Origin of the sequence: Stenotrophomonas sp. SbOxS2 (assembly GCF_013416715.1) — a bacterium.
GTDB classification, from domain to species: Bacteria; Pseudomonadota; Gammaproteobacteria; order Xanthomonadales; family Xanthomonadaceae; genus Stenotrophomonas; species Stenotrophomonas lactitubi.
The window spans coordinates 342,763-458,105 of sequence record NZ_JAAVXD010000002.1; the positions used below are offsets into that span (position 1 = coordinate 342,763).

Annotated in this window: 93 protein-coding genes and 2 pseudogenes (2 of these 95 only partly in view); 37 read left to right on the forward strand and 58 right to left on the reverse strand. The window is 66.7% G+C overall.

The annotated features are described in order from the left end of the window. A protein-coding gene (locus tag HFK18_RS04685) for a patatin-like phospholipase family protein (protein WP_180164711.1) crosses the window boundary here: on the forward strand, nucleotides 1-907 show its 3' portion. It extends 86 nt beyond the left edge of the window; only the last 907 of its 993 coding nucleotides appear in the window; its start codon lies off the left edge, out of view; its stop codon occupies nucleotides 905-907. A 27-nt stretch (nucleotides 908-934) separates the two neighbouring features. Here the strand turns inward: HFK18_RS04685 and HFK18_RS04690 are convergent, their stop codons facing one another. Beyond that, nucleotides 935-2,938: a hypothetical protein gene (locus HFK18_RS04690; protein WP_180164713.1), complete on the reverse strand. Its 2,004-nt coding sequence runs from the start codon at nucleotides 2,936-2,938 to the stop codon at nucleotides 935-937. A gap of 104 nt (nucleotides 2,939-3,042) precedes the next feature. Beyond that, nucleotides 3,043-3,525, reverse strand: a complete 483-nt coding sequence (locus tag HFK18_RS04695; RefSeq protein WP_025875473.1) for an Lrp/AsnC family transcriptional regulator — start codon at nucleotides 3,523-3,525, stop codon at nucleotides 3,043-3,045. Between the two features lie 125 nt (nucleotides 3,526-3,650). Between HFK18_RS04695 and phhA the strand changes: the two genes are divergently transcribed. After that, nucleotides 3,651-4,544, forward strand: coding sequence for a phenylalanine 4-monooxygenase (gene phhA, locus HFK18_RS04700; protein WP_180164715.1), 894 nt, complete (start codon nucleotides 3,651-3,653; stop codon nucleotides 4,542-4,544). A gap of 91 nt (nucleotides 4,545-4,635) precedes the next feature. After that, nucleotides 4,636-5,286 (forward strand): DUF4375 domain-containing protein, encoded by a 651-nt coding sequence (locus tag HFK18_RS04705; protein WP_180164717.1) that lies wholly within the window; start codon nucleotides 4,636-4,638, stop codon nucleotides 5,284-5,286. Between the two features lie 80 nt (nucleotides 5,287-5,366). Here HFK18_RS04705 and HFK18_RS04710 read toward each other — a convergent pair whose 3' ends face one another. The 9 genes from HFK18_RS04710 to HFK18_RS04750 form a co-directional block, all read right to left on the reverse strand. Beyond that, complete coding sequence (locus HFK18_RS04710) at nucleotides 5,367-6,464, reverse strand: GDSL-type esterase/lipase family protein (RefSeq protein ID WP_180164719.1); 1,098 nt, start codon at nucleotides 6,462-6,464, stop codon at nucleotides 5,367-5,369. Nucleotides 6,465-6,557: 93 nt separating this feature from the next. Continuing rightward, a complete protein-coding gene (kduD, locus tag HFK18_RS04715; RefSeq protein WP_180164721.1) occupies nucleotides 6,558-7,313 on the reverse strand; it encodes a 2-dehydro-3-deoxy-D-gluconate 5-dehydrogenase KduD in 756 nt (251 codons plus the stop codon). Nucleotides 7,314-7,393: 80 nt separating this feature from the next. After that, entirely contained in the window at nucleotides 7,394-8,242 is an 849-nt protein-coding gene (gene kduI, locus HFK18_RS04720; RefSeq protein WP_089241851.1) for a 5-dehydro-4-deoxy-D-glucuronate isomerase, read from the reverse strand. Between the two features lie 186 nt (nucleotides 8,243-8,428). Then, nucleotides 8,429-9,487, reverse strand: coding sequence for a LacI family DNA-binding transcriptional regulator (locus tag HFK18_RS04725; protein WP_089241853.1), 1,059 nt, complete (start codon nucleotides 9,485-9,487; stop codon nucleotides 8,429-8,431). A gap of 38 nt (nucleotides 9,488-9,525) precedes the next feature. Further along, nucleotides 9,526-11,115, reverse strand: a complete 1,590-nt coding sequence (locus HFK18_RS04730) for a family 43 glycosylhydrolase (protein WP_180164723.1) — start codon at nucleotides 11,113-11,115, stop codon at nucleotides 9,526-9,528. Nucleotides 11,116-11,132: 17 nt separating this feature from the next. Then, nucleotides 11,133-12,416, reverse strand: a complete 1,284-nt coding sequence (locus HFK18_RS04735) for a TRAP transporter large permease (RefSeq protein WP_099819446.1) — start codon at nucleotides 12,414-12,416, stop codon at nucleotides 11,133-11,135. 3 nt (nucleotides 12,417-12,419) lie between these two features. Then, on the reverse strand, nucleotides 12,420-12,950 hold the full coding sequence (locus HFK18_RS04740; protein ID WP_180164725.1) for a TRAP transporter small permease: 531 nt from the start codon (nucleotides 12,948-12,950) through the stop codon (nucleotides 12,420-12,422). Nucleotides 12,951-12,960: 10 nt separating this feature from the next. Next, nucleotides 12,961-13,965: a TRAP transporter substrate-binding protein gene (locus HFK18_RS04745; RefSeq protein WP_180164727.1), complete on the reverse strand. Its 1,005-nt coding sequence runs from the start codon at nucleotides 13,963-13,965 to the stop codon at nucleotides 12,961-12,963. A 39-nt stretch (nucleotides 13,966-14,004) separates the two neighbouring features. Beyond that, on the reverse strand, nucleotides 14,005-14,814 hold the full coding sequence (locus HFK18_RS04750) for a 2-keto-4-pentenoate hydratase (RefSeq protein WP_180164859.1): 810 nt from the start codon (nucleotides 14,812-14,814) through the stop codon (nucleotides 14,005-14,007). Between the two features lie 175 nt (nucleotides 14,815-14,989). Between HFK18_RS04750 and HFK18_RS04755 the strand changes: the two genes are divergently transcribed. Genes HFK18_RS04755 through HFK18_RS04765 form a run of 3 tightly spaced genes read left to right on the forward strand, consistent with a single transcriptional unit; the run spans nucleotide 14,990 to nucleotide 18,231 of the window. After that, entirely contained in the window at nucleotides 14,990-15,973 is a 984-nt protein-coding gene (locus tag HFK18_RS04755; protein WP_180164729.1) for an alpha/beta hydrolase, read from the forward strand. Beyond that, nucleotides 15,970-17,592, forward strand: a complete 1,623-nt coding sequence (locus HFK18_RS04760; RefSeq protein WP_180164731.1) for a carboxylesterase family protein — start codon at nucleotides 15,970-15,972, stop codon at nucleotides 17,590-17,592. The genes HFK18_RS04755 and HFK18_RS04760 overlap by 4 nt, the downstream gene beginning before the upstream one ends. Nucleotides 17,593-17,643: 51 nt before the next feature. Then, nucleotides 17,644-18,231: a cysteine dioxygenase family protein gene (locus tag HFK18_RS04765; protein WP_180164733.1), complete on the forward strand. Its 588-nt coding sequence runs from the start codon at nucleotides 17,644-17,646 to the stop codon at nucleotides 18,229-18,231. Nucleotides 18,232-18,323: 92 nt separating this feature from the next. Here HFK18_RS04765 and HFK18_RS04770 read toward each other — a convergent pair whose 3' ends face one another. Together HFK18_RS04770 and HFK18_RS04775 are read right to left on the reverse strand one after the other, a co-directional pair. Beyond that, the gene (locus HFK18_RS04770) at nucleotides 18,324-22,127 is read right to left on the reverse strand and encodes a LamG-like jellyroll fold domain-containing protein (RefSeq protein ID WP_180164735.1); all 3,804 of its coding nucleotides are present in this window, start codon (nucleotides 22,125-22,127) and stop codon (nucleotides 18,324-18,326) included. Between the two features lie 136 nt (nucleotides 22,128-22,263). Further along, nucleotides 22,264-25,026 (reverse strand): TonB-dependent receptor, encoded by a 2,763-nt coding sequence (locus HFK18_RS04775; protein WP_180164737.1) that lies wholly within the window; start codon nucleotides 25,024-25,026, stop codon nucleotides 22,264-22,266. A gap of 285 nt (nucleotides 25,027-25,311) precedes the next feature. Here HFK18_RS04775 and HFK18_RS04780 point away from each other — a divergent pair, with 285 nt between their 5' ends. Beyond that, nucleotides 25,312-26,331 carry a sugar kinase gene (locus tag HFK18_RS04780; RefSeq protein ID WP_100554289.1) on the forward strand — a complete coding sequence of 340 codons (1,020 nt, stop codon included), beginning with the start codon at nucleotides 25,312-25,314 and terminating at the stop codon, nucleotides 26,329-26,331. After that, nucleotides 26,318-26,956, forward strand: coding sequence for a bifunctional 4-hydroxy-2-oxoglutarate aldolase/2-dehydro-3-deoxy-phosphogluconate aldolase (eda, locus tag HFK18_RS04785; RefSeq protein ID WP_180164739.1), 639 nt, complete (start codon nucleotides 26,318-26,320; stop codon nucleotides 26,954-26,956). Before HFK18_RS04780 ends, eda begins: the two co-directional genes overlap by 14 nt. A gap of 51 nt (nucleotides 26,957-27,007) precedes the next feature. Here the strand turns inward: eda and HFK18_RS04790 are convergent, their stop codons facing one another. Continuing rightward, entirely contained in the window at nucleotides 27,008-28,858 is a 1,851-nt protein-coding gene (locus HFK18_RS04790; RefSeq protein WP_343202948.1) for a sigma-54-dependent Fis family transcriptional regulator, read from the reverse strand. A 222-nt stretch (nucleotides 28,859-29,080) separates the two neighbouring features. On the opposite strand from HFK18_RS04790, the gene adh reads away from it, so the two are divergent. The 3 genes from adh (at nucleotide 29,081) to HFK18_RS04805 (ending at nucleotide 32,213) form a co-directional block, all read left to right on the forward strand. Beyond that, entirely contained in the window at nucleotides 29,081-30,610 is a 1,530-nt protein-coding gene (gene adh, locus HFK18_RS04795) for an aldehyde dehydrogenase (protein ID WP_180164741.1), read from the forward strand. Between the two features lie 80 nt (nucleotides 30,611-30,690). Continuing rightward, a complete protein-coding gene (gene adhP, locus HFK18_RS04800; protein WP_180164743.1) occupies nucleotides 30,691-31,719 on the forward strand; it encodes an alcohol dehydrogenase AdhP in 1,029 nt (342 codons plus the stop codon). A 104-nt stretch (nucleotides 31,720-31,823) separates the two neighbouring features. Beyond that, nucleotides 31,824-32,213: a hypothetical protein gene (locus HFK18_RS04805; protein ID WP_180164745.1), complete on the forward strand. Its 390-nt coding sequence runs from the start codon at nucleotides 31,824-31,826 to the stop codon at nucleotides 32,211-32,213. 117 nt (nucleotides 32,214-32,330) lie between these two features. Here the strand turns inward: HFK18_RS04805 and ligD are convergent, their stop codons facing one another. From ligD to HFK18_RS04820, 3 genes are all read right to left on the reverse strand, one after another. Further along, entirely contained in the window at nucleotides 32,331-34,808 is a 2,478-nt protein-coding gene (ligD, locus tag HFK18_RS04810) for a DNA ligase D (protein ID WP_180164747.1), read from the reverse strand. Between the two features lie 3 nt (nucleotides 34,809-34,811). Continuing rightward, nucleotides 34,812-35,741 (reverse strand): Ku protein, encoded by a 930-nt coding sequence (locus HFK18_RS04815; protein ID WP_180164749.1) that lies wholly within the window; start codon nucleotides 35,739-35,741, stop codon nucleotides 34,812-34,814. 146 nt (nucleotides 35,742-35,887) lie between these two features. Beyond that, entirely contained in the window at nucleotides 35,888-36,286 is a 399-nt protein-coding gene (locus HFK18_RS04820; RefSeq protein ID WP_025875521.1) for a hypothetical protein, read from the reverse strand. A gap of 141 nt (nucleotides 36,287-36,427) precedes the next feature. Between HFK18_RS04820 and HFK18_RS04825 the strand changes: the two genes are divergently transcribed. Continuing rightward, nucleotides 36,428-36,754, forward strand: coding sequence for a hypothetical protein (locus tag HFK18_RS04825; RefSeq protein ID WP_089241889.1), 327 nt, complete (start codon nucleotides 36,428-36,430; stop codon nucleotides 36,752-36,754). 76 nt (nucleotides 36,755-36,830) lie between these two features. Here HFK18_RS04825 and HFK18_RS04830 read toward each other — a convergent pair whose 3' ends face one another. Continuing rightward, nucleotides 36,831-38,945 (reverse strand): TonB-dependent receptor, encoded by a 2,115-nt coding sequence (locus HFK18_RS04830; protein ID WP_180164751.1) that lies wholly within the window; start codon nucleotides 38,943-38,945, stop codon nucleotides 36,831-36,833. Nucleotides 38,946-39,116: 171 nt separating this feature from the next. Here HFK18_RS04830 and HFK18_RS04835 point away from each other — a divergent pair, with 171 nt between their 5' ends. The 3 genes from HFK18_RS04835 (at nucleotide 39,117) to HFK18_RS04845 (ending at nucleotide 42,430) form a co-directional block, all read left to right on the forward strand. Further along, entirely contained in the window at nucleotides 39,117-40,319 is a 1,203-nt protein-coding gene (locus HFK18_RS04835; protein WP_025875527.1) for an amino acid aminotransferase, read from the forward strand. A gap of 275 nt (nucleotides 40,320-40,594) precedes the next feature. Then, nucleotides 40,595-41,611, forward strand: a complete 1,017-nt coding sequence (locus HFK18_RS04840) for a class 1 fructose-bisphosphatase (protein WP_100554281.1) — start codon at nucleotides 40,595-40,597, stop codon at nucleotides 41,609-41,611. Nucleotides 41,612-41,719: 108 nt separating this feature from the next. Beyond that, nucleotides 41,720-42,430 (forward strand): 2OG-Fe(II) oxygenase, encoded by a 711-nt coding sequence (locus HFK18_RS04845; protein ID WP_180164753.1) that lies wholly within the window; start codon nucleotides 41,720-41,722, stop codon nucleotides 42,428-42,430. A 30-nt stretch (nucleotides 42,431-42,460) separates the two neighbouring features. Here HFK18_RS04845 and HFK18_RS04850 read toward each other — a convergent pair whose 3' ends face one another. The 15 genes from HFK18_RS04850 to dnaA form a co-directional block, all read right to left on the reverse strand. Continuing rightward, nucleotides 42,461-43,573 carry a PA0069 family radical SAM protein gene (locus HFK18_RS04850; protein WP_180164755.1) on the reverse strand — a complete coding sequence of 371 codons (1,113 nt, stop codon included), beginning with the start codon at nucleotides 43,571-43,573 and terminating at the stop codon, nucleotides 42,461-42,463. Nucleotides 43,574-43,875: 302 nt separating this feature from the next. Continuing rightward, complete coding sequence (locus tag HFK18_RS04855; protein ID WP_100554277.1) at nucleotides 43,876-44,619, reverse strand: pyridoxine 5'-phosphate synthase; 744 nt, start codon at nucleotides 44,617-44,619, stop codon at nucleotides 43,876-43,878. 9 nt (nucleotides 44,620-44,628) lie between these two features. After that, the gene (locus HFK18_RS04860; RefSeq protein ID WP_180164757.1) at nucleotides 44,629-44,889 is read right to left on the reverse strand and encodes a hypothetical protein; all 261 of its coding nucleotides are present in this window, start codon (nucleotides 44,887-44,889) and stop codon (nucleotides 44,629-44,631) included. 40 nt (nucleotides 44,890-44,929) lie between these two features. Then, the gene (cls, locus tag HFK18_RS04865; protein WP_180164759.1) at nucleotides 44,930-46,390 is read right to left on the reverse strand and encodes a cardiolipin synthase; all 1,461 of its coding nucleotides are present in this window, start codon (nucleotides 46,388-46,390) and stop codon (nucleotides 44,930-44,932) included. Nucleotides 46,391-46,596: 206 nt separating this feature from the next. Next, a complete protein-coding gene (locus HFK18_RS04870; protein WP_004132666.1) occupies nucleotides 46,597-47,010 on the reverse strand; it encodes a biopolymer transporter ExbD in 414 nt (137 codons plus the stop codon). A gap of 3 nt (nucleotides 47,011-47,013) precedes the next feature. Next, nucleotides 47,014-47,439, reverse strand: coding sequence for a biopolymer transporter ExbD (locus HFK18_RS04875; protein ID WP_012509603.1), 426 nt, complete (start codon nucleotides 47,437-47,439; stop codon nucleotides 47,014-47,016). A gap of 56 nt (nucleotides 47,440-47,495) precedes the next feature. After that, complete coding sequence (exbB, locus tag HFK18_RS04880; protein WP_025875552.1) at nucleotides 47,496-48,257, reverse strand: TonB-system energizer ExbB; 762 nt, start codon at nucleotides 48,255-48,257, stop codon at nucleotides 47,496-47,498. Between the two features lie 94 nt (nucleotides 48,258-48,351). Beyond that, nucleotides 48,352-48,909, reverse strand: a complete 558-nt coding sequence (locus HFK18_RS04885) for an energy transducer TonB (protein ID WP_180164863.1) — start codon at nucleotides 48,907-48,909, stop codon at nucleotides 48,352-48,354. 254 nt (nucleotides 48,910-49,163) lie between these two features. Next, the gene (locus tag HFK18_RS04890; protein WP_099819422.1) at nucleotides 49,164-50,351 is read right to left on the reverse strand and encodes a tetratricopeptide repeat protein; all 1,188 of its coding nucleotides are present in this window, start codon (nucleotides 50,349-50,351) and stop codon (nucleotides 49,164-49,166) included. A 131-nt stretch (nucleotides 50,352-50,482) separates the two neighbouring features. Next, nucleotides 50,483-51,289: a M48 family metallopeptidase gene (locus HFK18_RS04895; protein ID WP_025875555.1), complete on the reverse strand. Its 807-nt coding sequence runs from the start codon at nucleotides 51,287-51,289 to the stop codon at nucleotides 50,483-50,485. A gap of 71 nt (nucleotides 51,290-51,360) precedes the next feature. Then, nucleotides 51,361-52,206, reverse strand: a complete 846-nt coding sequence (locus HFK18_RS04900) for a CPBP family intramembrane glutamic endopeptidase (protein ID WP_180164761.1) — start codon at nucleotides 52,204-52,206, stop codon at nucleotides 51,361-51,363. A 67-nt stretch (nucleotides 52,207-52,273) separates the two neighbouring features. Beyond that, nucleotides 52,274-54,733 carry a DNA topoisomerase (ATP-hydrolyzing) subunit B gene (gene gyrB, locus HFK18_RS04905; RefSeq protein ID WP_180164763.1) on the reverse strand — a complete coding sequence of 820 codons (2,460 nt, stop codon included), beginning with the start codon at nucleotides 54,731-54,733 and terminating at the stop codon, nucleotides 52,274-52,276. Between the two features lie 112 nt (nucleotides 54,734-54,845). After that, on the reverse strand, nucleotides 54,846-55,940 hold the full coding sequence (recF, locus tag HFK18_RS04910) for a DNA replication/repair protein RecF (protein WP_180164765.1): 1,095 nt from the start codon (nucleotides 55,938-55,940) through the stop codon (nucleotides 54,846-54,848). A gap of 923 nt (nucleotides 55,941-56,863) precedes the next feature. Beyond that, nucleotides 56,864-57,964, reverse strand: a complete 1,101-nt coding sequence (dnaN, locus tag HFK18_RS04915) for a DNA polymerase III subunit beta (RefSeq protein WP_005411731.1) — start codon at nucleotides 57,962-57,964, stop codon at nucleotides 56,864-56,866. Between the two features lie 276 nt (nucleotides 57,965-58,240). After that, entirely contained in the window at nucleotides 58,241-59,572 is a 1,332-nt protein-coding gene (dnaA, locus tag HFK18_RS04920) for a chromosomal replication initiator protein DnaA (protein WP_089241915.1), read from the reverse strand. A gap of 253 nt (nucleotides 59,573-59,825) precedes the next feature. On the opposite strand from dnaA, the gene rpmH reads away from it, so the two are divergent. The 6 genes from rpmH to HFK18_RS04950 all read left to right on the forward strand — a co-directional run bounded on the left by rpmH (nucleotide 59,826) and on the right by HFK18_RS04950 (nucleotide 66,991). Beyond that, nucleotides 59,826-59,966, forward strand: coding sequence for a 50S ribosomal protein L34 (gene rpmH, locus HFK18_RS04925; RefSeq protein ID WP_006404565.1), 141 nt, complete (start codon nucleotides 59,826-59,828; stop codon nucleotides 59,964-59,966). Nucleotides 59,967-59,971: 5 nt separating this feature from the next. Further along, nucleotides 59,972-60,466, forward strand: a complete 495-nt coding sequence (gene rnpA, locus HFK18_RS04930; RefSeq protein WP_180164767.1) for a ribonuclease P protein component — start codon at nucleotides 59,972-59,974, stop codon at nucleotides 60,464-60,466. Then, nucleotides 60,466-62,181: a membrane protein insertase YidC gene (gene yidC, locus HFK18_RS04935; protein ID WP_180164769.1), complete on the forward strand. Its 1,716-nt coding sequence runs from the start codon at nucleotides 60,466-60,468 to the stop codon at nucleotides 62,179-62,181. Before rnpA ends, yidC begins: the two co-directional genes overlap by 1 nt. Before the next feature lie 130 nt (nucleotides 62,182-62,311). Next, entirely contained in the window at nucleotides 62,312-64,981 is a 2,670-nt protein-coding gene (locus HFK18_RS04940) for a polysaccharide deacetylase family protein (protein ID WP_180164771.1), read from the forward strand. Nucleotides 64,982-64,984: 3 nt separating this feature from the next. Continuing rightward, entirely contained in the window at nucleotides 64,985-66,334 is a 1,350-nt protein-coding gene (gene mnmE / locus HFK18_RS04945; RefSeq protein ID WP_180164772.1) for a tRNA uridine-5-carboxymethylaminomethyl(34) synthesis GTPase MnmE, read from the forward strand. Between the two features lie 69 nt (nucleotides 66,335-66,403). Further along, nucleotides 66,404-66,991: a sce7726 family protein gene (locus HFK18_RS04950; RefSeq protein ID WP_180164774.1), complete on the forward strand. Its 588-nt coding sequence runs from the start codon at nucleotides 66,404-66,406 to the stop codon at nucleotides 66,989-66,991. Here HFK18_RS04950 and HFK18_RS04955 read toward each other — a convergent pair. Further along, nucleotides 66,939-68,033, reverse strand: coding sequence for a beta family protein (locus tag HFK18_RS04955; RefSeq protein ID WP_180164776.1), 1,095 nt, complete (start codon nucleotides 68,031-68,033; stop codon nucleotides 66,939-66,941). The two genes, HFK18_RS04950 and HFK18_RS04955, sit on opposite strands and share 53 nt — an antisense overlap. A gap of 211 nt (nucleotides 68,034-68,244) precedes the next feature. On the opposite strand from HFK18_RS04955, the gene HFK18_RS04960 reads away from it, so the two are divergent. Continuing rightward, nucleotides 68,245-69,360 (forward strand): glycerophosphodiester phosphodiesterase, encoded by a 1,116-nt coding sequence (locus HFK18_RS04960; protein ID WP_180164778.1) that lies wholly within the window; start codon nucleotides 68,245-68,247, stop codon nucleotides 69,358-69,360. A 149-nt stretch (nucleotides 69,361-69,509) separates the two neighbouring features. Here HFK18_RS04960 and HFK18_RS04965 read toward each other — a convergent pair whose 3' ends face one another. Next, nucleotides 69,510-70,280 (reverse strand): rhomboid family intramembrane serine protease, encoded by a 771-nt coding sequence (locus HFK18_RS04965; RefSeq protein ID WP_180164788.1) that lies wholly within the window; start codon nucleotides 70,278-70,280, stop codon nucleotides 69,510-69,512. Between the two features lie 106 nt (nucleotides 70,281-70,386). Continuing rightward, nucleotides 70,387-71,343, reverse strand: coding sequence for a TerC family protein (locus HFK18_RS04970; RefSeq protein WP_025875596.1), 957 nt, complete (start codon nucleotides 71,341-71,343; stop codon nucleotides 70,387-70,389). Between the two features lie 351 nt (nucleotides 71,344-71,694). Here HFK18_RS04970 and HFK18_RS04975 point away from each other — a divergent pair, with 351 nt between their 5' ends. Next, nucleotides 71,695-72,864: a class I SAM-dependent rRNA methyltransferase gene (locus HFK18_RS04975; protein WP_180164790.1), complete on the forward strand. Its 1,170-nt coding sequence runs from the start codon at nucleotides 71,695-71,697 to the stop codon at nucleotides 72,862-72,864. A gap of 72 nt (nucleotides 72,865-72,936) precedes the next feature. On the opposite strand, the gene HFK18_RS04980 is transcribed toward HFK18_RS04975, so the two are convergent. Together HFK18_RS04980 and HFK18_RS04985 are read right to left on the reverse strand one after the other, a co-directional pair. Continuing rightward, the gene (locus HFK18_RS04980) at nucleotides 72,937-73,803 is read right to left on the reverse strand and encodes a hypothetical protein (RefSeq protein ID WP_180164792.1); all 867 of its coding nucleotides are present in this window, start codon (nucleotides 73,801-73,803) and stop codon (nucleotides 72,937-72,939) included. Next, on the reverse strand, nucleotides 73,800-74,618 hold the full coding sequence (locus HFK18_RS04985) for a protein klaA (RefSeq protein WP_180164794.1): 819 nt from the start codon (nucleotides 74,616-74,618) through the stop codon (nucleotides 73,800-73,802). The genes HFK18_RS04980 and HFK18_RS04985 overlap by 4 nt, the downstream gene beginning before the upstream one ends. A gap of 157 nt (nucleotides 74,619-74,775) precedes the next feature. On the opposite strand from HFK18_RS04985, the gene HFK18_RS04990 reads away from it, so the two are divergent. Continuing rightward, nucleotides 74,776-76,017 (forward strand): dipeptidase, encoded by a 1,242-nt coding sequence (locus tag HFK18_RS04990; RefSeq protein WP_180164796.1) that lies wholly within the window; start codon nucleotides 74,776-74,778, stop codon nucleotides 76,015-76,017. A 70-nt stretch (nucleotides 76,018-76,087) separates the two neighbouring features. Here the strand turns inward: HFK18_RS04990 and HFK18_RS04995 are convergent, their stop codons facing one another. The 3 genes from HFK18_RS04995 to HFK18_RS05005 all read right to left on the reverse strand — a co-directional run bounded on the left by HFK18_RS04995 (nucleotide 76,088) and on the right by HFK18_RS05005 (nucleotide 79,218). Beyond that, nucleotides 76,088-77,515 (reverse strand): amino acid permease, encoded by a 1,428-nt coding sequence (locus tag HFK18_RS04995; protein ID WP_180164798.1) that lies wholly within the window; start codon nucleotides 77,513-77,515, stop codon nucleotides 76,088-76,090. A 154-nt stretch (nucleotides 77,516-77,669) separates the two neighbouring features. Continuing rightward, nucleotides 77,670-78,083, reverse strand: a complete 414-nt coding sequence (locus HFK18_RS05000) for a hypothetical protein (RefSeq protein ID WP_180164800.1) — start codon at nucleotides 78,081-78,083, stop codon at nucleotides 77,670-77,672. Between the two features lie 46 nt (nucleotides 78,084-78,129). Continuing rightward, nucleotides 78,130-79,218: an aldo/keto reductase gene (locus HFK18_RS05005; RefSeq protein WP_218946540.1), complete on the reverse strand. Its 1,089-nt coding sequence runs from the start codon at nucleotides 79,216-79,218 to the stop codon at nucleotides 78,130-78,132. 99 nt (nucleotides 79,219-79,317) lie between these two features. Here HFK18_RS05005 and HFK18_RS05010 point away from each other — a divergent pair. Next, nucleotides 79,318-80,196, forward strand: a pseudogene (locus tag HFK18_RS05010) (LysR family transcriptional regulator); the annotation flags it as partial. 27 nt (nucleotides 80,197-80,223) lie between these two features. On the opposite strand, the gene leuE reads toward HFK18_RS05010, so the two are convergent. Continuing rightward, the gene (gene leuE / locus HFK18_RS05015; protein ID WP_099819407.1) at nucleotides 80,224-80,853 is read right to left on the reverse strand and encodes a leucine efflux protein LeuE; all 630 of its coding nucleotides are present in this window, start codon (nucleotides 80,851-80,853) and stop codon (nucleotides 80,224-80,226) included. 12 nt (nucleotides 80,854-80,865) lie between these two features. Beyond that, complete coding sequence (locus HFK18_RS05020; protein WP_180164803.1) at nucleotides 80,866-81,840, reverse strand: LysR family transcriptional regulator; 975 nt, start codon at nucleotides 81,838-81,840, stop codon at nucleotides 80,866-80,868. 90 nt (nucleotides 81,841-81,930) lie between these two features. Here HFK18_RS05020 and HFK18_RS05025 point away from each other — a divergent pair, with 90 nt between their 5' ends. Continuing rightward, nucleotides 81,931-82,938: a zinc-binding alcohol dehydrogenase family protein gene (locus HFK18_RS05025; RefSeq protein ID WP_180164805.1), complete on the forward strand. Its 1,008-nt coding sequence runs from the start codon at nucleotides 81,931-81,933 to the stop codon at nucleotides 82,936-82,938. A 292-nt stretch (nucleotides 82,939-83,230) separates the two neighbouring features. Here HFK18_RS05025 and HFK18_RS05030 read toward each other — a convergent pair whose 3' ends face one another. Further along, on the reverse strand, nucleotides 83,231-83,836 hold the full coding sequence (locus HFK18_RS05030; RefSeq protein ID WP_180164807.1) for a glutathione S-transferase N-terminal domain-containing protein: 606 nt from the start codon (nucleotides 83,834-83,836) through the stop codon (nucleotides 83,231-83,233). Between the two features lie 55 nt (nucleotides 83,837-83,891). Between HFK18_RS05030 and rmuC the strand changes: the two genes are divergently transcribed. From rmuC to HFK18_RS05045, 3 genes are all read left to right on the forward strand, one after another. Then, on the forward strand, nucleotides 83,892-85,460 hold the full coding sequence (rmuC, locus tag HFK18_RS05035; protein WP_180164809.1) for a DNA recombination protein RmuC: 1,569 nt from the start codon (nucleotides 83,892-83,894) through the stop codon (nucleotides 85,458-85,460). 60 nt (nucleotides 85,461-85,520) lie between these two features. After that, nucleotides 85,521-85,922, forward strand: coding sequence for a hypothetical protein (locus HFK18_RS05040; protein WP_180164811.1), 402 nt, complete (start codon nucleotides 85,521-85,523; stop codon nucleotides 85,920-85,922). Between the two features lie 126 nt (nucleotides 85,923-86,048). Next, the gene (locus HFK18_RS05045) at nucleotides 86,049-86,594 is read left to right on the forward strand and encodes a glutathione peroxidase (RefSeq protein ID WP_180164813.1); all 546 of its coding nucleotides are present in this window, start codon (nucleotides 86,049-86,051) and stop codon (nucleotides 86,592-86,594) included. 104 nt (nucleotides 86,595-86,698) lie between these two features. Here HFK18_RS05045 and HFK18_RS05050 read toward each other — a convergent pair whose 3' ends face one another. The 6 genes and pseudogenes from HFK18_RS05050 to HFK18_RS05075 form a co-directional block, all read right to left on the reverse strand. Next, nucleotides 86,699-87,703: a VacJ family lipoprotein gene (locus HFK18_RS05050; protein WP_180164815.1), complete on the reverse strand. Its 1,005-nt coding sequence runs from the start codon at nucleotides 87,701-87,703 to the stop codon at nucleotides 86,699-86,701. A gap of 1 nt (nucleotide 87,704) precedes the next feature. Next, on the reverse strand, nucleotides 87,705-88,016 hold the full coding sequence (locus HFK18_RS05055) for an STAS domain-containing protein (protein ID WP_180164817.1): 312 nt from the start codon (nucleotides 88,014-88,016) through the stop codon (nucleotides 87,705-87,707). After that, on the reverse strand, nucleotides 88,006-88,668 hold the full coding sequence (locus HFK18_RS05060; protein ID WP_100554254.1) for an ABC transporter substrate-binding protein: 663 nt from the start codon (nucleotides 88,666-88,668) through the stop codon (nucleotides 88,006-88,008). Before HFK18_RS05060 ends, HFK18_RS05055 begins: the two co-directional genes overlap by 11 nt. 56 nt (nucleotides 88,669-88,724) lie before the next feature. Continuing rightward, nucleotides 88,725-89,189 (reverse strand): annotated as a pseudogene (gene mlaD / locus HFK18_RS05065) (outer membrane lipid asymmetry maintenance protein MlaD); the annotation flags it as partial. A gap of 58 nt (nucleotides 89,190-89,247) precedes the next feature. After that, the gene (locus HFK18_RS05070; RefSeq protein ID WP_005414955.1) at nucleotides 89,248-89,997 is read right to left on the reverse strand and encodes an MlaE family lipid ABC transporter permease subunit; all 750 of its coding nucleotides are present in this window, start codon (nucleotides 89,995-89,997) and stop codon (nucleotides 89,248-89,250) included. Continuing rightward, complete coding sequence (locus HFK18_RS05075) at nucleotides 89,997-90,785, reverse strand: ATP-binding cassette domain-containing protein (RefSeq protein WP_100554252.1); 789 nt, start codon at nucleotides 90,783-90,785, stop codon at nucleotides 89,997-89,999. Before HFK18_RS05075 ends, HFK18_RS05070 begins: the two co-directional genes overlap by 1 nt. A 194-nt stretch (nucleotides 90,786-90,979) precedes the next feature. On the opposite strand from HFK18_RS05075, the gene recC reads away from it, so the two are divergent. Genes recC through recD form a run of 3 tightly spaced genes read left to right on the forward strand, consistent with a single transcriptional unit; the run spans nucleotide 90,980 to nucleotide 99,869 of the window. After that, a complete protein-coding gene (gene recC / locus HFK18_RS05080) occupies nucleotides 90,980-94,321 on the forward strand; it encodes an exodeoxyribonuclease V subunit gamma (RefSeq protein WP_180164819.1) in 3,342 nt (1,113 codons plus the stop codon). Beyond that, the gene (gene recB / locus HFK18_RS05085) at nucleotides 94,318-97,992 is read left to right on the forward strand and encodes an exodeoxyribonuclease V subunit beta (RefSeq protein ID WP_180164821.1); all 3,675 of its coding nucleotides are present in this window, start codon (nucleotides 94,318-94,320) and stop codon (nucleotides 97,990-97,992) included. Before recC ends, recB begins: the two co-directional genes overlap by 4 nt. Further along, on the forward strand, nucleotides 97,989-99,869 hold the full coding sequence (recD, locus tag HFK18_RS05090; protein ID WP_180164823.1) for an exodeoxyribonuclease V subunit alpha: 1,881 nt from the start codon (nucleotides 97,989-97,991) through the stop codon (nucleotides 99,867-99,869). Before recB ends, recD begins: the two co-directional genes overlap by 4 nt. 370 nt (nucleotides 99,870-100,239) lie before the next feature. Here the strand turns inward: recD and HFK18_RS05095 are convergent, their stop codons facing one another. From HFK18_RS05095 to HFK18_RS05120, 6 genes are all read right to left on the reverse strand, one after another. Next, on the reverse strand, nucleotides 100,240-100,638 hold the full coding sequence (locus HFK18_RS05095; RefSeq protein ID WP_180164825.1) for a hypothetical protein: 399 nt from the start codon (nucleotides 100,636-100,638) through the stop codon (nucleotides 100,240-100,242). 138 nt (nucleotides 100,639-100,776) lie between these two features. Continuing rightward, entirely contained in the window at nucleotides 100,777-102,816 is a 2,040-nt protein-coding gene (locus tag HFK18_RS05100; RefSeq protein WP_180164827.1) for an FUSC family protein, read from the reverse strand. A gap of 3 nt (nucleotides 102,817-102,819) precedes the next feature. After that, nucleotides 102,820-104,280: an efflux transporter outer membrane subunit gene (locus HFK18_RS05105; RefSeq protein WP_180164828.1), complete on the reverse strand. Its 1,461-nt coding sequence runs from the start codon at nucleotides 104,278-104,280 to the stop codon at nucleotides 102,820-102,822. Then, nucleotides 104,277-105,194 carry an HlyD family secretion protein gene (locus HFK18_RS05110; RefSeq protein ID WP_180164829.1) on the reverse strand — a complete coding sequence of 306 codons (918 nt, stop codon included), beginning with the start codon at nucleotides 105,192-105,194 and terminating at the stop codon, nucleotides 104,277-104,279. Before HFK18_RS05110 ends, HFK18_RS05105 begins: the two co-directional genes overlap by 4 nt. Then, nucleotides 105,191-105,400: a DUF1656 domain-containing protein gene (locus HFK18_RS05115; protein WP_025875651.1), complete on the reverse strand. Its 210-nt coding sequence runs from the start codon at nucleotides 105,398-105,400 to the stop codon at nucleotides 105,191-105,193. Before HFK18_RS05115 ends, HFK18_RS05110 begins: the two co-directional genes overlap by 4 nt. A gap of 108 nt (nucleotides 105,401-105,508) precedes the next feature. Continuing rightward, nucleotides 105,509-105,964 carry a MarR family transcriptional regulator gene (locus HFK18_RS05120; RefSeq protein WP_025875653.1) on the reverse strand — a complete coding sequence of 152 codons (456 nt, stop codon included), beginning with the start codon at nucleotides 105,962-105,964 and terminating at the stop codon, nucleotides 105,509-105,511. Between the two features lie 594 nt (nucleotides 105,965-106,558). On the opposite strand from HFK18_RS05120, the gene folE reads away from it, so the two are divergent. The 4 genes from folE (at nucleotide 106,559) to HFK18_RS05140 (ending at nucleotide 112,834) form a co-directional block, all read left to right on the forward strand. After that, nucleotides 106,559-107,170 carry a GTP cyclohydrolase I FolE gene (folE, locus tag HFK18_RS05125; protein WP_089241981.1) on the forward strand — a complete coding sequence of 204 codons (612 nt, stop codon included), beginning with the start codon at nucleotides 106,559-106,561 and terminating at the stop codon, nucleotides 107,168-107,170. 109 nt (nucleotides 107,171-107,279) lie between these two features. Then, nucleotides 107,280-108,749, forward strand: a complete 1,470-nt coding sequence (locus HFK18_RS05130) for a DUF3375 domain-containing protein (RefSeq protein ID WP_180164831.1) — start codon at nucleotides 107,280-107,282, stop codon at nucleotides 108,747-108,749. Next, nucleotides 108,736-109,437 (forward strand): DUF4194 domain-containing protein, encoded by a 702-nt coding sequence (locus HFK18_RS05135; protein WP_025875661.1) that lies wholly within the window; start codon nucleotides 108,736-108,738, stop codon nucleotides 109,435-109,437. The genes HFK18_RS05130 and HFK18_RS05135 overlap by 14 nt, the downstream gene beginning before the upstream one ends. A 16-nt stretch (nucleotides 109,438-109,453) precedes the next feature. Beyond that, nucleotides 109,454-112,834: an ATP-binding protein gene (locus tag HFK18_RS05140; protein ID WP_180164832.1), complete on the forward strand. Its 3,381-nt coding sequence runs from the start codon at nucleotides 109,454-109,456 to the stop codon at nucleotides 112,832-112,834. 136 nt (nucleotides 112,835-112,970) lie between these two features. On the opposite strand, the gene HFK18_RS05145 is transcribed toward HFK18_RS05140, so the two are convergent. Continuing rightward, the gene (locus HFK18_RS05145; RefSeq protein ID WP_100554240.1) at nucleotides 112,971-113,750 is read right to left on the reverse strand and encodes a TSUP family transporter; all 780 of its coding nucleotides are present in this window, start codon (nucleotides 113,748-113,750) and stop codon (nucleotides 112,971-112,973) included. 72 nt (nucleotides 113,751-113,822) lie between these two features. On the opposite strand from HFK18_RS05145, the gene HFK18_RS05150 reads away from it, so the two are divergent. Then, nucleotides 113,823-114,215, forward strand: a complete 393-nt coding sequence (locus HFK18_RS05150; protein ID WP_180164834.1) for a YchJ family metal-binding protein — start codon at nucleotides 113,823-113,825, stop codon at nucleotides 114,213-114,215. Here HFK18_RS05150 and HFK18_RS05155 read toward each other — a convergent pair. After that, on the reverse strand, nucleotides 114,197-115,343 hold the 3' portion of the coding sequence (locus tag HFK18_RS05155) for a GGDEF domain-containing protein (protein WP_180164835.1). 155 nt of this gene lie beyond the right edge of the window; the window shows 1,147 of its 1,302 coding nt (coding positions 156-1,302); the start codon falls outside the window, past its right edge; the stop codon is at nucleotides 114,197-114,199. The two genes, HFK18_RS05150 and HFK18_RS05155, sit on opposite strands and share 19 nt — an antisense overlap.

A 115,343-nucleotide genomic window follows, 5' to 3' on the forward strand; every position in this document is an offset into this window, starting at 1 on the left:
CCCGCCCGCGCAGCCCACCCTGGTGCCGCAGGCCAAGCCGGTGAAGATCGGCATCGCACTCGGCGGCGGCGCGGCCAAGGGCTTTGCGCATATCGGCGTGATCAAGATGCTCGAGGCCAACGGCTTCGAACCGGTGGTGGTGTCCGGCACCAGTGCCGGCAGCGTGGTCGGCGCCCTGTATGCCAGCGGCATGGATGCCTTCCAGATGCAGAGCAAGGCGGTGGCGCTGGATGAAGCCAGCATCCGCGACGTACGCCTGTTCTCCGGTGGCCTGGTGCAGGGCCAGAAGCTGCAGGACTACGTCAACGAACAGGTGGCCAACCGCCCGGCCGAGCGCCTGAAGAAGCCGTTCGCTGCCGTCGCCACCCAGCTGGAAACCGGCGAGCGCTCGATCTTCGTGCGCGGCAACGTCGGTCAGGCGGTGCGCGCTTCCAGCAGCATCCCGGGCGTGTTCGAGCCGGTGAAGATCGGTGGCCGCAATTACATCGACGGCGGCGTGGTCAGCCCGGTGCCGGTGGACGCCGCGCGCCAGCTCGGCGCCGAGTTCGTGATCGCCGTGGACATCTCCAGCAAGGCCAGCGGCAAGGCGCCGACCGGCATGCTCGGCATCGTCAACCAGTCGATCTCGATCATGGGCCAGCGCCTGGGCGAGCAGGAACTGGCACGCGCGGACATCGTGATCCGGCCGAAGGTGCTGGACATCGGCGCCGCCGATTTCAGCCAGCGTGGCACCGCCATCCTGGAAGGCGAGAAGGCCGCGATGGCGGCGATGCCGCAGATCCGCGCCAAGATCCAGCAGCTGCAGAAGGCCCGCGCCGCCGCATTGGCACCGGCACCGGTGACTGCACCGAAGTGCGACGAGCCTTCGCGCCTGGGCAAGCTGATGGGCCGCAAGGAAAAGTGCTGAAGCACGCGGATTGAACGACCGTCGCGGTCAGCGCCGCGGCGGTGGGTAGCCACTGGCCAGGCGTCGCTGCCGGCGCCGCTCATCGACCGCCCGGTCATGCCGCTGTGCGCTCAGCTGCAACTGCTCCATCGCGTCCCCCGGCAGCCACAGCTGCTGCTGGGCACGGGTGATCGCCACGTAGACTGCGCGCACCGGGCTGTGCAGCGCGCGCGCATCATGGCCGCTGTCGAAGCAGCACGGCGCCATGGACACCGTGGCGAACTGCAGGTTCTTGGCATGCTGGGCCAGGCACAGCACGATGCTGGCCTCGTCCGCATCGACCAGCTGCCCGAGCAGGCGCTGCAACGCCGCAGCATCGAAGCCACCGGCAAACAACGCGGGGATATCCGCCTGTCCACGTTTGGCGCAGACCTGCACGAAGCTTTCCCAGCGTTGTCCGGGGCCGCCACCGGCGGCGCTGCGCCATGCATCGATCGGACCGTCCACCTCTTTCAACAGCGCCTGCCGCGACGCCGGATGCAGATGCACGCGCGCACCACGCGCAACCAGCGCGTTGGCTTCCAGCAGCATCCTCCACAGGCTGCCGTACACGCGGGCGCCGGTGCTGGGTACCACCGACCAGTCGTCATAGCGGCGCAGGCCGGTGGCGCGGTCGCTGGCCCCCATGAACGGTGCCGGCTCGCCGAGATCGTCCAGCGCCAGCGACTGGTTGACCAGCGCATCGACCTGGCGCCCCTGGCGCACCGACTGGTGCATCTCCAGCGTTTTCGCCGATGACCAGCGCTGTACGCGTCCGCTCAGCCGTTGATGCGGATCGCCCAGGCTGACCACGCCGGGCGCGTGGGTAGCCAGCAGCTGTTTCCATGCCGGGCTGAGATCGTGTGCCTCATCGACCAGCACCATGCCCAGCGACACCGGCAGCGGCACGCCACGCAGCGCCAGCCATTTGCCGATATGCCCGGCATCCAGCCGCAGGCAGCCGCCCTTCTGAACGACCGCATCGAACATGCAGCGCCAGACGAACTCCGTGGCCGCAATGAACGGCGTGGCTTCCAGCTGCGCTGCGGCCAGCGAGCGCTGGAAATGCCAGGCCTGCAGGTTCGGCTCTGACGATGCGCACCAGCGGTTGATGGCGTCCAGGGCGATCATCAGCACCTGGTCCGGCCGGCGCGTGCCGATGGCTGGCAAGCCGAGGCGGGCAGCCGCTTCGCGCAGGGTCAGCGTGCTCTGCCGGTAGGTCGGTACGAAGCCGCCGGTCAGGCCGTTGGCGGCAGCGTGGCGGGCGATCGCGTTGGCGAACTCGATCTGGGTCAGCAGGCGCGTGCCGGCGTCAGCCGGCAGCCGCGCGCGGAATGCCTCGACCTGGCCACGCGTGGGCGCCACGTAGGTGTAGCGGCCCGGGCGTGCCTGCAGCAGTGCCAGCACCAGATGGCCCTTGCCGGTGCCGGCATAGGCCTGCAGGTCGATCAGCTCATCGGGATTGGCCGCGATCGCGCGCAGCACGCGTGCCTGTTCGGAGGTGAACAGGCCGTTGTGCTGGGTCGCGTGCGTCGTCTGTTCGTCATCGCCGGCGTCTTCGTCATCGCCTTCGGCGAGCGATGTCGCCGGGAAATGGATCGTGTGTTCTTCCAGGGTGATCCTGCAGGCCGCCTGGAAGTCCGCGCCGGGATACGCGTGCGGCGACGCTGCCAGCACTGTCTCCATCACTTCGTCCGGTGCCAGCAGCACGTCCTGCGCGGCCAGCACGCCCAGCCAGGCCTCCAGCGCACGCGCGTCCTGTCCAGCAGCGGCCGCCAGCTGCGCCTGCGCAGCATGGCCATCATCCGCAGCGAACAACGCACAGGCATCGTGCAGCACGCGCTGCAGCTGGGCGGCCGGTTGCTTCTGCCGGCGACACAGCATGGCCACCAGCAGGCCGGCCTGCTCCAGCGGGGTGTCCGGCGGCGTACCGTCGGTCAGGTGCCGCAGCAGGCTCTGCTCGCGCAGCGGAAGGAACACCAGGGAAGACGTCGAGGATGGGGTATCAGACATGCCGGAGCCAGAAGGAATCACTGCGCTGCCTGCATGTTGACGGCCGCCGCGGGGCACGATGCTCGGCCAGTGCACGCGCGCCGTCAAACATCACGGCGCCCCGCTCATTCAAGCTGCGACAACGGCAATGCCTGGAACCCCTTCACCGTGCGCAGCACGAAGCTGGAATTGGCGTCGGCCACGCCACCGGCATTGAGCAGCCTGTCCAGCAGGAAGCGCGAAAAATGTTCCAGGTCGCGCACATAGACATGCAGCAGGTAGTCCATGTCGCCGGTCAGGGCGTGGCAGGCCACCACTTCATCCCAGGCCTGCACGCTGTCGACGAAGTGCCCGATCGCGGCCTGGTCGTGCTTTTCCAGCTGCACGCGCACGAAGGCCTGCAGCCCCAGCCCGAGCCGGCGCGGCTCCAGGCGCGCGCCATAGCCGACGATCACCCCTTCGCTTTCCAGCCGCTGCAGGCGACGCAGGCAGGCCGACGGCGACAGGTTCACCCGTGTCGCCAGCTCGGCGTTGGTGGCGCGACCATCACGCTGGATTTCGGCCAGCAGACGTATATCCGTGCGATCGAACTGGACTTCTCCGGCCATTGTTGCCCCGCAACATGGTGAGTACGCAATGATATTGCGCCAAGGCGGCTGATCCGCGCAACTTTTGCAACCCTGTTGCGCGCCCCCTGCCCTAGCATCAACGGTATCCCGTCAAGGAGTCTTCCATGGACCTCGCCCAGCCCCGCCGCGTCGAACACCAGCAGACCGACAAGGGCTACGTGCCGGTGTACACCACCGCGCTCGTCGAGCAGCCGTGGGACACCTATACCGCCGACGACCACGCCACCTGGAGCACGCTGTACCAGCGCCAGCGCGAGCTGCTGGTCGGCCGCGCCTGCCAGGAATTCCTGGATGCGCAGGACGAGATGGGCATGAGCGCGCACATGATCCCGCGCTTCGACCAGCTCAACGAAGTGCTCGGTGCGGCCACCGGTTGGACACTGGTGGGCGTGGAAGGCCTGCTGCCGGAGCTGGATTTCTTCGATCACCTGGCCAACCGCCGTTTCCCGGTCACCTGGTGGATCCGTCGTCCCGACCAGATCGACTACATCGCCGAACCGGATCTGTTCCACGACCTGTTCGGCCACGTGCCGCTGCTGATGAACCCGGTGTTCGCCAACTACATGGAGGCCTACGGCCGTGGTGGCGTCAAAGCACACGCGATCGGCCCCGAGGCGCTGCAGAACCTGACCCGCCTGTACTGGTACACGGTGGAGTTCGGCCTGATCGACACGCCCGAAGGCATGCGCATCTACGGTGCCGGCATCGTCTCGTCGAAGGGCGAATCGCTGTACTCACTGGAGTCGGCGGCACCGAACCGCATCGGTTTCGACCTGCAGCGGATCATGCGCACGCGCTACCGCATCGACACGTTCCAGAAGACCTACTTCGTCATCGACAGCTTCGAACAGCTGATGCAGGCGACATCGCCGGACTTCACCCCGATCTACGCCGCACTGGCCGACCAGGCGCACCTGCCGGCGGGCGATGTGCAGGCTGAGGACCACGTGTTCCAGGCCGGTACGGGTGAGGGCTGGGCTGATGGTGGGGATGTGTGAGTAGGCAGCAGAGGTCCGGCTGAACTTCAAAAGCATCTGCAGCTTTTGAAGTTTAAGGGGCCTGGTTCAGGCCTCCGGTATCCTGCAGGCCATGACCGATGTATTTACCGACCTGCGGGTTACCGACGTTGCCTTCAACGAAGACTTCGTCCTGTTGACCCTGGCCGATGGCCGCCACACCCGACAGCCATTGCGCTGGGCGCCTGCGCTGTTCGAAGCCAATGCCGAACAACGTGCGCAGTGGGTCACCACCGCCGACGGACTGGGCGTGAACTGGCCGGCGCTGCTGCCGGCGCAGGAGCGCGGCGTGGTCGATGTTCCGAACCAGGTGTGGGATGACCGCTATGAAGCCGCCCTCGCCCGCCTGCAATCGCATGCCTGGTCGCTCGATGCGCTGTCTGACGAAGACCGGCAGCTGGTCGCGCTGTGGCGCATGGAAGCAGACATCAACAACGGCGGCTTCATGCAGTTCCTGTGCAACTGGGGCGACCCCACCTGCCAGCTGGCGCTGCGCGCATTGCAGGCGATGGGCGCAACACAGACGCACACGATCCTGGCGGGCATGCGCGGGCTGCTGGATCGTCTGGAAGACGACCCGGCGATCAAGGAACTGACCGACCTTTATGGCGCGATGAGCGAAGACGAGCAGCAGGCGCTGGAGGCGTTCGAGGACGACTACTACGCCCGCCCGGAAGACCTTGCCCGGCTGGGTCTGCTGCATTTCGGCGCGGAGCCGTTGTAGAGCCAAGCCGAGCATGGGCTCGGCTCTACAGATAAGCGCAGACCCGTGTAGAGCCGAGCCCACGCTCGGCTGCTTTTCAGCTACCGCGGGTACGCCAGCAGCACCACCAAATCCTCTTCACCCACCTGTTGCAACGCATGTGTGCTGCCCGTGCGCGTCAGCAGCGCATGGCCGGCCCGCACATCATGCTGCTTTCCATCCAGCACATAGCTGCCCTGCCCGCTCACGATGTAATAGATCTCGTCCTTGTGCTGCGGATGCAGGCCGATGCCCGCTCCCTTGTGCAGCACGCGCTTGCGCAGCACGAATGGCAGGCCCTGCGCATCGGCGAAGAACGGATACGCCGTGGTTGGCCCGGCACCGCCATGAGGCCCCGGTTGCGCGCGCGCCAGCGTGTCTTCGTGCACCACCTGCGAGGGCCGCGCAGGATCGCCGCCCTGCCCTGTTCCCGTCACATCGCAGTCGATATCACGCACCAGTGCCGGCTGCAGCGTCGGCAACACCTGCACCGCTTCGCGCAGCACCAGGCACGCCACCGCAGCGGCACCGGCCGCGCTGAAGTGCGTGCCATCGGCCTTGTGCTGTTCCGGCACGAACAGGAAGTATGGGCGCGCGCCCTGCTCGCCCAGCGCGCGGATCCAGCGCATGCTGCGGTCGTTGAGGTCGATCAGCGCGACGTGTTCGCGTGCGGCCAGCTGCTGCATGGCCAGCGTGTAACGCGCGTGCGTATCCAGCAGCGAACCGAAGTCGTACAGCAGCCGCGCCACCGGCGTGACCAGCACCGGTGTGGCGCCCTTGTCACGCGCCACCTGCACGTAACGCATCAGCAGCTGTGGATAGTCGCTTTCCGGATCGGTGTAGCGCGTGGGATCTTCAAACTTCGCGTCGTTGTGGCCGAACTGGATCAGCAACACATCGCCACGACGTAGTTCGACGGCAATCGCATCCAGGCGCCCTTCGTCGATGAAGCTGCGCGTGCTGCGCCCGCCCTTTGCATGGTTGCGCACTTCGATGCGTGCCGGATCGAGATAGCTCTGCAGCATCTGTCCCCAGCCGGCCTGCGGCGCGCGATCGGGGCCGTATTCGGCAGCGGTGGAATCACTGGCAATGAACACCCGCACCGGCGCCGCATGCGCGGCGCCGCACGACAGCAACAGCAGCCACAACAGCCTTCGCATCGCCAGCCCCCTGTAGAGCCGAGCCACGCTCGGCTGTTTTTTGATCAGAGCGCGACAGCCGAGCATGGGCTCGGCTCTACAGATCCGTGCGCGTCAGCGCGCCAGCCAGCCACCATCGACCGGCAGCACTGCGCCGTTGACGTAGTCCGACGCCGACGAAGCCAGGAACACCGCCGCTCCCGCCAGATCTTCCGGGTTGCCCCAGCGGCCGGCCGGAATGCGCTCGAGGATCGCCTTGTTGCGGTCTGCATCGGCGCGCAGCGCGGCGGTGTTGTCGGTAGCCATGTAGCCCGGCGCGATCGCGTTGATGTTCACGCCCTTGCCGGCCCATTCGTTGGCCAGCAAGCGGGTGATGCCAGCGATGCCGCTCTTGCTGGCGGTGTACGACGGCACGCGGACGCCGCCCTGGAACGACAGCATCGAGGCGATGTTGATGATCTTGCCGCTGCCCTGGGCGATGAAATGGCGGCCGGCAGCCTGCGAGATGAAGAAGGCGGACTTGATGTTGACGTTCATCACGTCGTCCCAGTCCTGCTCGCTGAAATCCACCGCATCGGCGCGACGGATCAGGCCGGCGTTGTTGACCAGGATGTCCAGCCTGCCGAGGCCTTCGATGGTTTCGCGCACCACGCGCTCGACCGGCTCGATGCTGATCAGGTTGGCTTCGATGGCCAGGCAGCGGCGGCCCAGCGCGGTGATCTTCTCGATGGTTTCAGTGGGCGGGGCGATGCCGGCCACCGCGACATCGGCGCCGGCGGCAGCCAGTGCCACCGCGATACCCTGGCCCAGGCCGGTATTGCCACCGGTTACCAGAGCGACTTTTCCTTCCAGGCTGAAGGGATTGGTCATTGCGTATGCGTTCCTTGGTAGAGGCGTGCGTGATGCAGGCAAGCGACCACCGCACAGCGTGCGCGGTGGCCTGTCAGTGCTTACTTGAGCTGGCAGATGTCCAGCACGTGCATGTCGGTGTAATCCAGGTTCTCGCCACCCATCGCCCAGATGAAGGCGTAGTTGCTGGTGCCGGCACCCATGTGGATCGACCACGGCGGCGACACCACCGCTTCGTTGTTCTGGATGACGATGTGGCGCTGTGCGTCCGGCTCGCCCATGAAGTGGTAGACGCGGTCGCTGTCGCCCAGGTCGAAGTAGAAATAGACCTCGCTGCGGCGGTCGTGCAGGTGCGGCGGCATGGTGTTCCACACGCTGCCCGGCTTGAGCACGGTCAGGCCCAGCAGCAGCTGCGAGGACTGGCAGGTGGCCGGCACGATGTACTGGTAGATGGTGCGCTCGTTGCTGGTTTCCAGCGCGCCGCGATCGAGTGCAACCGCGTCCTTGATCGACAGCTGCTTGGTTTCAAAGCGCGCATGGGCCGGGGTCGAGGCCAGGTAGAACTGCGCCGGGTTGGCGGCATCCTGCGAAGCGAAGACGACGTCCTTGCTGCCCATCGCCACGTACAGGCCATCCTTCGGCCCCAGCGTGTACACGGTGCCATCGACGGTGACCGTACCGGTGCCGCTGCCGACGTTGATGATGCCCAGCTCTCGGCGCTCCAGGAACGGATGGCCGGCGGCGGAGGCCGGTTCGGTCTGCGCGGGCAGGGCCAGCGGGCCGTTGACCGGCGCGGCGCCGCCCAGCACGAAGCGCTCGTAGTGGGTGTACTTCAGGGTCACCGCATCGGCGTTGAACAGGCCATCGAGCAGGTACAGCTCGCGCAGCTGATCGTTGCTGGCGCCCTTGATGGCATCGGGATGGGTGGCGTAATGGGTCTTGCAGTACATGGCTTCTCCAGAGCAGGGGGCGGGCCGATGGTTCGGCCCCGGCACGGTTCACGGTCGATTCTAGCCAGACAGGAAACCGGTGTCATTTTGCGCCGCACGATACCGGTCAGGCGGCTTCGGCGGGGTGGGACGGCTTGAAAGGTGTCGCAAGCAAGCTGGCGACCTACAGGACTGATTCCTTCTGAATCAGTCCTCCGGCGGTTGGCAGGAATCGCGCACGATCAGGTGCGGACGCACGCTGGCGATCTGCAGCGCAGGCTGGCCATCGGGCTGGATCAGCATCGCCGCGGCGGTGCGGCCGGTGTCGCGGGTATGCCGGCGTACCGAGGTCAGCGACGGCCACAGGCGCGAGGCCAGCGGGCTGTCGTCGTAGCCGACGATCGACAGCTGGCGCGGAATGTTGATACCGGCGCGCAGCGCGACCTTGTAGACACCGGCGGCCATTTCATCGTTGCCGGTGAAGATCGCGGTCGGCCGGCGCTTGCCCAGCAGCAGTTTCTCGGCGGCGGCCACACCGGATTCGAAGGTGTAGCCGGCCTCGATGATGCGATCCTTCGGCAGCTCGATGCCACGCTGCGACAGCGCCTCGATGAAGCCGGCGGTGCGTTCGTGCGCCGAGCGGTAGGCACTCGGGCCGGTCACCAGGGCGATATCGCGGTGGCCAAGCGAAAGCAGGTAGTCGGCCGCTTCGGCAGCACCATCGCGGTCGTGGGTGACCACCATCTGCGAGGTTTCATCCAGCGGCAGCGCCGCCACGCGGGTGAAGCGGCAGCCGATCTCGTCCAGCATGTCCGCCAGCGCCTGGTCTTCGGACGCACGCGGCACCAGGATCACCCCATGCAGCTTCTGCTGCTGGGCGAAGCGGCGCACGCCGTCGATGTAACCCGGGCTGCGGCTGTCGCAGGGGTGCACCACCAGCTCGAAGCTGGAGCCGCGCAGCGCATCCAGCGCGCCGTACTGCATGTCCACGATGTACTGCGCGGTGGGGTTGTCGTAGACCATGCCGATCAGGAACGAGCGGCGGAAGGCCAGGCCACGGGCCAGCGGGTCGGGGGTGTAACCGACCTCGCGCATCAATGCTTCCACCTTGTCGCGCGTGTCCTTGCGCACCAGCGGCGAGTTGTTGATGATCCTTGAAACCGTTTTCTTGGATACACCCGACAGTCGCGCGATGTCATTGATCGTGGCTGCCTTGCCCTTTGCCAATGCCGGCGTAGCGGCATCGTTCTTGTTGCGCACTGACATGTAGTGAACCCGATAAGCCTGGGGATTCCAGCGCGCGCTCAGTCCAGCGCGCGATAGCGGAAGCTGCGGAAGGTTACCGCACCGTTGCCGGCCGCATACAGCGCCGGTTTCAGTGCCAGGAACTTGCCGGCCACATTGTGATGGTAACCGGACACTTCCATCTGAACCGGATACTTCTGCCAGCGCTGGCCATCGGCGCTGGAGTGGATGGTGACGATGTGGCGGTTGTTGGTCACCCGCAGCCAGAGCCGGCCGCCCTTGGCACTGGCCGCCAGCCGGGTGGGGCGCTCCTCGCCGTAGCGGTGCATGACGAACTGCTCGCCATTGCTGCCCACGCCCACGTACAGGCGGTCGCTGTAGAACAGCAGGGCACCGCCGACCGCGCCGGGGGCGATCTCCATCTCCACCTCGAACTGGTACGCCGGGTCGCCGGCGATGGTGGTCAGTGGCGAGGCATCGCGCGGCGTGCTGCCCTTGCCCTGCAGCACCAGGCCGTCGCCGCTGAAGCGCAGGCGCCGGTATTCATCCACCGCCGGGTTGAAGAACGCCCACTGCGGGCCGAGCGTTCGGCCGTTGAAATCATCGGACAGGGCCATCCCGTGCGGCGTCAGCGCGCTGCCCGAGGGCTTGCGCAGCGGCTGCCCGAGGTCCCCGCCTTTGGCCACGAACCAGCCATCGGCGGTCCACTCGATAGGTTCCAGCAGGGCCTGCCGGCCCAGCGTCCAGAAGCCGTTCTCGTAGCCGTGGTACATCATCCACCAGCGTCCATCGGTGCCTTCGATCACCGTGGCGTGCCCGCGCGACCACCACGGTTCAGCGGCCGACTGCGTGCGCATGATCGGGTTGTTCGGCGCGTTCACCCACGGGCCGTGGATCGAGCGCGAGCGCGCGGTGATCACCATGTGCCCGGTCGGTGGGCCGGCGGTGCCGCCCACCGCGGTGGTCATGTAGTACCAGCCATCGCGGAAGTGGATCTTCGGCCCTTCCTGCGCGTACGCCTCCACGTCCCAGCTTTCCGGGTAGCGCCAGCCGTCGTACACGTGCTTCGGCGTACCCACCACGCTCAGGCCATCATCGGCCAGCTGCACATAGTCGCCGCCGCTGAGGAACAGGTAGCGCTTGCCGTCCTCGCCAACCGCGTGGCCGGGGTCGATGTAGCCGCCCAGGCCGATGTCGATCGGCGCACTCCACGGGCCCTTGATGTCATCGGCCCAGACCACGAAGTTGCTGCGGCGCTCACCGGTGCGCGCCGGGAAGTAGATGAAGTAGCGGCCCTGGTGCTTGACGATGTCCGGTGCCCAGATCGCCCCAACGTTCTGCGTGATCGCATGGCCGAGCGGCTGCCAGTTGACCAGGTCGCGCGAGTGCCAGATCGGCAGGCCGGGGTAGGCGTCGAACGAAGACAGGGTGAGGTAGTAGTCCTCGCCGTCCTTCAGCACCGACGGATCGGGCCTGTCACCAGCCAGCACCGGGTTGAGGAAGGTGCCGTTGCCAAGGTCAGCCTGGCGCTGCTGCTCGATGCCGCGCTTCCACTGCGCGGGCGCGGGATCGGCAGCCAGTGCAGGCAGCGCAGCCAGCAGCAGGCCGAGCACGGCAGTTGCAGCAGCGCGGTGCAGGGTGTGTGTCATGGGAGCGCCTCCGCTCATCAGGCGCGCAGCGCGGCGGGCAGCCACAGCGACAGCGACGGGAAGAAGGTGACGATCAGCAGCACGCCCAGCGCGGCGAACCAGAACGGCCAGATGGTGCGCATGCTCTGGCCGACGCTGATCTTGCCGATGGCGGTGCCGATGAACAGCACCGAGCCTACCGGCGGGGTGACCAGGCCGAGGCCGCCGGTCAGCACCAGCACCAGGCCGAAGTGGATCGGATCGATGCCATAGGCCTTGGCCACCGGCAGGAAGATCGGCGTGCAGATCAGGATCATCGGTGCCAGGTCCATGAAGGTGCCCAGCAGCAACAGCATCACCACGATCATCAGCAGCACCATGAACTGGCTGTGCGCGAACGACTGCAGGAAGTCCACCGCCGCCGCAGGCACCTGCAGGTAGGCCAGCAGCCAGCCGAACACCGCCGCAGTGGCGATCACGAACAGGATCACGCCGGTGCTGCGCGCGGCATGGATCACGGTGTCGAAGAACTCGCGCCAGCGCAGCTGCCGGTACAGCACGGTGGTGACCAGCAGGGCGTAGACCACGGCGATGGCCGCGCTCTCCACCGCGGTAAAGATGCCGGCGCGGATACCGACGAAGATCAGCGCCACCAGGCCGAGACCGGGCAGGGCGGAGACGATGCGCAGCAGTACTGCGCGCCAGCCCGGGAACACTTCCACGCCATAACCACGGCGACGCGCGACCACATAGCCGGTGATCATCAATGCCAGGGTCATCAGCAGCGCCGGCACGATGCCTGCGGCGAACAGATCGGCGATCGACAGGCCACCACCGGCAGCGGCCGAGAACAGGATCAGGTTGTGCGACGGCGGCACCAGCAGCGCCACCAGCGCGGCGGTGATGCTGACGTTCACCGCGAAATCGCGGTCGTAGCCGCGCTTGACCATCTGCGGAATCATCGTGCCACCCACGGCCGAGACATCGGCGATGGCCGAGCCGGACACGCCGCCGAAGAACAGCGAGGACAGGATCGACACCTGGCCCAGGCCGCCACGCATGCGCCCCACCAGCGATGACGCCAGGGCGATCAGGCGTTCGGAGATGCCGCCGCGCATCATGATCTCGCCAGCGAAGATGAACAGTGGAATGGCGATCAGCGAGGCCGAACCGGTGCCGGCGGAGATCTGCTGGACCAGCACGATGCTGGGGATGTCCAGGTAGAGCAGGGTAGCCAGCGCGGCGGCGGCCAGCGCGTAGGCCACCGGAACGCCCAGCAGCAGCAGTGCGGCGAAAACAGCGAACAGGATGGTGATGCCCATGGATCAACGATCTCCTTCAGCGTCGGCGGCGTCGGCGGCCGTGGCCTGCAGCGCCTTCCATGCACGGTTCAGTGCGAACAACAGCATCAGCGCACCGCCCACGGCCAGCGGCAGGTAGTTGATGCTCTGCGGCAGATTGGCGCCGGCGGTCTTGATGTCCATGCCATCCAGCAGCAGGTCGGCCGACCAGAACGCGATGAAGCCACCCAGCACGGCCACCACCAGTTGGGTGAACACATCCACCGCCCGGCGCAGGCCGGCACCCATGTAGGCGTGCAGCAGGAAGAAGCCGAAGTGGCGGTTGGTATGCACGCCGCAGGCCGCGCCCAGGCTCATCGCCGTGGCCAGCAGCAGCAGGGTCACCGGCTCGGTCCAGCTGGGCGAATCGTTGATCACGTAGCGGGCGAACACCTGCCAGCCCTGCACCACCACCAGGCCCAGCAGCGCAGCCACGGCGATGTAGATGGCGATGTCGGCGATGCGGTCCAGCAGGCGCTGGCCGGGGCCGGCGGCGGCAATCGTCGTCTCGGTCATGGCAGTGTCCTCAGGCGGCAGCGCGGATGCGGGCGACCAGCGCGGCCAGCTCGGGTTGCTGCAGGTACTGCTGCAGCAGCGGCTGGGCGGCGGCCCGAAACGCGGGAAGGTCCACCTCGTTGGCTTTCACGCCAGAGGCCAGCACCGCGCGGCGCGCGGCATCTTCGGAGGCATCCCACTGCGCGCGCATCACCTTCACCGAGGCGCGTGCGGTCTCCAGCAACAGCTGGCGGTCAGTGGGCTGCAGGCGCTCGAAGCTGGCGCGCGACATCAGCAGCACGTCCGGCGCATACGAGTGATCGCTCTGCGACCAGTAATGCGCCGCCTCGAAGTGGCGGCTGGAATGGAAGCTGCGCATGTTGTTCTCGGCACCGTCGATCATGTGCGTCTCCATGCCGGAGAACGTATCGCCCAGCGACATCGGCGTCGGGTTGGCGCCGAGCAGGCGCATCAGCTGGATGAAGATGTCCGAGGACGCCACGCGCAGTTTCAGCCCGTGCAGATCACCGGGCTGCACGATGGGATGCTTGGTGTTGTAGAAGCAGCGCGCGCCGGAATCATAGATCGCCAGGCCGACCAGGTCGCGGCTCTCGAAACCCCGCAGCACCGCCTCGGCGATGCCGCCATCGAGTGCGGCGCGCTGGTGCGCCACCGACTCGAACACATACGGCAGGCACAGTGCCTGGGTCAGCGGGAATGCGTTGTTCAGCGCACCGGCATACACGCGGGTGATGTCGATGGCACCGAAACGGGCCATGTCGATCGCTTCCGATTCGCGACCGAGCTGGCCGGAATGGTATTGCCGCAGGCGCAGGCGACCGTTGCTTTCACGCTGCAGCGTTTCGCCGATCCACTTCACCGCGGTCACGGTGGGGTAGTCGGCCACATGCACATCAGTGGCGGTCAGCAGCTGGCCACCGTCGATGGTATCGGCGGGCCCGCGGCCACAGGCCGCGAGCATCGGGGTGGCCAGCGCAGCAGCGCCACCGGCCAGGAAGTGTCGTCGTGTGATCATCTGCGCCCTCCCGCGCGTGTTCACCGGATCGTGCGGCGGTTACCCGGCCGGCACGGCCCTGCAGGCAATCTCGCCGATGCCGGCAAACCGCACCAGCGCCGTCTGTCCCGCGGTGATGTCATGGATGCCGGTGGCGTTGCCGGTGGCGATCAGGTCGCCGCGCCGCAACGGCCGGCCGCGCAGTGCCGAACGGGACAGCGCGAACGCGTACGCCGCGCGCAGGCCACCGGGCAGGCGGGTCGCTCCGCCGGTGCCGACCACCTCGCCTTCGATCAGGGTTTCGGCGCGCAGGTCGGTCTCGTCGCGGGCAGTCCAGTCGGCGATCTCCGGCCCCAGCACCAGTCCGTTGTTGTTGCCGAAGTCGGACACCACCACGCGCGGGCCGAGCTCGTTGATCGTCGCCAGCGGGCTGCTGGCCACCTCCACGCCGATGTACAGGCGCGCCGGCAGCGCTTCAGCCTGCTCGGGTGACCAGTGCAGCTGCGCGGCTGGAGCGTCCTCCAACAGCTCCAGCACGTACTCCGCCTCGACCGCGCCGAAGCCGCCGACGAACACCGGGATATCCACTGTTCCACCGGTAGCATTTTTCAGCTGACGCGAGAAAACCGGGCCCAGCAGACGGTCGTCGCCGGATGCATCGCGGCGCTCGGCGGCGATGTAGCCGACCTTCCAGCCGACCACGTGATCATCCCAGCTGGCGATGGCCAGATCCTGCACCTGGTAGGCAGCCACCAGGTCAGGCGGGACAAGGCCCGGGAAGCCGGGCAGGGCCTGGCCGGCGCGGCGCGCGGTGGTGAAGGCGTGGGCGATCGCGGCCGCATCGTCCGGCGGCGGCGTCTGCCCATGTATGCCGTGTTCGTTGCTCAAGAACGGTCTCCCTCTGGCGTTGTTGCACTGCCCATCGACAGCGTCTGCAGGAGGTGTATATGGTAAACCGGTGTCATCGTGCAAGCCGCAGCGCATCACGAGCGCTTGTCGGTGACCTCGGCCACTCTGTTGCCTCCCCGCTGGAGCCCTGCCCACCATGCGTTTTTCCCGTGTGCTGTTGTTGCTGACCGGCCTGCTGCTGGCCATCCCTGCGTCCGCCGTCGATGCGCCGCTGCGCGCGGGCGAGCGGCTGGGCAAGGAGCTGGCTGGTGAACAGATACCCCTGTGGCCAGCCGGCCAGGTGCCCGGTGAAATGGGCACTGCGCGGCCGGCGCGCGTGGTCGAGCGCAGCGATGATCCGGCCCACCCTGATCGCTTCGTCGACCAGGTCGATGCGCCCTACCTGCTGGTGCATACACCCGCCCACGGCAACGGCCGCGCGCTGCTGGTGATTCCCGGTGGCGGCTACCAGCGCGTGGTGATCGACAAGGAGGACAGCGCGCTGGTGCCGGCGTGGGTGGAGCGTGCCGGCTATACCCTGTTCGTGCTGCGCTACCGCCTGCCGCAGGCCGGCCGCGACCGCCAGGCGGCGCTGGCCGATGCGCAGCGCGCACTGCGCGTGGTGCGCGACCAGGCCGCGCGGCGCAGGCTGGATGTCGACAGCGTGTCGGTGATGGGCTTCTCCGCCGGTGGCCACGTCGCCGCACGGCTGGCCACCGGTTTCGATGCGCCGGTCTACCCACCGCGCGATGCCATCGATCGCCTCAGCGCGCGTCCCGCCCGCGCGGTGCTGGTGTATCCAGTGATCGACATGGGCGCGCATGCACACAGCGGCTCCCGCGGACGCCTGCTGGGCGAGCAGGCCGATGCGGCGCTGGCTGCGCAGTATTCGATGCAGCAGCACGTACGCGCGGACATGCCGCCGACGCTGCTGATCCACGCCAACGACGACCGCGTGGTCAGCGTGCACAACAGCGAGGTGATGGCGCAGGCGCTGGCCAAGGCGGGCGTCGAGCACGAACTGCATCTGTTCGCCCACGGCGGCCATGGCTTCGGCATGCGCATGCCGCCTGATTCAACGCTGGCCGTGTGGCCGCTGCTGGCACAACGCTGGCTGCAGGCGACGGAGGCCGCACCTTGAACGCAGGGACGACCGACCTGCAGCGCCGTCGTTTCCTGCGCGACAGTGCACGCTGGGCGCTGGCCACGGCCACCCTCGCAGCGCTTCCTGCATCCGCACTGCCTGGACCACGTGCTGACACACAGGTGGTGGCACGCCTGCGTGGCGGCCGCGTGCGTGGCCAGCGCGAGCACGGCGTGCACATGTTCCGTGGCCTGCGCTATGGCGCGGACACCTCCGCCTACCGTTTCCAGCCACCACGCCGCGAGACAGGTTGGCGAGGCATCGCCGACGCCCTGGAATACGCCGCCTCTGCACCCCAGACGGGGGCGGATGGTCCGGGCAGCGAAGATTGCCTGTTCCTCAACGTATGGACGCCAGCGCTCGGCGACGGCGGCAAGCGGCCGATCCTGGTGTACCTGCATGGCGGCGGCTTCAACAACGGTTCGGGCAGCGACCCGCTGTACGACGGCAGCGCGCTGTGCCGGCGCGGCGGCGTGGTGATGGTCACCGTCAATCACCGCCTGAACACCTTCGGCTACCTGTACCTGGGCGCGCTGGGCGACCCGCGTTATGCGGCCTCCGGCAACGTCGGCCAGCTCGACCTGGTGCAGGCCCTGCAATGGGTGCGTGAGCACGCAGCGGTGTTCGGCGGCGATGCCGGCAACATCACCGTGTTCGGGCAGTCCGGTGGCGGCGCCAAGATCGCCACGCTGATGGCGATGCCCGCAGCGAAGGGGCTGTTCCAGCGCGCGTGGACGATGAGCGGGCAGCAGGTCACCGCGGCCGGCCCGCGTGCGGCGGCGCAACGCGCTTCGATTGCAATGGACGCCGTGGGCGCGCGCGACCTGCAGGCACTGCTGCGCCTGCCGACGGCCGACCTGCTGGCCGCCACCCGCGCACGCGATCCTTCGCGGGTGGAAAGCAGCGCGCTGTATTTCGGCCCGGTGCTGGATGAGGTGGTGCTGCCGGTGCATCCGTTCTGGCCACAGGCACCGGCGCAGTCCGCGTCGATTCCGATGGTGATCGGCAACACCCGCGATGAGACGCGCGCGTTTCTTGGCAACGACCCGGCCAACTTCAGCCTGACCTGGGAGAGTCTGCCGGCGCAGCTGGAGAAGCAGCAGTTCGTCGATCTTTTACCTTCGGTGGTGATCGCAGAATATCGACGCCTGTATCCGCACTACACGCCGTCAGAGGTGTTCTTCGCCGCCACTACGGCCGGTCGTTCCTGGCGTGGAGCAGTGGAAGAACTGGAGGCACGCGCCCGGCAGGCATCGGGTGCCGCACCGACCTGGGCCTACCAGCTCGATTGGCCGTCACCGGTGGAAGAGGGACGTCTGCGCGCGTTCCACACGCTCGATATCCCGCTGGTGTTCGACAACGCCGGCCTGCCCGGTGCCCGCACCGGCGGTGGTGACGCCGCCATTGCACTGGCGGCGACGATGAGCGATGCCCTGATTGCGTTTGCGCGTTCTGGTGATCCGAATCACGCAGGACTGTCGCAATGGGCCCCGTATTCACTGCCACACCGGCAGACGATGCTGTTCGATCGGCACAGCCGCATGGTTGACGATCCACGCGCGGGAGAGCGTGCGCTCTATGCAAAAGTGCCCTTCGTGCAGCGCGGCACGCAGTGATGACACCGCGATGCAAACATTCTGTTAACCCGCCTCGGCTAGAGTCGGTTCATGGAAGCGATGTTCACGCCACCGCCGTTTACCGGCCGCGAGCGCTTGATTGCAGGGATCGACGGCGCTGTCTGCCTGGTCGATCCGAAGGCGATCATCGATGCGCTGCAGCGGGTGCTGCGTGAGGCCATCATCGATCCGCTGATCGAGCTGCCGCCCTGTGTACGCCGTCCGGTGGATGGCCATTACGCGCGCCGTGAACTGCACCGCAGTCCTACGCTGGGCTACAGCGTCATTGCGATGTGCTGGGGCCCGGGGCAGGGCACGCCACTGCACGACCACGATGCGATGTGGTGCGTGGAGGGGGTCTGGCAGGGCGAGTTGATCGTGACCCCGTATGCGCTGCTGGAACAGCGTGGCGAGCGTCACCGCTTCGCCGCGCAGGACACGCTGTACGGGCACCGCGGCAGCGCCGGCAGCCTGATTCCGCCGCACGAGTACCACACGCTGCGCAACGCCAGCGACGAGGATATAGCCGTATCCGTCCACGTCTACCAGGGCGTGATGGAGCGCAGCGCGGTGTTCGATCCGCTGGATGACGGCTGGTACCAGCGCCGGGTGAAGGTGATGGAGACCGAGGCATCCTGATAGCGTTCCGCCGGGCATGGCCCGGCGCTACCAGGGCTTGTGGGCAACCGATTCATCGGTAGCGCCGGGCCATGCCCGGCGGAACGCGGAATTCATCGCGGCACATCCACCACATTGTTGAGCCGCGTGACTTCCTCTCCGCCGTCGGCCAGTGCAACACGCACGCGCAGGCCACTGCGATCACCCGCCGGCAACGGCAACGACACCACCGTCGTCTTCGGCAACAGGTCAGTCGGTGCAGCCATCGCCGGCACTTCGCTGCGCGCGATCTCGCGGCCCCGCGCATCTTCCAGCACCGCCACGCCCACGCCGCTGGCCACATGGCCAAGGCCGTGCACGGTCACGTGTACCTGACGCCCGTCCATCCGCACATCACCACGGCCCACGCCCAGATCCGGACGCGTTTCCACCGGCGTCCCCGCGGACACACGCTCGAACTCGAATACTTCGGTGCGGCCAGGTTGGAACTGCATCGGTACCGAAGCACTCGTTTCCAGCTGCACCACGCGCTCGCGCGGCGTACCGTCGATGCGGCCATCGCCGTCGCCATCCACGCCACTGCGCACGCGCCAGGACCCGCTGGCCACGTTCCAACCGGTCATGTCAGCGGCGATCACGCGCGAACCGAGGTTATGGCTGGTGACCGTGAAGTGCTCGCGCGAGGGCGCATGCACCAGCAGCGCCACCTGTTCGGCGGCACCCTCGCGATCGAAGCGCCAGCTGACGGTGTGCCCGGGCCAACTCTGGTTGCGCTTCAGGGCGATGCCACCCAGCCGTGCACGCTGCAGGAACTCGCTCGGCGCTTCCACCCGGTCGGACCACCAATGGCCCTCGGTGTTCATGTACGCACGTTGCACCTTGGCCTGCAGGCCATCGGCATGCAGTGCGTCCATGTACTTGCGATCGCCGCTGGCCTGCCAGGCCACCAGGCTGGCGAAGCCGGTCTTTCCGGCATCGGCCTCGGCGGTCAGCAGCGGGTACCAGTCCTGATGCCGGCCCAGCGCTTCCACGTAGTTCTCGCCGAGGTTGGCCAGCGCGCCGGGCCCGCCGCGTTGCACGCGGTAGTCGAGGGCCTGCAGGTACTTCGCATCGCCGGTCCAGCGCCATGCCGCCCAGAACGTGTGCATGGTGTCGCCGCTGCCGGAACCGTTGTTGAGTTCGCCGCCACGGGTCTTGCCGGTCGCCCAGTTGATCTCGTTGGGCAGGGTGAAGCGGCCCTTGTCGTCGCTGCCGGCGTGGGCCAGATAGCCATCCGCCAGGCCGATCACCAGCCGGCGCCCGGTCGGGTCAGCGTTGTACTGGCCCAGCAGGAACGCCGGATGCAGCACCGGGAACGAGTACGGCTTCTGCCACTGCCAGTTCGGTTCGCGGTAGACCTTGTTGCCACCGAACCAGTTGCTGGAGAACAGCAGATGACCCTGCGGATTGCGCAGGATGATGCGCTCGTCGAACGCCTTCACCGTTTCCATCAATCGTTCCAGGGTCAGCGGATCGCCCCAGTTGAGGTAGAGCATCGCGCTGTTGGTGTTGATGCCTTCCTCGTAGGCATGCAGCTCGTCGGTCTCGATGGTGCTGAGGCCATTGCTGAACATGCCATTGCGGTACACCGCGTCTGACAATGCGGTCAGCGAGGCATTCAGGCGGTCCGGCTGCACGCCCATCAGGGCCAGCCCCGGCCATTGCTGGGTCAGGTCGGAATCGTCGGAGATGCCACCACCGAAATCGCCGTAGGCCACCTGCCGCTGATCGATCCACCAGTCGACGAACTGCCGCACCTGGGACAGATCCTGCACCTGGTGGAACGCCCACGCCGGTACCCCCTTGGGCACCTCCGGCGCGGTGTACGGCGGTCGCCCCTGGCTGTTGTAGCTGATGTAGTTCCAATACAACCGGCCCAGCTCGTGGTCCGGGTCGACCCGCAGCAGATCGCTCAGGTCCGCGTATACGCGCGCGTAAAGGCGCTGGCGCTTGGAGGTGGTGTGTTCCTCCACCAGGAAGCCCCAGTTGTCGCGCACCTGGTTGAAGCGGTCGGCCACGTGCTCCTTGATCGCCTCGGCGCGTGGCTTGAACACCAGCCGCACCTGCGTACCGTCGAGTGCCTTGGCGTCGAAGCCGGGCGCAGCCGAGGCGATGCTCAGCCACAGGCTGTCGGGCGTCAGGATGCGGTCGCGCAGGTCCAGCCACAACGTGCGCTTCTGCCCGGGCTGCACCGAGACCGAAACATCGATCATGTCGCGCGCCGGCCAGATCGGATCCTTGATGCGGATGTTCAGCGGGATCAGCCCATCGTGCGTGGCCGGCAGGTCCAGCGCGGGGATGTCGATGGCCACGCCGTCCAGCCCGTCATGCATGTTTTCCCAGCTGTAGGCCCAGCTGCGGATCAACGGCTGGTTGGCCGGCGCATCACCCACGCCGGAGGGAATCAGCACGTGCACGATCGGCTTCGGCTGGGCCGGCAGCGTGTCGGCGCTGCGGCGCCGCGAGCCTGCGCCCTTCGGCAGCGCCATCACCGTGCTGCGTTCGGCCAGCGGATAGCGGCCGTCGATGTAACGGCGCAGCGTGTCCAGGTTGGTGTAGTCGGGCAGCGCCTGGCTGTCGATGACATAGGTCTGCTTGACCGTGCCATCGGGCTCGGCGCCTTCGCGCACGTCATACGCCCAGATTTCCTGGATCGGCGTTTCCTGTTCAACGTTGCTGAAACGCAGCACGCCCCCGGTCTGTGCCGGAATGTCGTCGACGCTGCGCACCACGCCTTGGGGACGCGTTGCCAGCACCTGCGTGGCGTGCGCCGCATCGCGGCCATGGGCCAGCGCGCCGAACGCCGCACCGCGGATCTCCACGCGGTTGACGGTCTCGCCCGCCGGCACGGTCAGGTCCAGGTGCTGGCCGCCTTCCACATAGGTGTTCCAGTCCGGCAACTGGAAGTAGTCGTTGCGCCCGGGCAGCCGCGAGCGGTTGTAGACACCCGGCCAGGTGGTTTCGGCGATGCCGTCGGTGGCCTTCCACATCCATGCCTTCAGATCACGGGCATCGGCAAACTCGATCTTGCGGATGCGCGTGCCGGCGGCGCTCAATGCCGGTGGCGGTGCGCCGTCCCAGCCGAAGCGATGGCGCCAGGCGCGATCATCGCTGGCGCCGGCAACGGCGCTGGTGACGGCCTTGCCACGCGCGAGCGCACTGACGGCCGCAGCATCAAGCATGCGGTCGTACACGCGGATGTGCTGGAAATCACTGCCGCGCAGGAAGTTGTAGCGGCTCTGCACCTGGTAGGGCGCCATCACCCGTCCGGCCAGGCCGAGCTGGTCCAGCGCTGCGTCGTAGTCACCGCTGGCCTGCACACGCGCCACTTCGCGACCATCGACGAACAGGCGCACGCCCTGGTCTTCATCCCAGGCGAAGGCCAGGTGCAGCCATTGGTCCGCGCGTGGCGGCGTGTCCATGCGGAACGACACGCGCGTGCGGGCGAGGTTGGCATCGGTGACGAACGCATCGAAGCCGTGCCCGTTCCAGTCGATGCGCAGCCAGGCCATGTCCCAGCTGCTGTGGTCGGCATAGCCGACGCGGAAGATCACGAACGGTGCTTCGCCCACCGCATAGCGCGCGCGCCAGTCGAAGGCGAGGGTGCCGCGCTGGGCAAGGATGTTGCCGGGCGCATCCCAGGCCAGCACACCGTCGTCCTGCCATTGGATTGCCTTGCCGCGCGCTCCGTCGTCGACGATGTCGACCTTGTCGCGGAAGTTCGGCACCGCCTCACCCTGCGCCACCACCGCCTCAAGACCCTTGCCGGCATCGACGTGGAACAGCAGCGTGGGTGCATCGGTGGCGGCCATCGCGGGGCCGGCAGCCAGGGCCACCGCCAGCAACAGGCAGCGGGACAGGGTCGAGCGGTGCGGCATCAGGCGTTTCCTTTCAACGGGCGACGGCCGGCAAGGGCCGCCGGACCGTAGCAAGGCCACGCCGCGACGGCACCTTGCGGCGCAGCAGCGGTCGTGGCGAACGACGGCGTGCCGGGTGGCACGCCGTCGGCGTTGCTCAGAACTTGTAGCGCAGCCCCAGCAGGTACTGGCGGCCGGTCTCGGTGTACTGCAGCGGCAGGCGACCGGTCAGCGGCGAGTACACCCACTCGTCGGACGCTTCGTTGGTCAGGTTGATGCCTTCCAGGCTCAGTTCCAGCTTGTCGCTGATCTTGTAGCGGATGGACGCATCGAACACCGTGGTACCGGTCATGCCGTGGTAGCCATCGAGGTTGAAGCCGGTCTCCTGGCCCGGTGCCTGGGTCAGGTAGTCATCGCGGTTGGTGGCCGAGATGCGCCCGGCGAACTTCTCGCCTTCATAGAACAGCGTGGCGTTCCACGATGACTTCGACAGGCCGGTCAGGTCGGTCTTCATCACCGGCTGCCCGGCCGCGTTGATGTACTGGATCTTCGATTCCACCCAGGTGTAGTTCAACTGCACGCCCAGGTTCGCCCACTTGCCCGGCAGGAAGGTGAAGGGCTGGGTGTAGTTGGCCTCCACGCCGTGCAGTTCGCCGCCGGGGGTGTTGACCGGCTTGCTGTAGGTGAAGTCATCGGTGGCCGAGGCGCCGGTGCCGACCAGCAGCGAAGCCGGCAGGCCGCTGTCGCTGTACGGGCGCACTTCGCGGGTGGTCTGCACGAAGCTCTCGATGTCCTTGTAGAACAGGCCGATGCCGGCCATCGCGCCTTCGGCGAAGTACCACTCGAAGCCGAGGTCGACATTGGTCGCACGGATCGGATCCAGTACCGGGTTGCCACTGGAAATGGTGCGTGCGCCACCGGCCACCGCCACCGTCGCGCCCGGCGTCAGGCTGCCCAGCCCCGGACGGCTCATCACCTTGGCCGCACCCAGCCGGATCAGGAAGTCCGGGGTGACCTCAGCCACCAGGTTGAACGAGGGCAGGGTGTCGTCGTAGGTGCGGCTGACCGTGGTTTCGACGGTGCCGTTGGCCAGCGTCGACTGCCCGGTGGACGACTGCTTGGTGCGCACGTAGCGCACGCCGAAGTTGCCCGACAGCGGCAGCGAACCGAGTTCGGTGGAGAACTCACCCATCAGGTAGGCGCCACGGTCCTTCTCTTCAACGCTGCGCACGTTGTTGGCGCGCGGGGCAACGGCGAAGGTGCCGCTGTTGCTGTAGATGTCCAGCTGTTCGGCGATCGCATCCAGGTCCGGCACGACCCAGTTCGACGGACTGCCGCTGATGCCTTTCAGTCCGGCCTGCTCGGTCAGGTCCGCCGGCACGATCTTGCTGCCGCCGGCAAAGTTGGGCACGGCCAGTTCGCTGGCGCGGCGCAGTTCGACGGTCTTGAACGTGTAGTCCTTGGCCAGCACGCCGCCCTTCAGGCGGAAGCCCGGGCTGATGTTCCAGTTGAAGTCGATCTGGCCGGTGTCGAAGTCGTTGTCCACGTACTGCGGACGCAGGCGGATCTCGGCCAGTTCCCAGCCGTTGGGATTGGTCGGGTCGATGCCGTAGTTGAGCACCGGCGCACGGCTGTTGCCACGGTAGTCGTAGCTGTAACCCTTGACGTCGTACTTGTCCATGATGACGGTGGTCTGCACCGGGTTCTCGTGCTTGGAGCGCGAGATGCCGAGCTTGCCGGACAGGGTGAAGTCATCGCCGAAGCGGTGCTGGCCGTTCAGCGCGATCTGCTTGAACTCGGTGCTCCACTCGTCGTGGCGGTTCTCCGTGCGGATATCGACGTTGTCGAATTCGCCGTAGAGCAGTGCGTTGTCGCGGATCTCGCCATTCTTGACGATGGTGGTCGGCTTGCCCGACAGGCGTGCGCTCGCATTGGCGCCGCGGCTGAAGGAAATCGCTTCGATGTAGTGCTCGTCGCGCGTGGCATCGATCTTCGAGTACAGCGCATCCAGCGAGATCTCGGTGGCGTCGTTCGGCTTCCACTGCAGCGAACCGGTTACGCCCAGCCGCTTCTGTTCGTGTTCCATCTGCACATAGCGCGGGAAGCGCGGATGGAACACGTTGGCGCCACGCGCGGCGGCGAACGGCGAGGACGCGGCGAAATTGCCGTTGCTCGGGCCGTTGGCCCAGCGACCGGTGTTGGAACCTTCCTCCAGCGCCTGGCGCTCGGAATAGGCAACCGACAACAAGGCGCCGAAGGTGCCATCGGCGAAAGTGTTGGAGACCAGCGCGGCGATGCGCGGGTCGGCCTTCTCGGCCATCGCGTTGTAGCTGGCCTGGCCACTGGCGGCGAAGGTGAAGCCGTCGTAGTCGAACGGACGCGCGGTGCGCAGATCGACGGTGGCGCCCAGCGAGCCTTCCTCTACATCGGCCGAGGCGGTCTTGCGCACCAGCAGCTGCGAGAACAGGTCCGAGGCGAACACGTTGAAGTCGAAACCACGGCCGCGGTTGGTGCCGCCGCTCTGGTCACCGGCGCCGACCGTGGTCAGCGCTTCCATGCCGTTGATGCGCACGCGGGTGAATTCCGGGCCGAGGCCACGCACCGAGATGTTGCGGCCTTCGCCGGCCTCACGGGTGATGACCACGCCGGGGATGCGCTGCAGTGACTCGGCCAGGTTCAGGTCGGGGAACTTGCCGATGTCCTCGGCAACGATGGCATCGACCACGCCGGCTTCGCCGCGCTTGATGTCCAGCGCCTTTTCCACGCTGGCGCGGTAGCCGGTGACGGTGACCGTATCCAGGTCGGTGGCGTTCGGGTTGGCGCTCTGCTGCTGCGCGCCGGCGTTGCCTGCCAGGGCCAGTGCTACGGCCAACGCGAGCAAGGTAACCGGTGTCTTTTTTTCATGGTTCCGAGAATGCATGCCTTTCCCCTCTCCCAAAGGTCTGGTATCGCGGCTGTTTCAGCGTGATGACACCGCTGGTCAGGCCGGACGTTAACAGCACGTTCCCGATCCGGCATCTTGCACCGCAACAGATCTGAAATGTCTCCAAGACGCTTGCAGGACAATGCTTCCAACAGTTTGGTAGGCTTAGGGCAAGGCCGGGCGGGATTGAAATGACACCGCTAGCCAATTCCACGCCCCACGCGTGGTCCACAACCACGCCGCCCAGTGTCACATGCTGGCGGCACGCGTGAAGGAGCAGAAATGGGTCGTATCGTGTGTTTCGGGGAATTGCTGCTGCGCCTGGGTGCGCCCGGTCGCGAGCTGCTGCTGCAGTCGCCGCAGCTGCAGGTGCACGTCGGCGGCGCCGAGGCGAACGTGGCTGTCTCGCTGTCCCGCTTTGGACATGACGTGGCCATGGTCAGCACCGTCGCCGGCAACGCGCTCGGCGCGCATGCGCTGGCCGAACTGCGCCGGCATGGCGTCGATACGCGCGGCGTGCGCGAAGATGCCGAGGGCCGCATGGGCCTGTATTTCCTGACCACCGGCGCGGTGCAGCGGGCCAGTGAAGTAGTCTACGACCGTGCCGATTCCGCATTCGCCAACAGCACTGCCGCCGACTACGACTGGCCGGCGCTGCTGCAGGGCGCGCAGTGGCTCCACCTGTCCGGGGTCAGCCCGGCGCTGGGCCCGGACGTGGCCCAGGCCACGCTGGCTGCAGCGCGCGCCGCCCGTGCGCTGGGCGTGCGTGTGTCCTTCGATGGCAACTTCCGGCCGAAGCTGTGGCAACGTTGGGGCGGCGATGCGCAGGCGATCCTGCACGAACTGTTCGCGCAGGCCGACATCGTCTTTGCCGATTACCGCGATATCGAAGTCATCCTCGGCCAGCGCTTCGAACAGGCCGACGTGGTCGCGCGGGTGGAAGCGGCAGCCGCAGCGGCATTCGACGCATTCCCGCAGCTGCAGTGGCTGGCCTGCACCCAGCGGCAGACGCTGAGCGTGGACCACCATGCGCTGGGCGCGCTGCTGCTGGGCCGCGATGGCACCCGTGCGCAGGCACCGGTGCGCCAGCTGCAGGGCATCGTCGATCGCATCGGCGGCGGTGATGCCTTCGCGGCAGGCATCCTGCATGGCATCCTGTCCGCCTTCGATGCCGACGCCACCGTGCGCTTCGGCCTGGCCGCCGGGGGCCTGAAGCACTCCATTCCCGGCGATTTCAATCCCGTCAGCGAAGCTGATGTGTTGGCCCTGATGGGCGAGGAGCGATTCGATGTCCGGCGCTGATCCACGCGTTCGTGCGGTACTGAAACTGGCACCGGTGATTCCGGTGTTCACCCCCGATGACATCGACGATGCGGTGCAGGTCGCGCATGCGCTGTTCCGTGGTGGCCTGCCGGTGATCGAGGTGACCCTGCGCACGCCGCGTGCGCTGGAGGCCATCAAGGCCATGGTCGAAGCGGTGCCGGATGCGGTGATCGGTGCCGGTACCGTGCTCGATGCCGCGCAGATGCAGGCCGTGAAGGAAGCCGGCGGCCGCTTCGCGGTATCACCCGGGGCGACGCCACGGCTGTACGCCGCCGCGCGCGATGCCGATCTGCCCTACCTGCCGGGCGTGGCTACCGGCTCGGAGCTGATCGTCGGCCTGGAGCATGGCCTGGATACCTTCAAGTTCTTCCCCGCCGTGCAGGCCGGGGGGGCCGCGATGCTGTCGGCGTGGCACGGCCCGTTCGCTGATGTGCGCTTCTGCCCGACCGGCGGTATCAGCGCGCAGACCGCCAGCCAGTTCCTGCACCTGCCCAACGTGCTGTGCGTGGGCGGCTCCTGGCTGACCACCGCCGCGCTGATGCAGACCCGCGACTGGGACAGTGTCGAGCGCCTGGCGCGCGAGGCCGCGGTGCTGGCCAGCTGACCGTTCGGCCGCTGGTGGAGCAGGGCACAGACCCGGCGCTACCGGATTCCCTCAACCACTTCGCGCACCCAGCCGCCGGTACAGGGTGCTGCGATTGATCCCCAGCCGCTTGGCCGCCGCGCTGACGTTGCCCTGGCAATCAGCCAGCGCCTGGCGCATGGCCGCCTCGGCGATCTCCTCCAGCGCACCGCTGGCAGGCAGTGCTGGCGCGGCCGTCGTGCCAGCACGTACGTCCGCCGGCAGCAGCTGCGGATCCACCGCTTGACCCGGCTCAGCCAGGGCGGCCAGCGTGCGCAGGCAGGCGCTCAGCTGGCGCAGGTTGCCGGGCCAGGCATGGGCCACCAGTGCCGCCCGCGTCTGCGCAGACAACACATGGCCGTGTCCCAGCTGCTGCCACAGCGCATCCACCACGGCACCGCGATCGGGATGTTGCCGCAGCGCTGCCAGGGTCACCACGTGGTCGGCGATGCGGTAATACAGATCCGCACGGAAGCGGCCTGCGTCCACCGCCTGCGGCAGTTCGCAGTGACTGGCGCAGACCAGCGCGAAATCCAGTTTCACCGGCTTGCCACCGCCCAGCGGTGACAGCTCGCGTTCCTGCAGCACGCGCAGCAGACGCGGTTGCAGCGCCAGCGGCATGTCGCCGATCTCATCGAGGAACAACGTACCGCCCTCGGCCTGCCGCAGCAGGCCCGGGCTGCCCTGGCGGCGCGCACCGGTGAAGGCACCGTCCTCGTAGCCGAACAGTTCTGCTTCGATCAGGCCTTCCGGCAACGCCGCGCAGTTCACCGCGACGAAGGGCTTACCGGCACGCGTGCTGCGTGCGTGCAGTTCGCGCGCGAAGACTTCCTTGCCGGTGCCGGTCTCGCCCTGCAGCAGCACCGGCAACCCGGCCTGCAGCACACGCCCGGCGGTGGCCAGTTGCTGTTGCTGCACGGCATCGAACAGTGGACCCTGCGCATGGGCCGGCGCCTGCGCGGTCGCCACCGGCGTGGCCACACTGCGTCGCGACGCGCGTGCTTCGCGCACGCCATACAGACGACGTCCCTGGCGATCAAGCAGCACGCCGTCATCGGCCAGCCGCGACAGCGGTTGTTCAAACAGCGCCTCATAGGGCGTGCGGCCGATGTCCTGCCGATCGAGCCCGAACAGCGCCAGCCCGGCACGATTGGCTGCGACCAGGCGACCGCCGCGGAAGCCGAGCAAACCCTCGCGCACACTGCCGAGCAGCGCGGGTTGATGATGCAGGCGCAGCAGCTCGCAGTCGGCCAGGCCGTCGGCGAAACCGCGGTGCTCGATCTGCGCTACCGCCTGCCGCACCAGCGCCAGCGCGTGCACGTGTGGCAGCCGCGCGTCGCCCGAAACATCGAGCACACCCAGGCACTGCCCGTAGGGATCGAGGATCGGCACCGCCGAACAGGTGAGGATGCCGTGCGGGGCGAAGTAGTGTTCACCGCCACGCACCTGCAGCGCGCGTCCGTCCACCAGCGCGGTGCCGATCGCGTTGGTGCCGACCGTGCCTTCGTCCCAACGCATGCCCGGCATCAGCGCAACACGACCGGCCTTGTCGAGGAAACCGGTGCTGCCTTCGGCGTCAAGAATCCAGCCGTCTTCATCGGTCAGCAGCACGATGCTGCCGCTGTGGGTCATTTCCGCCGCCAGTCCATCCAGCTCCGGGCGCGCCTGTCGCCACAGGCGCTCGCGGCGCTGGCGCAGTTCGCGCAGGCGGTGGTCGGTCAGTGGTTCGGCGGCCGGCTGCGCATCCACCAGCAGGCCATGCCGCTGGCAGCGTTGCCAGGAATGCAGGATCGCCTCGGGCACCGCGCCGACGGGAGCAGCGCCGCGCTCGAAGAAACTGCGCCGGGCACTGCCCAGGCGGGGATCGGGAGCAAGCGGGGACACCGACAGCCTCCTGTGTCGCACATTGCGACAGTTGTTGCGGGACCTGTCCCGATTAACAGCACACCCCGCGTCGGCCTGCAACGGCCACACCTGCTGCACTGCCGCAGGGCGCGCGACACGATGACCGATGGCCGGGCGATGAAGGCGTGATGCAGCGCAGCAGGGCATGGTTGGCATCGTCCTTGCGCCTGTGGATGCACCACGCCCATCACAGGAGCCGCCATGAACGCCGTACCGTCCACCCGCCCGCATGCCACCGATCCGCGTTCCCTGTTCAAGCCGCGCTATGGCAACTACATCGGTGGCGAATGGATCGCCCCGCGCAGCGGCCGGTACTTCGATAACCTCTCGCCGGTGAACGGCCAGGTGTTCACTGAAGTGGCCCGCTCCAACGCCGAGGACATCGACGCCGCACTCGATGCCGCGCACGCCGCCAAGGACGCCTGGGGCCGCACATCGGCCGCCCACCGTGCACTGCTGCTCAACCGCATCGCCGATCGCATCGAACAGAACCTGGAACTGCTGGCCCATGCCGAGACCTGGGACAACGGCAAGCCGATCCGCGAGACGCTCAACGCCGACGTGCCGCTGATGGCCGACCACTTCCGCTATTTCGCCGGTTGCCTGCGCGCGCAGGAAGGCAGCCTGTCGCAGATCGACGACGACACCGTGGCCTACCATTTCCACGAACCGCTGGGCGTGGTCGGGCAGATCATCCCGTGGAACTTCCCGCTGCTGATGGCCGCCTGGAAGCTGGCGCCGGCACTGGCCGCGGGCAACTGCGTGGTGCTCAAGCCAGCCGAGCAGACTCCCGCGTCGATCCTGGTGCTGATGGAGGTGATCGGCGACCTGCTGCCGCCGGGCGTGCTCAACGTGGTCAACGGCTTCGGCCTGGAGGCGGGCAAGCCGCTGGCCAGCAGCCCGCGCATCGCCAAGATCGCCTTCACCGGCGAGACCTCCACCGGCCGCCTGATCATGCAGTACGCCAGCCAGAACCTGATTCCGGTGACGCTGGAACTGGGCGGCAAATCGCCGAACCTGTTCTTCGCCGACGTGATGGCCGAGGACGATGATTTCCTCGACAAGGCGGTGGAAGGTTTTGTCATGTTCGCCTTCAACCAGGGCGAGGTCTGCACCTGCCCGTCGCGCGCGCTGGTGCAGGAATCTATCTACGAACGCTTCATGGAGCGCGTGCTTGAACGCGTGGCAGCGATCCGGCAGGGCAATCCGCTGGACCCGAACACCATGGTGGGTGCGCAGGCATCGGCCGAACAGCTGGAGAAGATCCTGTCCTACATCGCCATCGGCCGCGAGGAAGGCGCCGAAGTGCTGATTGGTGGCGACAAGGCCGCGCTTGGCGGCGACCTGGCCGGCGGCTTCTATGTGCAGCCCACCGTGTTCAAGGGCCACAACGGCATGCGCGTGTTCCAGGAGGAGATCTTCGGGCCGGTGGTGTCGGTGACCACGTTCAGGACCGAAGAAGAAGCGCTGCAGATCGCCAACGACACGCTGTACGGGCTGGGGGCCGGCGTCTGGAGCCGCGATGCCGCGCGCCTGTACCGGGTGGGCCGCGCGATCCAGGCCGGACGGGTATGGACCAACTGCTATCACGCCTACCCGGCACACGCCGCGTTCGGCGGCTACAAGCAGTCCGGCATCGGCCGCGAGAACCACCGGATGATGCTCGACCACTACCAGCAGACCAAGAACCTGCTGGTCAGCTACGCACCGAAGAAGCTCGGCTTCTTCTGATTCTGAGGATTGATCGGGATCAAGGCGCGGGCATGGGGCCGGCGCCATCCTGTCTGCAAGCGCACTACGGAGAAGCACGCATGAACAGAACCATGAAGGCCGCCGTCGTCCGTGAGTTCGGCAAGCCGCTGGTCATCGAAGAAGTCGTGGTACCGCGCCCGGGGGCGGGCGAGGTGCTGGTCAAGATCGAGGCCTGTGGCGTCTGCCACACCGACCTGCACGCCGCCGAGGGCGACTGGCCGGTGAGACCGAACCCGCCGTTCATCCCCGGTCACGAGGGCGTGGGGCACGTCGTGGCCGTGGGAGGCGGGGTAGGGCACATCAAGGAAGGTGACAGGGTCGGCATCCCCTGGTTGTACTCGGCGTGTGGCCATTGCGAACACTGCCTGGGGGGCTGGGAAACGCTGTGCGAAACGCAGCGCAATACCGGCTACTCGGTCAACGGCGGCTTCGCCGAGTACGCACTGGCCGATGCCAACTATGTCGGCCTGCTTCCGAAGGAAGTGGGCTTTGTCGAGATCGCGCCGGTGCTGTGCGCGGGCGTCACCGTGTACAAGGGCCTGAAGGTCACCGACACCAAGCCCGGTGACTGGGTGGCGATCTCCGGCATCGGCGGCCTCGGCCACATGGCCGTGCAGTACGCACGCGCGATGGGCCTGAACGTTGCAGCGGTGGACGTGGACGACGCCAAGCTGGCCCTGGCCAAGCGCCTTGGCGCGCAGGTCACCGTCAACGCGCGCACCACCGATCCGGCCGCGTTCCTGAAAAAGGAGATCGGCGGCGCGCATGGTGCACTGGTCACCGCGGTGTCGCCCAAGGCGTTCGAACAGGCGCTGGGGATGGTGCGGCGCGGCGGCACGGTCTCGCTCAACGGCCTGCCACCGGGCAATTTCCCGCTGGACATCTTCGGCATGGTGCTCAACGGCGTCACCGTGCGCGGCTCGATCGTCGGCACCCGCCTGGACCTGCAGGAATCGCTGCAGTTCGCCGCCGAAGGCAAGGTTGCGGCGACGGTCAGCACCGACCGCCTGGAGAACGTCAACGAGGTGTTCGCGCGCATGCACGCCGGCACCATCGAAGGCCGCGTGGTGATCGACTTCGCTGCCTGACCCCCTGTGCATGGCCGCCGTGCCCGTTTCCCTCTCCCACGGGCACGGCGGCCATGCCGATCTGCCGGCAGCGCCGGGCAGCTTGGCGGCCTTACAATGCGCGCATGCCCGCCACGCTCAAGACCATCTTTCTCTCGTTGCTCGCCCTGATCGGCGCGCTGCTCGCGCTGGCCCTGGTCAGCAGTGCCGCCGGCTGGCTGCCATCGCTGCTGGGCATGACACCGGGTAGCGAGGCACAACTCGGTTGGGACCTGGCATTCACCGTGCTCGGCGGTATCGCCGCCATCGCCTTTGCCACCTACTACGCACCGTGCTGGCCACGTGCGCATGGCACCTCGATCTGGTCGTTGCTGGTACTCGGCGCGGGCTATGGCCTGTGGATGATGGGGGGCGATTTCCCACGGTGGTTCGTCATCGGCCTTCTGGTCTCGCTGCCGGTGCAGTTGCTGGTCGGCTGGCGGTTCGGTCGTCGCGCGTCGCGCGATCCGCGCTGAGCACGCACGGTCAATACTGGCCGCTTCTGCTTCAACGCGTCGATGCCCGGATACGGGTAGTGCCGGCCGCTGGCCGGCAACCTCGATGATCCTGCAGTTGCCGGCCAGCGGCCGGCACTACCGCTTCGACGTCGGCAGCGTCTGCTTCAACGCGTCGATGCCCTGCCACGGGTCCGACTTCAATCGCTTCGCCCGTGCCAATGCCTTGTCCATCGGAAACGCGTCGGCAGCGCTGACCCGCGCCAGTTCTTCCCAGCGCAGCGGCACCGCCACGCCCGCGCTCTCGCGCGCACGCAGCGACCACGAACATACGCTGGTCGCGCCGCGTGTATTGCGCAGCCAGTCGATGAAGATCACCCCGCTTCGCTTGGCCTTGCTCATCGTCGCCACGTAGCGGTCCGGCGCCTGTTCGGCCATCGCCTGCGCGAACGCCTCGCAGAACGCTTTCGCGTCCTCCCAGTCCGCCTTGGGCAGCAGCGGCACCACCACATGCACGCCCTTGCCACCGGACAACCGCACGAAGCTCCGCAGGCCGGTCTCCTGCAAACGATCGCGCACATCACGCGCGCCGCGCTTCACGTCGGCCCAGCTCACGCCCTCACCCGGATCAAGATCGAACACCAGCCGGTCGGGATGCTCGGGATCGGCCACCGTCGCCCCCCAGGGATGCAGCTCCAGGGTGTTCATCTGCACCAATTGCAGCAGCCCGCGTTCGTCATCGATATAGACGTAGTCCTCGCGCCCGCTCTTCTGCTGCAGCGGCACTGCATGCACGGCGTCGCCCAGGCCTTGGCCGTGGTGCTTCTGGAAGAAACAGGCCTTGCCCACGCCATCCGGACAGCGCAGCAGCGACAGCGGCCGTCCACTGATTTCCGGCAGGATCCATCGCGCCATCTGCCGGTAGTAGTCGGCGACGTCGCCCTTGCTGAGCTTCTTCTTCGCAAACACCACGCGCTCGGGATGGGTGATGGCAACGTCGTCACCGTCATCGGCCGGTGCTGCTCTCATTCCCAGGTCCTCCCTCTGCTTGTCGCTGCGCAGTCGCTTGAAGCTGGCCTGGCGCAGCAATCCCTCCTTGCCCCAGCCACGGAACGCGACCTCGGCCACCGTCATCGGCTTCACCCAGCGCACGCTGGCCGTACGGAATGGCACGTGCGACGGCAGTTCCAGCACCGCTGCTTTCACCGCCAGCGGCGCCAGCGCCGCCGACAGCGCGCGCAGGCTCTCGTCGTCGAAGCCGGTACCGACCCGGCCGACATAGCGCAGGCCGCCCTTGTCCGGCGTGGCCAGCAGCAGCGAACCGAATCCCACCCGCGAGCCCTTTGGCGCGGTGTGGCCGATGATCAGGAATTCATCGGTGTCCTCGTGCTTCACCTTCACCCAGCTTCGTGCGCGGGCGTTCACGTAGGGCGCATCGACCTGCTTGCTGACGATGCCTTCGAAGCCCGCCTTGCCGCTGGCCTCGAACACCGCCGGGCCGTGATCGATGACGTGCTCGCTGAAAGCCAGCGTGCCAGGCGTATCGCCAATCAGCGCTTTCAGCAGTGCCTTGCGTTCCAGCAGCGGCGCGCGGCTGATGTCGACCCCGGCCACGCCCGGCAGATCGAACACGATGTAGCGCAGCGGTTGTTTCGAGCTGCCGTCGATCACCCGCTGCAGCGCGGCGAAGTCGCTGCGGCCGTTGTCGTCCAGCACCACCAGTTCCCCATCCAGACGTGCATCGCGTACCGGCAGCGCCTGTACGGCCTGCACCACTTCGGGAAAATCCGCGGTCCAGTCCAGGCCATTGCGCGAGCGCAGTTTGACCTCGCCCTCGTGCAGATCGGCCAGCAGCCGGTAGCCATCCCACTTGATCTCGTGCAGCCAACGCTCACCATCGGGCGCGGTGTCGCGATGATCGGTGAGCTGTGGTTTGAACTGGCGCGGGTAGCTCTTGTCACGCGCCCCATCCAGCTTCAGCGCGCGCGCATGCCAGCGTGCATCGGCCTTGCGTGGATGTGCGGTACGCGGCGCTGGCGCCGCCTTCTTCGTAGAGGCCCGGTTGGTCTTCGCAGGCTTCCGGGTCGGCGCGTGCAGCAGATCATCCGCTTCGGCATCCCGCGCCTGCTCGTCGTCGCGCTTGATCAGCAGCCACTGCACCTGGCGGCCCTTCATCGCCGTGCGCACCAGCTTCCAGCCACCGGCCAAGCGCTGTCCATGCAACACGAAGTCGATCTTGCCGGCCCCCAATGCTTGCAGCGGATCGTCTTCGCAGGCCCAGCTGCCGTGGTCGAATACATCGACGTGGCCGGCGCCGTAGTGTCCTTCCGGAATATCGCCTTCGAAGCCGGCATAGGACAGCGGGTGGTCTTCCACCTCCACCGCCAGACGCTTCTCACCCACCCGCAGCGACGGCCCCTTCGGCACCGCCCAGCTCTTCAGCACGCCATCCATTTCCAGGCGGAAATCGTAGTGGCGGCTGCTGGCGTGGTGCAGCTGAACCACGAAGATCGGCCGTCGCTTCGGGTTGCCCCGTGCAGGCGTTTCATCCGGCTCGGGGGTCTGCCCGCTGCCTCCGCCCAGCCGACGCTTGCGCCGGTACTGATGCAACGACATGGCTCAACCTGCCTTGCGTCGCGCGACGGTTTTCTTTGCAGCCTTCTTCGCCGGGGCCTTTTTTGCCGGTGTCTTCTTCGCCGCTGTCTTCCTGGCCGGTGCCTTGCCCGCTGCCGCCTTCTTCGCCGGCGTGCGCTTGTTGGCATCCAGGCTCTTCTGCAGCAGCGACATGAAGTCCACCACGTTGGTGGTGGCATCTTCGCGCGGTGCCGGCTCGTCTTCTACCTTGGTCGTGCCGCCCTTGGACTTGATGCGCTTGTTCAGCACCTGCTGCAGGCGTTCGCGGAATTCATCGTGATACTGCGACGGATCCCAGTCGCCGGACATCGACTCGATCAGCTGCTCGGCCATCGCCGTTTCCTTGCTGGTGATGCGGTAATCGGCGAGCTTTCCACTGGGCAGCTTGTAGTCGTCAGGCTCGACCAGTTCCTGTGGATAACGCAGGATCATCAGCACCAGTGCGTCGTCATTGGGCATCACCGCGCACAGGTACTCGCGCGTGCGCACCACCACCCGTGCGATACCGACCTTGCCAGTGCTGCGCAGCGTTTCCCGCAGCAGCACGTAACCTTTCTCGGCCTTTTTCCCCGGCACCAGCAGATAGGGCTTCTCGTAGTAGCGCGGATCGATCTGGCTGGCGTCGACAAAGGTTTCCACCTCCACCGTTTCATGGCTTTCCGGTGCCGCCGAACGGATATCGTCTTCCTCCAGCACGACGTAGCTGCCCTTGTCGTACTCGAAGGCCTTGACGATGTCCTTCCACGGCACTTCCTCGCCGGTATCGGCGTTGACCCGTTCAAAGCGGATCGGTTTGCGGTCGCGCGAATCGAGCATGCGGAAGTGCAGGTCGACCTTGCGCTCACCGGACATCAGCGAGACCGGTACGTTGAGCAGGCCGAAGGAAAGCGTACCGGTCCAGATCGGGCGGGCCATGATGCGCACCTGGGTTTCAGCAGGGGTAGCCAGCTTCGGCCGGCTACCGTGAAACAACCGTGTCGGCAACGTGCACGCCGTGCGGGTAGTGCCGGCCGCTGGCCGGCATCCTCAGGATTCAACGAGCCGCCGGCCAGCGGCCGGCACTACTGCAGCAGCGGCCTCACCGCAGCGGCAGGGATGTGGTCCAGCGCGCGCCAGGCATCTTCCACCACCGGCTGCGCCTGTGCCCAGTTCAGGCGCGACTGTCCACGCATCTGGTCCCAGTGCTCGGCCAGTTCGCCACTGGTATCGGCCTCACCTCCACGCGGCCAGTCGGCGGCATGGGTGGTCAGCGCGAAGGCATACACCGGGCACAGATCGCGCCAGTTGCGATGCCCCTGTCCGCGGCGTTCCTCGTAGTCGCTCAGCATGTACTGCAGGTAATCCTGCGCCACCGCTTGGGGATCCTCCAGGCGGCGCGTCCGGCGCTGCGTGCTGCGCTGGCCCAGCGGATCCAGCAGGGCGTTGAACACGGACGGGGCGGGGCGTTCAAGACGGGGCATGGCCGGCTCCTGCAGCAGGGCGGGTGGGCAGGAATACGCGCGCCGCCGTTATCCAGTCGTGACAAAGATGTTCATGACGCCAGGTTCGCAGTGGCTTTACCTCGTCCGCGCTGTAGTGGAGGCCTACCGGAGGAATGCCCCATGACCACCACCCGTGACCCCCTGCGTGAGAACCACACCCCCGAGCCGGGCGAGCAGCGCGGCAAACACGATCTGGCCGACGCCGAGGACCGTGGCGCCGGCATGTCGACACCCGACGAGGGTGCATTGCCGGTCGTGCGCCGGCCTGAGCAGGCCGCACAGGACCGCAAGGACTGTGGCGATCGCAACCGCGGTGGCCAGGAAAGCCCGCTGAAGCGGCGCGAGCGCAAGCAGCACGCCAGCGACAACCAGGACGAGGCGCTGGAAGAGACCTTCCCGGCCAGCGACCCGACCTCACCGTTCGTCCCAGCCAAGGCCCCCGATTGACGGGTAGTGCCGGCCGCTGGCCGGCAACCTTGTCCCCTGCACGAAGCGATGCCGGCCAGCGGCCGGCACTACTGCTTCAGCGCCATGACCACTGCAGGCCGACGCTGGCGCGGCGGTCCGGCCCCGGTTCGAAGAACCGGCCGTTGCCGTCGTTGACGATCACCGAGCCGATGTAGCGCTGGTCCAGCACGTTGTCGATACGCGCGAATGCGCGCAGGTCACCGGACTGCAGCGTCCAGCTGCGCCCGGCTTCCAGGTTCAGCAGTGCGTATCCCGGCGCGCGCTCGGTGGCGATGTCGTTCACGACCACGTCGCTGCTGGCGGCAGCTTCCAGCGCCCACTGCCAGTCCCCCGGCGACCACTGCAGGCGCGCATACGCCTGCTGCCGGGGCACGCCGGGCAGGCGGCTGCCGGCGGCAACGACGGTATCGGGCACGGCGCAGTCGCTGGCCGCGCAGGCAAGGTAGGGCGAGCGCACCTGCGCCTGCAGCCAGGTCCAGGCCAGCTGCAGCTCCAGCTGCTCGGCCATCGGTTGCCGGTACTGCAGCTCCACACCCTGGCGGCGGGTGCGGCCGATGTTGCGGTACGTGCTGCGACCGTTGGTATTGCTGGCAACGGCCAGCTCATCGTCTGTATCTGCGCGGAACAGGCTCACATCGAGCTGCCTTCCATCCTGCGCATGCCACTTGCTGCCCACTTCCAGGCTGCGGCTGCGGGCGGCCGCCAGATCCAGCGCCAGCCCGGCCTGGCCGTCGGCGCGGTAACCCAGTTCGTTGAACGTCGGGGTTTCAAATCCACGGCCCACGGCCGCGTGCAGGCGCCACTGCGGGCTTGCCTCGAAGCTGACACCCGCCACCGGCGTGGTGGCCTGGTAGCGGCGGCTGCCGCTGTCGTCCGGGTTGCGCCCGACGATGTAGCGATCATCCGATTCGAAGCGCACCGTGCTGTGGCGCACTCCGGCCAACAGCGACCAGCGCGGGCTCCATTGCCACCACGCCTGCGCGAACTGGTCCACGTTCTGCACGATGTCGATCTGGTCGCGGCGCAGGCGACCGCGTACGCCCACGCTGCTGCCGATGAAGTTCTCGTAGCCAGTGCGGTGCTGGCGCTGGCGATCGGCGTTCACGCCCACCACCAGATCCAGCGGGCGGCCCCACAGATCGCCGTTCCAGCCCCAGCGCGCGTCCAAGCCGCCGTAGCCGCCATCCAGGTCGATCACGCCACCGGCGTGCAATGGGTTGGCCTGCGGTCCCGGGGGAATCGGCAGGTACTGGCTCACCGCGCGCTGCCCGGCATAGCCCATCAGCTGCCAGCGCTGCGCACCGGCTTCCCGCGTCCAGCGCAGGCCGGCCTGCTGCTGGCGCACCGATTTGCGGGTGTTGTACTGCTCAGCCACCGCCGTGGCCTGGCGCGGGTCGGCCGCCACCTGCGCGCGGGTCAGGCCCAGCGGGTCCTGCGCGTTGGGCGCATGCAGCGCATTGAGCAGCAGTTCCAGGCGGCCGCCAGCGAGCTCGGTGCCCAGCCGCGCGTTCAACGATTCGCGGCGCGCACGGCTATGGTCACGCCAGCCATCGGTACTGAAATGGTTGGCGGCCACGTTGTAGTCGATGCCCTTGCCCGCCCCGCGCAGCTGCGCGCCGACGCTGAGCGTGTTGTCGGCACCGGCATTCACCCGCAGCCGCCACGGGTCACCGGCCTGGCCCTGCGCGCTCCACACCTGCAGCACGCCGCCGGAGGAATTACCGTACAACGCCGAGAACGGCCCGCGCAGCACCTCGATGCGTTCGGCACCGAGCAGGCTGGCGTGCGACAGCTGGCCCTGGCCATCGGGCATGGTCGCCGGCACCCCATCGATCAGCACCCGCACCCCGCGCACGCCGAAGGTCGAACGGGCGCCGAAGCCACGGATCGACAGCTGGGTGTCCTGTGCGAAGTTCTGCCGGTCCCTGGCCAGCAGGCCCGGCACCCCGCCCAGCGCCTCGGACAGCTGCGCGTTGGGGCCGCTACGGTCGGCATCGATCCACACCGTATCCAGGCTGGCGGGCAGGGCGAAGGGATCCACGCCCGGCACCCGCGCGGCCTGCACCTGGACCGCTGGCAGTGCGGTGGGCGAGGGCGCGGCCGCCACCGAAAAAGGCGACAGCAGCAGGGCGGACAGCGGCAGGCAATGACGTCGTGCGGCGGAATTCATGATTCAGGTTGATGGATCGAGCGGCAACGCACGCCATGGTACGGGCAGGCGGATGACGATGGCGGCGGCCAGCCCCGGCAGGCTTTGTTACGATGGGCTGTTTCCGGCCGAAAAGCCGCAAGCCGCGTGGCGCAATTCCTCCCCCTTTCCGTCTACCGAACGAGTACCGCCGTGTCCTTCTTTGCAAACGTGGAACTGGTCCCAGGCGACCCGATCCTGGGCCTGACCGAGGCGTACAACGCCGACAGCCGCCCGACCAAGGTCAACCTGGGTGTGGGCATCTACTACGACGAGAGCGGCCGCATTCCGCTGCTGCGCGCCGTCAAGCAGATCGAGCAGCAGCTCGCCAACGAAGCCAAACCGCGCGGCTACCTGCCGATCGATGGCCTGCCGGCATACACCCAGGCTACCCGTGAGCTGGTGTTCGGCAAGGATTCGCCGCTGCTGGCCGCCGGCCGCGTCACCACCGCACAGACCGTCGGTGGCAGCGGTGCGCTGCGCGTCGGCGCCGACGTGCTGAAGAAGCTGCTGCCGCACGCCACCGTCGCGCTGAGCAACCCGAGCTGGGAAAACCACCGCGCCGTGTTCAGCGCCGCTGGTTTCGAGGTGGTCGATTACACCTACTTCGACCCGACCACCCATGGCGTGAACTTCGACGGCCTGCTGGCCGACCTGGGCAAGCTGGAAGCGGGCACCGTGGTGCTGCTGCACGCCTGCTGCCACAACCCCACCGGCGCCGACCTCACCGTCAGCCAGTGGAAGCAGGTCGCGCAGCTGCTGAAGGACCGCCAGCTGTTCCCCTTCATCGACATGGCCTACCAGGGCTTCGACAAGGGCATCGAGCAGGACGGCGCCGCCGTGCGCATCATCGCCGAGGCCGGCATCGACAGCTTCATCGTCGCCAACTCGTACTCCAAGTCGTTCTCGCTGTATGGCGAGCGCGTGGGTGCGCTGTCGATGGTGGCGCCGACCGCCGCTGACGCCAAGGCCGTGCAGTCGCAGGTCAAGCGCGTGATCCGCACGATCTACTCCAGCCCGTCCACGCACGGTGCTGCACTGGTTGCCGGCGTGCTGACCAACCCGGAACTGCGCGCGATGTGGGAGCAGGAACTGACCGAGATGCGCGAGCGCATCCACGCCCTGCGCCAGGGCCTGGTCGAGAAGCTGGCCGCCGCCGGTGCCCCGCAGTTCGGCTTCATCAACGAGCAGGCCGGCATGTTCTCGTACTCCGGCCTGAGCCGCGAACAGGTCGAGCGCCTGCGCGACGAGTTCGGCATCTACGCCGTCGGCACCGGCCGCATCTGCGTGGCCGCGCTGAACCAGAACAACCTGGAATACGTCGCCAAGGCCGTGGCCACCGTCGCCAAGGGCTGAAGCACCCCTCCAGTGGTTTGAAAACAAAGGCGCCGCAAGGCGCCTTTGTTTTTGCTCCTGCCTTCGCCAAGGGTTGCTGTAGAGTCGAGCCTGCGCTCGGCTTGCGCGGCGTGACGGACGAAGAGCAGCCGAGCGCGGGCTCGGCTCTACAGAAGCAGAGCGCCCCGCTTCTGCAGCGCAACGCCTCTGGAAACGATTACGCCCTCCCCGCTCACCCACGCGCAAGTCAGACCAGCGACAATAGTCGTTTCCCCGTTGCCGAGACCTGCCCGCCCATGTCCCGTACCTCGTTGACCCGCTTCCTGATCCAGCAGCAGCACGCCGGCCGCATCAACGCCGACCTGCGCCAGCTGATCGCGGTCGTCGCCCGCGCCTGCACCAGCATCTCCATCGCCGTCAGCAAGGGCGCCCTCGGTGGCGTGCTCGGCGAAGCCGGCACCGGCAACGTGCAGGGCGAAGCGCAGAAGAAGCTGGATGTCATCAGCAACGAGATCCTGCTGGAGGCCAACGCCTGGGGCGGTCACCTCGCTGCCTGCGCATCGGAGGAAATGGACCACAGCCAGCCGGTGCCGGACATCTACCCGCGCGGCGATTTCCTGCTGCTGTTCGATCCCCTCGATGGCAGCTCCAACATCGACGTCAACGTCTCCGTCGGCACCATCTTCTCGGTGCTGCGTTGCCCGACCAACGTCGAGCTGCCTGGCGATGACGCCTTCCTGCAGCCGGGCAGCAAGCAGATCGCCGCCGGCTACTGCATCTACGGTCCCAGCACGCAGCTGGTGCTGACCGTCGGCCACGGTACCCACGCCTTCACCCTCGACCGCGAAACCGGCGAGTTCCTGCTGACCACCGAGAACATGCAGATCCCGGCGGCCACCCAGGAGTTCGCCATCAACATGTCCAACCAGCGCCACTGGGAAGCGCCGATGCAGGCCTATGTGGAAGATCTGCTGGCCGGCAAGGAAGGCCCGCGCGGCAAGAACTTCAACATGCGCTGGATCGCCAGCATGGTCGCCGACGTGCATCGCATCCTGACCCGCGGCGGCATCTTCATCTACCCGTGGGACAAGAAGGAACCGGGCAAGGCCGGCAAGCTGCGCCTGATGTACGAAGCCAACCCGATGGGCCTGCTGGTGGAGCAGGCGGGCGGTACGGCCTGGACCGGTCGCGAACGCATCATCGACCTGCAACCCGACCAGCTGCACCAACGCGTGCCGGTGTTCCTCGGTTCGCGCGAAGAGGTCGCCGAGGCCGTGCGTTATCACCAGGAGCATGACGCGAAGAGCGTCTGACAGCGGCCATCCCTACAGCGGTCATGGCAGATTGATGACATGACCGCAGGGTGACAGCAGCGGCTGCAAACGGCACCATCAAGCCCTTGCCGTCGAAGGAATGCACGCATGCACGAGCCGGGCCCTGTCGATTTCATCGAGGTCATCCACAACGCCGTCCCCAGCGACGTGTGCGCTGCGATCGTCGCCCGCATGCGTGCAAGTCAGGGCCTGAAACCCGGTGCAGTGGGCAGCGGCGTGTTCCCGGAACTCAAGCACAGCAAGGATCTGCGGATCAGCGGCGTGGAGGGCTGGCAGGATGTGGACCAGCAGCTGCAACAGGCGGTTTTTGCCGGTCTGCAGACTTATCTACGCCGTTATCCACAGGCATTGATCGCGCCGCTGATGTTGCAGATCCAGGACAGCAACGGCCAGCCGCGACGTCTGTCGGCCGAGGATTTTCCCGACATGGCACCGGAACAGCTTGCGGATCTGGCGCGCACCTGCCTGCGCCCGGGCGCGATCAACCTGCAGTGGTACGCAGCGGGCGAGGGCGGCTACCCGTACTGGCACTGCGAGCTGTACCCGAAGGATGCGCAGGCCGAGACCCTGCACCGGCATGTGCTGTGGACGCTGTACCTCAACGACGACTTCGAAGAAGGCGAAACCGAGTTCCTGTTCCAGGGCCGGAAGATCGCACCGCGTACCGGCAGTCTGTTGATTGCGCCGACGGCGTTTACCCATACCCATCGCGGCAACCGGCCACAGGGTGGCGACAAGTTCATCGCCACCAGCTGGATCCTGTTCCAGAGTGCGCAGAAGTTGTTTGGTGGGGGCTGATACGCAGCACCGCGCTGTGACCGCCGCTGCCTAGAACAGACTGCCCTGCGGCGTATCCACCTTCGGCGGCAACGGTTTCTCGAACCGGCTGCAATCCAGCTTCGGCCAGTGGCTGTTCTGCGCATTGAACCCGAGGCGCTTGCGCGCCAGCTTGAAGCGGTTGCTCAACAGCTCCGCATAGACGCCCTGGCCACGCATGCGCGTGCCGAACTGGCTGTCGTAATCCTTGCCGCCACGCAGCTGCTGGATCGTGCTCATCACATGCGCGGCACGATCCGGATGGTGGGTATCCAGCCAATCGCGGAACAACGGCGCCACTTCCAGCGGCAAGCGCAGCAGCACGTAGCCTGCGGTGCTGGCGCCGGCATCATGCGCAGCCTCCAGCACGGCTTCCAGTTCGCTGTCGTTGATCCACGGAATCACCGGCGCCACCATCACACCGACCGGGATACCGGCCTCGTGCAGGCGCTTCATGGCACGCAGGCGCGCATGGGGTGCCGAGGCACGCGGCTCCAGTTTCGCCGACAGATGCGGATCCAGCGATGTCACCGAGAAATGCACGCTGACCAGGTTCTCCGCCGCCAGTGGTGCGAGCAGATCGATGTCGCGCTCGACCAGCGCGTTCTTGGTGATCAGCGAGAACGGGTGTTTGGTTTCGAGCATCACCTCGATCAGCTGACGGGTCAGCTTGAACTTGCGCTCGATCGGCTGGTACGCGTCGGTGTTGATGCCCAGCGCGATCGGATGCGGCACGTAGCCCGGCTTCGACAGTTCCTTGCGCAGCAGCTGGGGCGCGTTGGTCTTGGCAAACAGCTTGGTCTCGAAGTCCAGGCCAGGCGATAGGTTCAGATAGGCATGCGAGGGACGCGCGAAGCAGTACGAGCAGCCGTGCTCGCAGCCTCGATACGGATTCACCGACTGGCTGAAGCCAACGTCCGGCGAGTTGTTGCGGCTGATGATGCTGCGAGCGGTCTCCGCGCGTACTTCGGTGCGCAGGCGCGGGGCGCGGAACTCCTCGCTTTCGTCCACTGCCCAGCCATCGTCCACCGCCTCGCTGACGGTGCTTTCAAAACGCCCCGCAAGATGGGACGTGGAACCCCGGCCCTTGATGGCGGCCTGGGCGTTGCGAGGGGGATGCTGCATGTTGCCCTCCGGCCGTTACGGGGTATTAGTATTATTGCTAACCACAGGCAGCGCAAGCAGCCAGGATTCACGTAGCTGTAGGCGCGGAGGCGTATGGGACCGCACGTTGACCCCAGACTTGTCCACAGGGTTGCGTGGCTTGCGACCGGGCGCGCGCCATCGCCGCGGCAGGCCAGCATGGGCCACGGGTGTCTCAACAGCTGCGATGGGAAGATCGGCTACAGGGACGCACGCCAAGCCGGAATACGGCGACCTGCCGCACGTCCTCCGGCTTCAATCTGCCGGGGAAGTCCCATGCACTGCTACAGCAGTGCCAGGTAACCCTTCACCGTGGCATCCAGGCCGTCGTACAGCGCCTCGCCGATCAGCGCGTGGCCGATCGAGACCTCCAGCACCTCCGGCACATCGGCCAGGAAGTCACGCAGGTTGTCCTGCGACAGGTCGTGTCCGGCATTCACACCCAGGCCGACGGCCTGTGCACGGCGTGCGGCGGTGGCAAACAGTTCAAGCATTGCCCGTACGTCGCCAGCAGCATGGGCCTCGGCATACGGGCCGGTGTACAGCTCGATGCGGTCGGCGCCGACCTCGGCCGCCTGTTCCAGCAGCGGGTTGCCGGCATCCACGAACAGGCTCACCCGGCAGCCCATCGCCTTCAGTTCGGCCACCAGCGGGCGCAGTCGCTGCGCGTCGCGCTCGAAGTCGAAACCATGGTCAGAGGTGATCTGGCCATCGCCATCGGGAACCAGCGTGGCCTGTGCCGGGCGCGTCTGCGCGCACAGCGGCAGCAGCCCGGGGTAGCCCTCACGCGGCGGCGCGAACGGGTTGCCTTCGATGTTGAACTCGACGCCCCGCGCACGGGTCAGCGCCGACAGTGCCAGCACGTCCTCGGCGGTGATGTGGCGGCGGTCCGGCCGCGGGTGCACGGTGATGCCATGCGCGCCCGCATCCAGGCAGGCCTGGGCGGCACGCACCACGTCCGGTTCGGCACCGCCACGCGAGTTGCGCAGGACGGCGATCTTGTTGACGTTGACGCTGAGCTGGGTCATGGAACGGGACTACGGGGAGTAAGAGGGAGGGTCGCTGCCGTCAGCCGGGGGAACCTTGGCCTGTTCGCGCAGACGCCGCAGTTCATCGCTGTCCACCAGTGTCGCCGGATCACGCTGAAGGTCGCCAAAGCGTGCGACGTAACGGCCACGCACCCACGCCAGCAGGAAGGCGAGGGCGCCCAGCAGGGCCAGTGACATCAGCCCCATGTTCGGTGTTTTCAACGCAAAGGCGAAGCAGCCCAGCGCCAGCAGCAGGTACAGCCAGTACATTGTCAGTCTCCCCGGGCCACCGCCGCAGTGTAGCGCTGCCTCACAGCAGCGGCGAGGCCAATCGCGCGAAGGCCTCGGGCAACCGATGCAGCCACAGCGAGCGCCCTGCCTGGTCGTGTACGCGGGTGGCGCGCTCGAACTCGGACTGCAGCAACAGGGACAGTTCCGCCACCCGGCCACGATCGCTGATCATCATCGACAGCTCGAAATTCAGGCGGAAGCTGCGGTGATCGAAGTTGGCGCTGCCGACGATGCAGACATCATCGTCGGCGATGAAGGCCTTGGTATGCAGCATGCGCGGACCGTACTCGTAGATCTTCACTCCCGCATGCAGCAGTTCGTCGAAGTACGAGCGGGCGGCCTGGGTGACGAACCAGGAGTCGCTCATCTTCGGTACCAGCAGGCGCACGTCCAGGCCGCCGAGTGCCGCCGACGTCAGCGCCATCCGCGCCGCCTCGCCAGGTACGAAGTAAGGCGTCACCAGCCAGACCCGCTCACGTGCTTCCTGGATGGCGGCCACATGCAGTCTGTGGATCGTCTCCCATCCCGAATCCGGGCCGGAGACCAGCACCTGCGCGTCGATCGCGCCGTCGCCGCGCAGGGCCATATCGCTCGGCCACAGCCGGGCGATGTCGAACCGCGAGTGATCCTGGCCACTGGCGTACAACCAGTCCTCGGCAAACACCAACTGCAGGCTGCGCACCACGTGCCCGCGCAGGCGCATGTGCAGATCGCGATAGGCATTCGGGTTGCGACTTTCGTCTTCGTCGTCGGTGATATTGATGCCGCCGGTGAACGCCAGCCGGCCATCGACGATCACCAGCTTGCGGTGCGTGCGCAGGTTCAACCAGGGGCGTTTGAACGGCTTCAGCAGCTGCCGCGGATGGAACCAGACCACTTCCGCGCCGGCATCCAGCAGCGGCTGCACGAAGCGCTGGCGCACGGCGGAGGAGCCTACCGCGTCCAGTAGCAGCCGTACCTGCACACCGGCACGGGCCCGTTCCAGCAAGGCATCCCGCAACGCGGTGCCGGCGTGGTCGGGATTGAAGATGTAGTACTCCAGATGCACATGGTCACGGGCCTGCGCCACCGCTTCCAACAGCGCAGCATAGGTGGCCGCGCCGTCGACCAACCAGGTCACTTCGGTGGCGGTGCTTGGCGCCAGCCCAGTCGTCGCCTGCGCGATCTTGGCCAGCTCGGTGCAGTCGGCATCGGGTGGGCAGACATCGCTGTAGTGCTCCATGCCCGAGCGCGCACGACCGCGTCGCAGCCGTTGCCGCTTCACCTTCTGCGGTCCCAGCAGGTAGTAGATGAAGAGGCCGAGGTAGGGCAGCAGCGCCAGCGACAGGATCCAGCTCAGCGTGGCCACCGGCTCGCGCTTCTGCAGCATGATCCAGCCGGTCAGGGCGAGCAGGTACAGCAGGTAGGCCACCGCCAGGATCGTTCCCAGGTGGGCGATGCCATCAAGCCAATGGCGCACGGAATCGAAGAGGGCGAGCATCCGCCGATCATAGCGGGGACACGCACCGGTCAGCGGCATTTGTTCCCAGACGCGTTCCCGGCAAGACGCATCCACGCATGGCGTGGATCCACGTGTCGACCAAGGTCGACACCTACCAAGCGCAGGCATGTCATTCAAAAAAAGACGCCCCTGTTTCCAGGGGCGTCTGCAGTCGCGTCATGACTGATGTATTGCGGTGTAGCGATTTACTGCTGCACGAAGCCGATCTTCTTCATCTGAGCATTCTTCGCGGCGGCCAGAACCTTGGCCATCACGTCGTACTCCGAATCCGGGCTGGCATCGATCCGCAGTTCCGGCTGGTTGGTCGGGTCACGCTGGACCTCCTGCTCCATCCGCTGCTGCAGTTCGCTTGCGTTGATCGGGCTGTTGTTCCACGAGACCTGGTTGCTGGCGTCGATCTTCAACTCGATCGGCGGCGGCGGTTCGACCAGCTGCGGCGGTGGGTTGAGCACGCGCTGCGGCAGGTCCACGGCGATCGGGTACGTCATGATCGGCGCGGTGACGATGAAGATGATCAGCAGCACCAGCATCACGTCCACGAGGGGCGTGACGTTGATGTCTGCCATGGGGCCTTTGCCACCACCACTACTGAATGCCATGGCTTATTGCCCCTTCTCTTTGGTCGCCACGAAGCCGACGTCCAGCATGCCCTGTTCCTGCGCGATCTTGGTCATCTCGTTGATGACACGCATCTTGGTGGTGCGGTCACCACGCAGGTTCAACGGCGGCTGCGGGGTCTGCTGGGCGGCGGTCGCCAAGCGCGACTCGAGGGTCTGCTTGTTGATCTCTTCGTCGTTCCAGTAGATCGAACCGTCTTCCTTGACTGCCAGGGTGATGGGACCCTTGCGGTCGTTGGTGTCGTCCGGCTTCTGGACCAGATTGGCCTCCGGCAGATCCACCTTGACCTTGTGGGACATCAGCGGCGCCGTGATGATGAAGATGATCAGCAGCACCAGCATCACGTCCACGAGGGGCGTAACGTTGATGTCGGCCATGGGGCCGCCGCTGTTACCACTACTGAAAGCCATAACGGGCTCCGTCTAGATCTTGGTGACTACGTTCTCGCGGGTACAGCGCGTCGCAATTAGCGGACGCGCGAACCGGTGGCGAAGAAGTCGTGCAGGTCGTGCGCGAAGGTATCGAACTTGCTGATGGTCGCGCTGTTGATCTTGCTGAAGAAGTTGAAGGCGAACACGGCCGGGATCGCGACGAACAGACCGATGGCGGTCATGATCAGTGCTTCACCCACCGGGCCGGCAACGGCGTCGATCGAAGCGGAGCCGGTGGCACCGATCTTGATCAGCGCGCCGTAGATGCCCCACACGGTACCCAGCAGACCGACGAACGGAGCGGTTGCACCGACGGTGGCCAGCAGGGTCATGCCCGACTGCAGCTTGTTGCTTTCGCGGGTCACGGCCTGGCGCAGAGCGCGGTCGACGAACTCCGAACGGCTCAGGTTCTCACCCACGCCGCCGACGGCGCCGCCTTCAGCACGCTGGTGGTGCGCAGCAGCCTGGGCAGCGTCCAGAGCGATCTTCGAGAACGGCTCCGAAGCCGGCTGCTCTTCCATTGCACGGATGGCGTCCTGCGCGTTCGGGGTATCCCAGAACAGGCTGACGACGCGATCAGCGGCGCTCTTCAGGCGGGTAGCACGGAAGATGTTGATGACGGTCCAGTACCAGGACATGGCGGACATGACGACCAGGGTCAGCAGCACGACCCAGGAAACCGCGAAATCACCCGGCTTGGTGGTCATTTCGTGGATCAGATGCTCGAAGCCCATCTGCGACAGGGCGTTGGACGGATTGCCCCCGGCAGCAGCGGCGATGAAAATTTCCTGCAGCATGACGCTTACCTTTGTTGTGTGTGGTGATAAAGGGTGTAGCTAAGCTAAACAATCGAACTGGAGGCGAGGGTGGCCAGGCGGCCACCCGGGCGCATCAGTTCAGCGCAAAGTTGACCGGGACGCGGACGCGGCCAGCAGCCTTCTTACCGCCAGCTTCGGCGGCGTTGAAACGCCACTTGCGGGCAGCTTCCATCGCAGCACGGTCCAGATCGCGGTTACGGCTGGACTTTTCCACCGTGACATTGGTGACGTTGCCCTGGGCATCGACATCAATGATCAGGATCACTTCGCCCTGGATACCAGCGCGGAAGGCGGCCGGCGGATAGCGCGGCGGATTCATGGCCTTCGACGAGATGTCCACGCTGGCCTCGATCGAGGTCGGCGGTGCCGGCGGCGACGGCGGCGACGGCGGGGTGACGATATCGTTCGCGCGCGGTTCCGGCACGTCGACGACCGGCGCCTGCGGCGGCGGCGGGACGGGCGACGGCTTCGGCGGCGACAGATTCTTCACCGGCGGCGGCGGGGTGTCCTGCGGCGGCGGCGGCGGCGGCGGCGGTGGCGGCGGCGGCGGCGCGTCGACGATGGTCACCATGACGTTGCGCTCCTTCTCCGCCACGGCCTTGGGAGCCACGGCAGGAATCAGGAGCATCATGAAGGCGGCCAGATGCAGGGCGATTACAAACGCGATACCGACGATGCGAGGCCAGCTCAGCCCCTTGTCATCGGGTTGTTCGTACCGGTGAACGACTAGTTGTTCCGTCATGCGCCAAGAGCTCAATAGTGGGGCCGGAATCCCGGGGGCGGGATCCCTGATCAGCGGTGCATGACACCGCAGGAACCTCCAAGCTTATACCAATCCTGAGCGCTTGCGCATCAACTGGGCAGGCGTTCAGGCGTTATTCCTACTTACTTCAGGTTGATGATTTTCTTGGCATCCGCCTGGTTCTTCACGCCCTTCGCCAGCGCCTGCTGGGCGGCCTGCTTGGCCTCCGGGACACGACCTTCACTGTGCAAAACGCGTGCCAGATTCAGGTAGGTCTCACCGTCCTTGGAGAGCGGGGCGGCCTTCTGCCACGCGTCGATCGCCTGCGGCACCTGGTCGGAGTAGTAGTAGGACTGGGCCAGTGCCAGGTAGACCTGGTAATCCGGCTTCAGGATGCCCTTCTGCAACCCTTCGTTGATGACCGCGATGACGTCCTTTTCCTTGTTCTCGGTGTTGGCATAGATCGAGTACAGCTGCTTGTACTCGCGCTCTTCGGTGAGCTGACCGCTGCTGCGCAGCTTGTCCATCACCGCGGCGGCCTTCGGCATCTGGTCGGCCTGCATGTACATGTTGGCCAGGTTCAGTTGCGCTTTCTTGTCATTCGGGTTCTTGGCGGCCAGTGCTTCGGCAGCCTGCACGGCCTCACCGGTCTGGCCGGCTTCGGCCAGCGCGGCCATCAGCAGCTGGTTCCAGTTGTCCTTCGGCTCGGCGGCCCCGGCGATGGCCTGCTTCAGCACCGGGATCGCTTCCTGGTAGCGCTCCAGCTGGTACAGCGCCTGGCCCTTGATGATCAGCTCTTCCGGCTTGGTCGACTTGCTCTCGGCGAAATACTTGTCCAGGGTCGCCAGACCTTCAGCGGTCTTGTCTTCCTGGATCTGCAGCTGGCCCAGCATCAGCATCGACTGGAAGTGGCCGTTGTTGTCCAGGCCGTTGAACTGCAGCACCTGCTTCAGGTAGGCGATGGCGGCTGCGGTGTCGTCGGTCTGGTAGGCGGCCTGGGAGGCGAGCTGCGCGGCCAGCGACTTGTCGTACTCGTTGGCGCCTTCGTTGGCCAGGATCTCGTCGGCCAGCGTGCGGGTCTCCGGGAACTTTTCCTTGTTGTAGCTGTCAATCATCTTCTGCAGCTTGCTGCCCAGCTTGGCCGACGACTTCGCTGCCGGTTCCTGGCGGGTCGCGTTCGGGAACAGCACTTCGGCCTTGGCCTGCTTGCCGCCACGGTTGCCACGCTCGGACGAACGCGAGGACTGCGCGAACGCATCGGTGACCACGGCGCCGGTCAGGGCAGTGGCGATGAGGACGGAAAGCACAGCTTTGTGGTTACGGAAAATCATCGTTCACCTCGATCGAACCGCCGGTAGCGGCAAAGTCGGACTGTCAGAAAAATCTGAGCCGCCAAACGTATCAGAAACAGATGGCGTGAGAAATCGTTTTATGTGCTGCAATACAGCATGAATCTGCGCACTCAGCCACACTTTGGCCGGCGTCCGGCCGCCTGGGCCTGCTGGTAGACGGGGCCGAGCGCCGGCACATCACGCTGCAACTCCCTGATCCGATTGGCTGGATCGGGATGGGTGGACAACCATTGCGGGCTGCGACCGCCACTGGCGGCCATCATGTTCTGCCACAGATCGACCGCCTGGGCAGGGTTGAATCCGGCCTCGGCCATCAACCGCTGACCGATCACATCGGCCTCGCTCTCCTGGGTGCGTGAGCCGGGCAACAGGAACGCGGTCTGCGCCCCCATCCCGCCGAGCTGGTTGACCGTGCTGGCCGCGCCTTCGCCGCCATACGCGCCCGCGAGTGCCCCGAGCACCGCCAATCCGGTCTGCGCGCCCATCTGCCGGGTGATGCGCTCTTCATGGTGGCGGGCGATCACGTGGCCGATCTCATGGCCGATCACTGCGGCCAGCTGATCCTGGTTCTTGGCGACGCTGAAGATGCCGGTGTTGACCCCGACCTTGCCGCCGGGCAGGGCGAAGGCGTTGGGTTCCTTGTCGACGAACACCGCCGTCTCCCACCGTACGCCACGGTACTGAGGCGGCAGCTGTGCGACGAGCGCATTGACCACGCATTGCACGTAGCCGTTCTGGCGGCCGTCGCTGCTGATCTTCTCTTTCTGCTTGGTCTCAGCGAATGCCTGCGCACCCAGCTGATCCAGCTGTGCCTGCGACACGCCGCCCACCATCTGCCGACGTCCGGTGGGCGAGGTGGTGGTCGCGCAGGCGCTGACCAGAGTGGTGATGACGATGGCCAACAGCAGTTGTTTCATGGACCCACCCCCGTGTTCAGAAGCCCAGTGTGTAACGGGTCTGCTTAATCTTTCGTCAAGCGGACAGAGCCTTACGTTGCCCCGAAAAACACCAGGGCTGCAAGCGCCACGGCGTTGTTCAGTGCATGTGCGGCGATCGCCGCCCACAAGGTGCCAGTGCGGCGGTACAGCCAGCAGAATGCAGCGCCCATGCCGCCATAGACCAGCCACAGCTGTGCGATCTCGGCCGGGCCATTGGCGCTGGTACCGGGAATTTCATGGATGAGCGCGAACGCCAGGCTGCTCAGGATCATCCCCAGCCACGGCCGTCCGGCCTGCCACAGACGCCCGAACAGGACACGGCGGAACAGCAGTTCTTCGTAGGCGGGTGCAAGCACCACGGCAAACAACGTCAGGAACAGCGGAAAACGGGCAACCGCGTTCTGCATCAGTTCGAGGTTTGTCGGCACCGGCTCGATGCCCATCTGCTTGGCCACGAAGGCGATACCGTTGCTGCCGATCACGATCGCGCTGGCAACCAGCAGGGTCCAGCCCCAGGTGGAAGGGCGACGGAGTGCGTCCCGCGAACGCTGGCGTTCGGCAGCGTTGGCCGGTCGGCGCCAGAAATACACCAGCAGCGCTGCGCCGCCGGTAGCGACCAGTGCCATCAGGATCTGCCCGAGCGCACCGGGTTGGCCGAGCTGCTGGGCGACCGCTGCCGCATCGGGCGTGCCGCCGCCGGATTTGGCGCTGGCATAACCCACCACGATGCCGCGGTAGAGCCCCCAGACCAGACCACTCACCAGGCTCAACCCGAACAGGGTGACGGCGGCGATGCCCAGGTCGATGAAGAAACCCGCCAGCGGCGAGGAGGCGCGGGCGGCAGTGGTTGCCGGCGGGACCGGCGGCGGAGCGGAAACCGGGGCGGAAGCGGACATCGATTACCTGCGATCAAGGGACAAAAGCCGGCGCACCTCCCCGCGCGCCGGCCACGATCCGATTGTGTCAGATATCCAGGTTGGCGACCTTCAACGCGTTGTCTTCGATGAAGTCACGACGCGGTTCGACCACATCACCCATCAGGGTGCTGAAGATCTGGTCAGCGGCCACCGCGTCTTCGATACGTACCTGCAGCAGGCGACGGGTATCGGGATTCACGGTGGTATCCCACAGCTGTTCCGGATTCATTTCACCCAGACCCTTGAATCGCTGGATCTGACGGCCGCGCTTGGCTTCGTCCAGCAGCCAGTTGCGGGCCTGCGCGAACGAGTCGATCTCGATCGACTTGGCGCCACGGGTGATGACCGCGCCTTCGCGGACCAGACCGTGCAGCAGCTGCGCTGCCTGGTGGATGCCGCGCAGTTCGCCGCTTTCCAGCGCAGACAGCGGCAGCACCTGGATGTGCTGTTCGCCCATGTGGCTGCGCGTGACCAGCACTGCAGCCGGACGCTGCTCGTTGGGTTCCTGCAGTTCCAGGGTGAAACGGGCGCTGCCGAGGTTGCCTTGGTTGAGGTGCTTGGCCAGCGCGTCCAGGCCTTCGCCAGGACCTGCATTGCGCAGGTTTTCCAGCTCCAACGGCATGAAGTCGACCAGCGCTTCGAGCAGGTTGCGATCGTAACGGTGGGTATTGCGGTTGATCGTGTCCTGCGCGGCAGCGTAGGCAAGCAGCAGTTTTTCCAGTGCCACGCCGTCGATCGGCGGCTCTCCGCTGGCCGGCACCAGCCCGGCATTTTCCACCGCGCTGCTGGCCAGATAGCTGTCCAGTGCCGGATCGTCCTTCAGGTACAGCTCCTGCTTGCCCTGCTTGATCTTGTACAGCGGCGGCAGGCCGATATAGACATAACCGCGCTCGATCAGCTCCGGCATCTGACGGTAGAAGAACGTCAGCAGCAGGGTGCGGATGTGCGCGCCGTCGACGTCGGCGTCGGTCATGATGATGATCTTGTGGTAACGCAGCTTGTCCGGGTTGTACTCGTCGCGACCGATACCGGTGCCCAGCGCGGTGATCAGCGTACCCACCTGGTCGGACGCCAGCATGCGGTCGAAGCGTGCACGTTCCACGTTGAGGATCTTGCCGCGCAGCGGCAGCACCGCCTGGTTCTTGCGGTTGCGGCCCTGCTTGGCCGAACCACCTGCCGAGTCACCCTCGACGATGAACAGTTCGGACAGCGCCGGATCCTTTTCCTGGCAGTCGGCCAGCTTGCCCGGCAGGCCGGCGATATCCAGCGCACCCTTGCGGCGGGTCAGGTCGCGGGCCTTGCGAGCCGCTTCGCGGGCACGGGCAGCGTCGACGATCTTGCCGGCGATGGCCTTGGCTTCGTTCGGGTTTTCCTGCAGGAACTCTTCCAGGCGCTGGCCGAACGCGCTTTCCACGGCCGGGCGCACATCCGAGCTGACCAGCTTTTCCTTGGTCTGGCTGGAGAAGCTGGGATCCGGCACCTTCACCGACAGCACCGCGATCATGCCTTCGCGCATGTCATCGCCGGTCAGGTTGATCTTGGCCTGCTTGGCGATGCCGTTCTGCTCGATGTAGTTGTTGAGCACGCGGGTCAACGCGCCGCGGAAGCCGGCCAGGTGGGTACCGCCGTCCTTCTGCGGAATGTTGTTGGTGAAGCAGTACATCGTCTCCTGGTAGGAGTCGGTCCACTGCAGCGCCACTTCCACGGTGATGCCGTTGGATTCGCCGGTCACCGAGATCACGTTCGGGTGCAACGGCGTCTTCAACTGCGCCAGATGCTCCACGAAGCTGCGGATGCCGCCCTCGTAATGGAAGTCGTCGCGGCGGCCATCACCACGCTCGTCCACCAGCACGATCTTGACGCCGGAATTGAGGAAGGACAGTTCGCGCAGGCGACGGGCCAGGATGTCGTAGTGGAATTCCACATTGTCGTGGAAAGCCTTTACCGACGGCCAGAAGCGCAGGGTTGTACCGCGCTTGGTGCTGGGACCGACCTGCTTGAGCGGATGCAGTGCTGCGCCGTCGGCGTATTCCTGCTGGTAGTGGAAACCGCCCTGATAGATATCCAGGACCAGCTTCTGCGACAGCGCGTTGACCACGCTGACGCCCACGCCATGCAGGCCGCCGGAAACCTTGTAGCTGTTGTCGTCGAACTTGCCGCCTGCGTGCAGGACCGTCATCACGACTTCGGCTGCAGACACGTCGCGGTCGAGCTTTTTGCTCATCTGCTCGTGCTTGCCCGTCGGAATGCCGCGACCGTTGTCGGACACTCCAACCGAGCCGTCGGCATGGATCGTCACCGAGACGTGGTCGGCATGGCCGGCGAGGGCTTCGTCGATCGAGTTGTCGACGACCTCGAACACCATGTGATGCAGGCCGGTGCCGTCATGTACATCGCCGATGTACATGCCTGGGCGCTTGCGGACAGCCTCCAGGCCTTCCAGGGCCGTAATGCTGTTGGCGTCGTAGTTGCCGTTGTTTGCCGGGGTGTTCTGTTCGTCGGTCATTGCGCTTGCCGTAGGCTCCGCAGGTCGGACACCGCTTTGAGCGATGTGCCGAGAATGAAGGGATAGCAGCCTGAATTATACCAGCCGGGGCTGAGCGGCCTTGCCGTGCCCACTATGGCACAGCCACGATCTGTGCATGTTCCACGTGGAACCGGGTGACGTCGCTCAGGGTCTCCAGTGCCGCAGGCGTTTCTGTTGCGGTGATGAAGATCTGCGCCGGCGCCGCCAACAAGCGGTGCAGTACCCGGCTCTGGTGGGTGCGATCCAGCTCCGAAGCCAGATCGTCCAGCGCGATGACGGGCCACTCGCCGCGCTGCTCGGCGTAATCCTCTGCCTGGGCGAGCAGACAGGCGAGGGCGGTGAGCTTGGCCTGGCCGCGCGAGAGCGCATCGCGACCTGGAATGCTGTGGAACGCCACGCTCCAGTCCGCCCGGTGCGGGCCCAGCGAGGTATAACCCGCCTGACGGTCGCGTTCGCGTGCCAGCAGCAGTGCATCTGCCAGTGGAACCTCGCTTCGGCGCCAGCCCGGGCTTAGATTCAGGCCCACAATTCCCAGCTGAGGAGCCAATGCCTCGGCCAATGCGATCGTCCGGGACTGCAACCGCTCCAGATAGTGCTGCCGACGACTGGTCAGCGGCTCTCCCGCCTCGGCCAGCTCGTGATCCCAGGTATCGAGCATCCGCGACGGCCCGCCCTGCTTGAGCAGAGCGTTGCGCTGCTTCAGAGCCCGCGAATAGCGCCGCCACAGAGAAAGAAAGTCTGGTTCCACGTGGAACAGGCCCCAATCGAGGAAACGCCGGCGCGGTTCACCACCACCACTCACCAAGGCATGGCTGCCTGGTTCAAAGGTGACCACCGCCAGAGCGGCACACAGGTTTCCGAGCTGAGCGACGTCTTCGCCATCCAGGCGCCCCTTCCACTCCTGCCCACTATGGCGCAGGCCCGCCTTTCGGCGCTGCGCGGGCAGATCACCGCGTTGTTCGTCCCATTCCACGAAGACTTCCAACGCCTCATGGCCCTGACGCACCAGGCCGTCGCGTACCCGCCCGCGGAAACTCCGCCCATAGGCCATCAGATGCAGCGCTTCAAGGACGCTGGTCTTGCCAGCGCCATTGTCACCGGTCAGCAGATTCACCCCTGGCTGGGGCGACAGCTCCACCGCATCGAATCGACGCAACTGATGGAGGGCAAGACGACGAATCTGCATGGGATGCGACAGACCATCCGCACGTGGCGGTAGAGGGACGGGGAATCACCCAGCTTACTGCATTGGTCAAGCCAGCCGTCATGTCGGGACGTGGCGCGGCATCAGCGAGCCCTGTCGACGTTGGAGAACATGTGTTCCACGTGGCGGGGCCGTGACTTCCGGCGACAGGCGACCGGACAGCGGCCGAAATCGTTCAAATCCAGCAGCTGGCCAAGGCTCAAGAGCCCAGATTTCAACGATCCGAAGACCGTTATTCGCACACCAGGCCTGAGAGTGCGCTGGGGTGGCAGTCAATACCCCGAAAATGCCTTGAAATCTGGGGGCGGTGGTCCTGCCAGGTTCCACAGATTTCAAGAAATTCAAAGCCTCCGTTCCACGCCATCCACAGGGGGCATGTATGACTTATACACAAGGTGTGGGCGAACTGTGGATAAAAAAGCCACTTTTCCATCGCGTCAAAACTATCCACAGGTTCCCCCCCAGGCTTGATGGCCTATATACAGGGGGTTTCAGCCCTATAAAGTTCTTTTAATTCAAAAACATAGCCTACTTTTACATGAAATCTGGCCCTACCATCACCACCAAGCTTTTGATTTATACCCAGATTTAGAAGCTAGGGAGGCCCCGACTTTCCGCGAACGAGGCCTGTGGACAGAGAGGTCAGCACGCAGGGCAGGTCGCTTGATCCAAGACCGCTCCCTGATCGCATCCAAGCGGTCTCAGCATCCCTGAAGGGCTGGAACTCCTCGGCTGTGTCCACCACAGCGCGAATCCCACACAAGAGCGCGGAAGCCAGAAACGTCTCATCAACCGGAAGCCCGAAGGTGCCAGAAAGATCCGGCACCGATGCTCCACGTGGAACAAAAAAAAGACGCCCGGGGAATCCCGAGCGTCCATGTGTTCCACGTGGAACTGCGCGAAGGTCAGAGACGCAACGGCATCACCACATGACGCGACTTCTCGCTGCTCGACTCGCGCACCAGCGCCGAGGAGTTGGAGTCGCGCAGCTGGATGATCACTTCTTCGTCGCGCAGCGCGGAGAGGGCGTCCAGCAGATAGTTCACGTTGAAGCCGATAGCCAGATCGCTGACCGTGGTGTCGGCTTCAATTTCTTCCTGGGCTTCTTCCTGCTCCGGGTTGTGCGCGCTGATCTTCAGGTTGCCCGGCGAGACTTCCACGCGGATGCCGCGGTACTTCTCGTTGGACAGGATCGCGGCACGCTGCAGCGAGGCACGCAGTGCTTCGCGGTCGACCTTCACTTCGCGGTCGGCACCGATCGGAATCACTGCCTCGTAATCCGGGAAGCGACCATCGATCAGCTTGGAGGTGAAGGTGACATCGTCGCGCTTGACACGAACGTGGCTGCGGCCGACTTCCAGTTCGATCTCGCGGTCGCCGCTTTCCAGCAGGCGCTGCAGTTCGGTCACGCCCTTGCGCGGCACGATGATCTGGCGCTTGGAACCGCTGGGCTTGGCCAGATCGGTTTCGCACAGTGCCAGGCGATGACCGTCGGTCGCGACGGTGCGAAGGGCATCGCCGCGCAGATCGAACAGCAGGCCATTGAGGTAATAGCGCACGTCCTGCTGGGCCATCGCGAATGCCGTGCGCTCGATCAGCTCCTTCAGGGTGGCTTCGCCGATGGCAACGCGCTCGGTGGCTTCCACTTCGTCCACCGACGGGAAGTCGTTGGAGGGCAGGGTGGCCAGGGTGAAGCGGCTGCGACCTGCCTGCACGGTGATCTTGTCACCGGTCTGCGAGACGGTGATCCGGCTGCCATCGGGCAGTGCACGGATGATCTCGAACAGCTTGCGGGCCGGAATGGTGGTTTCGCCGTCCTGGGCATCTTCAACCGCGATCCGCGACACCATCTCCACTTCCAGGTCGGTACCGGTCAGCGACAGCTGGCCGTTCTGCACCTGCACCAGGAAATTGGCCAGAACCGGAAGGGTCTGGCGGCGTTCGACCACGTTGACGACCTGTGCCAACGGCTTGAGAAAGGCTTCGCGCTGCAGTGTGAAACGCATGTGGTTCCGTGCCCCTATGCTTTAAAAAAATGTGGAATAAATCAAAAGCTTGGTGGTGCTGGTAGAGCCAGAATCGCTGGAAAACACAGCTAAGTCTTTGTAAACAAAGGGGTTTCAGGCTTCGAAACCCTCTGCATTACCAGCCCCCAAGGGGTGGGGAAAGCTGTGGATAAATCTTCCGCGAAATCCAACGGTATTCTTATCCACACCCTGTCCCGCGCTTGCTACCGGATTCTGCACCGTTTTATGCGGTGACGCCTCATCGGCGTACGTGCATCATTCGCTCAGCTTCCGGATCAGCTTGTCCCAGTCCTCGCGGAGCTTGCCGTCGGCTTCCATCAGGGTGCGGATCTGCCGGCAGGCATGCAGCACCGTGGTGTGATCGCGACCGGCAAAGGCGTCGCCGATTTCGGGCAGGCTGTGTTCGGTCAGTTCCTTGGTCAGCGCCATGGCAACCTGGCGCGGACGGGCCAGCGACCGGGTCCGACGCTTGGACAGCAGATCCTTGATCTGCAGCCCGTAGTAGTCGGCAACGGTTTTCTGGATGTTGGGAATGCTGATCGCCTGCTGCTGGGCGCGCAGCAGATCGCGCAGGGTTTCCTGGGCGAATTCGGTGGTGATCGCGCGGCCAGTGAAATTGGCGCGGGCGGTCAGGGTATTCAGCGCGCCCTCGAGGTCGCGCACATTGGAGCGCATCTTCTTGGCGATCAGGAACGCAACGTCATCGGGAATCTCGGCACCACGCTCGCGGGCTTTGGCCAGCACGATCGCAGCGCGGGTCTCGAAGTCCGGCGGCTCGATCGCCACCGACAGGCCCCAGGCAAGACGCGACTTCAGGCGCGCTTCCAGGCCTTCGACTTCGCGCGGATAGCGGTCGCAGGTCAGGATGATCTGCTGCTTGCCATCGAACAACGCGTTGAAGGTGTGGAAGAACTCTTCCTGGGTACGGTCCTTGCCCGCAAAGAACTGGATGTCATCGATCAGCAGCGCGTCGACCTGCTGGAACTGGCGCTTGAACTGATCCATGGTCTTTTCCTGCAAGGCCCGGATCATCGCGCTGAAGAACTGTTCCGAACGCAGGTACAGCACCTTGGCGCCCGGATTGGCCTGACGCATCGCGTTGCCGGCGGCGAACATCAGGTGGGTCTTGCCCAGGCCGGTGCCCCCGTACAGCAGCAGCGGGTTGTGCGCGCGGTCGCCCGGCTTCTGCGCCGCCTGGAATGCCGCGGCCAGGCCCAGCTGGTTGCTGCGGCCTTCGACGAAGTTGGCGAAGGTGTAGTGGTTGTCCAGGTTGCCGGCGAACGGGACCTGCGGCTGCACCGGCGCCTGCGCCGAATGGCTGGAAACCGGCGCGATCTGCGCGTCCACGGGCCGCGGGCGCGAGCCGATTTCAAGAAAAACGTCGCCGAAACCGGCAAAGTGGGTGACCAGCTCGCGGATCCGCGGCAGGTACAGTTCGCGCACCTGATCGACAATGAAGGCATTCGGTGCATACAGCACCAGGCTGTCAGCGCGCAGATCGGCCTGCAGCGGCTTCAACCAGGTGTGAACATCCTCGGGCGGGAACTCCGCCTCGAGTCGCTCGAGACTACGTGACCAGGCATCCATCAGCAATAATTGTCCGGTGGCCGATGCATAGGCGCGAAAAGGCGCCCAAACACAGGCCTGAAAGGGGGAAATGGATGGCTCAGCCTACCACCGAGCGCCCGCCTTCGGAATGCTTGTCCCGTACTTATTCACAAAAAGATCCACAGCTATTGCACAGCCCGGTGAATTGGCGTAGCAGACAGGGGTTGACGGGAGGGGGGACACCTCTCTAAAATTTCCGGTTCTTTCCGTCCCATTCATACGAGAGGCCCACATGGCCACCAAGCGCACCTTCCAGCCCAGCAACCTCAAGCGTAAGCGCGACCACGGCTTCCGTGCCCGTATGAAGACCGCTGACGGCCGCAAGATCCTGTCGCGTCGCCGCGCCAAGGGCCGCAAAGTCCTGAGCGCCTGATTGCCATGCCGCATCCAGCGGCAGACGCAATCCATTCGACAGTGAATACTGCAGACCCGCGCAAGCGATTCCCTCGCTCTGCGCGGGTTCGCACGCGTGCCGAATATTCAACGGTCTTCAACGGCGCCCGCCGTGTGTCCGATCCGCTGATGACCCTGCACTGGCTACCGGCTGACCGCCCGGCCAGGCTGGGTCTGGCGGTTTCCCGCAAGGTCGATCCTCACGCCGTTGGGCGTAACCGGATCAAGCGCGTCCTGCGCGACGCCTTGCGTCAGACACGAACCGACATACAGCTAGGCGACTTCGTCGTCGTGGCTCGTACTGCTGCGCGTCACGCCAGCAACGAAGATATCCGCCAGGCCTTCCTGCGCCTGTTGCGGCGCCTGCGCGCATTGCCCGCGCCGGGCGTGGACGGCACAATGCCGCCGCCTGATGGCATTGCCATTTCCTCCGTCACCGAGCCGGCACCGCGTCCCGGCCCCGCTGAGCCTGCCTGCTGATGAACCAGACCCGTGTTTTCCTGATCTTTGCCTGGCTGATGGTGGCCGTGCTGCTGTGGATGGAGTGGAGCCGTGAGAAGTCCGCCCCGACCCCGGCGCCGACGACCAGCTCGGCCCCGGCCGCCGCACAGAGCGTCCCCGGTGCAGCCCCGGGCAGCATCCCCAGCGCGCAGGTTCCCGGTGCTCCGGGCCAGCCCGCTGTACAGGCCCAGGCCAGCGCCACCCCGTCCGCACAGCGCGTGACCATCACCACCGACGTGCTGCGCCTGGTGCTCGATGGCGGCCGCGTGCTTGATGCCGAACTGCTGCAGTTCCCGCAGAGCAAGGACGAAGGCAGCCCGCCGGTGCGCCTGCTGACCGAAGACCCCGCGCATCCGTACAGCGCGATCAGTGGTTGGGCCAGCGAAGACAAGAACACTCCGGTGCCGGGCGCCGACGGCTTCAAGCTGGTCGGTGACACCCGCGACTTCGTGCTGGCCAAGGGCCAGGACGAACTGCAGGTCCCGTTCGTGTGGACTGCCGACAACGGCGTGACCATCAAGCGCACCCTGATCGTCGGCCGCAACGAGTATGCGATCCGCTTCAAGGACGAGGTCAGCAACGCTGGCGCCGCGCCGTGGAACGGCTATGTCTACCGCACCCTGGACCGCACCCCGACGATCCTGTCGCGGAGCATGACCAACCCGGATTCGTTCAGCTTCAATGGTGCCACCTGGTACGACAACGACAAGAAGTACCAGCGTCGTGCGTTCAAGGATTACCTGGACGATGGCGCGCTGAACCAGAACATCACCGGTGGTTGGCTGGCGATGCTGCAGCACCACTTCTTCACCGCCTGGATCCCGCAGAAGGACCAGACCGCACACTACGTGCTGTCGCAGGTGGCAGGTCGTGACCTGATCGAAGCGCGCGGCCCGGCCTTCACCGTGGCCCCGGGCCAGTCCACCAGCACCGAGGCCCGCCTGTGGGTCGGCCCGAAGCTGGTCAACCTGATCGCCAAGGAAGACGTGCCGGGTCTGGACCGTGTGGTCGACTACAGCCGCTTCTCGATGATGGCGGTGATCGGCCAGGGCCTGTTCTGGGTGCTCAACCAGGTGCACAAGCTGGTGGGCAACTGGGGCTGGGCCATCGTTGGCCTGGTGGTGCTGCTGAAGATCGTGCTGTACCCGCTGTCGGCGACGCAGTACAAGAGTGGCGCCAAGATGCGTCGCTTCCAGCCGCGCATCGCGCAGCTGAAGGAACGCTATGGCGATGACCGCCAGAAGTTCCAGACCGCGATGATGGAGCTGTACAAGAAGGAAAAGATCAATCCGATGGGCGGCTGTCTGCCGATCCTCATCCAGATGCCGATCTTCTTCGCCCTGTACTGGGTGCTGGTGGAATCGGTCGAACTGCGCCAGGCGCCTTGGTTCGGCTGGATCCAGGACCTTACCGCCCGCGACCCGTACTTCATCCTGCCGGTGATCAACGTGGCGGTGATGTGGTTCACCCAGAAGCTGACGCCAGCACCGGGCATGGACCCGATGCAGCAGAAGATGATGCAGTTCATGCCGCTGGTGTTCGGCGTCATGATGGCCTTCATGCCGTCCGGCCTGGTCCTGTACTGGGTGGTCAACGGTGGCCTGGGCCTGCTGCAGCAGTGGTGGATGACCAAGCGCCACGGCAGCGATCCGGTGCCGGCCACGGCAGCGACCGCCCCGGCCAAGAAAAAGTAAGAGGTAGACGTCGACCTTGGTCGACTGCTTCCCAGGGTCGATCGACCCCGCAAAGGCCCGCCGCAAGGCGGGCTTTTCGCATGCGGCGTTAGAATCGCCGGCACACCATTCCCCATTGTTCGAGTCCGCCATGCCGCGTGCGCCGTCGTTCCGTCTGTTCCTGCCCAGCCTGCTGCTGACCCTGCTCGTGGCCGGCTGCGGCGACAAGGACGCGCAGGCACCGGCGGCGGTTACCCAGCCGAGCGCACAGGCTGCCGCCGCCGCCGACCCGGCCGCAGCACCGCTGCTGGGCGCATTGCAGAAGCAGCTCGACGGCTATCGCCGGATCATCGTGCTGCTGGCCGATGAGGAACAGCAGTCCGCGGCCGATCGCACCACCTCCACCCGCATCGGCCAGCAGCTGTTCCACGACGGCCTGGAACAGCGCAGCGCCATTGCCGCGCAGTTCGACACGCTGCTGCGTGGTAGCAGCCCGCAGCGCTTCGCTACCCTGGGCACGGTGCTGGATTACATCGAGTCGGCACCGGAACTGTTCGATGCCGATCGCCTTGCATTCCGCGAAGTGCTGCGTGATCTGCACGAACGCATCGGCGCCGATTCCTCGTTGCCGGCGGTGAAGCTGCACCAGCGCATCGGCGAAGACCTGGAGGCGCTGGACGAGATCGAGCGCAACTACAACCAGGAACTGACCCGCATCTTCAGCCGCTTCGAGCGCACCCGTGCCATCGAACTGAAGCGCGAGAAGTGGGACGACTACATCGCGCACCTGCACAAGGACTACAGCCGCGAAGCGATCCTGCGCGACTACGGCGTGATCGAGCCGTACCCGATGTCGATGAAGGACAGCGACCGCGAGATCTTCGGCCGCGACCTGCCGCCGAAGACGGTGGTACTGACCTTCGACGATGGCCCGCACAAGGCCTATACCGATGAAGTGGTGGCCATCCTCAAGCGCTACGACGTACCGGGCGTGTTCTTCGAGGTCGGCCGCAACCTGGGCAAGGTCGAGACCGACGGCAAGGTCAGCCTTGGGCCGATGGCGAAGATCAGCCGCACCCTGATGGAAGAGGGCTACGCCGTCGGCAACCACAGCCTGACCCATGCGCAGCTGTCGCGTACCACCGGCGATGCGCTGCGCCAGCAGGTGCTGGACACCGACACCCTGCTGAAGGATGTCGACAGCAAGCGCGCGCCGCTGTTCCGCTTCCCGTATGGCGCGCGCAACGCCGAAGGCCTGCAGCTGCTGAACGAAGCGGGCCTGAAGTCGATCATGTGGAACATCGATTCGATGGACTGGGCCGACCCGGTGCCCGAATCGATCGTGCAGCGCGTGCTGGACCAGGTAAACAAGGAACAGCGCGGCATCATCCTGTTCCATGATATCCACGACCGTGCGGTGAAGGCGCTGCCGCAGATCCTGGATCGACTGATCGCCGACGGCTACCAGTTCGCTGGCTGGAATGGCCGCGACTTCAGCGTCGCCCGCCCGCGCAAGGGCAGCGACCGCGATGCCACCGTCACCACCGGCTATGAAAAATCGTGGGCGATCGTGGTCGGCATCGACAACTATGCCAAGTGGCCGAAGCTGGAGTACGCCAGCCACGACGCGCAGGCGGTGGCCGATACGCTGACCGGGCAGTTCGGCTTCCCGTCCTCGCAGGTGATCGTGCTGAAGAACGAACAGGCCACCCGCAACAACATCCTGGCCGCCTTCCACGACCGGTTGTCCGATGACCGCACCGGCAGGAATGATCGCGTGTTCGTGTTCTTCGCCGGCCATGGCGCGACGCGCCAGCTCGCCTCCGGTCGTGACCTGGGCTACATCATCCCGGTCGATTCGGACCCGAAGGAATTCGCCACCGATGCCATCGCGATGACCGACATCCAGAATATCGCCGAGAGCATGCAGGCCAAGCATGTGATGTTCGTGATGGATGCCTGCTACAGCGGCCTCGGCCTGACCCGCGGCGGCCCGTCGTCGTCGTCGTTCCTGCGCGAGAACGCGCGCCGCAGCGCGCGACAGATGCTGACCGCCGGTGGTGCCGACCAGCAGGTAGCCGACGCTGGCCCGAACGGGCACTCGGTGTTTACCTGGGTGCTGCTGCAGGCACTGGCGGGCAAGGGCGACCTCAATGGCGATGGCCTGATCACCGGTACCGAGCTGGCCGCCTATGTGGCGCCGGCGGTGTCGGCGGTCTCGCAGCAGACGCCGGCATTCGGCAGCCTGCCCGGTTCGCAGGGCGGCGAGTTCGTGTTCCAGGTGCCGGACAGCCAGGAATACCTCAACGCCGATACCCGGCAGCTGACGCCCGATGCGATCGCCCTGAACAACAAGGTTGATGCCGCGCAGGATGCCAAGGGCGCCCAGGCGCCGGTGACCGTGGCCGACCTGCAGGGCGGCAAGGCCAAGCTGGTGGTGCCGACCGCCGGCCCGGCCTCCGACCGCCAGCGCGCGCAGCAGGCCAATGACCGTGGCCTGCAGCTGTACCGCGAGAAGCAGTACGACGAAGCCGCCCTCCAGTTCACCGAGGCGCTGAAGCTGCGCCCGGACTTCGCCCAGGCGGCCAACAACCTCGGCTTCGTCTACTACCGCCAGCAACGCTACGCCGAAGCGGCGCGCTGGCTGGAGAACACCTTGAAGATCGATCCGTCGCGCGCGGTGGCCCATCTCAACCTGGGCGATGCGTACTTCCACGCGGGCGACAAGGCCAAGGCGAAGCAGGCCTACACCACCTACCTGGCGCTGCAGCCGCAAGGCAGTGGTGCGGCGCAGGCGCGCGCGCAGCTGGAGAAGCTCTGAGCGATGAATGAGGTGACCCGCACCGAGACCATCGTGGCCATTGCCAGCGCACCGGGTGCGGGCGGCGTCGGCCTGCTGCGCCTGTCAGGCCCGCGCGCCGCAGCGATTGCCAACGCGCTCGGCGCTCCGACGCTGCGCCCGCGCCATGCACATTACGCGCGCTTGCGCGATGCCGATGGCGAGGTCATCGACGATGGCATCGTGCTGTGGTTCCCGGCACCCAACAGCTTCACCGGCGAAGAAGTGGTGGAACTGCAGGGGCATGGCAGCCCGGTGTTGCTGCAACAACTGGTCGCGCGCTGCATCACGCTGGGCGCGCGCCAGGCACGGCCAGGTGAGTTCAGCGAGCGCGCGTTTCTCAACGGCAAGCTCGACCTGGCCCAGGCCGAGGCCATCGCCGATCTGATCGCCGCCGGTGACAACCGCGCCGCGCGTGCTGCGCGCCGCTCGCTGGACGGTGTGTTCTCGCGTCGCATCGACACTGTGGTCGAACAGCTGGTGCTGCTGCGCATCCACGTGGAAGCGGCGATCGATTTCGCCGATGAACCGCTGGATACGCTGGGCGGTGCACAGGTGCGGCGCGGGCTCGAGCAGGCCCGCAGCGACCTGGCCCTGCTGCGTCGTGATGCCGAGCGCGGCCGTCGCCTGCGCGATGGCCTGCATGCCGTGCTGATCGGGCCACCGAATGCCGGCAAGAGTTCGCTGTTGAACGCGTTGGCCGGCAGCGAGCGCGCCATCGTCACCGACATCGCCGGCACCACCCGCGACACGCTGCGCGAGACCATCCGCCTGGATGGCCTGGAGCTGACCCTGGTCGATACCGCCGGCCTGCGCGAGGGGGGCGATGCCATCGAACGCGAAGGCATGCGTCGCGCGCATGTGGAAATCGAGCGCACCGACCTGGCGCTGATCGTGCTGGACGCGCGTGACCCCGCGGCGGGTGAAGCGGCGCTGGGCGATGCCGTGGCTGGCGTGCCACACAAGGTCTACATCCACAACAAGTCGGATCTGCTGTTGGGAACGCCCGAGCAGGACGATCCGGATCGTGTGTTCGTCTCGGCCGCTACCGGCGCGGGACTGGACGACCTGCATGCGCGTCTGCGTTCGATCGCCTCGGCCGGTGCGGGCGAGCAGGTGGACGGTGAGTTCTCCGCGCGTACGCGCCACGTGGACGCCATCGAGCGCGCACAGGAACATGCGCAGCGTGCCGATGCAGAGCTGGTGCACGAGCACCTGGAGCTGGCGGCCGAAGAGCTGCGGCTGGCGCACGATGCACTGGGCGAGATCACCGGGCAGATGAGTGCGGATGATCTGCTGGGAAGGATTTTCTCCAGCTTCTGCATCGGCAAGTAAGGCCGTGGCGAACTGCGACATGCTTGGGTTTCATGCGGTACAGCGACTCCCTCTTGGTACGATTCGACAATGGACCCGATAACCGACAGCGACGTCAGATCCGCGCTCCTTCGCAAGGTGATCGCCGAGCACGTGGCCAATCCCCATACGCTGGTCGTGGAGGAGATGGGGCTCGCCCGCGGCGCCTGCCGTGTTGATGTCTGTGTCATCAATGGGCATCTGCACGGTTACGAGATCAAGAGCGACGTCGACACGCTGCGCAGGCTTCCTGTGCAGCAGCAGTTCTATTCAAACGTTCTCGACAAAGCGACGATTGTCGTGGGGCAGCGGCATCTTGACCACGCACTGGACGTCCTGCCGGAGTGGTGGGGCGTACGTACGGTATCGCGCGGCGCGCGTAATGCGGTGCGAATGGAGCTTTTACGACCCGCCAAGCTCAATCCGTCGGTCAATGGTATGGACGTTGCCGCCCTTCTCTGGCGTGATGAGATCACGACACTGATCTGTGCAAGGAATCCGGACAAGGCAGCGCTGCGCGGCAACCGCGCAGCGCTGTGCGAGCGGCTTGGAGAGGTATACAGCCTCGCCGAGATCCGCACGCTGGTCAGGGAACAGTTGAAGCGCCGGACACATTGGCGAGGTCGCGAACAACCTTAGTCAGGTGGTGGTTGGTCGCCACCGTTGGCCAGGTTGAACTTCCGCCCGTGCTGGCGACGCTGTTGGCGCAATCTTCGATGTACTCGTCGCCAGCACTGTAAGTTCGCCCCATGAATACTACAGGTCGATCAGAGATCAGGTGCCTGCACAGGTCGCGATACTGGTCGCGGCCATTGCGCTTGACCTGGGTGCCGACGATGATCCGCCACTGGTCATCGATCGTGTATTTGATCTTTGCATTCGGGTCGAACAGACGTGGGTCCATCATCTCGGTCTGTGGTGACGCGCATCCGTAGTCACCGAACCATGGCTGACGCAGCGGGATACTGGCAGCGAGCCGGGTGTACCCACGCCATTCGCGACGATGAACATCTCCATGAGGACGATACCCTGCTGACGGGTTCAGGCTTGCGGGGAAGCTTCCGCCGGCCACGGTGAGCGATCTCCACCGGCTGATGTATGGCAGTCCCGCAATCCATGCCTGCCAGATCGATGCCTGCAGGGTCGGAGAATCTGCGACATCTGCCGCACTGTCCAGAACGATGTCCACCTGTTCTGGTGTTACGCCCAGGAGATGCATCAAGCCGTCGATCTTTGCCGAAGGATTACCTTCCAGGTCATCGGGAATCAAGCGCAGTGCGCAGCCACGACTATCCTGCGCGATGATGCTGGCGACCGCCTGTTGATACGCCAGATGCCGCCCGAGACCGGTGACCGGGATGGCCTGGCATGCCGACGCCCGCGCGAGATCGAAGACGTGCGCGAGGTGATGGTCTCCATTGGCCATCGTGTCGTCGCCGGCAAGATGTGGAGAATCGAACAGGCAGCGGCGCTTCTTCCAGTTGGTGCTCAATCGCTTGCCGACATTCTTCAGATGGTCGTCGAGCGACTTGGCGGGTGCATCGTTCTCGAAGTCCCACTGTTCGACCGGGATCTCGAACAGGGGGTACATCCAGTCCTTGATGGTCTCGCGTGTACGACCTACAGCGAGGTACTCACCTTGCCGCCATTTCAGGATGGGCACGTACATTGTCTTCTCCATGGTCTGATCCTCCCAACATCGGTGTTGGTCAGTCGAGGCTATGGCCCATCCTTTCCGCAGTTCAATCGGAAAAATTGCAGAATCGAATCCGAATGGGGGGCAGCACGATCATTGGCCGACCGCAGGCAGGCAGCCGAACACCAGCTCCCCCAACCTGTCACATTCCCGCCGCATACTGACGCCCATCACAAACCGCTTTGGGGAAGTCGCAGTGAAGTCGTGGGGTCGTGCGTTGCTGTTGTCGCTGGCCGTGGCACCATCGGTGGCCATGAGTGCTGAATCCTCCCCTCCGGCCGCGCCCAAGGTGTCGGTCTACGGTCATCGTGGCGCAAGCGCGCTGCTGCCCGAGCACACCTTGGCGGCGTATGCGCAGGCCATCGCCGACGGTGCCGATTACATCGAACCGGACCTGGTGATGACCAAGGACGGGGTGATGGTGGCCCGCCACGAGAACGAGATCGGTGGCACCACCGATGTGGCCGAGCACAAGGAATTCGCCAAGCGGAAGACCCGCAAGGTCATCGATGGGCAGACGGTCGAAGGCTGGTTCACCGAAGACTTCACCCTGGCCGAGCTGAAGACCCTGTACGCCCGCGAGCGCCTGCCGGAGTTCCGCAGCACCGCCTATGACGGCCAGTTCCGCATCGCCAGCCTGGACGAGATCCTGGCGTTCCTGGTCCAGCAGGCAGGTCGTGCCAACCGTGGCATCGGCCTGGTGCCGGAGATCAAGCACCCGACCTATTTCCAGTCGATCGGCCTGCCGATGGAAGACAAGGTGCTGGCTGCGCTGCGTGGCAACGCCTATACCAACGTCGGCCCGGTCACCATCCAGTCGTTCGAGACCGCCAACCTGCGTTACCTGCGCGGCAAGATCCCGCGTGGCAGCAACATCCGCCTGCTGCAGCTGCTGTGGAAGGGCGATACCCAGCCGGCCGACATCGCCAAGGCCGGCGGTGCGCTGACCTATGCGCAGATGATGACGCCAGCAGGTCTGAAGGACATCGCGACCTATGCCGATGGCATCGGCCCGGAGCTGCGCTCGATCATCCCGCTGGATGCCAACGGTGCGTTGGGTACGCCGACGTCGCTGGTGCGCGATGCGCACGCGGTGGGCCTGATGGTGATCCCGTACACCTTCCGCCCGGAGAACCACTTCCAGGCCAGCAACCTGCGCAAGGGCGCGGACACTGCGCGCAATGCGGAAGGGTCGATCGCCGAGATGCGCGCCTACCTGGCGACCGGCATCGATGCGTTCTTCACCGATGACCCGGCGCTGGGCCGGCAGGCGGTGGATGGAATGGGCGCGGCGGGAAACGCGGCGGATTGATGCGCCGGTGGTAGGTGCCAACCTTGGTTGGCACATGGTCGCTGCGGGGGCATGAACGCCGGAGGCAGGAGCGCCGACCAAGGTCGGCGGCCACCGGGTCATCGGTGATCGGGGGCAGAGCCCCTTCGGGGATCCGACCCCGTCACAGCTCAACCGCGCGGGTCTTCCGGCCGGCGGAACGGGATGACCACATAGTCCTGCCCTTCGCGCGGCTGCCACAGTACCGGCACGCGCTGCGGCGACGGCGGCTCGAGTTCGTCGTCGGCCAGCGGCTCGATCTCTTCTTCCTCGTCTTCCCAGCTGTAACGCGGGCGCGGCGGCAAGGGATCGGCGTTGCGGAACAGCAGCGCAGCGATGATGCCGGCGAAGGCACCGCCCATGTGCGACTGCCAGGACACGCCGTCGGCGTGCGGCAGCACGGTCATCAGCATGCCGCCGTAGAACAGCATGCCGATCAACCCGGTGGCGATGGCCGCGCGGTCGCGGCGCAGCAGGCCGAGGCTGGCCAGCAGGAACATCAGGCCGTGGGTGACGCCACTGGCGCCGAGATGGAAGCTGCCGGGGTTGCCCAGCATCCACGCACCGATGCCCGAACCGACCCACAGCAGGGGCAGGGCACGTAGCGTGGCCTTCGGATAAACGCTGCCGGCGAGGGTGCCGAGGATCAGGATCGCAGCGCTGTTGGCGGCGATGTGTTCGACCGAGGCATGCAGCAGCGGCCCGCCGATCAGGCCGAGCAGGCCCTTGGCTTCCAGCGGTGCCACGGCCCAGGGTCGCCAGTCGAAATGGTCCTGCAGGGCGAACACGGCCACCAGCACCAGCACGGCAGCCAGGCTGGCGTTGAAGGCGCGCAGGATGCGCGTGCGGTCGTTGCGGTCGGCCGGCGCGTCGCCGGCGGGCAGGGGCGCGTTCGTGTTCATACCCTCAGCAATGGCGGTGGCCGGCGCGAAACCAAGGCCACCGCTGCGGGAGAGTGGCTGCGACCGGCGGGACAATCCCCCGGCCGCATCCTTCAATCCGCCTGGATCAGGCGCCGCCTTCCTTCGGCGGATTCTTCAGGCTCAGCACCACCGTGGCAGCGATGATCACCGCGACCACGCCCAGCGAGATCGGGGTCGGGATCTTGAACAGGTCGATGATCATCATCTTGATGCCGATGAAGGCCAGCACCAGGGCCAGGCCGTACGGCAGCAGGTGGAAGCGGTCGGCCATGCCGGCCAGCAGGAAGAACATCGCACGCAGGCCGAGCACCGCGAACACGTTGGAGGTCAGCACGATGAACGGGTCGGTGGTGATCGCGAAGATCGCCGGGATGCTGTCCACCGCGAAGATCACGTCGGTGACTGCAATCAGGATCAGCACCGCGAACAGCGGGGTGAACCAGCGCACGCCGTCGCGCTTGACGCTCATCGCGTTGCCTTCGTAATCCGGCAGCAGGCGCAGGTGCTTGCGCATCCAGCGCAGGGCCGGATTGGCTTCCAGGTCAGGCTCTTGGCCCGCGGCGAACCACATCTTCCAGCCGGTGAAGAGCAGGAAGGCGCCGAACACGTAGAGCAGCCAATGGAACTGGGTGATCAGCACGCTGCCTGCGAAGATCATGATCGTACGCAGCACGATCGCACCCAGGATGCCGATGATCAGCACCTTCTGGCGCTGTTCCTCCGGCACCGCGAAGTAGCTCATGATCATCAGGAAGACAAAGATGTTGTCCACCGCCAGCGCCTTCTCGACCAGGTAGCCGGTCAGGAACTCCAGGCCGACCTTGTTGGCCACGACCTGGCCGGCGGTCTCGTTCAGGTAGAACCAGAGGCCGCCGTTGAAGGCCAGGGCCAGCGCGACCCAGCCGATGGACCACCACAGGGCCTCCTTGAAAGTGACCTTGTGCGGGCCACCATGGCGCATCAATACGAGGTCGACCAGCAGGGCGATGACCACCACCGCTGCGAAGCCGCCCCACAACCACAAATTACCGATCGTCTGCATGGGTTTGTCCGTTGGGAAATGAAAAATGCCTCAAGCCGGACGGCGAGGATCTGCAACGGAGGATCGGGAGGGGATCCAGGGACAGAGCTTCGCCAGTACGGCGAAGGTCTCGCTCGCAGTTCCGATGGGCCGGAACTACCGTTGCACCGGAGCCTGCGGGCTCGAATTGACGGCGACAACGTCTGGGAGCTACTCCCCTTCTGCCGCCGATTCTGCGGCCTGGCCGGGCCGGCGTCAAATGCCCTGGGGCCGGGGGCCAGCTCTGGTAGGTGCCAACCTTGGTTGGCACACCGGCCCGGGGTCAGAGCCCCTGTGGGGATCTGACCCCGGCGCCCGGTTTACAATAAGTGGATGAATACCCCCCTTCCCGTTGTCCGCCTCAAGAACGCGTGGCGTTCCAGCCACCCGTGGATCTTCCAGAAACTGGTCGAGAAGCCGACCGTCCGGCCCAAGCCCGGCTCCCTCGTCGACGTCGTCGGCGTGGATGGCGAGTTCATCGGCCGTGGCTTCTACAACGGGCATTCGCGTATTGCCGTACGCATCCTCGAAACCGACCCGCAGACCCCGGTGGACGCCGGCTGGTTCTCGCGCAAGATCGCCCAGGCGGTGTCGCTGCGTCGTGAGGTGCTGAAGCTTGATGCGGTGTCCGACGCCTGGCGCGTGGTGCACAGCGAAGGCGACGGTCTGTCCGGCCTGGTGGTGGACCGTTACAACGACCTGGTGGTGGTGGAGTTCTTTGCCGCCGGCATGTTCCGCCACCGCGAATGGATCTACGACGCGCTGCGCGAACAGTTCCCGGGCTGCCGTTTCCACAGCTTCGCCGACGAACACGTGCAGAAGCAGGAAAGTTTCGACTTCCACGGCAACACCACCACCGAAGCGTCGGTGATCACCGAGTACGGCATCAAGTTCCGCGCCGACCCGGCCGGTGCGCACAAGACCGGTTTCTTCGCCGACCAGCGCGAGAACCGTGAGTGGCTGAGCCAGCAGGTGGAAGGCAAGAGCGTGCTCGACCTGTGCTGCAACACCGGCGGCTTCGCCGTGTATGCGGCCGCGCGTGGTGCATCGGAAGTGGTCGGCATCGACATCGATGAAGACGTCATCCAGATCGCCAAGGGCAATTCGCGTCTGAACAACGTGCGCCCGAAGTTCGTCCAGTCCGACATTTTCCCGTGGCTGCGTGATGCGGCCAACCGCGGCGAGAAGTACGACGTGGTGATCCTGGACCCGGCGAAGATGACCCGCGACCGCGAGCAGGTGATCACCGCGCTGAAGAAGTACCTGGACATGAACAAGCTGGCGCTTGGCGTGGTCAAGCCCGGTGGCCTGTTCGCCACGTTCTCCTGCACCGGCCTGGTGGCCGAGGACCAGTTCCTGGACATGCTGCGTCGTGCGGCGTACTTCTCTGGCCGCACCATCCAGATCCTGAAGGTGGCCGGCGCCGGTCCGGACCATCCGTTCATGGCCCACGTGCAGGAATCGCGTTACCTGAAGGCCGTGTTCTGCCGCGTGGTGGACTGAGCCACGGCGCGTGGAGCCGAGTGATGCTCGGCTCCCGTGCACAGCGCGGAAGACTGTCCGCGCGCGCCAGCCTCAGGGCTGCGCGCGCGGCGGCGCAGGAACCGGCTGCAGCTGCTGCAGTAACCCGTTGATCACGTCGGACCTGCGACGCAGGTGGCGACCGAGCACGATCGCCACCGTACCCAGCGCCAGCAGCGCCGGTACCGCGAGCAGCGCCAGTACCCAGCCAACGTCGAACAGAAGCCAGCTCAGCAGACGCTGGTCATGCCATCGCTGTGACCGTTCGGAGCGCGGCAGGCCGGCTGCTTTCTCGAAGCGGGACTGCATTGCCGGCGATACCGGAACGCCGATGTCCTCGCCATTGGCCAGCGCACGGGCGGTGGCGACAACGGCCGATGAAGCCACGCCGTAGGGCAGCTCCTGCTGTGCACGCAGATAGGCCTGCCACTGCGGGCTGAAGCTGCTGAAGTCTGGACTGGCGATGAGCGCGTCCAGCTGCCGATGGTCGAGCCGATCGCCCTGGCCCATGGCGGGTGCGGTGATGCCCATGCTTCCCAATGCACCGCACAGCAGCATCGAACCCAGCGCGAACGACCAGGCGAAGCGGCGAACGCGATGGCGGCCGAGCAGGTCCCGCACACCGAAGAACATCCACACCAGCAGCAAGGGCGTCATGACCAGCAGGATGACCAGCTGCTTGCCTGTGTCCTTCGCGCCATAGCCGGCCGGCACGTGCGCCCACGAAGACGGGCCCAGTTCGGTGCCGGTGAATGCCAGCGCCATGTAGGCCAGTGCCGTGGCCGCCAGCGGAATGCAGGCCAGGCCGAAGACCCGAAGCAGTGAGGCCCGTCGGTAAAACGCGCGCAGACCCGGAACGGCTTCCGCACGCGCCTGCAGGTCCGGCGGGATCTGCAGCGGATCGCGTACCGGCGCGCTCATGCCGGCACCCCCGACGTGCGCAGCAACTGCTGCAGCGCCTGCTTCAGCTGGTCCTGCGCCTGCGCAGCACTGGCGATCATCTGTGGGCTGGCGTTGTCGCTGTTGTGCAGCGCCTGGATGGTCTGGCGCCAGATCGGCAGCAGGATCTGCACGGTCTCGCTGTAGCGGTCCAGCAGGTCGATGGCATTGCTGCGTGCCAACTGCACCTGCACCCGGCTCATCGAATGACTGGCAAGCAGCGCGGTCAGGTTGGCCACACGACGCTGCAGCCGCTCAGCCGGGCGGTCGAGTACCGGCGCATCATCGGCGCTGTCGACGGCTGCTGGCAGTTCCTGCAGGAACTGCACGCCTGCATCGATGTAGATCTGTAGTCGCACACCCTGTACGTCATGCTCAAGCAGCTGCGCATCCAGTCGATCGACGCTGGCGCGCACGGCGATGGCCTCGCGCTCGATCCTGGCCAGCACATCGCCGTTGCTGCCCATCGCGATGCGCCGGTGCAGGCGTTCTTCGATATCGGCACCGGTGAACCGCTGCCACCAGCCCGCGCGCTGAAGCAGGGCATTGGGATCGTGTTCGGACAACCGGCTGACCAGTTCGGCAAGCGCCTGGGCCAGTGCGTTGGCGCTGCCATCCTGCCAGGCCGGCTCGGCGCTGGCGCTGGCCAGGTCGGCCGGGCCATAGCGGCCGATGTCGGTGCGGCCGGCAAACAACGTTGGCAGCACATCACGCTTGAGCTGTTCGACGGTGACCACGCTGGCGGGGACAGGCGCTTGGCCCTGCACGGGCAGCGCCGGAGGCTGGGACTTCGACATCGGTGTTTCCATTCCATGGTCGACGCAGCACGCGGTGCTGCACGCTGCCCCTATCGGCTGCGGGCGAGTGTAATGGAGCTGGCTGGCCAATGCGGCACTACCCGCGTTGGCCGTCCCGGCGCTATGGTCGTGTCCTTCCCATTGCCGGTGGATGCCCATGCCGTCGTTGCGTCGTCTCTCCCTGCTGCTCGCCCTGGCGCTGAGTGCGCCGCTGTCCGCCCATGCCATCGACTTCAGCGCGCAGGAACTGGCCCGGGCCAAGGCACTGCAGCAGCGCCTGCTGACCTTGGACAGCCATCTGGATACGCCGGCCAACTTCGGCCGCGACGGCTTCGACATCGAGCAGCGGCACGACCGCAACGCGCTCTCGCAGGTGGATTACCCGCGCATGGTCGAAGGCGCGCTCGATGGCGGCTTCTTTGCGATCTACACCGACCAGGGCGATCGCACTGCCGCTGCGCATCTGGCCGAGCGCGATCACGGCCTGCAGCGTCTGCTGGAGATCCGCGAAATGCTGGCCGCCAATCCCGAGCGCTTCGCGCTGGCGCTGACCGCCGATGACGCGGCGCGCATCAAGGCCGCCGGCAAGCGTGTGGTCTACATCAGCATGGAAAACGCCAGCCCGCTGGTGGCCGATCCCAGCCTGCTGTCGTTCTATCACCGTGCCGGCCTGCGCCTGCTCAGCACCGTGCACTTCGCCAACAACGAGTTCGCCGATTCGGCCACTGATCCCAAGGGCGCGGAGTGGAAAGGCCTGAGCCCGGCCGGCAAGGACCTGGTGCGGCAGGCGGTGAAGCTGGGCATCGTCATCGATCAGTCGCACGCCTCCGATGCCGTGTTCGACGATCTGCTGGCGATGATGCCGGTGCCGTTTGTGTTGTCGCACAGCTCGGCCAAGGCGATCTACGACCACCCACGCAACCTCGATGACGCGCGCCTGCGCAGGCTGGCCAAGGCCGGCGGCGTGATCCAGGTGAACGCATATGGCGGCTACCTGATCGACACCGCCAAGTCGCCCGAGCGCAAGCAGGCCGAAGAGGCCCTGAGCAAGCAGCTGGGGGGCTGGGAAGGCATGACCATCGAACAGGGCGTTGCCCTGCAGAAGGCCGAGCAGGCACTGGACCACGAACATCCGGTGCGCCATGCCAGCCTGGACGACTTCTTCGCACACTTCGAGCACATCCTGGAGGTCGTCGGTCCCGAGCACGTTGGCATCGGCCTGGACTGGGATGGTGGTGGTGGTTTGAGCGACCTGCCCGACGTCAGCCAGTTGCCGAAGATCACCGCGTGGCTGTTGCGCAAGGGCTACACCGAGCAGCAGATCGCCGCCATCTGGGGCGGCAACCTGCTGCGGGTGATGCGCCAGGCGCAGGACTACGCGGCAAAGCAGGGCGGCTAGCCGCCCTGCGGTAGGGCCGGCCGCTGGCCGGCAATCCCCCAAGACCGCCGGGCATGGCCCGGCGCTACCTTTACCGGCCGATCAGCGCGTTGCGACGGCTGTAGGCGAAGTACAGCACCAGGCCGACCACGTTCCACGCCAGGAAGTACAGCTGGGTGGTGTGCGGCAGGCTGATGAACAGGTAGATGCAGCCCAGTGCCGCCAGCGGGCCGACGATGAAGGCCAACGGCGTGCGGAAGGTGCGCTCGCGGTTCGGCTCACGCACGCGCAGCACCACCAGGCAGATGCCAACGGCAGTGAACGCGGCCAGGGTGCCGGCATTGGCCAGCGCGGCGATCTCGTCCAGGCGCGCCACACCGGCCAGCGCCGACACCACCACGGCGGTGAACAGCGTGGTCGCCACCGGCGTGCCGGTGCGCGCGTTGACCTTGGACAGGCCACGCGGCAGCAGGCCATCGCGGCTCATGACGAAGAAGATGCGGCTCTGGCCGTACAGGAAGGCCAGCAGCACGGTCGGCAGGGCGATGATGGCGATCACGCCGATCAGCATCGCGGCGGTCGGCTGGCCCAGCTGGCGCATGATCAGTGCCAGCGGCTCGGCACTCTGGCCGAACACGGTGTAGCTCATCGCACCGATCGCGGCCAGCGCCACCAGCACGTACACGATGGTGCAGCCGACCATCGAGCCGATGATGCCGATGGACAGGTCGCGCGCAGGGTTCTTGGTTTCTTCGGCGGCGGTGGAGATCGCATCGAAGCCGTAGAACGCGAAGAAGATGATCGCCGCTGCGGCCATCACGCCGCGCTCGACGCCATCCGGTCCCAGCGTCTTGGCGAACCCGTAGGGCATGAACGGCTGCAGGTTGTTGGTATCGAACGCCGGCAGGGCCACCGCCACGAATATGGCCAGCGCGATCAGCTTGAACACGACCAGGATCGCGTTGAGGGTGGCGCTCTCCTTGGTACCGGCCATCAGCATCAGTGCCACCAGCCAGGTGATGACGATGGCGGGCAGGTTGATCATGCCGCCATCGACGTGCGGGCCCGCTGCGAGCATGGCCGGCAGGCGCAGGTCCCAGCCGAACTGGGTATGCACCCATTCCAGGAAGCCGACGAAATAGCCCGACCAGCCGACTGCCACGGTACTCACCACCAGCGAGTACTCCAGGATCAGGCTCCAGCCCACCACCCAGGCGAAGACTTCGCCCAGCGCGCTGTAGCTGTAGGTATAGGCGCTGCCGGCGGCCGGCATCATCGTGGACAGTTCGGCGTAGGCCAGTGCCGCGCAGGCACACACCGCGCCGGCGATGGCGAAGGAGATCAGCACGGCGGGGCCGGCGCGGTCGGCACCGACGCCGATCAGGGTATAGATGCCGGTGCCGACGATGGCACCGATGCCCAGCGCGATCAGGTGCGGCCAGCTGAGGGTCGGGACCAGGCGCCGGCCGGCTTCATGGACGGTGACGGAATCTAGGGACTTGCGCCGGAGCAGGGACATGCAGGCCTCGGAAGGGGTGACTGAGAACGACAAGTCCCCGAGTGTGACCGAACGCAGCGCAGCATTGCCACTGACGGGGGTCATGGCCGGCACAGCGCGCGCTGGACTGTGGGCACGCTGCCGGAATCGGCACAAACGGCCTCAGTCCAGGCGGCTACCAGTGACAGCCGTCGTCCTGGAAGGCGTTGAAGTCTTCTTCGAAATCCGTGCGGCGACCGTCTCGGGCCCGCACGTAGCTGAAGCTGTAGATCCGTGCGCCCTGCGTGCTCAGCGTGTAGTGACCGTTGATACGGCCCTCCACGCGCTCTTCCCAGACGGTATCGAACTGGTAGGGGCGGTCTTCGTCCAGCACCGTGGTCTCTTCGGAAACCCGGTGCAGCGGCAGGCGCTCGCGGTGCCCGGCGTAGCGCACATCGGCGCGGCCATCGTCCAGCCAGCGCCATTCCAGGTGGATCGTGCCGTTGACACCGCCGGTGAGGCAGCGGTGATCAGGTGCGGCCGTGGCCGATCCACTGGCAAGCAGCAACACCAGGGCTGCAGCGACCGCGAGCGTTGGTGTTGCGGCCATGGCGCCTCCTTCCAGCATGGGGCGCCAGCATAGCGCGCCCCCGCTATTACCTGCCCGGTGCGCGTGGCTGCAGACGCGTACCACCGCTCATCAGCATGCGCGGCAGCGGCATCTGCAGGAAGTCGTGCGGAAAGGCCGGCGCGACCGCGCTGATCGCATCCAGCCGTGCCAACGCCTCAGCCGGCAGCGCCAGATCCAGCGCCGCCAGGTTGTGTTCCAACTGGTCCAGGGTGCGTGCACCGACGATCGGCATGGCCCCGGCCGCAGGTCGTTGCAGCAACCAGGCCAGAGCGACCTGCGCAGCCGAGTGCGACAGCTCTGCCGCGATCGCAGCGACTTCCCCGGCGATGTTCAACGAACGCGGCGTCAACGCGCCATTGATGAGCGCGACATTGCGTCTGGAACCACCTGGCGCGGCCTCGGCGGTCTCGGCTGCGGCCAGGTCCGCCGCGCTGTATTTGCCGGTCAGCACGCCGCTGCCCAGCGGCGACCACGCCACCACGCCCAACCCGAGCGCATCGGCCATCGGCAGCAGTTCGTGTTCGACGCTGCGCTGGATCAGGCTGTATTCGATCTGCAGCGCCACCAGTGGCGACCAGCCGCGTAGATCGGCCAGGGTCTGCATGCGCGCGATCTGCCAGGCTGGCGTGTCCGAGATGCCGGCGTACAGCACCTTGCCGCTGCGCACGAGGTCGTCGAAACCGCGCATCACCTCGTCCACCCCGGTGGTGTCGTCCCAGGCGTGCAGGTACAGCAGATCCAGGTAGTCGGTGCCGAGCCGGCGCAGGCTGTCCTCCACCGAGCGCATCATGCTCTTGCGATGGTTGCCGGCGTTGTTCGGATCGCCCGGCACGGTCGCCAGGGTGTACTTGCTGGCGATCACCAGCCGGTCGCGACGGCCTTGGGCGAACCGCCCGAGCAGGGTCTCTGCGCTGCCATTGGTGTAGTTGTTTGCGGTATCGACGAAGTTGCCGCCACGTTCGACGTAGGCATCGAAGATGCGGCGGGCCTCGGCTTCGTCCGCGCCCCAACCCCAGTCGGCACCGAAGGTCATCGTGCCCAGCGCCATCGGGCTGACACGCAGGCCGGAGCGGCCGAGCAGGCGGTAGTGATCAAGTGACATGTGGCATTCCATCGGAGGAGGCGGATGTTCCGCCGGGACGCCAAGCATCCGTCCGATGATCTTGTGGATAAACTGGATGCAGTCGAACTGACAATGAAGGAAGGCTTCACAATGGATCCCTCCGCACCGCTGTCTGCGGTGGTTGCCTTTGTCCACGTGGCCGACCACGCCAGCTTTACCCGTGCCGCCGATGCCCTGGGCGTCTCGACCTCGGCGCTGTCACAGAGCGTGCGTGCGCTGGAGGCGCGGATGGGCGTGCGCCTGTTGCAACGGACCACGCGCCGGGTGGGTCTGACCGAGCACGGCGCACGCTTCCTGCAGCGCGTGCGTGGCGGGTTGGCACAGATCGAATCGGCCTTCGACGACCTGGACAGCGCGCGGTCCGTGCCGGCCGGTCGGCTGCGCATCACCCTGCCACGCATCGTTGCCGAACGCCGGGTTCTGCCGGCGCTGCCGTCCTTCCTGGCCCGGTATCCGCAGGTAGAGGTGGAATTGTGCGTGGAGCCGGCGCTGACCGATCTGGTCGCCGAGGGGTTCGACGCCGGCATCCGCCTGGGTGAATCGTTGGCGCAGGGCATGATCGCGGTGCCGATCGGGCCACCCGAGCGCCAGGTGGTGGTGGCCACGCCGGGCTACTTCGCGCGCCACGGGGTGCCGCTGAGCCCGCAGGAGCTGCAGGGCCACGACTGCATCGTCCATCGCCGCGCCAATGGCCGGCTCATGCCCTGGGAATTCAGCCGTGAGGGGCGTGACCTGGACGTGGCCGTCGCGGGGCGGCTGGTGTTCAACGATGCCGAACTTGCCTATGCGGCGGTGCTGGCTGGGCTCGGCATGGCACAGGGCTTTGCTTCGCTGGTCGCCGACGACCTGGCTGCCGGCCGCCTGCGCAGCGTGCTGGAGGACTGGCAGCCGCCGTTCCCCGGCTTTCATCTGTACTACCCGGCGCGCGAGCATATGGCGCCCAAGCTGCGGGTGTTCATCGACCACCTGCGCGCGGCCCTCCGCGCCGACGGGCTCTCAGCCGTTCAGGCCCAGGCGGATGCCAAAGCCGACCAGGAACAGGCCGGCCACACGTCGCAGCGCATCGCTGACCCGCGGGTGCTGGATCAACCGACGACGGGCCAGGTTGCCGACCCAGATCAGCAGTGAGCAGTAGGCGATGCTGACCACGAAGATGATGCCGGCCAGTGCCGCGAAGGTGGCCATGCCCTGGTGAGCCTTCGGGTCGATGAACAGCGGCAGGAACGCCATGTAGAACAGGATCGCCTTCGGATTGAGCAGGCTGACCAGGATCGCCTGGTGGAAGTAGCGGCCCGGCTGCATGCGCACCGGGCCAACCTCGGCACCGTCGCCCTTGGGCGTGCGCAGCAGGCTGATGCCGACCCACACCAGGTACGCCGCGCCGAGATACTGCACGGCATGGAACACCGTCGGATTGGCCTTCAGCAGCGCGGCCACGCCGGCCAGCGCCAGCCACATCAGGATCTGGTCGCCGACCAGCAGGCCGGCCAGCGCCGTGTAGCCGCCGCGCACACCGCCACGACCGGTGGCGGTCAGCAGGGTGAAGGTGCCCGGCCCGGGCAGGGCCAGAAACACCAGCACGGCGACCAGAAATGTCCACAGGTCCTGGATGCCCATCCACGGCATGGCGCGATTCTCTTACAACGGGGGAGCGCCATTGTCGGCCAGCGGCGTTGCAGGCGACAGGGGCACATCGCCATGGCCGGGCATTGCGGACAGCAGCGGTTGCAGGTACTGGCGCAGCTGCGCGTGCAGTTGCCGCACCGCCGGTGAGAACTGCTTGCGGTGCGGACACACCAGCTGCAGGGGGATGTGGCTGCCGATGCCATCCAACAGCACCTGCAGGCGTCCACCCAGCACGTCCTCGCGCACGTCCAGCCAGGATTTGTAGGTGATGCCTTCGCCGGCGACCGCCCAGCGCCGCACCACGTCGGCGTCGTCGCAGACCAGTGGCCCGCGCACCGGGATCACTACGCGGCGCCCCTCCAGCTCGAACGACCAGCGATCGTAGGCGCGCCCGCCGAGCTGGTAGACAAGGCAATCGTGTTCGCGCAGGTCGTCCAGCCGGGTCGGCGTGCCACGCCGACGCAGGTACTCGGGCGATGCGGCCAGCACGCGCCGGTTGCCCTCCAGCAACGGCAGGGCGACATAGCTGGCGTCGTCGAAGTGCCCGATGCGGATGGCCACGTCGACCGGGTCGCGGAACACGTCGGCCACTTCGTCGGACAGGCGCAGGTGCAGGCGCAGCCGTGGATGTGCGGCACGGAACGCAGTCAGCCACGGCAGCAGCAGGTTGCGGCCGAAGTCCGAGGGCGCCGACAACTGCAGGGTGCCGTGCAGCTCCGCATCCTCGCCCTGCACCCGCGCCTGGCCTTCGCGCAGGGTGGTCAGAACGTCCTGTGCGTAGGGCAGGTACAGCGCGCCTTCGGCGGTCAGCCGCAGGCTGCGGGTGGTACGCACGAACAGGCGCAGGTCCAGTTCGCGTTCCAGCCGCGCCACCGCCGCGGCCACCTGGCCCGGCAGCAGATCGGCCTCGCGTGCGGCCTGCGAGAAGCTGCCCAGCGCAGCGGTACGGACGAACAGCTGCAGATCGTCGAAACGGACCATTTTCATTGCTGCAGTGAAAGTGTTGACCGATTCTGCGCCTTTCTGCCCCTCTGCGCACGGCGCACGCTGTGGCCTCTCCTCATTGGATCTCCCCCCATGCGCGCCATTGCCTATACCCATGCCGGCCTGCCGATCGACGACCCGCAGGCCCTGATCGACCTCGACCTGCCTCTGCCGCAGCCGGGCCCACGCGACCTGCGGGTGGCGGTGCGCGCGGTGGCGGTGAACCCGGTTGACACCAAGGTGCGACGCGGCGCTGCCACCGACGGCCCACGCGTGCTGGGGTGGGACGCGGTTGGTGTGGTCGATGCGATCGGCAGCGAGGTGACCCTGTTCCAACCCGGCGACGCCGTGTACTACGCCGGTGTGATCGATCGCCCGGGCAGCAATGCCGAATACCAGCTGGTGGACGAGCGCAGCGTTGGCCGCAAGCCGGCCAGCCTGGACGATGCCGCGGCGGCGGCGCTGCCGCTGACCGCGATCACCGCGTGGGAACTGTTGTTCGACCGCCTGCGCATCGCCGAAGGCGGTGGCGACGGCCAGACCCTGCTGGTGATCGGTGCAGCGGGCGGCGTGGGTTCGATCCTGGTGCAGTTGGCGCGTCGGCTGACCAAGCTGACGGTGATCGGCACCGCCTCGCGCCCGGAGACCCAGGACTGGGTGCAGGCGATGGGCGCGCACCATGTGATCGACCACAGCCTGCCGCTGGCCGAGGGCCTGGCCCGGCTGGGCATCACCGAGGTGGACCACGTGGCCAGCCTGACCCACACCGACCAGCACTATGCGCAGATCGTCGAGCTGCTGGCGCCGCAGGGGCAGCTGGGGCTGATCGATGATCCGGGCCAGATCGATGTGATGGCGCTGAAGCGCAAGGCGCTGTCGCTGCACTGGGAATCGATGTTCACCCGGCCGCTGTACCGCACGGAGGACATGCAGCGCCAGCATGACCTGCTGAACCGGGTGGCCGAACTGGTCGATGCCGGTGTGCTGCAGACCACGCTGGGTGAGCACTTCGGGCGCATCGACGCGGCCAACCTGCGGCGTGCTCATGCGCTGCTGGAGAGCCATCGGGCGAAGGGCAAGATCGTGTTGGAAGGCTGGTAAGGGTTCCGGCCAAGCAAAGTGAAAGCGGGTGCTCCCTTACAAGAAACCCGTATCGATCCTTCTGAGCTTCATCCACGCATGGCGTGGATCTACTGCAGATCGCGGAAGTCCGTGAAAGGCGGGGTGGCATGGGTTTGCGGGACCGCAGGCGCCATGGATGGCGCCTACGAGCCCCCATGGATGGGTTTACGGCGTGTCCCGCAAATCCATGCCACCCCGCCATCCCACCGAATGCTGCCTTTCGATGTGACGTTGCCTCTGCGGGTGCAGGGCGCAGCCCTGCCGGACCCCCCTACGCCACGCCGTTGTCGACATGTTTAGCGAAGCCCGGGCGGGGGCGCAGGCGCTCGAACCAGGCTTCCACGTGGGGCAGCGCCGGTTTGTTGCCCGGTGTGCTGCGCCAGCGCTGGGTGGACAGGCCGAGCACGATGTCGGCCAGGGTGAAGGTGTTGCCCACCACGTAGCCATCGGTCGTCGCCAGCTGTGCATCGAGCAGTGTCATCAGATGGTTCCAGTGCGTCAGGCTGGCCTCCGCGCGCGCGTCGTCCGCGAAGTCAGGGTGCTGGCGGACGCGGGCCATGAACACGTGGCGCCAGGCGCTGTTGAGGTCGGTGGCCTGCCAGTCCATCCACTGCTCGACCTTGGCGCGGCCCTGTGCCGTGGCGGGCAGCAGGTCATCGCGGCCCTGGCGTGCGGCCAGGTAGCGGCAGATGCTGTTGGACTCCCACAGCACGAAGTCGCCGTCGCGTAGCGCCGGCACCTGCCGATTCGGATTCAGCGTGGCCAGCAGGTCCGGCGCGGGGGTTGGTTCATGCGCAAGCGGGAGGTCGAGTTCGGCGCACAGCCACAGCACTTTGCGCACGTTGATCGAGGTGGGCTTTCCGTAGAGAACAAGCATGGTCGGGTCCGATGTGGTCCGACCAAGGCTAGCGCAGCGGGGCTACACTGGTCGCATGAACATCGAAGTCCTCATGATTGTCGCCGTGGTGCTGCTGCTGGCGACGTTGCTGGTGCTGGTACTGCTGTGGCGTCGGGCATCCAACAGCGCCCCCGCTGCTGAAGCACAGCAACAGCTGGTTACCGAACGCGAGCAGCATCGCCTGGCCCTGGTTGACGCCGGGCAACTGCGAGGTCGGCTGGAAGCCTTGCTGGCAGAGCTGGAAAGCGAGCGTGGCCGAAGCCTGCAGCACGCCCAGCTCGTCACTACCCTGACCGCACGCGTGGAGCGGGAGGCCGCGCTGGCGTCCAGTCGTGAAGCGATGTTGGCCGAGCGCGAAGCTGCCCTGGCGCAGGTGCGGGCCGGTCTGGCCGAGTCCAGCAAGGAGCTGCAACAAGCGCAGCAGCGCTACCAGCAGCTGCATGGCGAACATGCTCGCGCGCTGGCCAACCTGCAGCATTCCGAACGCGCCAGTGCCGAGCTGCGCAGCTATCTGGATACTGCCAAGGAAAAGCTCTCCGGCGCCTTCGCCGAATTGGCGGGCAAGGTGTTCGACGAACGCGGACAACAGTTCGAAAAGAACGTGCGCCAGGCAACGGTGCAGTCGCGCGCGGATATCGAAGGGCTGCTCAAACCCTTTGCCGACAGGCTGGGGGATTTCCGCAACCGGGTCGACACGCTGTACGGGGAAGAAGCGAGGCAGCGTGCCAGCCTGCTTGGCGCGGTGGGTGAACTGAAGACGCTCAACCAGGACATGGCTGCACAGGCCTCGGCGCTGACCAATGCGCTGAAAGGCAGCGCCAAGGTGCGCGGTGACTGGGGCGAGCTGATGCTCGACAACGTGCTGCGTGGCTCAGGCCTGGAGGAGGGCGTTCACTACCAGCGGCAGAAGCACGCCGTGGATGATGAGGGCGCGCGCCTGCGGCCGGACGTGGTGGTGCAGTTCCCCGATGAGCGCAGCGTGGTGATCGACAGCAAGGTCAACCTGATCGCCTGGCAGGAGGCGATGAATGCCGCCACGCCGGAACAGTCCGAGGATGCATTGCGCCGCCATGCGGTGGCGCTGCGCCAGCACGTCAAGGATCTGGGCGATAAGAACTATCCGAAGGCTCTTGGCAGCGAGACCCTGGATATCACCATCGCTTTCGTTCCCATCGAAGGCGCACTGTCGGCGGCGCTGGGCGCGGACGGTGCACTGCAGGCGTATGCCTTCGACAACCGCGTGGTGTTCGCTTCGCCCAATACGCTGATGGCGCTGTTGAGGGTGGCCGAGCGACTGTGGACACGTGACAAGGTGCAGAAGCAGGCATTGAAGATCAGTGAAGCCGGTGGACTGGTGCTGGACGCCCTGACTGGCTTCCTGCAGGACTTCAATGCCATGGGCAAGAAGCTTGATGATGCAGGCAAGGCTTACGCCGACGCACGCAACCGCTTGATCGATTCGCCGCAGTCGGCCATCAGCCGTGCCCGCCGGCTTGCCGAACTGGGCAGCAAGTCAAAGCGCGCGTTGCCCCCTGAGCTGACCCCCGATCCGATGCAGCAGTTGACCTCCACCGACGGAGAGGACGACGGCAACGCCGGCTGACACGCCACCTGCATGGGCGGGTGCGTATGCTGGCGCCGTCCACACCCCTCAGGTACCGCCATGCGCCTCCGATTCCTTGCCAGCTTTGCCCTGGGCGCGCTGCTTGCCGCCTGCAGCAGTGCGCCACCGGCCAGCGATGGTGCAGGCACGGCATCCACGGCGGCCGACAGCCCCGAAGCTGCTGCAGCCTATGAAGAAGCACGCGATGTGGACTGCCGCGCAGCTGGCGGTACGCTGCAGCCGTTGGGCCGCCTGCAACGGCTGCAATGCGTGATTCCCTATGCCGACGCTGGCAAGTCGTGCGGCAACAAGAGCGACTGCAGCGGACAGTGCCTGGCCACGGGCGAGGTCGCTGCCGGCGCGATGGCGACCGGCACCTGCCAGCGTGATGTCAGCCAGAACTTCGGTTGCCGCCAGCGCATCGACGGTGGCAAGGCGCAGGGCACGATCTGCGTGGATTGAGGATGTCCTGTAGGGCCGAGCCCATGCTCGGCTACCGTGGCATCAGCCGAGCATGGGCTCGGCTCTACAACAGCGCATGCGGCGGTATGCTGGTGGGCCTTTCCCAGCCGTAGCCGGAGCCCCCGCGTGAGCACCTCGATCCAGGATGTTTCCCTCACCACCATCGACGGCCAGCCGTCCTCGCTTGCTCACTACCAGGGCAAGGTACTGCTGCTGGTCAACGTGGCGTCCAAGTGCGGCCTGACCCCGCAGTACGAAGGCCTGCAGGCGCTTTACGCGGAGAAGCACGCGCAGGGCCTGGAAGTGCTGGGCTTCCCGGCCAACAATTTCCTCGGCCAGGAGCCGGGCAGCGAGGCGGAGATCCAGCAGTTCTGCCAGCTGACCTACGACGTGAGCTTCCCGATGTTCGCCAAGATCAGCGTGGCCGGTGAAGACACCCACCCGCTGTACCAGCAGCTGACCGCCGCGCAGCCGCAGGCGATCGGCGAAGGCCCGCTGCGCGAGCGCCTGGCCAGCAAGGAGATTCCGATCTACCCGGCACCGGCGGTGCTGTGGAATTTCGAGAAGTTCCTGGTCGGCCGCGATGGCAAGGTCATCGCCCGCTTCGCCCCGGACGTTGCCGCCGATGATGCGCGCCTGCGCGAAGCCGTCGAGGCGGCGCTGGCGGCCTGAAGACGACGTGCCAACCAAGGTTGGCACCCACCGGAAGGTGGGAGGATGCCGGTAAAACAAAAAACCCCGCCGAGGCGGGGTTTTTCATGCGTTGCCGGTAGCGGTCAGTTGGTCCATTGCGGCATCGGCATCGCATCGACCGGGATCGGCGAGTTCGCATCGTCGCTGCCACGCTCGCGCTTGCCGCGCAGGTCGTTCTCGATCTGGTAGTTGCGGCGCTGCATCCAGGCATCGCGGACCAGGGCGTATTCGTCCACCGCGGTATCGCGCAGGTCGTCGATCGCCAGCAGCTGTGCACGGGTGTCGACCAGCTGCAGGCCCTGCAGGCCGATGCGGTACTTGTCGCTTTCGATGCGGCGGATCGGCGACAACGGGATGTCACCGGCCAGGCCGAACACATCACGCACGGTACGCGGGCCGAAGAACGGCAGTTCCACATAACGCGAACGACGCCAGCCCCAGGCACCCAGGGTCTGCCCGAAGTCCTCGTTGCGACGCGGCACCATTGCCTTGCTGGCCGGGTCGAACAGGCCACCAATGCCCAGCGTGCTGTTCATCAGGAACCGGCCCAGGCTGTCCCACGCGTCGGCCGGTCGGCCCTGCAGCAGCTGGTTGGTGATGGTCAGCGGCGCACGCAGGTTGCTGAAGAAGTTGCTTACGCCGGTACGTGCAAAGCGCGGCACCACGTGGGTATAGGCGGTGGCCAACGGGCGGGCGATACCGCGGTCGACGGCGTTGTTGAAGCCGTGCACCTTGCGGTTGAACGGTTCCCACGGGTCGTAGGCGGTAGCACTGCGGCTGTTGTCACTGGTGCCGTACAGCGCATCGAAGTCGTTGTCGCCGCCCGGTGCGGTCGCCGCCGCGTCGGTGGCGGCATTGGTTGTCGGGGCACGGTTGCCGGTGTCCACGGCCGTCGCAGCGGGCGGCGTGTCGGCCTGCGTCGGCTGGCTGGCCGGCTCGGTGTCAGCAGCAGTGGCTGCGGCAGGCGCTGCAGCAGTCGACGGAACCACGGTATCGGCCACCGGCGCGTCGCTGCGTGCCGGCTTGCCGGCACAGGCGCTGAGCGCAGCGGCCAGGAGGATCAGAGGGAAAACGCGCACGACGTTCATGTCAGCTCGCAGCAGAAGTAGCGTTGAAGTCCAGGTCGGGCGACAGCCGGTAGGCTGCGCTCAGTTCGTTGTAGCCGGCGGGGGCGCCGGAGATCGTCAGCGGATGGCCGCCCTGGCGCGCGCGCGCGGCCAGCTCGGCCAGCAACGCCAGGCCGGCGCTGTCCACGCGCTCGACCTCCGCCAGGTCCAGTCGCGACAGCTGCGCCGGCAGGGCCTGCAGTTGCGGCCACAGCGCGATCACCGCTGCACGGTCGAGCACCCCGCGCAGGCGCAGGGTGTCACCTTCCAGCAGCGCCAGCGCCTTATTTGCCATTGCCGGCCGGTCCGGCCTGCATGCTGCCGCTGCGCAGATCGTTGGCCACCTGCTTGATGCCCTTCTGTCGCAGCGGGGCATCGAACTGGTTGCGGAAGGTCTGCACGTAGGAGATGCCCTCGATGTTCACGTCGAAGATCTTCCACTGGCCGTTGACGTTGCGCATCCAGTATTCAACCGGCGTCGGCTCGTTGGCGGCGCGCACCAGTTCGGTGGCCACGCGCACGCCACGGTTGCCCGGCAGCGGGCTCTCGCCCTTCAGGCGGAAGCTCGGCTTGCCCTGGATGTTGAGCAGGGTCGAGCCATAACGCTGCATCAGGCTGTCGGCCATCGCATCGGCGAACAGTTTGATGTCGGCATCCGAAGCGCCGCGGGCGTGCGGGCCCAGCACCAGGCGCGCGGCATAGTCGCGGTCGAAGGTGCGGGTCAGTTCGCTGTCGATGTAGCTGCGCAGGCTGGCCGGGTTGCTGGTGAACTCAGCGCGGCGCTGCTGCAGGGTCGACATGATGCGGCTGCTGGCGTCGATCACCACCTTGCCGGCCTGGCCCTGGGGGGCGGCGGCAGCGGCGGGGGCGGCCTGCGCCTGGGCCAGGAACGGGGTGGCCAGCAGCAGCGACGAGGCGAGCAGGGCCGGGATCAGTTTCATTTTCATGGTTGCGGTTCCGTTGCAGGCGACTGCTCGCCATCGTTGGGTTTCTGAGCAGCGCCACCACCGGCGCCGCCACTGAACATGTACTTGCCGACCAGCTGCAGCAGGTCCACGGCCGGCTGGGTGAACACGATTTCCTCACCGGGCTTGAGCACGTCCGGATCACCGCCGGGCTGCAGACCGATATAGCTCTCGCCAAGCAAACCGCTGGTGAAGATGCCGGCGGAGGTGTCGGCCGGCAGGTCCTTGACCTTGCTGTCCATGCGCAGGGTCACGATCGATTCGAACTTCACCGGGTCCAGTTCGATGGAAGCGACCTGGCCGACGGTGACGCCGCCGATCTTCACCGGCGCCTGCTTGCGCAGCTGGCCGACCTGGGAGAAGCGGGCCTTGAGTTCATAGCCTTCGCCACCCCAGCTCCAGCGCTGGTTGGTCGAGGCGACGGCCAGCACCATCAGCGAGGCCAGGGCCAGCAGCAGGAAAGCGCCGACGGAGAATTCGAGTCTGGGACCGCGGATGGCCATGTGGATTACCTGATCAGTCGTGGTGGCCGCGCGCCGATGCGCACCGCCGATGGAGGGGTTAGGTGAACAACATTGCCGACAGCACGAAGTTGAACATCAGCACCAGCAGCGAAGCGTTGACGACCGCACGGGTGGTGGCGACGGAGGTGCCTTCGATGGTCGGTTCGGCGTGGAAACCGACATAGGCGGCAACCAGTGCGGCGGTGCCACCGAAGATCGCCGATTTCAGCATCGCCACGCCGAAGTCGTCCCAGAAGTCCACGCTGTTGCGCAGCGCCGACCAGAACACGCCGTTGTCCAGGCCCAGTACGTGCACGGCTTCGAAATAGCTGGCACTGATCGCCAGCGAACAGAAGATGCCGGTCAGCAGCGGCACGGTCAGTACCGCCGCCCAGAAGCGCGGCGCCACGGCCTTGGCCACCGGGTCGATGGCCATCAGTTCCAGCGCCTTGATCTGGTCGGTGGCGCGCATCAGGCCCAGCTCGGCGGCGATCGAGCTGCCGGCGCGGCCGATGAACAACAGCGCGGTCAGCACCGGTGCCAACTCGCGGTACAACGACAGGCCGAGCAGGGTCGACAGCGCGTCGGCCGCACCGAAGGTGGTCAGCGTGCGGTAGCCCTGCAGGGTCAGCACCAGACCGACGAAGGCGCCGCCCACGGCGATGATCGGCAGCGAGCGCGCACCGATCTTGTAGATCTCGCGGGTCAGCTCGGCCAGGAAATCACGGGTCGGCAGCGAACCGCGCAGCACGGTCAGCGAGAACAGACCGGCACGGCCCAGCGAACGGGTGGCTTGCACGAACGGCATCAGGCAACCCTCGCGCGCGGTGCGGCATCAAACGGAATGGGACCGTCGGGCTGGCCGTGCAGGAACTGCCGCAGCAGCGGGTCCTGGCTGGATTGCAGCGCTTCGGGCGTGCCCTGGAACACGATGCCGCCGTTGGCGATCGCGATCACCTGGTCGCAGATCGGCAGGGTCTCGTGCACGTGGTGGCTGACGATGATGCTGGTCAGGCCCAGGCTGTGGTTGAGGCGCTGGATCAGGCTCATGATCACACCCGAGGCGATCGGGTCCAGCCCGGTCAGCGGCTCGTCGTAGATCATCAGCGGCGGGTCCAGGGCCAATGCGCGGGCCAGTGCCACGCGGCGGGCCATGCCACCGGACAGTTCACGTGGCCAGGCATCGGCGGCGGCCAGCAGGCCGACCGAATGCAGCTTCATCTGCACCAGCCGGCGCAGCACCGGTGCCGGCAGGCGGGTGTGGGTGCGCAACGGCAGGGCGACGTTTTCGGCCACGGTCAGGTCGGTCAGCAGGCCATTGCCCTGCAGCAGTACGCCAACGCTCTTGCGCATCTCCAGCAGTTCGGAGGTGCGCTGCGGGATCGGCTTGCCGAACAGGGTGATGTCGCCTGCAACCGGGCGCAGTTCGCCGGTCAGCGCCGCCAGCAGGGTCGACTTGCCGCTGCCGGACGGCCCCAGCACGGCCGTGATGCTGCCTTTGGGCACCTGCAGCGAAACGTCGCGCAGGATCGTGCGCCCGCTCCGGTCGATGCGGACGTTGGACAACTGCACCAGACTGGAGGTGGAAGCCGACATGGGCACCCTTAACGTTTTTTCGACATTGAAGCATCGGGTCAGACTGCTGAACATAAGCAGACTGGACGGTCCAGTATTGTTGCACGGCCGGACCGCCGCCAGACCGGGACAATTCCTGAAACGACCGGAACAATCCGTCGCGATCACCGTCCCCCGGCATTGAATACGGCCGGGTGTGCTGCACACTGTGCACGATGAGTGACCCGGGCAGCGACTTCCGCCTCTACCATTCCAATTCGCTGGACGTGCTGGCTGCCCTGCTGGCGCGCAATGTGCGTGTGCCGGTGCCGGGACAGCCGCTGCTGGCGCCGGAGGTGGTGCTGATCCCGCAGGTGGCGATGCGGCGCTGGCTGCAGGCGACCCTGGCTGCCGAGTATGGCGTGGCCGCCAATCTGCAATTCCTCACCCCCGGTGAGTTCGTCGCCCGTGCATTGAACGCCAATGTCGAGGGCGAAGCCGACGACCTGGACGCGGCCGCCCTGCATTGGCGCCTGTACCAGGCCCTGCGCGACCCGCACCTGCTGGCGCAGCCCCCCATGCGTGCGCTGCAGTCCTATCTTGCCGGTGGCGACGCGCTCAAACCCTGGGCCCTGGCCGGCGAACTGGCCTCGGTGTTCGAGAAGTACCAGGCCTGGCGCCGCGACTGGCTGCTGCGCTGGGAAGCCGGCGCCGATGCGGCCGACCCGCAGGCCATCCTCTGGCGCAGCATCGCCGCTGGTCATGGTTACCGCGCGCGCCGCATCCAGGCCTACCTGGACCGCTTCGAGGGCGCCGCCCAGCCGCTGCCGAAGGGCCTGCCGCCGCGGATGTCGGCGTTCGCCACCCTCAACATCTCACCCGACGTACTGCGGGTGATGGCCACCCAGTCGCGGGTGGGCGAACTGCATTTCTATCTGCCCACGCCGGTGCAGTCCTACTGGGGCGACCTGCAGACCCTGGCAGAGCGCCTGCGCAGCGGCGCGCCGGACCCGTTCGGCGAGGCCGCCGGCGAGAACCGCCTGCTGGAAGCGTGGGGTGCGGCCGGCCGCGATTTCATGGCGGTGCTGGGCAGCTACGAAGTGGTGCATCCGGCCGGTGAGATCGCGGCCTATTCCGACCCCGAGGAAGATACGCGGGCGACCATGGACCAGGGCGGGCTGTCCGACAGCCTGCTGCACCGCCTGCAGCGCGACCTGTTCCACCGCCGCGCATTGCCCTCGGGCGAACTGCGCGACGGCCTGCGCAGCGACGACCCGAGCCTGCAGGTGCATGCCTGCCACACCCGCCTGCGCGAGCTGCAGGTGCTGCACGACCAGCTGCGCAGCCTGCTGCAGGACCCGCGCTTCGACCCGCCGTTGCAGGCGCGCGAGATCGCCGTGCTGGCGCCGGACATCGATCCGTATGTGCCCTATCTGGAATCGGTGTTCGGCGGACGTGGTGGCGACGACGAGCACATTCCCTACGCGCTGGCCGACAGCAGTCCACTGGCCGGCGAGCCGCTGGCCGATGTGTTCGTGCACCTGCTCGGCCTGCCGATTTCGCGCTTCGGCCTGAACGAGGTGCTGGACCTGCTGGCCAGTGCGCCGCTGGCCGAGGCGGCGGGGCTGGAAGCGGTCGACTTCGATCGACTGCATGGCTGGCTGCAGCAGGCCGGCGCACGGTGGGGCCTGGATGCCGACCATCGCGACCAGCTGCAGGCCCCCAGCGATGACGCCTACACCTGGCAGTTCGCGCTGGATCGCCTGCTGCTGGGCCACGCCACCGGCAGCGAGGTGGACCTGGCCGGGGTCGCGCCGTGGATCGAGCTGGAAGGCGGGGCGCTGGACGCGCTGGACCGGCTGCTGCGCCTGCTGCGCGTCCTGGCCGTCTACCAGCGTCGGCTCGGCGAGCTGTTGACCCCGGCACAGTGGCGGCAACGCCTGCTGTCGCTGCTCGATGCGCTGCTGCCGACGCCGCCCAGCTCTCCCAACAGCCAGCGTGCGCTGGAGCGCCTGCGCAAGCTGCTCAACCAGTTCGCCGAGGATGCGTACAAGGCCGGGTTCGCCGACGGCGTGCCGCCGGAAGTGGTGCGTGCACATTTCGCCGGTGCCCTGGCCGAAGCCGATACGCGGGCGCCGCTGCTGACCGGTGGCATCAGCTTCGGCCGCATGGTGCCGATGCGCCTGCTGCCGTTCCGGGTGATCTGCGTGCTCGGCCTCAACGATGGTGATTTCCCGCGCCGTGACCCGGCCGCCGGCCTCAACCAGCTCACCGCCGAACTGGATACGCCGCGCCGCCGCCCGGGCGACCGCTCGACCCGCGAAGACGATCGTTTCCTGTTCCTGCAGCTGTTCGCCGCCGCCCAGGACGTGTTCTACCTCAGCTATCTTGGCGCCGACCCGCGCGATGGCAGCGTGCGCGAACCCTCGGTGCTGGTCAGTGAACTGATCGACGCCGCCGCGGCCTATCACCTGGATCCGCCGACCGCCACGCGGGACTTCACCGTGCGCCACGCGCTGCAGCCGTTCTCGCCGGCCGCCTTCGGCGATGGCGACCCGCGCCGCTTCAGCTACCGCCGGCAGTGGCATCCGGCCGCCGGGCGACTGGGTGGGGAGCGTGGCGGCCTGCTGCCGTGGTTCGACACCACACTGCCGCCACCGGCGGACGACGCGGTGGAAGAAGAGGTCTCGCTGGACAGCCTGCGTCGTTTCCTGTGCGATCCGGCCGGCCAGTTCCTCGCGCAGTCGCTGGGCCTGCGCCTGGCTGACGACGTTGAGGACGTCGACGACCTGGAGCCGTTGGTGCTGTCTTCGCGCGGGCCGGAGAAGCGCAGCGTGCAGTTGGCCGTGGTGCAGGCCACCCTGGCCGGCGACAGCGAGCCGCTGTACCCACGGTTGCGCGCACGCGGACTGCTGCCGTCGGGCATCCTCGGCGAGCGCCAGTTCGAAGTGGAACAGCTCAAGACCCGCCCGTACGCCACGGCCATGCTCGGCTGGTTGCAGGGCACGCCGCTGGAGAGCCGCCGCTATGAAGTGGAGATCGACGGTGTGCGCCTGCATGGCCGGGTCGGCGATCGCCATCCGGAGGGCCTGGTGCGACTGCGCGCCGGCGCCCTCAACGGCAACGCGGTGATCCGCCAGGGGCTCGACTGGCTGTTGGCCAACGCCGCCGGCGATGCCTTGCCGCTGGTGCAGTTCCACGACGGTGGTGATGCTGGGCCCGGTCCGCATGTGTTGCCTGCGCTGACCGTGCCTGCAGCCCGCGCGGCATTGCGCGCGCTGCTGCAGCTGCGCCAGCGCGGCCTGCGCGAGCCGCTGCGCTTCGCGCCCTACACCGGCTGGGTGCTGTTCAACGCGCCGGTGGAAAAGCAGCGCAGCGAAGGCTGGAAGCAATGGCATGGCAGCGACCGCAGCTGGGGTGAAGCCAACAGTGATGCGTGGCAGCTGCTGCTGCGTGGCGCCGACCCGTTCGCCGACGACGCCAGTTATGCCGACCTGCTGCGCAACAGCCAGGTGGTCTTCAGCGCCGTGCGCGAAGGCCGCAGCTTCGGCACTGATCCACAGGCAGGCCACGCATGAGCCGCGTTGCCGAGGACCCTTCCATCGACACACGTTTGCCCGACCCTTACCTGGCGTTGCCGCTGCACGGCACGCGACTGATCGAAGCCAGTGCCGGCACCGGCAAGACCTTCACCCTGGCGACACTGTTCACCCGTCTGGTGGTCGAGCAGGGCCTGCGTATCGGCCAGATCCTGGCGGTGACATTCACTGACGCGGCCACCCAGGAGCTGCGCAAGCGCATCCGCGAACGTCTGGCCCTGGCCGCACGCCTGGTCGATCTACCGCCCGGCGAAGATGAAACGCCCGACGCGGCGCTGACCCGGCAGGTGCTGCAACGCCATCTGCAGGACGGCATGGAAAGCGCCAAGGCGTTGAAGCGGCGCCTGCAGGTGGCTGCCGACGAAATCGACCTGGCGGCGATCTTCACCATCCACGGCTTCTGCACCCGCGTGCTGCGCGAACATGCGCTGGAGAGCGGGCATACCTTCGACCCACCGGAGCTGCTGGCCAGCGATCGTGAACTGCTGGAAGAACTGGCCGCCGATCTCTGGCGTGTGCACGCCAACGACCCGGCCACGCTGGAACCGCTGACCTGGCTGTGGTCCACCCCGGATGCGCTGGCGGCTGACCTGCGCGCGCTGCTGGCTTCGCCCCCCCTGCACCCGCGGCCGCAGCCGCTGGCGGTGGACGACCCGCACCCGGCCCTGCAGGACGCGGCGGTGGAGCTGTCGATGGCCGTGCGCGAGCATGGTGAGCGCTTCTTCCTGGACCTGTGCGAAGCGGTCGACAACAAGTGGATCAACGGCGTCTCCTACAAGCTGGGCTGGCTGCACCCGCTGGGGCGCCAGCTGTTGGGTTGGGCCGAGCGCGGCGACGCCGCCGAACTGCTGTCCAGCGACCGCCTGCCTGCGCTGCTGCCCGATGCACTCGTAGCCAAGACCAACAAGAAGTTCACCGAGCGCACACCGTCTTCGCCGCTGCAGGCCCCGTTGGCGCGCTATGTCGCATTGCTCGCCGAGCGTGAGCAGTGGCTGCGGGCCAGTGCGCTGAACTTCCTGCATGCGCTGCGCGAGGATGCCAGCCAGCGCCTGGCGGCCCTGAAGCGCCTGCGCCGCGTGCAGACCTACGACGATCTGATCGACGGTGTGGCTCGCGCGCTGGAAGGACCGCAGCGGCTGACCCTGGTGAAGCAGCTGCGTGCGCAGTACCGCATCGCCCTGGTCGATGAATTCCAGGATACCGACGACCGCCAGTGGGGCATCTTCCATACCGTGTTCGGCGCCTCGCCGGAGGTGGACGAACTGGGGCTGCAGCCGGCGCTGTTCCTGATCGGTGACCCCAAGCAGGCGATCTATGGCTTCCGCGGCGGCGACATCCATACCTATCTGAAAGCCAAGCAGGTGGCCGAGCAGGCACCGGCGCTGGACCAGAACTTCCGCTCGCGCCCGGCCGTGCTGCGCGCGCTGCAGGCGCTGTACGACAACGCTGGCGAAGACGCGTTCCTTGAACGCGACATCCAGTTCGAGCCGGTGCGTCCGGGCGGCGTGCGTGCCGATGAGGATTACCTGCGCGATGGCCGGGCCGCACCCGCCCTCACCCTGCGCCTGTTGCGCAGCGACGGCGAAAAAGCCTTCGGCGCCGATGCCTCACGCGATGCGGCGACCCAGGCCTGCGTAGCCGCGATCCACAAGATCCTGCTGGAAGCGCGTGCCGGCACCGCGCTGCTGCGCGGGCGTCCGCTGCAGCCTGGCGATATCGCCGTGCTGGTGCGCTCGCATCGCGAAGCCACGCTGGTGCAGCGCGCGCTGGCTGCGGTCGGCATTCCCGCCGTGGCGGCCGGCAAGCAGAGCCTGTTCGCCACCAGCGAGGCGCGTGACCTGCGTGCGCTGCTGCTGGCCCTGCTGCAACCGGCCGACGAAGGGCGCCTGCGCACCGCATTGGCAACCGTGCTGCTGGGGCAGCTCGCAAGCGCGATTGCCAGCATGGAACGGGAAGGCGACCTGCAGCGCGAGTTCCAGGCGCAGCTGCTGCACTGGCGCGAGCGCTGGCAGCGTGGCGGACCGTTCGCGGTGGTTGCCGATGTCTGCGCGGCGCAGGGCGAGCGCCTGCTGGCGCTGATCGACGGCGAGCGGCGCCTGACCAATTACCTGCAGCTGGGCGAACTGCTGCAGGAAGCCTCGGCGCAGGCACTGGGCATGCACGGCCTGCTGGACTGGCTGCAGGGGCAGATGGCCAACGCCGACCAGGACGATGAGCAGCAGCTGCTGCGCTTGGAGTCCGATGCGCGGCGGGTGCAGATCATCACCCTGCACAAGAGCAAGGGCCTGGAATACCCGATGGTGTTCCTGCCGTTCGTGGGGATCGATGGCGGCGCGCCTAACACCGCTACCCACTGCACCGTGCACCTGCAGGGCGAGCGCCAGCTGCATTGGAAGCTGGACAGGGATGAAGCCTGGGAAGCGGCCAGCAGCCAGCGTGAGCGTGAACAGCGTGCAGAAGACGCGCGCCTGTTGTATGTGGGATTGACCCGCGCCGAGCATGCGCTGTGGATCGCCACCGGCGATCTGGCTGGCCATGCGAAAACCCGCCTGGCCCCGTTGCTGGGCGATCTGCAGGTGCTGCGCGCGCACGCGGACGTGGAGCTGGATGACAGCGTACTGCCGGGTCGTCTACCGCAGCTGCTGGCCGAAACCGAAGGTGAGCTGCCTGCGGTGCGCGCATTGACCCGGCGTGTGCCCCATGACTGGTGGGTCTACAGCTTCACCCAGCTGGCGCATGCCGACGCTGGCAACAGCGACGATATCGAAGCGGCGGCCACCGAACTGCCGGCACCGGCCGCCGACGAACCCGCCGGTGCCGAGCTGCCGCTGGAACCGGCATTGCCGGAAGCCGCTGCAGAAGACATGGTGCCGCCGGATCCACGCTTCATGGGCAGCCGTTTCGGCAACGTCCTGCACGATGCGCTGGAGAACGTCGACTTCGGACTGTGGACCGGCTGGCAGCCTGAGCAACCGGCACCGGAGGGACAGGCCGACGTGCTGCGCCGCTCGCTGCACGACGAAGGCTATGCCGACGAGGATCTGGACGATGGCGTGGCGGTGCTGGTGCCGCTGGTGGGCCATACCCTCACCGTGCCGCTGCCCGAAGGCGGCGCGCTGTGCAGCGTGCCCGAGCATGAGCGCCGCGCCGAGATCGAATTCCACTTCGCCATCGAACCCACCGCAGTACCGGTGCTGCTGCAGCTGCTGCACGACCACGGCATCTCCAGCGCGCGGCGTGGCTTTGGCCTGCGCAGAAGGCTGGAAGGCCTGATGACCGGCAAGATCGATCTGACCTACGTGCGTGACGGCCGCTGGTATGTGCTGGACTACAAATCCAACCGGCTGCCGGGCTACAGCCCGGACCTGCTGGAGATCGCCATGCGCCACAGCGAGTACGACCTGCAGGCGCTGATCTACACCGTCGCCCTGCATCGCTGGCTGCGTTTCCGCCTGGGCGCGGCCTACGACTACGCACGCGACATGGGCGGTATCCGTTACCTGTTCTGCCGGGGTCTGGACGTTGCCGGCAACGGCGTGCACGTGCAGCGCTTCGCACCGGAACTGGTGGATGCGCTGGATGCCTTGTTTGCCGGCGGCGAAGCGGCCCAGGCAGACATGGCGGCGCGCGCGCGCGGAGAAACCGCATGAGCCTGCTGCGCGACCTGCATCGCAGTGGCCAGCTGCGCACCCTGGACCACGCCCTGGCCACCAGCCTCAAGCGCCTGCGCGAGGACACCCCGGAGAACGTGGCGCTGGCGGCCGCACTGGCCTCGCTGGCCGTGGCGCAGGGGCACGCTGGATTCGATCCACGCCAGCCACAGCGCCTGATCGACGGCGTGCCAGCATGGCCCGAGCCTGCGCAGTGGCTGGCGCAGTTGCGGGCCTCGCCCTGGGTGGCGACGCCGCAGGACGCCAGCGCCGCCGCAGAGGAAGCACCGCTGGTGTTGGAAAACGGCCTGCTGTACCTGCGCCGTTACCGCGAGTACGAGCGGCAGCTGGCGGTTGGCCTGCAGCGCATCGGCCGCCATCCGCTGCCTGCACCGGACATGGCTGCCGTGGCGCCGTTGTTCGCGCGCCTGTTCCCGCAGGCCGCCACCAGCAAAGACCAGCAGGCACGCGCCGCCGGCGTGACCCTGCGCCACCCATTGGCGCTGGTCACCGGTGGCCCCGGTACCGGCAAGACCACCACCATCGCCCGCCTGCTGCTGCTGTTGGCCGCACAGGCGATGCACCAGGGCCTGCCCGTGCCGAAGGTGGCGCTGGCAGCGCCTACCGGCCGCGCCGCCGAGCGCATGGCCGAAAGCCTGCGCATGGCCGTACAGCGCTTGCAGGAGCAGGGGCTGGACCCGGCGCTGTGCACCGCGCTGCCCAGCACCGGCACCACCCTGCATCGCCTGCTCGGGGTGATTCCCGATTCACCGCGTTTCCGCCATCACGCCGACAACCCGTTGCCGGTGGACGTGGTGGTGGTCGACGAAGCCTCGATGATCGACCTGCCGTTGATGGCCAAACTGGTCGACGCGATCGCCAGCGGCACCCGCCTGATCCTGCTCGGCGATCCCGACCAGCTGCCATCGGTGGAAGCCGGCGATGTGCTCAGCGCCATCCTGCGCGCCAGCGGCGATGGCATCGGCACCCGCGCCGACGACGCGCAGGCGCTGCATGGCCTGCTGGCACCGGCCACGCTGCAGCCGCAGGCAGCACCGCGTGCATTTGCTGGTCGCCGCGTGCAGTTGCAACGGGGCTACCGGCAGAGTGATGCGCTGGACCTGGCACCGCTGGCGCAGGCCGTGCGCGGCGGCGACAGTGGCACCGCCCTGCGCCTGCTGCGCAGCGGTGAACTGGCCGGCGTCCGCTTCCATGAAGGCGAAGCCGATCCGTTGCGCAGCCAGCGCGAGCATCTGCTCGACCATTGGCGCGCGCTGGCCGACGCGGCGGATCCTGCGCAGGCGCTGCAGCAGGCCGGTCGCCTGCGCGTGCTGACCGCACTGCGCGAAGGCCCGCAGGGCGCGCGCGGCCTCAACAGCCGCATCGAACAGCTGCTGGCCGGCAACACCCCGGGCTACTTCCAGGGCCGGCTGCTGCTGATCACCGAGAACAGCTACCGCCATCGCCTGTTCAACGGCGATATCGGCATCTGCCTGCGCGATGGCAGCGGCGCGATGGCGGCCTGGTTCCCCGGCGAGACCGCCGACCAGCCGCGCGCCTTCCACCCGGCAGCATTGCCTGCACACGAGAGCGCCTTCGCGATGACCGTGCACAAGGCGCAGGGCTCGGAGTTCGATGAAGTGTGGCTGCAGCTGCCACGGCAGGACAGCCGCGTGCTCTCGCGCGAGCTGGTCTACACCGGCCTGACCCGCGCCCGCCAGCGCCTGCAGGTGGCCGGCAGCGCCGAGGTACTGGAGGCGGCGTTGAAGCGGCATGCCAGTCGCCTCGGTGGACTGGCCTGGCGGCTCGGTGCAGAAGAATTGTCCGAAGAACCAACGCGCATCGAACAACCCACGGTGCAAGGCCAGTTGTTCTGACCCCATCTCCCCGATGTCGCATTTGCCCTTCTGGAATCGCTAGCCAGAAGCAGTCGAGCATGGCTCGACTCTACAAGAGCGCGCTTCGATCATTTTGGCGTTCATCCACGCATGGCGTGGATCTACCGTGTCGACCAAGGTCGACACCCACCAACAGCAGGCCATGCCATTCCGACAGATCGCAGGAATCTGTCGAAGGCGGGGTGGGTCCGGTTGCGGGGGTGTCCGCGGCATGGATGCCGCGGCCAAGCCCCCAGGGACGGGTTCACGGCGTCCCCCGCAACCGGACCCACCCCGCCATCCCCCAGTAGCCCAGCATTTGACGTTGACGTTGATTCGGCAGGTGCAGGGCGCAGCCCTGCCGCCAGACCTACTCCGGCATCAACACCAGCCCATCCGGATACACGATCGCCGCTTCGTCAGCACTGACGTCGAAGAACCCCACGCCGTGCTTCTCGGCCAGGTCCTGCACCAACCCATGCGCGCGCTCGGCCACCGAATACGCGAACGCGCCATAGATCACATCGCGGCCGATGCTGTACTCGGTCACTTCGGCGCGATCATCATCGTCGTTGCTCAGCGGGCCGTTCAGCGGCGGAAATTCCTGTGCCATCTCCGCAAACCAGGCCTGCAACGCCGGGCTGCTGACCGCCGGGTCGTCGTACTCGTGGCGTTCGTTCCACTGCGTCTGCTTCTCGAACCAGGCGATGAACGCCACCGCCTCGCGCGGGGCGACGCTGGCCTCGAACACCATCATGTCGTAACTCATTGGAGCGTCCTGTTGTCTGGGTGAAAAGCCGCCGGGCATGGCCCGGCGCTACCGGAGGATAAGGGGTGCGCCGGGGCATGCCCCGGCGATTCGTATCAGGCGGACAGGGTAGCGCCGGGCCATGCCCGGCGGATCGCATCAGACGGACGGCGCTGCGGCGTCCGCCAACCCCAGCGCCAGCGCCTTCGCTTCCGGGAACAGTGCAAACCGCAGGCCGACCAGGCCCATCAGCGCCTCATCGCGGGCCTTGCACGCCGCCACGCTGCCGACTCGCCCCAAGGACGTGTCCAGCCGCTCGCGCAGCGCCTCGGCAGCGGCGATCGGCCTGCGCGCGGCGATCTGCCGGCGGTAATGCGCGGCGATCTCTTCGAGGATGTGCTCGACTGCCTCGCGGCTGCGCTCGGGCAGTTCCAGTCGTGCGCGGCGCAGCTGCAGGATGTTCAGACCGATGCGGGCTTCGTTGAGCATGTCCACCGAGGCGATGTCGCTGCCTTCCGGGGTCGCTGCCAGGCGCGGTGCCAGCAGGCCGAGCAGATCCAGCATGCGTGCGGCGAAGCGCTGGCGATCCTGCTGGCCGCGGCCTTCGGCGGCTTCGGCCAGGGTGGTCCAGCCCTGTCGTACCAGCCGGCGCGCGGTCCATTCGGCACCGACCGAGCGGAACAGCCGCGTCATCACCACGGCAAACCCAATGCCGATGAACATCGCGATCGACGAGTTGGCGAAGGTCTGGACGTTGGCACTGTAGGTGTTCTGCAGGCTCAGCAGTGCCGCCAGGTTGACCGTCAGCGGCAGCGCGAACAGCGCGCTCTTCGGGTGGTGCAGCAGCAGGCCCAACGGCAGGAACACCACCGCCAGCACCAGCGCCAGCAGCCCGAAGTCGTGCACGGCGGGGAACACACCAAACAGGTACACACCGGCCACCAGTGACGCCACCATCGCCCACACCAGGAACGAGACCATGCTCGGCGCCGGGTCATCCTGTGCAGCAAAGAACGCAGCGGTCACCGCGGCCATCATCGCGCCGTTGCCACCGCCCTCCCAGCCCAGGCCGATCCACAGCACGCAGTAGCTCATCAGCGCCACGCCGGCACTGAGCGCGGAGAACAGCGCCATGCCGTAGTCCACGTGCTTGTCGGTGGCGGTGCGTTCGGTGCGGATGCGGTAGTGCGCGCGGTCCAGTGGCGCGGTGCCCTGGTCGATCGCGTGCTGCAGGGTGCGGCAGTCCTGCCACAGGTCCACCAGCTCTTCCAGGCGCAGCAACAGGCTGGCCAGCTGCAGGTGCTGCAGGTCGCGGTCCACCTGTGGCTTCAGCGCACTGATGCGTGCGCGCAGGCGCGCGTAGTCGCTGGCACTGGACGGCGTGTCGATCCAGTCGTGGATGTCATCGACCAGCGTCGGCAGGCCTTCCGGCAACGCCTGGGCATCGCTGCGCAACGCACTCAGGCGGTCTGCGATCGAGGACAGCACCGGCAACAGCAGCAGCATGCGCTCGCGCAGGCGCTCCATCGACACCGCCGACCCGGCATGGCGTGGATCATCGCGGCGCAGGAACTCGATCAGCGCTTCGAACTGCACCAGGTCGGCGGCCAACCGGTTGCGCGGCGCATGCGCACGGCCGCGCTCGAGGATCTGCCGGCACCACTGCGCCGCGTCCTCCATCCAGTTGCCGATGCGCGCGCCCAGCATCGGCCGCACCGAGGCCGGGAACAGCAGCGAAGCAAACAGCACCGCCACCACCGTGCCGAGGATGATCTCCTCGCTGCGTGCCACCACCGTGTCGAAGATGGTTTCCGGCGAGGTCACCGCCGGGAAGCCGATGAAGGCGGTGGTGTAGCCGGCCAGCAGGAACGCGTAGCCGCGCGGCCCCCGGTTGAGCAGGGCCATGAACAGGCAGCCGGCCAGCCAGATCGACATCGCCGCACTCAGCACCAGGGGTGTTTCCACCAGCGCGGGCAGCATCAGCAGGGTGGCCAGGCCGGCGGCCAGGGTGCCGAGGATGCGGTACACGCCCTTGGCCCGGGTCGGGCCCAGCAGCGGCTGGCTGACGATGTACACCGTGCCCATCGCCCAGTACGGGCGCGACAGGTTGCCGGCCATGGCGATGTACAGCGCGACGATCGCTGCCAGGTAGGTCTTGATCGAAAACAGCCAGGCCTGGCGGTCGGTCAGCGCGTTCATGGCTTACTTCGCTGCGGTCGGGGTGCCGGCTGCGGCGACGGTTGCCTGCCAGCCACCACCCAGCACCAGGAACAGATGGATCTGGTCACGCGAGACCTGCGCTTCGGCCGCGGCCAGGGTGGCATCGCTGGTGGCCAGGCTGCGGTCGGCATCCAGGCTGGACAGGTACGGCGTGCGGCCGCCCTGGTACAGCCTGCGGTTCTGCTCGGCGGCCAGCGCAGCCTGCTCCTGCGCAATGCGCAGCGCCTGCAGCCGGCGTAGGTCCTGCGCATAACGATCCAGCGCGGTCTGGGTTTCGCGCAGTGCCTGCAGCACGGCATGGTCGAACTCGGCCAGCGCGGCATCGGCACCGGCTTCGGCGGCGTGGATGCGTGCATGCGTGCCCGAGGACGGCAGCGTCCACGAGATCAGCGGGCCGAGCGACCACTGCTGGGTCATCGGCTGGCCGAAGTCTTCCAGCAGGCCGGCGGCGCCGACCGAGGCGCCCAGGCGGATGTCCGGGTACAGCTCGGCAGTGGCGACACCAATCCGCGCGGTGGCCGAGGCCAGCTTGCGTTCGGCCTGGCGGATGTCGGGACGGCGCTGCAGCAGCGCGCGGCCATCACCGACCGGCAGCGGCCGGGCAAGGGTGGGTGCATGCGCGCAGTCGATCACCCCGGCCGGCAGCTGGCCCGGGGTCTGCCCGAGCAGGGCGGCCAGCGAATAGGCGGCCGCCGAACGCTGCGCCTGCAGCGGAGGCAATGCCGCTTCCAGCAGCGCGACCTGGGCATTGGCGCGGGCGAGTTCCGGCGGCGTGCCGCGGCCTGCGCTGATCAACCGCTGGGTGACCGCGCGGCTGCGCTGCTGCAGCTGCAGCGAGTGCTCGGCCACGTGCAGTTCGTGGTTGGCGTGGCAGATTTCCAGGTAGCTGTCGGCCACCTGCGCGACCACGCTGACCTGGGCCAGATCGCGTGCGGCGGCCACCGACTGTTCATCGGCGCGGGCCGCTTCGGCGCCGCGCTTGAGCTTGCCGAACAGGTCGAACTGGTAGCTGACCGCGAACTTGCCATCGGCCAGGTTGATCACCGGCAGCTCGTGCTCCTGCAGGAACGACTCGGCCGACAACTGTGCGCGGCTGACCCCGGCTTCGGCCTCGTACTCGAAGCCACCGGCATCCATCGCCTGCTCGTACACGGCAGCGGCGCGGCGCAGGTGCGCATCGGCGGCCTTCAGTTCGACGTTGTCGCGCAGCGCCTGGGTGATCAACCCATCCAGCACCGGGTCGTTGTACAGCGACCACCAGCGTGCCGGCAGCGCCTGGTTGGCGGCCACCTGCGGGTTCTGGGTGTCGATGAAGGCCGCATTGGCCTGCGGCCGCTTGAACGCCGAGCCTTCCGGCAATGCATAGTCCGGGCCGACGGTCCTGCACGCGGCCAGGCTGGCCAGCGCGACGATCAGGCCAAGGCGGGGCAGGGCGGCGTTCACAGGCCCGCCTGTGTCGGCGCAGCGCCGGCCTTCTTGTTCTGCACGCGGCGGCCGGTATCCACGGTCACCGTGGCGGTGCGCCCGGCGATCAGCTCCACGCCGGCAGGCACTTCGTCGATGGCGATGCGCACCGGAATGCGCTGCGCCAGCCGCACCCAGTCGAAGGCCGGGGTCACGTTCGGCAGCAGGGTGCTGCCGTTGCTGCGGTAGCGATCCTCGATGCCGGCGGCGATGCTCTCGACATGGCCATGCAGGGGCGTGTCCTCGCCCATCAGGCGGATGTCCACGCGCTGCCCCGGGGCCACGCCGCGCAGGCGGGTTTCCTCGAAGTAGCCATCGATGCGGAACGAACCGGTATCCAGCAGCGCCAGCACCGGCTTGCCGGCCACCACGTAGTCGCCCACGCGCATGGTGCGGTCGTTGACCCGGCCATTGGCCGGCGCACGCACTTCGGTGCGGGCCAGGTTGAGCTCGGCCAGGTCCACCGCGGCCTGTGCAGTGGCCAGTGCGGCTTGTGCGGCCTGCAGCTTGGCCCGGCGCACTTCGGCGTCCTCGGCGGCAACCAGATCCTGCAGGCTGCGGTCGCGGCCGATCTCGCGGCGCAGCTGCGCCACCGACGCCTGCCGTTCGGCCAGGCTGGCGCGGCTCTGCTCCAGCGCGATGCGGTAGCGCGCGCGGTCGATCACGAACAGCAGATCGCCCTTCTTCACAGCCTGGTTGTCGGCCACCTGCACCGTTTCGACCAGGCCGGACACATCCGGCGCCACCTGCACCACGTCGGCGCCAACGTGTGCATCGCGGGTCCACGGCTCATCCATGTAGTAGACCCACAGCTGGCGCAGCACCAGCAGGGCGACGATCACGGCTGCACAGGTGAGCAGCACCGGCACGGTTTTCTTCACGATCTTGTTCACGATTGCATCCAACGCAGGAGGTGGAACAGCAGGCCCAGCACGATCCCGTACAAGGCCAGGTTGAACAGCGCCGGGTGCCATACGTGGCGATAGGCGCCGGCACGCTGCAGCAGCGCGTGCAGGCCGCTGTTGACCAGGTAGGCCAACACCATCAACCCGAGCAGGGTCGGGACGAACACTCCGTGGAGACTGAATTCACCGGGCATCGGAAGGGGCGGGGGCGGTATGGGGAAGGGGAGGTGGAACAGAACAACGGCAACGGGCGAAAGCCGCTGGCGTATGCACGGCAGCGGCGGTGTTCACGGACAGCGGGCTTACGTGATGCGGTCGGCAGCCTCGGCCAGCAGGCGCCACGCCTTCAATACGGCGTGCAGTTCATCCATGGACAGTTCGCCGAACACGTCCTGGCGCAGGCCGATCAACTGATCTTCCAGTTCGCGCACCAACGCCTGGCCTTCCTCGGTCAGCCACAGCAGGTTGGCGCGGCGGTCGCTGGCATCGCATTCGCGGCGGACCAGTCCACTGGCGCAGAGCTTGTCCAGCAGGCGCACCAGCGACGGGCCTTCCATGCCCAGCTGCTGGGCCAGCGCGACCTGGCGGATGCCACCGCCGGAGCGGCCGATCATCAACAGCGGCATGGTGCAGGCGGTGGAGATGCCGTAGCTGCCCAACCGGCTGTCGGCCAGGCGCTGCCACTGCCGCCCTGCGTAAAGCAGGCCGGAGCTGAGCTGCATCTGCAGCACGGTGCGCTCGTCGAGGGGTCGGTCCATAAGTAATAGATAGGATACTACTAATTTCATTCCTATCAATAGGTTTTGCTGAATGGGTGGGTGTGTTGAGGAAAGCGTTGCGCCTGCTGGTTATCGGTTGGGGTGGCGGAGCGCCGGACGGGGCAGGGCACGCTGCAAGTACGTCCCTGTAAGCTCGATCGGCGCATCCATGCGCCTCACGGCCCTGCCCCGCCCGGCCCTCCACCACCCACCCATCACCCCGCGAGCGCGGAGGGTTGGCTCTTTAAAGGCAGAAGCAGTGCGGACCAAGGTCCGCACCCACCAAGGCAGCGGCGCGCGCAGTCTCCGCAGCCATGAACCCAGCTTTTGACCCCCGCTTTCGGGCGGTCCGGCCGCGCCCGCAGGAAACTGTCGGAGAGGCGGAGGGGCAGGCCGGGCAGGACCGTCCACGGCATGGATGCCGTGGCCGAGCCTACAAGGACGTACTTGCGGCGTGTCCTGCCCGGCCTGCCCCTCCACCTCTCGCTCAGCAGCCATGAGGCGCCGCAGGAGACCCCCGATGAACCGTCCCCAGAGGACGACCCACCCCCCGGTCGGGTACGATGCTCGCCCCCCGTTCGGGCGCTGTATGCAATGAGCAAGAACAACGAAAAGGCCGCCCCGCAGGGCGATGTGACCCAGGTCCAGGCCGAGGATGCCGTGCGCACCCTGCTGCGCTGGGCCGGTGAGGACCCCACCCGCGAAGGCCTGCTGGATACCCCGCGCCGCGTGGCTGAAGCCTATGGCGACTGGTTCAGCGGCTACCGCGACGACCCGCGCGCCTACATGGAACGCACCTTCGAGGAAGTGGCCGGCTACGACGAACTGATCGTCCTGCGCGACATCGAATACGAAAGCCACTGCGAGCATCACATGGCGCCGATCATCGGCCGCGTGCATGTCGGCTACCTGCCGGCCGGCAAGGTGGTGGGCATCAGCAAGCTGGCCCGCGTGGTCGAAGCCTACGCCCGCCGCTTCCAGGTGCAGGAAAAGATGACCGCGCAGATCGCCCAGTGCATCCAGGATGTGCTGCAGCCGGTCGGCGTCGGTGTCGTCGTCGAAGGCGCCCATGAGTGCATGACCACCCGCGGCATCCACAAGCGTGGCGTCAGCATGGTCACCTCGAAGATGCTGGGCAGCTTCCGCGAAGACGCCCGCACCCGCGCCGAGTTCCTGCGCTTCATCGAAGTGGGCGGCAAGCGCTGAGCGCCGTCGCCTCCCGGTGGCGGCCCCGCGTGGCCGCCGCTTTCGCCGTGCCTGCGCCGCGCCTGCGCGCGCGCGCTGGCCGCCGCGCCCTTCGGACCGATCTCGCTGCATGAAGCACCGCGAACGCATCACCCGTTACCGCCACCTGCGCGAACAGCCGCAATGGAAGCTGCTCGCCGCCGACCACGCACCGGAAATCATCGGCCTGCTGCAGGGCCTGCTGATGGACGGCGATCGCACGTTGCCTGCATCGGTCCTCAACGAGCGCCTGCAGCGCGCGCTGGACCAGCTCAACGGTGACGAGCTGTCGCGCGAGCTGCCGCGGACCGCGCAGGCCTACGTTGCCCATTGGTTGGCGCAGGGCTGGCTGGAACGCCGGCTGCCCGAAGGCGCCGACCAGGAGCAGTACGAGCTCTCGACCCAGGCGCTGCAGGCGATCCGCTTCGCCGACAGCATGGAGCAGGCCCGTGTGGCCGCCACCGAGAGCCGTCTGGCACTGGTGATCGAACAGCTGTCGCAGCTCGCTGCGCAGACCGAGGCCGATCCCGACGCACGCCTGTCCGCACTGCGCGACGAGCGCGACCGCATCGATGCCGAGATCGCCCGTGTCGGCGCCGGCCGTGTGACGGCCCTGGACGGCAAGCGTGCGCTGGAACGTACGCGGCAGATCATCGGCCTGGCCGACGAACTGACCGAAGACTTCCGCCGCGTGCGCGACGACTTCGAACAGCTCAACCGTGATTTCCGCGAACGCATCATCGATGACGAGGGCGAGCGCGGCGACGTGCTGTCCAAGCTGTTCGAAGGCGTGGACGTGATCGGCGAGAGCGACGCGGGTCGTAGTTTCCAGGCCTTCTGGCGCCTGCTCAACGACGCCGAACAGAGCGCCCAGCTCGATGCCGCGCTGGAGACCCTGCTGGCCCGCGGCTTCGCCCGTCGGCTGGACCGCAACGAGCGCAATTTCCTGCGTGGCTTCACCAGCACCATGCTCGAGCGCGGTGGCCAGGTGCATGACGTGCTGCAGAACTTCGCGCGCAGCCTGCGCGGTTTCGTGCAGAGCCGTGGCTACCTGGAACAGCGCCGCCTCAACCAGCTGCTGAAGCAGGCGCAGTCCGAAGCACTGGCGCTGCGCGATGAGTTCCCGGCGCAGCGCGCCATCGGCCGCGACCTGCAGCTGACCACCAGCCGCCTGCGTTCGTGGTCGCAGTGGAAGCTGCACGACCCGCGCAGCGCCCAGGTCGATGGCAATGTCGAATACAACGATGCGGCCAGCATCAGCCTGGAAAGCGTGGGCGACCTGGTGGCGTCGTCGGAAATCGACTTCCGCACCCTGCGCCGCGACCTGCACGACCTGCTCGACGCGCAGCCGAAACTCAGCATCGCCCAGGCCCTGTCGCAGCGCGAAGCGCCGCAGGGGTTGGGCAGTGTCATCGGTTACCTCTCGCTGGGCACGCGCTTTGGCAGCGTGATCGCCGGCGAGCAGGAGCTTGCCGAATGGCGTGGTGGCGACGGCCAGATCCGTCGCGCCCGCATCCCGCTGGTTTGGTTTACCCAGGAGAGACGCCATGAGCTGGCATGAAGACCCCATCGACGCACCGCATGCCGACCTGGCCGAAGACGCTTACCAGGCCGAGCCGGTGGCGACCGTGGCCCAGCCGCGGCGCGGCAACGACGTCTACTACATGGGCGATACCGGCCGCCTGCCGCTGGATGCGCGCCGCGCGCTGTGCCAGCTGCTGATCGGCCCCAGCATCGACCAGCTGCGCCACGCCAAGCTGTGGCCGGCACTGATCCGCAGCGAAGCCGGCATCCGTTCGGCGCTGTCGGACCTGTTCCTGGAACTGGTGCTCGACCGCGACAGTGGCGTGGCGTTCACCCGCCAGGCCGACACCGAGGACGTCGATGCGCCGGTACTGCTGCGCACCTCGCCGTTGACCTTCATTGATTCGGTGCTGTTGCTGTACCTGCGCCAGCAGCTGGGCGAAGCCGATGCACGCGGCAACCGCGCCGTGGTCGCCGACGCCGAAATGGCCGAAGCGCTGGCCATCTACGAGAAGAACCTGTCCACCGACCGCGCCGGCTTCAATCGGCGCGTCGCCTCGGCGGTGCAGAAGATGAAGGACAACCACATCCTGACCCGCCTCGGCGGCCAGGAAGACCGCCACGAAGTCTCGCCGGCGTTGAAGCTGCTGTTCTCCGCCGAAGACGTATCCCAGCTTTCGGCGGTCTACCGCCAGCTGCGCGAAACCCCGGCCGCTGAAGCCTGAGAGACCCGAGCACCGCATGGCCATTTCCAAGCACACTCCCGCCCTGTTCAACGACGGCATGCCCGACCCGCGTCTGCAGCAGTTCCGCATGCGCCGCCTGCAGGTGCACAACTGGGGCACCTTCAACGGCCTGACCGAAGTGCCGATCGCCGAGCGCGGCTTCCTGTTCGTCGGCCGCTCCGGCTCGGGCAAGTCGACCCTGCTCGATGCCATGTCCGCACTGCTGACGCCGCCGGCCATCGTCGACTTCAACGCCGCTGCGCGTGAAGCCGAACGCAGCGGCCGCGACCGCAACCTGGTGTCCTACGTGCGCGGCGCGTGGGCCGACCAGCAGGACAGTGGCACCGGTGAAATCGCCACCCAGTACCTGCGCAAGGGCGCCACCTGGACCGCGCTGGTGCTGGAGTACCGCGCTGGTGATGGCCGCGTGGTCAGCCTGGTGCGCCTGCTTTGGATCGCCGGCAGCAGCACCTCCGCAGGTGACGTGCGCAAGCACTACATGATCGCCGAGCGCCCGTTCGACATCGCCAAGGACCTCGGCGGTTTCGACCTGGACCTGCGCAAGCTCAAGCAGAAGCTGGCCGACGTCCATCACTTCGATACGTTCTCCGGCTACGCCGAACGCTTCCGTCATCTGCTCGGCATCGACAACGAGATGGCGCTGCGGCTGCTGCACAAGACGCAGTCCGCGAAGAACCTCGGAGACCTGAACGTCTTCCTGCGCGACTTCATGCTCGACACGCCGAAGACCTTCGACGCTGCCGAACGACTGGTCAGCGATTTCGCCGAACTCGATGGCGCGCACCAGGCCGTGGTCACGGCTCGGCGTCAGGTCGAAACCCTGCAGCCGGCGCGCGAACATTACCGCGACCTGCAGGCGATGAGCCGCCGTCGCGGCGACGACGAAGCGCTCAAGCTCGGTATCGACAGCTTCCGTGAAAGCCGCCGCCAGTTGTTGATCGAAGCGCGCCTGCGCGAGATGGACACGCGCGATCGTGGCCTGCTGGGTGAAGAAGCGCAGCGCCGTGCGGCGCTGGACAACCACACCGAACGCCTGGCTGAGCTGGAACTGCAGCGCCGCCAGCAGGGTGGTGAGCGCATCGAGGAACTGGAACGCGAGCAGGGCCGCGCCGAAGCCGAACGCGACCGCCGCTTGGCCAAGCAGGCGCAGGCACACGACGCCGCACAGAAACTGCAGGCCGCGTTGCCCGACGACGCGCATGGCTTCGCCGAACTGGTCGAGCAGGCGCAGTCCGAACTGGAAGACCGTCAGCGTGCTTCGAGCGCCCTGGACGACGCCATCAGCGAACGGCTGGGCGGCAAGCGCGACGACGAGCGACGCTTCTCCGACGTGCGTGGCGAACTGGAGGCGATGCAGCGCACGCCCTCAAGTATTCCGGCGCCGATGCAGAAGCTGCGCGCGCGCCTGGCCGAAGAAACCGGTATCTCCGAAGCGGCCTTGCCGTTCGTCGGCGAACTGATCCAGGTCCGCTCGGAAGAGCAGAGCTGGCAGGGCGCGATCGAGCGTGTGCTCGGTGGCTTCGCGCAATCGCTGCTGGTCGACGACAAGCACTACAACGAAGTGGCCGAATGGGTGAACCGCACCCACCTGGGCATGCGGTTCACCTACTACCGCGTGCGTCGCAATGACGACGCGTTCGCCCGCGAACCGTCCGCGAAATCGCTGCTGCACAAGCTGGAACTGCGCGACCACGTGTTCGAAAGCTGGCTGCGCCGCGAGCTGGGCAAGCGCTTCGACTACGAATGCGTGGACGCCAAGCAGCTGCGCAACGTCGACCGCGGCATCACCCGCGAGGGCCAGGTCAAGCATCCGGGCGACCGCTTCGAGAAGGACGATCGCAGTGCGGTGAATGATCGCCGCCGCTGGCTGCTGGGTTTCAGCAACCGCGACAAGCTCGCTGTCTTCGAGAAGGAAGCCCAGGAGCTGGCCGCCCGTATCGCCAGCTGCGATACCGACATCGCGCGCCTGCGCAGCCAGCGTGACCGCGACAACGAACGTCGCCTGGCCTGTCACCAGCTGGTCGGCATCAGCTGGAATGAAATCGACGTCGCCGCGCCGCAGCAGCGCCTGGCCGACATCGAGGCCAGCCTGCACGCCCTGCGCGAAGGCAACGCCGATCTGGCCAGGATCGCCCAGCAGATCGACGCCACCCGTGCCGATATCGAGCAGGCCCGCCGCACTTACGAAGACACCCGCGTCGAGCGCGGCCAGCTGGTGCGCGAACGCGACCGCCTGGACCGGGCCCGCCAGCAGAGCCGTGCACTGGTATTGCCGGCACTGGCCGAAGACCAGGAAGCCGGCCTGGCCGAGCGCCTGCAGGAGCAGGGCCCGCTCAGCCTGGAAACGCTGGAAGCGCACATGCGCCAGGTCAGCAATGCGCTGAACGAACAGCTGTCGTCTTCGCAGCAGGACGTCAACCGCGTCGAGAACCTGCTGCTGGGCTGCTTCCGTCGCTTCATCCAGCAGTGGCCGGAAGAATCGGGCGACTTCACCGTGTCGGTGGCCTCGGCCGAGGATTTCCTCGCCCGCCTCGAACGTCTTGAACGCGATGGCCTGCCGCAGCACGAAGAACGCTTCTTCGACCTGCTGCAGAACCAGAGCAAGAACAACCTGCTGGCGCTGCAGCGGCACAGTGCCGAGGCCCGCAAGTCGATCGGCCAGCGCCTGGACGAAGTCAACGCCAGCCTCGAGCAGGTGCCCTTCAACCGCGGCACCCTGCTGACCATCGAGCTGAACGACCGGCGCCTGCCGGAAGTGCAGGAGTTCCACCTGCAGCTGCGCGAGGTGTTGTCGCAGCAGCAGACCGAACAGCGCGACGTTGCCGAAACGCAGTTCACCGTCCTGCGCCAGCTGGTCAACCGGCTGGGCTCGCAGGAAGGTGAAGACAAGCGTTGGCGCGAGATTGTGCTCGACGTGCGCCTGCACGTGGAGTTCATCGGCGTGGAACTGGACGTGGAAACGCGCCAGCAGGTCGAGATCTACCGCAGTGGCGCCGGCAAGTCCGGTGGCCAGCGGCAGAAGCTGGCCACCACCTGCCTGGCGGCGGCGCTGCGCTACCAGCTCGGCGGTGCCGACAGCCAGCTGCCCAGCTATGCCGCAGTCGTGCTCGACGAAGCCTTCGACAAGGCCGACAACGAGTTCACCGCGCTGGCGATGAACATCTTCGACAACTTCGGTTTCCAGATGGTGGTTGCCACCCCGCTGAAATCGGTGATGACGCTGGAGCCGTTCATCGGTGGCGCCTGCTTCGTCGAGATCAGCGGCCGCCACGATTCGGGCGTCCTGCTCATCGAGTACGACGAAGAAGGCAAGCGCCTGAAGCTGCCGGAACGCAGCCGCCAGCAGGCCGACGAACCGGAAGAAGCCGAAGCCTGATCGCCTCAGCCGGCATCCTGGTAGTGCCGGCCGCTGGCCGGCAATCCCCTGTAGAGCCGAGCCATGCTCGGCTGCTCTTCGCGACCGGAAACAGCGTGCCAACCAAGGTTGGCACCTACCACGTCATGACGCTCATTCACGAACTACGGAACGTATCCCACGCCATCCGCGCGATCAGCACCACCACCAGGCCCACGAACAGCTTGCGGATGAACGGCGTGCCGCCCTTCAGCGCCAACCGCGTGCCCACCACCGAACCGATGATGTTGGCCGCCGCCATCGGCAGCGCGAACAGCCACAGGATGTTGCCGGTCGGCACGAAGAACGAGATCGCCGCCACGTTGGTCGCCAGGTTCACCACCTTCGACGCTGCCGACGCACGCAGGAAGTCCAGTCCGAAGAAGCGCACGAACAGGAAGATCAGGAAGCTGCCGGTGCCGGGCCCGAAGAAGCCATCGTAGAAACCGATTGCCGCACCGATCGCCAGCGCGATCATCAACTCGTTGCGGCCGATCTCGCGGGGCCGGTGCAGTGCGCCGAAGTCTTTCTTCCACAACGTGTAGGCCAGCATCGCCACCAGCAGCACCAGCACCAGTGGCCGCACCGCATCCTTGGGCAACAGGCTGACCGCCGTAGCGCCAAGGAAGGAGAACACGAAGGCCGTACCCGCAGCGAACAGCACCGGCTTCCACGGGAAGCGCACGTTGCGTGCATAGCGCCATGCCGCCGCGCCGGTGCCGAACATCGAGCTGAACTTGTTGGTGCCGAACAGCATCGCCGGCGTCTGCTGCGGCAGCACCGTGAACAGGCCCGGCAGCTGCACCAGTCCGCCGCCACCCACGGCCGCATCGACCAGGCCGGCGATGAAGGCGATCGCCACCAGCCACCACAACTCGGGAGGAATCATTTCCAGCACGGCGATCGATCGAAGTGAGGGCGCGACAGCATACGCCTGTCACATTGCCCCCGCCCACGCGACAATACCCGCATGAGCCGAACCGCCCCCGATCCCTGTCCCTGTGGCCTGGCCGCCGACTACGCCGCCTGCTGCGGTCGCTTCCATGCCGGCGACGCCGCGCCCGATGCCGAGCGTCTGATGCGCTCGCGTTACAGCGCCTATGTGCGCCATCTGCCGGACTACCTGCGTGCCACCTGGCATCCGGATACCCGTCCCGCAGAACTGTCGCTCGATGATGCCCCCGGCCAGCGCACCCAGTGGCTGGGCCTGACCGTGCAGGATCACCAGGTGACCGGCACCGACAGCGCCGAGGTCCGCTTCACCGCCCGCTACCGTGTCGGCGGCGGCAGCGCAGTGAAAATGACCGAGCACAGCCGCTTCCTGCGGGTCGAGGGTCGCTGGTACTACCTCGACGCCGTCTGAGCGTGGCTGCCGCGCACGGCCAGCACGCGCTGGCCGCCATGCGCGCACACGCGGTTGCGGCCTTCCTGCTTGGCCGCATACAGCGCCTGGTCGGCCGCTTTGACCACCCCGGCAGGGCGCGGATCGACCCGGCTGTCGGCCAGGCCGATGCTGACGGTCACCTGCACCACCGCACCGCCACCGCCGCGCCCGCGCTGCTGCTGGCCGAGCGTATCGTCACGGCTGCGGGTGCTGCGGTCGCGCAGCTGCATCCGGCTCTGCTCGATGCCCTGCCGCAGCGCCTCCACCGCATCCACGCAGGCCGATGCCGGGCGATCGAGGAAAACCACCGCGAATTCCTCGCCGCCATATCGGAACGCGCGGCCGCCGTCGCCCACCCGCGACAACCGTGACGCCACCAGTTTCAGCACGTCATCGCCGGTGTCGTGGCCGTGGGTGTCGTTGAACTTCTTGAAATGATCCACGTCGATCATCGCGATGCTGTAGGTGCCGGTGGCACGCTTGAGCGTCTCGTTGAACGCACGGCGCCCGGGCAGGCCGGTCAGCTCGTCGCCGAATGCCATGTGGAAAGACTCCTGCAGGGTCGCGGCCAGCATCAGCAGCAGCGCCGCCACGCTCAACGCCGGCAGCAGCACCGGCTGCAGGAAGATCCGCGGCAGCATCCACCACAGGCACAGCAGGGCCAGCAGCATCGCCGTATGCAGCGGCCGCGGCTGGCGCCACGCCTGCCATCCCAGCGCAGCGGTGGCCAGCAGGAACAGCATGGCAGGCAGCTGCGCCAACGCGTTCCAGTCGCTCGGTATCCAGGGGAAGTGCCGGTTCGACAGCAGGTCGTGCATGCCTTGTGGCTGCTGTGCGGCCAAAAGGATGAACACCGCCACGGCAACACCGCTGATCGTGGCCCTCAACAGCAGGTCCTGGCGGCGGCGCCCGCGTTCGGGCCACAACGCATGGATGGCGAACAACAACGGCAGCCAGGTCGAGATCGCATGGAAGCGCAGTGGGGTCAGCGCCGCTACCCGCCCATCGCGCAGGTAGTGCCCCAGATCCTGGTGCAGCACCGCGAAGGCCAGCGCCACCAACAGCAACAGGCACAACGTGCGCACCTGGTTGTACATCAGCGCCAGT

Coding starts and splice junctions, on each gene's coding strand:
- HFK18_RS04690 (WP_180164713.1), bottom strand. CDS start 2,938: ATGTCTGATACCCCATCCTCGACGTCTTCCCTGGTGTTCCTTCCGCTG.
- HFK18_RS04695 (WP_025875473.1), bottom strand. CDS start 3,525: ATGGCCGGAGAAGTCCAGTTCGATCGCACGGATATACGTCTGCTGGCC.
- phhA (WP_180164715.1), top strand. CDS start 3,651: ATGGACCTCGCCCAGCCCCGCCGCGTCGAACACCAGCAGACCGACAAG.
- HFK18_RS04705 (WP_180164717.1), top strand. CDS start 4,636: ATGACCGATGTATTTACCGACCTGCGGGTTACCGACGTTGCCTTCAAC.
- HFK18_RS04710 (WP_180164719.1), bottom strand. CDS start 6,464: ATGCGAAGGCTGTTGTGGCTGCTGTTGCTGTCGTGCGGCGCCGCGCAT.
- kduD (WP_180164721.1), bottom strand. CDS start 7,313: ATGACCAATCCCTTCAGCCTGGAAGGAAAAGTCGCTCTGGTAACCGGT.
- kduI (WP_089241851.1), bottom strand. CDS start 8,242: ATGTACTGCAAGACCCATTACGCCACCCATCCCGATGCCATCAAGGGC.
- HFK18_RS04725 (WP_089241853.1), bottom strand. CDS start 9,487: ATGTCAGTGCGCAACAAGAACGATGCCGCTACGCCGGCATTGGCAAAG.
- HFK18_RS04730 (WP_180164723.1), bottom strand. CDS start 11,115: ATGACACACACCCTGCACCGCGCTGCTGCAACTGCCGTGCTCGGCCTG.
- HFK18_RS04735 (WP_099819446.1), bottom strand. CDS start 12,416: ATGGGCATCACCATCCTGTTCGCTGTTTTCGCCGCACTGCTGCTGCTG.
- HFK18_RS04740 (WP_180164725.1), bottom strand. CDS start 12,950: ATGACCGAGACGACGATTGCCGCCGCCGGCCCCGGCCAGCGCCTGCTG.
- HFK18_RS04745 (WP_180164727.1), bottom strand. CDS start 13,965: ATGATCACACGACGACACTTCCTGGCCGGTGGCGCTGCTGCGCTGGCC.
- HFK18_RS04755 (WP_180164729.1), top strand. CDS start 14,990: ATGCGTTTTTCCCGTGTGCTGTTGTTGCTGACCGGCCTGCTGCTGGCC.
- HFK18_RS04765 (WP_180164733.1), top strand. CDS start 17,644: ATGGAAGCGATGTTCACGCCACCGCCGTTTACCGGCCGCGAGCGCTTG.
- HFK18_RS04770 (WP_180164735.1), bottom strand. CDS start 22,127: ATGCCGCACCGCTCGACCCTGTCCCGCTGCCTGTTGCTGGCGGTGGCC.
- HFK18_RS04775 (WP_180164737.1), bottom strand. CDS start 25,026: ATGCATTCTCGGAACCATGAAAAAAAGACACCGGTTACCTTGCTCGCG.
- HFK18_RS04780 (WP_100554289.1), top strand. CDS start 25,312: ATGGGTCGTATCGTGTGTTTCGGGGAATTGCTGCTGCGCCTGGGTGCG.
- eda (WP_180164739.1), top strand. CDS start 26,318: ATGTCCGGCGCTGATCCACGCGTTCGTGCGGTACTGAAACTGGCACCG.
- adh (WP_180164741.1), top strand. CDS start 29,081: ATGAACGCCGTACCGTCCACCCGCCCGCATGCCACCGATCCGCGTTCC.
- adhP (WP_180164743.1), top strand. CDS start 30,691: ATGAACAGAACCATGAAGGCCGCCGTCGTCCGTGAGTTCGGCAAGCCG.
- HFK18_RS04805 (WP_180164745.1), top strand. CDS start 31,824: ATGCCCGCCACGCTCAAGACCATCTTTCTCTCGTTGCTCGCCCTGATC.
- ligD (WP_180164747.1), bottom strand. CDS start 34,808: ATGTCGTTGCATCAGTACCGGCGCAAGCGTCGGCTGGGCGGAGGCAGC.
- HFK18_RS04815 (WP_180164749.1), bottom strand. CDS start 35,741: ATGGCCCGCCCGATCTGGACCGGTACGCTTTCCTTCGGCCTGCTCAAC.
- HFK18_RS04820 (WP_025875521.1), bottom strand. CDS start 36,286: ATGCCCCGTCTTGAACGCCCCGCCCCGTCCGTGTTCAACGCCCTGCTG.
- HFK18_RS04825 (WP_089241889.1), top strand. CDS start 36,428: ATGACCACCACCCGTGACCCCCTGCGTGAGAACCACACCCCCGAGCCG.
- HFK18_RS04830 (WP_180164751.1), bottom strand. CDS start 38,945: ATGAATTCCGCCGCACGACGTCATTGCCTGCCGCTGTCCGCCCTGCTG.
- HFK18_RS04840 (WP_100554281.1), top strand. CDS start 40,595: ATGTCCCGTACCTCGTTGACCCGCTTCCTGATCCAGCAGCAGCACGCC.
- HFK18_RS04845 (WP_180164753.1), top strand. CDS start 41,720: ATGCACGAGCCGGGCCCTGTCGATTTCATCGAGGTCATCCACAACGCC.
- HFK18_RS04850 (WP_180164755.1), bottom strand. CDS start 43,573: ATGCAGCATCCCCCTCGCAACGCCCAGGCCGCCATCAAGGGCCGGGGT.
- HFK18_RS04855 (WP_100554277.1), bottom strand. CDS start 44,619: ATGACCCAGCTCAGCGTCAACGTCAACAAGATCGCCGTCCTGCGCAAC.
- HFK18_RS04860 (WP_180164757.1), bottom strand. CDS start 44,889: ATGTACTGGCTGTACCTGCTGCTGGCGCTGGGCTGCTTCGCCTTTGCG.
- cls (WP_180164759.1), bottom strand. CDS start 46,390: ATGCTCGCCCTCTTCGATTCCGTGCGCCATTGGCTTGATGGCATCGCC.
- HFK18_RS04870 (WP_004132666.1), bottom strand. CDS start 47,010: ATGGCATTCAGTAGTGGTGGTGGCAAAGGCCCCATGGCAGACATCAAC.
- HFK18_RS04875 (WP_012509603.1), bottom strand. CDS start 47,439: ATGGCTTTCAGTAGTGGTAACAGCGGCGGCCCCATGGCCGACATCAAC.
- exbB (WP_025875552.1), bottom strand. CDS start 48,257: ATGCTGCAGGAAATTTTCATCGCCGCTGCTGCCGGGGGCAATCCGTCC.
- HFK18_RS04885 (WP_180164863.1), bottom strand. CDS start 48,909: ATGATGCTCCTGATTCCTGCCGTGGCTCCCAAGGCCGTGGCGGAGAAG.
- HFK18_RS04890 (WP_099819422.1), bottom strand. CDS start 50,351: ATGATTTTCCGTAACCACAAAGCTGTGCTTTCCGTCCTCATCGCCACT.
- HFK18_RS04895 (WP_025875555.1), bottom strand. CDS start 51,289: ATGAAACAACTGCTGTTGGCCATCGTCATCACCACTCTGGTCAGCGCC.
- HFK18_RS04900 (WP_180164761.1), bottom strand. CDS start 52,206: ATGTCCGCTTCCGCCCCGGTTTCCGCTCCGCCGCCGGTCCCGCCGGCA.
- gyrB (WP_180164763.1), bottom strand. CDS start 54,733: ATGACCGACGAACAGAACACCCCGGCAAACAACGGCAACTACGACGCC.
- recF (WP_180164765.1), bottom strand. CDS start 55,940: ATGCAGATTCGTCGTCTTGCCCTCCATCAGTTGCGTCGATTCGATGCG.
- dnaN (WP_005411731.1), bottom strand. CDS start 57,964: ATGCGTTTCACACTGCAGCGCGAAGCCTTTCTCAAGCCGTTGGCACAG.
- dnaA (WP_089241915.1), bottom strand. CDS start 59,572: ATGGATGCCTGGTCACGTAGTCTCGAGCGACTCGAGGCGGAGTTCCCG.
- rpmH (WP_006404565.1), top strand. CDS start 59,826: ATGGCCACCAAGCGCACCTTCCAGCCCAGCAACCTCAAGCGTAAGCGC.
- rnpA (WP_180164767.1), top strand. CDS start 59,972: ATGCCGCATCCAGCGGCAGACGCAATCCATTCGACAGTGAATACTGCA.
- yidC (WP_180164769.1), top strand. CDS start 60,466: ATGAACCAGACCCGTGTTTTCCTGATCTTTGCCTGGCTGATGGTGGCC.
- HFK18_RS04940 (WP_180164771.1), top strand. CDS start 62,312: ATGCCGCGTGCGCCGTCGTTCCGTCTGTTCCTGCCCAGCCTGCTGCTG.
- mnmE (WP_180164772.1), top strand. CDS start 64,985: ATGAATGAGGTGACCCGCACCGAGACCATCGTGGCCATTGCCAGCGCA.
- HFK18_RS04950 (WP_180164774.1), top strand. CDS start 66,404: ATGGACCCGATAACCGACAGCGACGTCAGATCCGCGCTCCTTCGCAAG.
- HFK18_RS04955 (WP_180164776.1), bottom strand. CDS start 68,033: ATGGAGAAGACAATGTACGTGCCCATCCTGAAATGGCGGCAAGGTGAG.
- HFK18_RS04965 (WP_180164788.1), bottom strand. CDS start 70,280: ATGAACACGAACGCGCCCCTGCCCGCCGGCGACGCGCCGGCCGACCGC.
- HFK18_RS04970 (WP_025875596.1), bottom strand. CDS start 71,343: ATGCAGACGATCGGTAATTTGTGGTTGTGGGGCGGCTTCGCAGCGGTG.
- HFK18_RS04975 (WP_180164790.1), top strand. CDS start 71,695: ATGAATACCCCCCTTCCCGTTGTCCGCCTCAAGAACGCGTGGCGTTCC.
- HFK18_RS04980 (WP_180164792.1), bottom strand. CDS start 73,803: ATGAGCGCGCCGGTACGCGATCCGCTGCAGATCCCGCCGGACCTGCAG.
- HFK18_RS04985 (WP_180164794.1), bottom strand. CDS start 74,618: ATGTCGAAGTCCCAGCCTCCGGCGCTGCCCGTGCAGGGCCAAGCGCCT.
- HFK18_RS04990 (WP_180164796.1), top strand. CDS start 74,776: ATGCCGTCGTTGCGTCGTCTCTCCCTGCTGCTCGCCCTGGCGCTGAGT.
- HFK18_RS04995 (WP_180164798.1), bottom strand. CDS start 77,515: ATGTCCCTGCTCCGGCGCAAGTCCCTAGATTCCGTCACCGTCCATGAA.
- HFK18_RS05000 (WP_180164800.1), bottom strand. CDS start 78,083: ATGGCCGCAACACCAACGCTCGCGGTCGCTGCAGCCCTGGTGTTGCTG.
- HFK18_RS05005 (WP_218946540.1), bottom strand. CDS start 79,218: ATGGAATGCCACATGTCACTTGATCACTACCGCCTGCTCGGCCGCTCC.
- leuE (WP_099819407.1), bottom strand. CDS start 80,853: ATGCCGTGGATGGGCATCCAGGACCTGTGGACATTTCTGGTCGCCGTG.
- HFK18_RS05020 (WP_180164803.1), bottom strand. CDS start 81,840: ATGAAAATGGTCCGTTTCGACGATCTGCAGCTGTTCGTCCGTACCGCT.
- HFK18_RS05025 (WP_180164805.1), top strand. CDS start 81,931: ATGCGCGCCATTGCCTATACCCATGCCGGCCTGCCGATCGACGACCCG.
- HFK18_RS05030 (WP_180164807.1), bottom strand. CDS start 83,836: ATGCTTGTTCTCTACGGAAAGCCCACCTCGATCAACGTGCGCAAAGTG.
- rmuC (WP_180164809.1), top strand. CDS start 83,892: ATGAACATCGAAGTCCTCATGATTGTCGCCGTGGTGCTGCTGCTGGCG.
- HFK18_RS05040 (WP_180164811.1), top strand. CDS start 85,521: ATGCGCCTCCGATTCCTTGCCAGCTTTGCCCTGGGCGCGCTGCTTGCC.
- HFK18_RS05050 (WP_180164815.1), bottom strand. CDS start 87,703: ATGAACGTCGTGCGCGTTTTCCCTCTGATCCTCCTGGCCGCTGCGCTC.
- HFK18_RS05055 (WP_180164817.1), bottom strand. CDS start 88,016: ATGGCAAATAAGGCGCTGGCGCTGCTGGAAGGTGACACCCTGCGCCTG.
- HFK18_RS05060 (WP_100554254.1), bottom strand. CDS start 88,668: ATGAAAATGAAACTGATCCCGGCCCTGCTCGCCTCGTCGCTGCTGCTG.
- HFK18_RS05070 (WP_005414955.1), bottom strand. CDS start 89,997: ATGCCGTTCGTGCAAGCCACCCGTTCGCTGGGCCGTGCCGGTCTGTTC.
- HFK18_RS05075 (WP_100554252.1), bottom strand. CDS start 90,785: ATGTCGGCTTCCACCTCCAGTCTGGTGCAGTTGTCCAACGTCCGCATC.
- recC (WP_180164819.1), top strand. CDS start 90,980: ATGAGTGACCCGGGCAGCGACTTCCGCCTCTACCATTCCAATTCGCTG.
- recB (WP_180164821.1), top strand. CDS start 94,318: ATGAGCCGCGTTGCCGAGGACCCTTCCATCGACACACGTTTGCCCGAC.
- recD (WP_180164823.1), top strand. CDS start 97,989: ATGAGCCTGCTGCGCGACCTGCATCGCAGTGGCCAGCTGCGCACCCTG.
- HFK18_RS05095 (WP_180164825.1), bottom strand. CDS start 100,638: ATGAGTTACGACATGATGGTGTTCGAGGCCAGCGTCGCCCCGCGCGAG.
- HFK18_RS05100 (WP_180164827.1), bottom strand. CDS start 102,816: ATGAACGCGCTGACCGACCGCCAGGCCTGGCTGTTTTCGATCAAGACC.
- HFK18_RS05115 (WP_025875651.1), bottom strand. CDS start 105,400: ATGCCCGGTGAATTCAGTCTCCACGGAGTGTTCGTCCCGACCCTGCTC.
- HFK18_RS05120 (WP_025875653.1), bottom strand. CDS start 105,964: ATGGACCGACCCCTCGACGAGCGCACCGTGCTGCAGATGCAGCTCAGC.
- folE (WP_089241981.1), top strand. CDS start 106,559: ATGAGCAAGAACAACGAAAAGGCCGCCCCGCAGGGCGATGTGACCCAG.
- HFK18_RS05130 (WP_180164831.1), top strand. CDS start 107,280: ATGAAGCACCGCGAACGCATCACCCGTTACCGCCACCTGCGCGAACAG.
- HFK18_RS05135 (WP_025875661.1), top strand. CDS start 108,736: ATGAGCTGGCATGAAGACCCCATCGACGCACCGCATGCCGACCTGGCC.
- HFK18_RS05140 (WP_180164832.1), top strand. CDS start 109,454: ATGGCCATTTCCAAGCACACTCCCGCCCTGTTCAACGACGGCATGCCC.
- HFK18_RS05150 (WP_180164834.1), top strand. CDS start 113,823: ATGAGCCGAACCGCCCCCGATCCCTGTCCCTGTGGCCTGGCCGCCGAC.